This window comes from Bacillus sp. FAU20 (assembly GCF_056033865.1).
Genome location: NZ_JBVYHY010000021.1, coordinates 1 through 115,343 on the forward strand (window position 1 = coordinate 1; position 115,343 = coordinate 115,343).

119 protein-coding genes, 5 pseudogenes and 1 other annotated feature are annotated in these 115,343 nt (G+C 36.0%); of the genes and pseudogenes, 49 read left to right on the forward strand and 75 right to left on the reverse strand.

Annotation, left to right across the window (positions count from 1 at the left end):
* The first annotated feature begins 143 nt into the window (after positions 1-143).
* Together cotY and exsF are read left to right on the forward strand one after the other, a co-directional pair.
* Entirely contained in the window at positions 144-614 is a 471-nt protein-coding gene (gene cotY, locus AC0OM3_RS13775; RefSeq protein WP_001277698.1) for a spore coat protein CotY, read from the forward strand.
* Between the two features lie 167 nt (positions 615-781).
* Positions 782-1,285, forward strand: a complete 504-nt coding sequence (exsF, locus tag AC0OM3_RS13780; protein WP_000492936.1) for an exosporium protein ExsF — start codon at positions 782-784, stop codon at positions 1,283-1,285.
* Between the two features lie 77 nt (positions 1,286-1,362).
* Here the strand turns inward: exsF and AC0OM3_RS13785 are convergent, their stop codons facing one another.
* Positions 1,363-1,548, reverse strand: coding sequence for a hypothetical protein (locus tag AC0OM3_RS13785; RefSeq protein WP_033672524.1), 186 nt, complete (start codon positions 1,546-1,548; stop codon positions 1,363-1,365).
* Between the two features lie 101 nt (positions 1,549-1,649).
* On the reverse strand, positions 1,650-2,009 hold the full coding sequence (locus tag AC0OM3_RS13790) for a DUF1360 domain-containing protein (protein ID WP_000899662.1): 360 nt from the start codon (positions 2,007-2,009) through the stop codon (positions 1,650-1,652).
* A gap of 125 nt (positions 2,010-2,134) precedes the next feature.
* Here AC0OM3_RS13790 and exsY point away from each other — a divergent pair, with 125 nt between their 5' ends.
* The gene (gene exsY / locus AC0OM3_RS13795) at positions 2,135-2,593 is read left to right on the forward strand and encodes an exosporium assembly protein ExsY (protein WP_001277741.1); all 459 of its coding nucleotides are present in this window, start codon (positions 2,135-2,137) and stop codon (positions 2,591-2,593) included.
* Positions 2,594-2,651: 58 nt separating this feature from the next.
* Here the strand turns inward: exsY and AC0OM3_RS13800 are convergent, their stop codons facing one another.
* The 10 genes and pseudogenes from AC0OM3_RS13800 to AC0OM3_RS13845 form a co-directional block, all read right to left on the reverse strand.
* Complete coding sequence (locus AC0OM3_RS13800; protein ID WP_474212589.1) at positions 2,652-3,212, reverse strand: spore coat CotO family protein; 561 nt, start codon at positions 3,210-3,212, stop codon at positions 2,652-2,654.
* Between the two features lie 141 nt (positions 3,213-3,353).
* Positions 3,354-4,124 carry an enoyl-ACP reductase FabI gene (gene fabI, locus AC0OM3_RS13805; protein ID WP_000421886.1) on the reverse strand — a complete coding sequence of 257 codons (771 nt, stop codon included), beginning with the start codon at positions 4,122-4,124 and terminating at the stop codon, positions 3,354-3,356.
* 108 nt (positions 4,125-4,232) lie between these two features.
* Positions 4,233-5,087: a dTDP-4-dehydrorhamnose reductase gene (gene rfbD / locus AC0OM3_RS13810; protein WP_000664658.1), complete on the reverse strand. Its 855-nt coding sequence runs from the start codon at positions 5,085-5,087 to the stop codon at positions 4,233-4,235.
* Positions 5,088-5,102: 15 nt separating this feature from the next.
* Positions 5,103-6,071 (reverse strand): dTDP-glucose 4,6-dehydratase, encoded by a 969-nt coding sequence (gene rfbB / locus AC0OM3_RS13815; RefSeq protein ID WP_001024167.1) that lies wholly within the window; start codon positions 6,069-6,071, stop codon positions 5,103-5,105.
* Between the two features lie 15 nt (positions 6,072-6,086).
* The gene (rfbC, locus tag AC0OM3_RS13820; protein ID WP_000864167.1) at positions 6,087-6,632 is read right to left on the reverse strand and encodes a dTDP-4-dehydrorhamnose 3,5-epimerase; all 546 of its coding nucleotides are present in this window, start codon (positions 6,630-6,632) and stop codon (positions 6,087-6,089) included.
* Positions 6,633-6,640: 8 nt separating this feature from the next.
* Positions 6,641-7,378 carry a sugar phosphate nucleotidyltransferase gene (locus tag AC0OM3_RS13825; protein WP_000676158.1) on the reverse strand — a complete coding sequence of 246 codons (738 nt, stop codon included), beginning with the start codon at positions 7,376-7,378 and terminating at the stop codon, positions 6,641-6,643.
* A 14-nt stretch (positions 7,379-7,392) separates the two neighbouring features.
* Complete coding sequence (locus AC0OM3_RS13830) at positions 7,393-8,073, reverse strand: glycosyltransferase family protein (protein ID WP_000651519.1); 681 nt, start codon at positions 8,071-8,073, stop codon at positions 7,393-7,395.
* 13 nt (positions 8,074-8,086) lie between these two features.
* The gene (locus AC0OM3_RS13835) at positions 8,087-8,773 is read right to left on the reverse strand and encodes a glycosyltransferase family protein (protein WP_001271182.1); all 687 of its coding nucleotides are present in this window, start codon (positions 8,771-8,773) and stop codon (positions 8,087-8,089) included.
* Positions 8,770-9,459, reverse strand: coding sequence for a class I SAM-dependent methyltransferase (locus AC0OM3_RS13840; RefSeq protein ID WP_001078429.1), 690 nt, complete (start codon positions 9,457-9,459; stop codon positions 8,770-8,772). The genes AC0OM3_RS13835 and AC0OM3_RS13840 overlap by 4 nt, the downstream gene beginning before the upstream one ends.
* A gap of 212 nt (positions 9,460-9,671) precedes the next feature.
* A pseudogene (locus AC0OM3_RS13845) lies at positions 9,672-10,770 on the reverse strand (glycosyltransferase).
* A 165-nt stretch (positions 10,771-10,935) separates the two neighbouring features.
* On the opposite strand from AC0OM3_RS13845, the gene AC0OM3_RS13850 reads away from it, so the two are divergent.
* From AC0OM3_RS13850 to AC0OM3_RS13880, 7 genes are all read left to right on the forward strand, one after another.
* Positions 10,936-11,841, forward strand: a complete 906-nt coding sequence (locus AC0OM3_RS13850; RefSeq protein WP_440048772.1) for a BclA C-terminal domain-containing protein — start codon at positions 10,936-10,938, stop codon at positions 11,839-11,841.
* Between the two features lie 122 nt (positions 11,842-11,963).
* Positions 11,964-12,809 carry a TylF/MycF family methyltransferase gene (locus AC0OM3_RS13855; protein WP_000444379.1) on the forward strand — a complete coding sequence of 282 codons (846 nt, stop codon included), beginning with the start codon at positions 11,964-11,966 and terminating at the stop codon, positions 12,807-12,809.
* Between the two features lie 181 nt (positions 12,810-12,990).
* Positions 12,991-13,743: a class I SAM-dependent methyltransferase gene (locus AC0OM3_RS13860; RefSeq protein WP_001288764.1), complete on the forward strand. Its 753-nt coding sequence runs from the start codon at positions 12,991-12,993 to the stop codon at positions 13,741-13,743.
* A gap of 13 nt (positions 13,744-13,756) precedes the next feature.
* The gene (locus AC0OM3_RS13865; RefSeq protein ID WP_002163893.1) at positions 13,757-14,683 is read left to right on the forward strand and encodes a glycosyltransferase family 2 protein; all 927 of its coding nucleotides are present in this window, start codon (positions 13,757-13,759) and stop codon (positions 14,681-14,683) included.
* Positions 14,684-14,921: 238 nt separating this feature from the next.
* Entirely contained in the window at positions 14,922-16,082 is a 1,161-nt protein-coding gene (locus tag AC0OM3_RS13870) for an FtsW/RodA/SpoVE family cell cycle protein (RefSeq protein WP_000654688.1), read from the forward strand.
* Positions 16,083-16,158: 76 nt separating this feature from the next.
* Positions 16,159-16,899 (forward strand): bis(5'-nucleosyl)-tetraphosphatase PrpE, encoded by a 741-nt coding sequence (gene prpE, locus AC0OM3_RS13875; RefSeq protein WP_000872696.1) that lies wholly within the window; start codon positions 16,159-16,161, stop codon positions 16,897-16,899.
* Between the two features lie 136 nt (positions 16,900-17,035).
* The gene (locus AC0OM3_RS13880) at positions 17,036-18,424 is read left to right on the forward strand and encodes a peptidase G2 autoproteolytic cleavage domain-containing protein (protein WP_000730522.1); all 1,389 of its coding nucleotides are present in this window, start codon (positions 17,036-17,038) and stop codon (positions 18,422-18,424) included.
* Positions 18,425-18,472: 48 nt separating this feature from the next.
* Here the strand turns inward: AC0OM3_RS13880 and AC0OM3_RS13885 are convergent, their stop codons facing one another.
* Genes AC0OM3_RS13885 through AC0OM3_RS13900 form a run of 4 tightly spaced genes read right to left on the reverse strand, consistent with a single transcriptional unit; the run spans position 18,473 to position 21,237 of the window.
* Positions 18,473-19,366 carry an RluA family pseudouridine synthase gene (locus AC0OM3_RS13885; RefSeq protein ID WP_001079125.1) on the reverse strand — a complete coding sequence of 298 codons (894 nt, stop codon included), beginning with the start codon at positions 19,364-19,366 and terminating at the stop codon, positions 18,473-18,475.
* A 14-nt stretch (positions 19,367-19,380) separates the two neighbouring features.
* A complete protein-coding gene (locus AC0OM3_RS13890; protein ID WP_000673195.1) occupies positions 19,381-20,178 on the reverse strand; it encodes an NAD kinase in 798 nt (265 codons plus the stop codon).
* Positions 20,179-20,196: 18 nt separating this feature from the next.
* Entirely contained in the window at positions 20,197-20,835 is a 639-nt protein-coding gene (gene yjbM / locus AC0OM3_RS13895; RefSeq protein ID WP_001081482.1) for a GTP diphosphokinase, read from the reverse strand.
* A 30-nt stretch (positions 20,836-20,865) separates the two neighbouring features.
* Positions 20,866-21,237: a UPF0738 family protein gene (locus tag AC0OM3_RS13900; protein WP_131250275.1), complete on the reverse strand. Its 372-nt coding sequence runs from the start codon at positions 21,235-21,237 to the stop codon at positions 20,866-20,868.
* A 144-nt stretch (positions 21,238-21,381) separates the two neighbouring features.
* Between AC0OM3_RS13900 and AC0OM3_RS13905 the strand changes: the two genes are divergently transcribed.
* From AC0OM3_RS13905 to AC0OM3_RS13920, 4 genes are all read left to right on the forward strand, one after another.
* A complete protein-coding gene (locus AC0OM3_RS13905) occupies positions 21,382-21,960 on the forward strand; it encodes a CYTH domain-containing protein (RefSeq protein WP_000191124.1) in 579 nt (192 codons plus the stop codon).
* 168 nt (positions 21,961-22,128) lie between these two features.
* Positions 22,129-22,527, forward strand: a complete 399-nt coding sequence (locus AC0OM3_RS13910) for a globin domain-containing protein (RefSeq protein ID WP_000043384.1) — start codon at positions 22,129-22,131, stop codon at positions 22,525-22,527.
* Positions 22,527-23,420, forward strand: a complete 894-nt coding sequence (locus AC0OM3_RS13915) for a ClpXP adapter SpxH family protein (RefSeq protein ID WP_000360646.1) — start codon at positions 22,527-22,529, stop codon at positions 23,418-23,420. The genes AC0OM3_RS13910 and AC0OM3_RS13915 overlap by 1 nt, the downstream gene beginning before the upstream one ends.
* Positions 23,421-23,649: 229 nt before the next feature.
* Positions 23,650-23,823: a hypothetical protein gene (locus AC0OM3_RS13920; RefSeq protein WP_000750355.1), complete on the forward strand. Its 174-nt coding sequence runs from the start codon at positions 23,650-23,652 to the stop codon at positions 23,821-23,823.
* A 131-nt stretch (positions 23,824-23,954) separates the two neighbouring features.
* Here AC0OM3_RS13920 and pepF read toward each other — a convergent pair whose 3' ends face one another.
* The 4 genes from pepF to mecA all read right to left on the reverse strand — a co-directional run bounded on the left by pepF (position 23,955) and on the right by mecA (position 29,457).
* Positions 23,955-25,781: an oligoendopeptidase F gene (gene pepF / locus AC0OM3_RS13925; protein ID WP_131250273.1), complete on the reverse strand. Its 1,827-nt coding sequence runs from the start codon at positions 25,779-25,781 to the stop codon at positions 23,955-23,957.
* 51 nt (positions 25,782-25,832) lie between these two features.
* Positions 25,833-27,077: a competence protein CoiA gene (locus tag AC0OM3_RS13930; protein ID WP_061883896.1), complete on the reverse strand. Its 1,245-nt coding sequence runs from the start codon at positions 27,075-27,077 to the stop codon at positions 25,833-25,835.
* Positions 27,078-27,156: 79 nt separating this feature from the next.
* A complete protein-coding gene (locus AC0OM3_RS13935; protein ID WP_000799199.1) occupies positions 27,157-28,701 on the reverse strand; it encodes a cardiolipin synthase in 1,545 nt (514 codons plus the stop codon).
* Positions 28,702-28,773: 72 nt separating this feature from the next.
* On the reverse strand, positions 28,774-29,457 hold the full coding sequence (gene mecA, locus AC0OM3_RS13940; RefSeq protein WP_000350719.1) for an adaptor protein MecA: 684 nt from the start codon (positions 29,455-29,457) through the stop codon (positions 28,774-28,776).
* Between the two features lie 345 nt (positions 29,458-29,802).
* On the opposite strand from mecA, the gene AC0OM3_RS13945 reads away from it, so the two are divergent.
* On the forward strand, positions 29,803-30,477 hold the full coding sequence (locus AC0OM3_RS13945; protein ID WP_474212145.1) for a TerC family protein: 675 nt from the start codon (positions 29,803-29,805) through the stop codon (positions 30,475-30,477).
* A gap of 49 nt (positions 30,478-30,526) precedes the next feature.
* Here the strand turns inward: AC0OM3_RS13945 and spx are convergent, their stop codons facing one another.
* Entirely contained in the window at positions 30,527-30,922 is a 396-nt protein-coding gene (gene spx / locus AC0OM3_RS13950; protein ID WP_000258267.1) for a transcriptional regulator Spx, read from the reverse strand.
* Between the two features lie 593 nt (positions 30,923-31,515).
* Here spx and AC0OM3_RS13955 point away from each other — a divergent pair.
* On the forward strand, positions 31,516-31,719 hold the full coding sequence (locus AC0OM3_RS13955; protein WP_074594715.1) for a hypothetical protein: 204 nt from the start codon (positions 31,516-31,518) through the stop codon (positions 31,717-31,719).
* A 27-nt stretch (positions 31,720-31,746) separates the two neighbouring features.
* On the opposite strand, the gene AC0OM3_RS13960 is transcribed toward AC0OM3_RS13955, so the two are convergent.
* A complete protein-coding gene (locus tag AC0OM3_RS13960; protein WP_000727245.1) occupies positions 31,747-33,393 on the reverse strand; it encodes a peptide ABC transporter substrate-binding protein in 1,647 nt (548 codons plus the stop codon).
* 353 nt (positions 33,394-33,746) lie between these two features.
* On the opposite strand from AC0OM3_RS13960, the gene AC0OM3_RS13965 reads away from it, so the two are divergent.
* Positions 33,747-35,192, forward strand: a complete 1,446-nt coding sequence (locus tag AC0OM3_RS13965; protein WP_474212148.1) for an MATE family efflux transporter — start codon at positions 33,747-33,749, stop codon at positions 35,190-35,192.
* A 143-nt stretch (positions 35,193-35,335) separates the two neighbouring features.
* Here the strand turns inward: AC0OM3_RS13965 and AC0OM3_RS13970 are convergent, their stop codons facing one another.
* From AC0OM3_RS13970 to AC0OM3_RS13990, 5 genes are all read right to left on the reverse strand, one after another.
* Positions 35,336-36,271, reverse strand: a complete 936-nt coding sequence (locus tag AC0OM3_RS13970) for an ABC transporter ATP-binding protein (RefSeq protein ID WP_000166347.1) — start codon at positions 36,269-36,271, stop codon at positions 35,336-35,338.
* On the reverse strand, positions 36,264-37,307 hold the full coding sequence (locus tag AC0OM3_RS13975; protein ID WP_000854347.1) for an ABC transporter ATP-binding protein: 1,044 nt from the start codon (positions 37,305-37,307) through the stop codon (positions 36,264-36,266). The genes AC0OM3_RS13970 and AC0OM3_RS13975 overlap by 8 nt, the downstream gene beginning before the upstream one ends.
* Before the next feature lie 18 nt (positions 37,308-37,325).
* Positions 37,326-38,342 (reverse strand): oligopeptide ABC transporter permease, encoded by a 1,017-nt coding sequence (opp3C, locus tag AC0OM3_RS13980; RefSeq protein WP_000974106.1) that lies wholly within the window; start codon positions 38,340-38,342, stop codon positions 37,326-37,328.
* The gene (gene opp3b, locus AC0OM3_RS13985; protein WP_000534167.1) at positions 38,339-39,268 is read right to left on the reverse strand and encodes an oligopeptide ABC transporter permease; all 930 of its coding nucleotides are present in this window, start codon (positions 39,266-39,268) and stop codon (positions 38,339-38,341) included. The genes opp3C and opp3b overlap by 4 nt, the downstream gene beginning before the upstream one ends.
* 129 nt (positions 39,269-39,397) lie before the next feature.
* Positions 39,398-41,053 carry a peptide ABC transporter substrate-binding protein gene (locus AC0OM3_RS13990; RefSeq protein WP_000727222.1) on the reverse strand — a complete coding sequence of 552 codons (1,656 nt, stop codon included), beginning with the start codon at positions 41,051-41,053 and terminating at the stop codon, positions 39,398-39,400.
* A 319-nt stretch (positions 41,054-41,372) separates the two neighbouring features.
* Here AC0OM3_RS13990 and AC0OM3_RS13995 point away from each other — a divergent pair, with 319 nt between their 5' ends.
* Positions 41,373-41,753 (forward strand): DUF3899 domain-containing protein, encoded by a 381-nt coding sequence (locus AC0OM3_RS13995; protein ID WP_001044997.1) that lies wholly within the window; start codon positions 41,373-41,375, stop codon positions 41,751-41,753.
* Positions 41,754-41,858: 105 nt separating this feature from the next.
* Positions 41,859-42,075: a binding site (T-box leader), on the forward strand.
* Between the two features lie 76 nt (positions 42,076-42,151).
* Positions 42,152-43,141: a tryptophan--tRNA ligase gene (trpS, locus tag AC0OM3_RS14000; RefSeq protein ID WP_000110982.1), complete on the forward strand. Its 990-nt coding sequence runs from the start codon at positions 42,152-42,154 to the stop codon at positions 43,139-43,141.
* Between the two features lie 280 nt (positions 43,142-43,421).
* On the opposite strand, the gene AC0OM3_RS14005 is transcribed toward trpS, so the two are convergent.
* From AC0OM3_RS14005 to AC0OM3_RS14035, 7 genes are all read right to left on the reverse strand, one after another.
* Positions 43,422-44,168 carry a YjbA family protein gene (locus AC0OM3_RS14005; RefSeq protein ID WP_000966124.1) on the reverse strand — a complete coding sequence of 249 codons (747 nt, stop codon included), beginning with the start codon at positions 44,166-44,168 and terminating at the stop codon, positions 43,422-43,424.
* A 142-nt stretch (positions 44,169-44,310) separates the two neighbouring features.
* Positions 44,311-45,099 (reverse strand): DUF2268 domain-containing putative Zn-dependent protease, encoded by a 789-nt coding sequence (locus AC0OM3_RS14010; RefSeq protein WP_000513273.1) that lies wholly within the window; start codon positions 45,097-45,099, stop codon positions 44,311-44,313.
* Between the two features lie 107 nt (positions 45,100-45,206).
* Positions 45,207-46,445, reverse strand: coding sequence for a beta-ketoacyl-ACP synthase II (gene fabF, locus AC0OM3_RS14015; RefSeq protein ID WP_000412656.1), 1,239 nt, complete (start codon positions 46,443-46,445; stop codon positions 45,207-45,209).
* Positions 46,446-46,475: 30 nt separating this feature from the next.
* Positions 46,476-47,408 (reverse strand): beta-ketoacyl-ACP synthase III, encoded by a 933-nt coding sequence (fabH, locus tag AC0OM3_RS14020; protein WP_001100544.1) that lies wholly within the window; start codon positions 47,406-47,408, stop codon positions 46,476-46,478.
* Positions 47,409-47,788: 380 nt separating this feature from the next.
* Positions 47,789-47,965: a ComZ family protein gene (locus AC0OM3_RS14025; RefSeq protein ID WP_001986215.1), complete on the reverse strand. Its 177-nt coding sequence runs from the start codon at positions 47,963-47,965 to the stop codon at positions 47,789-47,791.
* 54 nt (positions 47,966-48,019) lie between these two features.
* Entirely contained in the window at positions 48,020-48,892 is an 873-nt protein-coding gene (locus AC0OM3_RS14030; RefSeq protein WP_002163889.1) for an NAD-dependent epimerase/dehydratase family protein, read from the reverse strand.
* Between the two features lie 29 nt (positions 48,893-48,921).
* A complete protein-coding gene (locus AC0OM3_RS14035; RefSeq protein WP_000028713.1) occupies positions 48,922-49,656 on the reverse strand; it encodes a lipase family protein in 735 nt (244 codons plus the stop codon).
* Between the two features lie 156 nt (positions 49,657-49,812).
* On the opposite strand from AC0OM3_RS14035, the gene AC0OM3_RS14040 reads away from it, so the two are divergent.
* Complete coding sequence (locus AC0OM3_RS14040) at positions 49,813-49,995, forward strand: YjzD family protein (RefSeq protein WP_001211116.1); 183 nt, start codon at positions 49,813-49,815, stop codon at positions 49,993-49,995.
* A gap of 38 nt (positions 49,996-50,033) precedes the next feature.
* Here AC0OM3_RS14040 and clpB read toward each other — a convergent pair whose 3' ends face one another.
* Together clpB and AC0OM3_RS14050 are read right to left on the reverse strand one after the other, a co-directional pair.
* Positions 50,034-52,634, reverse strand: coding sequence for an ATP-dependent chaperone ClpB (gene clpB, locus AC0OM3_RS14045; protein ID WP_474212154.1), 2,601 nt, complete (start codon positions 52,632-52,634; stop codon positions 50,034-50,036).
* A 208-nt stretch (positions 52,635-52,842) separates the two neighbouring features.
* Positions 52,843-53,022, reverse strand: coding sequence for a YjzC family protein (locus AC0OM3_RS14050; RefSeq protein WP_000531421.1), 180 nt, complete (start codon positions 53,020-53,022; stop codon positions 52,843-52,845).
* Positions 53,023-53,511: 489 nt separating this feature from the next.
* Here AC0OM3_RS14050 and AC0OM3_RS14055 point away from each other — a divergent pair, with 489 nt between their 5' ends.
* From AC0OM3_RS14055 to AC0OM3_RS14065, 3 genes are all read left to right on the forward strand, one after another.
* A complete protein-coding gene (locus tag AC0OM3_RS14055) occupies positions 53,512-54,321 on the forward strand; it encodes a Cof-type HAD-IIB family hydrolase (protein ID WP_001041231.1) in 810 nt (269 codons plus the stop codon).
* Between the two features lie 105 nt (positions 54,322-54,426).
* Positions 54,427-54,567, forward strand: a complete 141-nt coding sequence (locus tag AC0OM3_RS14060; protein ID WP_000516816.1) for a hypothetical protein — start codon at positions 54,427-54,429, stop codon at positions 54,565-54,567.
* Positions 54,568-54,765, forward strand: coding sequence for a DUF3813 domain-containing protein (locus tag AC0OM3_RS14065; protein ID WP_000527407.1), 198 nt, complete (start codon positions 54,568-54,570; stop codon positions 54,763-54,765).
* Between the two features lie 25 nt (positions 54,766-54,790).
* On the opposite strand, the gene AC0OM3_RS14070 is transcribed toward AC0OM3_RS14065, so the two are convergent.
* Complete coding sequence (locus AC0OM3_RS14070) at positions 54,791-55,648, reverse strand: YitT family protein (protein ID WP_000364436.1); 858 nt, start codon at positions 55,646-55,648, stop codon at positions 54,791-54,793.
* 101 nt (positions 55,649-55,749) lie between these two features.
* Here AC0OM3_RS14070 and AC0OM3_RS14075 point away from each other — a divergent pair, with 101 nt between their 5' ends.
* Both AC0OM3_RS14075 and prsA read left to right on the forward strand, forming a co-directional pair.
* Entirely contained in the window at positions 55,750-55,881 is a 132-nt protein-coding gene (locus AC0OM3_RS14075; protein ID WP_001120851.1) for a DUF3941 domain-containing protein, read from the forward strand.
* A gap of 129 nt (positions 55,882-56,010) precedes the next feature.
* Entirely contained in the window at positions 56,011-56,868 is an 858-nt protein-coding gene (prsA, locus tag AC0OM3_RS14080) for a peptidylprolyl isomerase PrsA (RefSeq protein WP_061883892.1), read from the forward strand.
* A gap of 53 nt (positions 56,869-56,921) precedes the next feature.
* Here the strand turns inward: prsA and AC0OM3_RS14085 are convergent, their stop codons facing one another.
* On the reverse strand, positions 56,922-57,776 hold the full coding sequence (locus AC0OM3_RS14085) for a CvfB family protein (protein WP_000281260.1): 855 nt from the start codon (positions 57,774-57,776) through the stop codon (positions 56,922-56,924).
* Positions 57,777-58,006: 230 nt separating this feature from the next.
* Between AC0OM3_RS14085 and AC0OM3_RS14090 the strand changes: the two genes are divergently transcribed.
* The gene (locus AC0OM3_RS14090) at positions 58,007-58,498 is read left to right on the forward strand and encodes a YajQ family cyclic di-GMP-binding protein (protein ID WP_001040149.1); all 492 of its coding nucleotides are present in this window, start codon (positions 58,007-58,009) and stop codon (positions 58,496-58,498) included.
* Between the two features lie 756 nt (positions 58,499-59,254).
* Here the strand turns inward: AC0OM3_RS14090 and AC0OM3_RS14095 are convergent.
* Positions 59,255-60,151 carry a helix-turn-helix domain-containing protein gene (locus AC0OM3_RS14095; RefSeq protein WP_000397889.1) on the reverse strand — a complete coding sequence of 299 codons (897 nt, stop codon included), beginning with the start codon at positions 60,149-60,151 and terminating at the stop codon, positions 59,255-59,257.
* Between the two features lie 305 nt (positions 60,152-60,456).
* Positions 60,457-61,812, reverse strand: coding sequence for an alpha-amylase family glycosyl hydrolase (locus AC0OM3_RS14100; protein ID WP_474212162.1), 1,356 nt, complete (start codon positions 61,810-61,812; stop codon positions 60,457-60,459).
* A 158-nt stretch (positions 61,813-61,970) separates the two neighbouring features.
* Between AC0OM3_RS14100 and AC0OM3_RS14105 the strand changes: the two genes are divergently transcribed.
* Positions 61,971-63,203, forward strand: coding sequence for an ammonium transporter (locus tag AC0OM3_RS14105; RefSeq protein WP_474212164.1), 1,233 nt, complete (start codon positions 61,971-61,973; stop codon positions 63,201-63,203).
* Between the two features lie 267 nt (positions 63,204-63,470).
* On the opposite strand, the gene katB is transcribed toward AC0OM3_RS14105, so the two are convergent.
* The 3 genes from katB to asnB all read right to left on the reverse strand — a co-directional run bounded on the left by katB (position 63,471) and on the right by asnB (position 67,990).
* Positions 63,471-64,937 carry a catalase KatB gene (gene katB, locus AC0OM3_RS14110; protein ID WP_474212166.1) on the reverse strand — a complete coding sequence of 489 codons (1,467 nt, stop codon included), beginning with the start codon at positions 64,935-64,937 and terminating at the stop codon, positions 63,471-63,473.
* 59 nt (positions 64,938-64,996) lie between these two features.
* Positions 64,997-65,956 (reverse strand): ferrochelatase, encoded by a 960-nt coding sequence (hemH, locus tag AC0OM3_RS14115; RefSeq protein ID WP_000162631.1) that lies wholly within the window; start codon positions 65,954-65,956, stop codon positions 64,997-64,999.
* A gap of 186 nt (positions 65,957-66,142) precedes the next feature.
* Positions 66,143-67,990 (reverse strand): asparagine synthase (glutamine-hydrolyzing), encoded by a 1,848-nt coding sequence (gene asnB / locus AC0OM3_RS14120; protein WP_089149404.1) that lies wholly within the window; start codon positions 67,988-67,990, stop codon positions 66,143-66,145.
* A gap of 238 nt (positions 67,991-68,228) precedes the next feature.
* Here asnB and AC0OM3_RS14125 point away from each other — a divergent pair, with 238 nt between their 5' ends.
* Entirely contained in the window at positions 68,229-68,783 is a 555-nt protein-coding gene (locus AC0OM3_RS14125) for a DUF2777 domain-containing protein (RefSeq protein WP_000616044.1), read from the forward strand.
* A gap of 129 nt (positions 68,784-68,912) precedes the next feature.
* On the opposite strand, the gene AC0OM3_RS14130 is transcribed toward AC0OM3_RS14125, so the two are convergent.
* Positions 68,913-69,278: a YisL family protein gene (locus AC0OM3_RS14130; protein WP_000233490.1), complete on the reverse strand. Its 366-nt coding sequence runs from the start codon at positions 69,276-69,278 to the stop codon at positions 68,913-68,915.
* Between the two features lie 150 nt (positions 69,279-69,428).
* On the opposite strand from AC0OM3_RS14130, the gene rocD reads away from it, so the two are divergent.
* Together rocD and AC0OM3_RS14140 are read left to right on the forward strand one after the other, a co-directional pair.
* On the forward strand, positions 69,429-70,619 hold the full coding sequence (gene rocD, locus AC0OM3_RS14135; protein WP_000616657.1) for an ornithine aminotransferase: 1,191 nt from the start codon (positions 69,429-69,431) through the stop codon (positions 70,617-70,619).
* Positions 70,620-70,729: 110 nt separating this feature from the next.
* The gene (locus AC0OM3_RS14140; RefSeq protein ID WP_000926865.1) at positions 70,730-71,014 is read left to right on the forward strand and encodes a hypothetical protein; all 285 of its coding nucleotides are present in this window, start codon (positions 70,730-70,732) and stop codon (positions 71,012-71,014) included.
* A 35-nt stretch (positions 71,015-71,049) separates the two neighbouring features.
* Here AC0OM3_RS14140 and AC0OM3_RS14145 read toward each other — a convergent pair whose 3' ends face one another.
* Entirely contained in the window at positions 71,050-71,949 is a 900-nt protein-coding gene (locus AC0OM3_RS14145; protein ID WP_001213073.1) for a fumarylacetoacetate hydrolase family protein, read from the reverse strand.
* Between the two features lie 247 nt (positions 71,950-72,196).
* On the opposite strand from AC0OM3_RS14145, the gene AC0OM3_RS14150 reads away from it, so the two are divergent.
* The 7 genes from AC0OM3_RS14150 to gerPF all read left to right on the forward strand — a co-directional run bounded on the left by AC0OM3_RS14150 (position 72,197) and on the right by gerPF (position 74,458).
* Entirely contained in the window at positions 72,197-72,376 is a 180-nt protein-coding gene (locus tag AC0OM3_RS14150) for an aspartyl-phosphate phosphatase Spo0E family protein (RefSeq protein WP_000462841.1), read from the forward strand.
* A gap of 96 nt (positions 72,377-72,472) precedes the next feature.
* On the forward strand, positions 72,473-72,694 hold the full coding sequence (gerPA, locus tag AC0OM3_RS14155; RefSeq protein ID WP_001111188.1) for a spore germination protein GerPA: 222 nt from the start codon (positions 72,473-72,475) through the stop codon (positions 72,692-72,694).
* A 14-nt stretch (positions 72,695-72,708) separates the two neighbouring features.
* The gene (gerPB, locus tag AC0OM3_RS14160) at positions 72,709-72,915 is read left to right on the forward strand and encodes a spore germination protein GerPB (protein WP_001012516.1); all 207 of its coding nucleotides are present in this window, start codon (positions 72,709-72,711) and stop codon (positions 72,913-72,915) included.
* 67 nt (positions 72,916-72,982) lie between these two features.
* A complete protein-coding gene (gene gerPC / locus AC0OM3_RS14165) occupies positions 72,983-73,597 on the forward strand; it encodes a spore germination protein GerPC (RefSeq protein WP_001070760.1) in 615 nt (204 codons plus the stop codon).
* Positions 73,598-73,603: 6 nt separating this feature from the next.
* The gene (gerPD, locus tag AC0OM3_RS14170) at positions 73,604-73,798 is read left to right on the forward strand and encodes a spore germination protein GerPD (protein ID WP_001052806.1); all 195 of its coding nucleotides are present in this window, start codon (positions 73,604-73,606) and stop codon (positions 73,796-73,798) included.
* A 15-nt stretch (positions 73,799-73,813) separates the two neighbouring features.
* On the forward strand, positions 73,814-74,200 hold the full coding sequence (locus AC0OM3_RS14175) for a spore germination protein GerPE (RefSeq protein WP_000902323.1): 387 nt from the start codon (positions 73,814-73,816) through the stop codon (positions 74,198-74,200).
* Positions 74,201-74,242: 42 nt separating this feature from the next.
* Positions 74,243-74,458 (forward strand): spore germination protein GerPF, encoded by a 216-nt coding sequence (gerPF, locus tag AC0OM3_RS14180; RefSeq protein WP_001141566.1) that lies wholly within the window; start codon positions 74,243-74,245, stop codon positions 74,456-74,458.
* A gap of 137 nt (positions 74,459-74,595) precedes the next feature.
* Here gerPF and AC0OM3_RS14185 read toward each other — a convergent pair whose 3' ends face one another.
* The 6 genes from AC0OM3_RS14185 to AC0OM3_RS14210 all read right to left on the reverse strand — a co-directional run bounded on the left by AC0OM3_RS14185 (position 74,596) and on the right by AC0OM3_RS14210 (position 84,483).
* Complete coding sequence (locus tag AC0OM3_RS14185) at positions 74,596-74,883, reverse strand: RNA polymerase alpha subunit C-terminal domain-containing protein (RefSeq protein ID WP_074594665.1); 288 nt, start codon at positions 74,881-74,883, stop codon at positions 74,596-74,598.
* 12 nt (positions 74,884-74,895) lie between these two features.
* Complete coding sequence (gene addA, locus AC0OM3_RS14190; RefSeq protein WP_151522429.1) at positions 74,896-78,621, reverse strand: helicase-exonuclease AddAB subunit AddA; 3,726 nt, start codon at positions 78,619-78,621, stop codon at positions 74,896-74,898.
* On the reverse strand, positions 78,618-82,133 hold the full coding sequence (gene addB / locus AC0OM3_RS14195) for a helicase-exonuclease AddAB subunit AddB (RefSeq protein WP_474212171.1): 3,516 nt from the start codon (positions 82,131-82,133) through the stop codon (positions 78,618-78,620). Before addB ends, addA begins: the two co-directional genes overlap by 4 nt.
* A 116-nt stretch (positions 82,134-82,249) precedes the next feature.
* On the reverse strand, positions 82,250-82,813 hold the full coding sequence (lepB, locus tag AC0OM3_RS14200; protein ID WP_000751899.1) for a signal peptidase I: 564 nt from the start codon (positions 82,811-82,813) through the stop codon (positions 82,250-82,252).
* Positions 82,814-82,869: 56 nt separating this feature from the next.
* Positions 82,870-83,463 (reverse strand): TVP38/TMEM64 family protein, encoded by a 594-nt coding sequence (locus AC0OM3_RS14205; protein ID WP_000347517.1) that lies wholly within the window; start codon positions 83,461-83,463, stop codon positions 82,870-82,872.
* A gap of 438 nt (positions 83,464-83,901) precedes the next feature.
* Positions 83,902-84,483 (reverse strand): competence protein ComK, encoded by a 582-nt coding sequence (locus AC0OM3_RS14210; protein WP_000444444.1) that lies wholly within the window; start codon positions 84,481-84,483, stop codon positions 83,902-83,904.
* Between the two features lie 284 nt (positions 84,484-84,767).
* Here AC0OM3_RS14210 and AC0OM3_RS14215 point away from each other — a divergent pair, with 284 nt between their 5' ends.
* Positions 84,768-84,953 (forward strand): hypothetical protein, encoded by a 186-nt coding sequence (locus AC0OM3_RS14215; RefSeq protein WP_000391367.1) that lies wholly within the window; start codon positions 84,768-84,770, stop codon positions 84,951-84,953.
* Between the two features lie 350 nt (positions 84,954-85,303).
* The gene (locus AC0OM3_RS14220) at positions 85,304-85,507 is read left to right on the forward strand and encodes a hypothetical protein (RefSeq protein WP_000356609.1); all 204 of its coding nucleotides are present in this window, start codon (positions 85,304-85,306) and stop codon (positions 85,505-85,507) included.
* 200 nt (positions 85,508-85,707) lie between these two features.
* Here AC0OM3_RS14220 and cspA read toward each other — a convergent pair whose 3' ends face one another.
* Entirely contained in the window at positions 85,708-85,911 is a 204-nt protein-coding gene (cspA, locus tag AC0OM3_RS14225; RefSeq protein ID WP_000301523.1) for an RNA chaperone/antiterminator CspA, read from the reverse strand.
* Positions 85,912-86,194: 283 nt separating this feature from the next.
* Here cspA and AC0OM3_RS14230 point away from each other — a divergent pair, with 283 nt between their 5' ends.
* Both AC0OM3_RS14230 and AC0OM3_RS14235 read left to right on the forward strand, forming a co-directional pair.
* Positions 86,195-86,689: a DUF6584 family protein gene (locus AC0OM3_RS14230; RefSeq protein WP_000182384.1), complete on the forward strand. Its 495-nt coding sequence runs from the start codon at positions 86,195-86,197 to the stop codon at positions 86,687-86,689.
* A gap of 20 nt (positions 86,690-86,709) precedes the next feature.
* The gene (locus tag AC0OM3_RS14235; RefSeq protein ID WP_474212175.1) at positions 86,710-87,501 is read left to right on the forward strand and encodes a phosphotransferase; all 792 of its coding nucleotides are present in this window, start codon (positions 86,710-86,712) and stop codon (positions 87,499-87,501) included.
* A gap of 109 nt (positions 87,502-87,610) precedes the next feature.
* Here AC0OM3_RS14235 and aceA read toward each other — a convergent pair whose 3' ends face one another.
* From aceA to AC0OM3_RS14285, 10 genes and pseudogenes are all read right to left on the reverse strand, one after another.
* Complete coding sequence (aceA, locus tag AC0OM3_RS14240; RefSeq protein ID WP_000787346.1) at positions 87,611-88,888, reverse strand: isocitrate lyase; 1,278 nt, start codon at positions 88,886-88,888, stop codon at positions 87,611-87,613.
* Between the two features lie 23 nt (positions 88,889-88,911).
* The gene (aceB, locus tag AC0OM3_RS14245) at positions 88,912-90,501 is read right to left on the reverse strand and encodes a malate synthase A (RefSeq protein WP_000107337.1); all 1,590 of its coding nucleotides are present in this window, start codon (positions 90,499-90,501) and stop codon (positions 88,912-88,914) included.
* 219 nt (positions 90,502-90,720) lie between these two features.
* Positions 90,721-91,488: an S-layer homology domain-containing protein gene (locus tag AC0OM3_RS14250; protein ID WP_474212591.1), complete on the reverse strand. Its 768-nt coding sequence runs from the start codon at positions 91,486-91,488 to the stop codon at positions 90,721-90,723.
* Positions 91,489-91,625: 137 nt separating this feature from the next.
* On the reverse strand, positions 91,626-92,282 hold the full coding sequence (locus tag AC0OM3_RS14255) for an S-layer homology domain-containing protein (protein ID WP_046945922.1): 657 nt from the start codon (positions 92,280-92,282) through the stop codon (positions 91,626-91,628).
* A gap of 420 nt (positions 92,283-92,702) precedes the next feature.
* On the reverse strand, positions 92,703-93,656 hold the full coding sequence (locus AC0OM3_RS14260; protein WP_407842732.1) for a methyl-accepting chemotaxis protein: 954 nt from the start codon (positions 93,654-93,656) through the stop codon (positions 92,703-92,705).
* A pseudogene (locus tag AC0OM3_RS14265) lies at positions 93,651-94,430 on the reverse strand (MCP four helix bundle domain-containing protein); the annotation flags it as partial. The gene AC0OM3_RS14260 and the pseudogene AC0OM3_RS14265, both read right to left, overlap by 6 nt.
* A 136-nt stretch (positions 94,431-94,566) precedes the next feature.
* Positions 94,567-95,835 carry a M48 family metallopeptidase gene (locus AC0OM3_RS14270; protein ID WP_001233314.1) on the reverse strand — a complete coding sequence of 423 codons (1,269 nt, stop codon included), beginning with the start codon at positions 95,833-95,835 and terminating at the stop codon, positions 94,567-94,569.
* A 238-nt stretch (positions 95,836-96,073) separates the two neighbouring features.
* Entirely contained in the window at positions 96,074-96,373 is a 300-nt protein-coding gene (locus tag AC0OM3_RS14275; RefSeq protein WP_001006050.1) for a DUF2101 family protein, read from the reverse strand.
* 31 nt (positions 96,374-96,404) lie between these two features.
* Entirely contained in the window at positions 96,405-96,761 is a 357-nt protein-coding gene (locus AC0OM3_RS14280) for a hypothetical protein (RefSeq protein ID WP_000754328.1), read from the reverse strand.
* Position 96,762: 1 nt separating this feature from the next.
* Entirely contained in the window at positions 96,763-97,611 is an 849-nt protein-coding gene (locus tag AC0OM3_RS14285) for a CPBP family intramembrane glutamic endopeptidase (RefSeq protein WP_001067990.1), read from the reverse strand.
* A 140-nt stretch (positions 97,612-97,751) separates the two neighbouring features.
* On the opposite strand from AC0OM3_RS14285, the gene AC0OM3_RS14290 reads away from it, so the two are divergent.
* A complete protein-coding gene (locus tag AC0OM3_RS14290; protein WP_000283860.1) occupies positions 97,752-98,456 on the forward strand; it encodes a response regulator transcription factor in 705 nt (234 codons plus the stop codon).
* Between the two features lie 9 nt (positions 98,457-98,465).
* A complete protein-coding gene (locus AC0OM3_RS14295; protein WP_001010452.1) occupies positions 98,466-100,208 on the forward strand; it encodes a sensor histidine kinase in 1,743 nt (580 codons plus the stop codon).
* Positions 100,209-100,515: 307 nt separating this feature from the next.
* Here the strand turns inward: AC0OM3_RS14295 and AC0OM3_RS14300 are convergent, their stop codons facing one another.
* Positions 100,516-100,881 carry a VOC family protein gene (locus AC0OM3_RS14300; protein ID WP_208906585.1) on the reverse strand — a complete coding sequence of 122 codons (366 nt, stop codon included), beginning with the start codon at positions 100,879-100,881 and terminating at the stop codon, positions 100,516-100,518.
* Between the two features lie 60 nt (positions 100,882-100,941).
* A complete protein-coding gene (locus AC0OM3_RS14305) occupies positions 100,942-101,844 on the reverse strand; it encodes an AraC family transcriptional regulator (protein WP_000446843.1) in 903 nt (300 codons plus the stop codon).
* 137 nt (positions 101,845-101,981) lie between these two features.
* Between AC0OM3_RS14305 and AC0OM3_RS14310 the strand changes: the two genes are divergently transcribed.
* Positions 101,982-102,467: an RNA polymerase sigma factor gene (locus AC0OM3_RS14310; RefSeq protein ID WP_474212181.1), complete on the forward strand. Its 486-nt coding sequence runs from the start codon at positions 101,982-101,984 to the stop codon at positions 102,465-102,467.
* Between the two features lie 5 nt (positions 102,468-102,472).
* On the forward strand, positions 102,473-103,597 hold the full coding sequence (locus tag AC0OM3_RS14315) for an anti-sigma factor (protein WP_208906582.1): 1,125 nt from the start codon (positions 102,473-102,475) through the stop codon (positions 103,595-103,597).
* A gap of 43 nt (positions 103,598-103,640) precedes the next feature.
* Here AC0OM3_RS14315 and AC0OM3_RS14320 read toward each other — a convergent pair whose 3' ends face one another.
* Complete coding sequence (locus AC0OM3_RS14320; RefSeq protein WP_474212183.1) at positions 103,641-104,618, reverse strand: HD domain-containing protein; 978 nt, start codon at positions 104,616-104,618, stop codon at positions 103,641-103,643.
* Between the two features lie 134 nt (positions 104,619-104,752).
* Positions 104,753-105,859 (reverse strand): metallophosphoesterase, encoded by a 1,107-nt coding sequence (locus AC0OM3_RS14325; protein WP_000793735.1) that lies wholly within the window; start codon positions 105,857-105,859, stop codon positions 104,753-104,755.
* 34 nt (positions 105,860-105,893) lie between these two features.
* On the opposite strand from AC0OM3_RS14325, the pseudogene AC0OM3_RS14330 reads away from it, so the two are divergent.
* Both AC0OM3_RS14330 and cytK2 read left to right on the forward strand, forming a co-directional pair.
* Positions 105,894-106,007, forward strand: a pseudogene (locus AC0OM3_RS14330) (TetR family transcriptional regulator); the annotation flags it as partial.
* 143 nt (positions 106,008-106,150) lie between these two features.
* Positions 106,151-107,161, forward strand: a complete 1,011-nt coding sequence (gene cytK2, locus AC0OM3_RS14335; RefSeq protein WP_000830610.1) for a beta-channel forming cytolysin CytK2 — start codon at positions 106,151-106,153, stop codon at positions 107,159-107,161.
* A 149-nt stretch (positions 107,162-107,310) separates the two neighbouring features.
* Here cytK2 and AC0OM3_RS14340 read toward each other — a convergent pair.
* The 5 genes and pseudogenes from AC0OM3_RS14340 to AC0OM3_RS14360 form a co-directional block, all read right to left on the reverse strand.
* Positions 107,311-108,059, reverse strand: a pseudogene (locus tag AC0OM3_RS14340) (S-layer homology domain-containing protein); the annotation flags it as partial.
* Positions 108,060-108,095: 36 nt separating this feature from the next.
* Positions 108,096-109,628 carry a fatty acid--CoA ligase family protein gene (locus tag AC0OM3_RS14345; protein ID WP_474212186.1) on the reverse strand — a complete coding sequence of 511 codons (1,533 nt, stop codon included), beginning with the start codon at positions 109,626-109,628 and terminating at the stop codon, positions 108,096-108,098.
* Between the two features lie 161 nt (positions 109,629-109,789).
* Entirely contained in the window at positions 109,790-110,218 is a 429-nt protein-coding gene (locus AC0OM3_RS14350) for a hypothetical protein (RefSeq protein ID WP_474212188.1), read from the reverse strand.
* A gap of 260 nt (positions 110,219-110,478) precedes the next feature.
* Entirely contained in the window at positions 110,479-111,468 is a 990-nt protein-coding gene (locus AC0OM3_RS14355) for a lipoate--protein ligase (RefSeq protein WP_000897281.1), read from the reverse strand.
* Positions 111,469-111,477: 9 nt separating this feature from the next.
* Entirely contained in the window at positions 111,478-112,212 is a 735-nt protein-coding gene (locus AC0OM3_RS14360) for an MBL fold metallo-hydrolase (RefSeq protein WP_000784679.1), read from the reverse strand.
* A gap of 180 nt (positions 112,213-112,392) precedes the next feature.
* Between AC0OM3_RS14360 and yhfH the strand changes: the two genes are divergently transcribed.
* Complete coding sequence (yhfH, locus tag AC0OM3_RS14365; RefSeq protein ID WP_000567010.1) at positions 112,393-112,521, forward strand: protein YhfH; 129 nt, start codon at positions 112,393-112,395, stop codon at positions 112,519-112,521.
* Between the two features lie 39 nt (positions 112,522-112,560).
* Here the strand turns inward: yhfH and AC0OM3_RS14370 are convergent, their stop codons facing one another.
* The gene (locus AC0OM3_RS14370) at positions 112,561-113,574 is read right to left on the reverse strand and encodes a LacI family DNA-binding transcriptional regulator (RefSeq protein WP_000103715.1); all 1,014 of its coding nucleotides are present in this window, start codon (positions 113,572-113,574) and stop codon (positions 112,561-112,563) included.
* 194 nt (positions 113,575-113,768) lie between these two features.
* Positions 113,769-114,278: a GNAT family N-acetyltransferase gene (locus tag AC0OM3_RS14375; protein WP_000620464.1), complete on the reverse strand. Its 510-nt coding sequence runs from the start codon at positions 114,276-114,278 to the stop codon at positions 113,769-113,771.
* Positions 114,279-114,411: 133 nt separating this feature from the next.
* Between AC0OM3_RS14375 and AC0OM3_RS14380 the strand changes: the two genes are divergently transcribed.
* Positions 114,412-114,765, forward strand: a complete 354-nt coding sequence (locus tag AC0OM3_RS14380) for a PH domain-containing protein (RefSeq protein WP_001068226.1) — start codon at positions 114,412-114,414, stop codon at positions 114,763-114,765.
* 26 nt (positions 114,766-114,791) lie between these two features.
* On the opposite strand, the pseudogene AC0OM3_RS14385 reads toward AC0OM3_RS14380, so the two are convergent.
* Positions 114,792-115,097: pseudogene (locus AC0OM3_RS14385) on the reverse strand (DUF2087 domain-containing protein).
* 3 nt (positions 115,098-115,100) lie between these two features.
* The gene (locus AC0OM3_RS14390) at positions 115,101-115,313 is read right to left on the reverse strand and encodes a hypothetical protein (protein ID WP_474212192.1); all 213 of its coding nucleotides are present in this window, start codon (positions 115,311-115,313) and stop codon (positions 115,101-115,103) included.
* Positions 115,314-115,343 lie beyond the last annotated feature (30 nt).

Here is a 115,343-nt window from a genome sequence, read left to right on the forward strand (position 1 = left end):
AGGATGTCTTTTTTTATATCACGTTATGTACATCCCTCCTATATAAATTCCCTGTTTTTATCGTGAGAATTAACGTAATATCAGCCATATCCCACTCATATTGTAATAGTGTATGTCAGAACTCACGAGAAGGAGTGAACATAATGAGCTGCAATTGTAACGAAGACCATCATGAACATGATTGTGATTTCAACTGTGTATCTAATGTCGTTCGCTTTATACATGAACTGCAAGAATGTGCAACGACAACATGTGGATCTGGTTGCGAAGTTCCATTTTTAGGAGCACATAACACTGCATCAGTAGCGAATACACGTCCTTTTATTTTATACACAAAAGCCGGAGCACCTTTTGAAGCATTTGCACCATCTTCAAGCCTTACTAGTTGCCGATCTCCAATTTTCCGCGTAGAAAGTATAGATGATGATGACTGTGCTGTATTACGTGTATTAACTGTAGTATTAGGTGATAACTCACCCGTACCACCTACTGATGACCCAATTTGTACGTTTTTAGCTGTACCAAATGCAAGATTAGTATCAACCTCTACTTGCATTACTGTTGATTTAAGTTGCTTCTGTGCTATTCAATGCTTACGCGATGTTACAATTTAAAACTAAATAATGAGTTAAGTATGGATTGGGTGGCAGATAATTCTGCCACCCAATCCATGCTTAAAGAGTATTATTATGTAAATTTCTTAAAATTGGGAACTTGTCTAGAACATAGAACCTGTCCTTTTCATTAACTGAAAGTAGAAACAGATAAAGGAGTGAAAAACATGTTCTCTTCTGATTGCGAATTTACTAAAATTGATTGTGAGGCAAAGCCAGCTAGTACACTACCTGCCTTCGGTTTTGCTTTCAACGCGTCTGCACCTCAGTTCGCTTCACTATTTACACCACTACTATTACCTAGCGTAAGTCCAAACCCAAATATTACTGTTCCAGTAATAAATGATACAGTAAGTGTTGGAGATGGCATTCGAATTCTACGAGCTGGTATTTATCAAATCAGTTATACATTAACGATTAGTCTTGATAACGCACCTGTAGCACCAGAAGCTGGTCGTTTCTTCTTATCATTAAATACGCCAGCTAACATTATTCCTGGATCAGGTACAGCGGTTCGTTCTAACGTTATTGGTACTGGTGAAGTAGACGTATCCAGCGGTGTTATTCTTATTAACTTAAATCCTGGTGACTTAATTCAAATTGTACCAGTTGAGTTAATTGGAACTGTAGACGTCCGTGCAGCAGCATTAACAGTTGCACAAATTAGCTAGTAAAAAGCGGTATTTCTAATACAGAAATACCGCTTTTTATATGTATAATAAAAAACACTCACAGTAACATGAGTGTTTCATTCTTCATATTGTTTTATTGTGTTCTTCTTTTTCCCACAATTACATCCCTTTTTCTTCACAAATCCTTGTTGTTGCAATTGTTCTTGATATGCCTGTTGTTGTGCATGGTGCTGTTGCTGTATTTGATACCACTGCTGCAGGTCATATGAATTTTGCCTTGGATTATTGCTCACAGCAAACATCTCCTCTACTGTCAATTCTGTCTATTTACTATATGAACAACTCTTTATTTCCGTTCCCTCATTCTTTTAAACTCCGCTTTTTCTCTTATTATGAAAATATATTATTCTCCCATAAAATATCCTGTAATCGTTTCAATGATTGCTGCTGCTCCTGCAATAGCCAATAATGCAAGTAACGGCTCCGCAACAATAGGAATCCAATTATATAAAACTAATAAAAAAGCACTAACCCATACACCTGTACACCAATAACAGCTTAATAATTCGCCAATCCACTTTCTTAATCCTTTACCTTTCACTTTTGTAAACGTTGATACACTTCCATCTGGCTCCGTAATCTCTAATTCATCAATAAATGGTCTTCGCAAAAAGGCTGTAATTTTATCATAAACAATTAAACGAGTGAGCCTAAAGGCTGCTAACGCGAAAATAAAAAATAAAAGCCAGCTTGTAAACAGCATAATTCCACCTTCCCTTATCCTCTTTCGCCTATTTAAAAAAAAAGGTCTTGAGATTGTGACCAAATCTCCTCGACTCCAATATCTTATTAATGTAAATACAAACAAGAAGATAAGGAGTGACATTAATGAGTTGTAACGAAAATAAACACCATGGCTCTTCTCATTGTGTAGTTGACGTTGTAAAATTCATCAATGAATTACAAGATTGTTCTACAACAACGTGTGGATCTGGTTGTGAAATTCCATTTTTAGGTGCACACAATACTGCATCAGTAGCAAATACACGTCCTTTTATTTTATACACAAAAACTGGAGAACCTTTTGAAGCATTTGCACCATCTGCAAGCCTTGTTGGCTGCCGATCTCCAATTTTCCGTGTGGAAAGTGTAGATGATGATAGCTGTGCTGTACTACGTGTATTAAGTGTAGTATTAGGTGATAGCTCTCCTGTACCACCTACTGATGACCCAATTTGTACGTTTTTAGCTGTACCAAATGCAAGACTAGTATCGACATCTACTTGCATTACTGTTGATTTAAGCTGTTTCTGTGCGATTCAGTGCTTACGCGACGTTACTATCTAATGTGAAGTGAACTAAAAAACTATTGGGGTGGTAGAAGCTTTCTACCACCTTTACATATTTAAAAGCCGGCCATACTAATCGATTGGATATCATCTATAGACAACCTAATATCTCTCATACTATTTTGCGGCATAATAGATACGATGCCATTACGATACGATATGATTGATCCAACATAAGAAACTGTAGCTGTTTTTATTCTACACCTTACTTTCGGAATGTAATGAGGGCGGTTTAATAAAAAATGAATTTTTTCATCATTATTCATATCCTTAAATGATTTATTATACGGGACGGTTCTTACCTGCTCTTGTTCTTCTTGTTCTTCTTGTTCTTCTTTTTCTTCTTTTTCCTCTTCTTCCATTTTTCCTTCCACTTGCTGTTCTTCTTGCTTCTCTTCTTGTTGTTCTTGTTCTATTACCTCTTCCACAGCACTACTTACAATATTTTCTTGTCTATTACTTTTTTCTTTTTGATCTTCATTTTCAAAGTTTGTCAGGATAATCCTTTTTATTTTCGGTGCAGCAAGTTCTAAACTTACTTGCGTAATATATAACAACGGTTTTCCAACTGTTGAACTTTTATTTTTATTCTTCACACTCGTCCCTCCCACTTCCATACGTAGCTGAATAAATCGTGTACTATTATAGTTATATTCATCACGTGGCAAGAACTTTCGTTAAAAATCGTTCTTTCTAAGAACAAATAAAAAGGACAATCTCAGCATTTAGAGATTGTCCTTTAAAAATTAATATTATATTTATCCTAGGATATGATACCCTGAATCAACGTGAATGTTTTCTCCTGTTACACCGCGTGCTAAATCACTGAATAGGAATACTGCTGTATCGCCAACTTCTTCTTGCGTTGTTGTACGACGAAGTGGTGCGCGCTCCTCAATTTCTCTTAAGATTGAGTTGAAATCGCCTACACCTTTTGCAGATAACGTACGAATTGGTCCTGCAGAAATAGCGTTGACGCGAATACCATGTTGACCTAAATCGTTCGCTAAATATTTCACGCTCGCTTCTAATGAAGCTTTCGCAACACCCATAACGTTATAATTTTTCACAACGCGCTCGCCGCCAAGATATGTTAACGTTAAAATATTTCCGCCTTCTGTCATTACTTTCTTCGCTTCTCTTGCTACAGCTGTTAAAGAGAATGCACTAATATTTTGTGCAAGTAAAAATCCATCGCGAGAAGTATCTACAAATTCACCTTTTAAGTCATCGCGATTTGCAAAAGCAATACAATGTGCTACACCGTGAATAGTACCTACTTCTTGTTTAATTGTTTCAAAACAAGCTGTAAGTTCCTCATCATTCGTTACATCACAAGGTAATACAAGTGATTCTTGCCCTTCTAATGTGTCCGCTAATTCACGAACGTTTCTTTCTAAACGTTCTCCTGCATATGTGAAGATTAATTTTGCACCTGCATTATGCAAAGAGCGAGCAATTCCCCATGCAATACTTCTTTGGTTCGCAACGCCCATAACAACAAATGTTTTCCCTTGTAATAGTTCCATGATATATCCTCCCAGAAATACTTATACTTGTTATTAGTACCTGATACTATAATTATAGTAACATAAAACCGCTTAAAGGCAAACAAAAAAGTCATTAACAGAAATTTGTTAATGACTTTTGGTTTCTATAAAAAAGCGCTCTAATCCTTCTTCCCAAGACGGCATTTGTAAAAAACCATTTAATCGTAGCATGTTATGTTGAAAGATAGAATATTTGGGCCTTGCAGCCGCAGCTCCGAATTCTTCCGTTGAAACAGGTAATACATTCACTTTCATATTGGCGTACGAAAATATTTTTTGTGCAAATTCAAACCAAGAGCATGAACCTCTGTTTGATACGTGGTATGTACCGTATAAAGAAGTATGAATGAGCTTATTAATAACCATATTTAAATCCGCCACATACGTAGGAGAGCCAACTTGATCCGCTACAACAGATATTTCATCTCTTTCTTTTCCTAATCGTATCATCGTTTTTACGAAATTATTTCCATATTTACCATATAGCCACGATGTGCGAACGATAAAATATTTATTATGTAACTCTTTGACGAACTGCTCCCCCGCATACTTAGAGGCTCCATATATATTTACCGGAGCAGGACTATGAAATTCATCGTACCCCTCTGGTCTGGCGCCTTGAAATACATAATCAGTACTAATATAAACTAGCTTCGCCCCTACTAATTGTGAAGCGACCGCTACATTTCGAGCTCCAATTGCATTTATTCTATATGCAAGATCCTGTTCTTTCTCTGCATGATCTACTTTCGTATAGGCAGCACAATGAATAATTATATGTGGTTTTATTTCTTGTACCACTTGTTGTATTCGGGATATATTTGTGACATCTAGTAACTTTTTATCAAATGCATATATATCATATTCTTCAGAGTTTAACTCTTCAAATAGTTGCTTTCCTAATTGGCCGTTTGCTCCTGTTATGATAACCCTCTCTTTCATTTAACATGCCCCTTACTAATCTTTTAGTGGTTTCCACCATTCCTTATTCTTTTCATACCATTTCACCGTCTCTTGTAATCCTTGTTGAAATGTATATTTCGGTTCCCAATCAAATTCATTCTTCATTTTCTCTGCATCAATCGCATAACGACGATCGTGCCCTAAACGATCTGTAACATATTCAATATCTTTTTTTGTTTTTCCTAAAAGAGTAATAATTTGTTCCACAACTTCTACATTTGTTTTTTCATTATTTCCACCTATATTATATACTTCTCCTACACGTCCCTTATGCAGAACAACGTCAATCGCACTGCAATGATCCGTTACATGTAACCAATCTCTTACATTTAAACCATCACCATATAACGGTAATTTTTTTCCTTCCAGTGCATTCGTAACCATTAATGGAATTAATTTTTCGGGATACTGGTACGGCCCATAATTGTTAGAACAACGCGTTACTATAACTGGTAATTGATATGTTTTATAGTAAGATAGAGCTATCATGTCCGCGCTCGCCTTACTTGAAGAATATGGACTATTTGGAGCTAACGGCGTTGTCTCTATGAACTTCCCTGTTTTTCCTAAAGAACCATACACTTCATCTGTTGACACTTGCACAAGTTTTATATGCGAATATTTTTTAACTAGTTCTAATAAAGTGACCGTCCCAATTACATTTGTATCATAAAAAGGAATCGGATTTTCAATACTACGGTCCACATGTGATTCAGCTGCAAAATTTACAATCACTTGTACGTCTCGCTCTTTTATGATGTGTTCTAATAGCTCTCCATTTTGAATTTCTCCTTTTACAAAAGAGTAATTAGGGTGATCCTGAAGAGATTTTACATTATTTAAATTCCCGCTATATGTTAATGCATCGTAATTAATAATTTTATATGTTTCATAACTTTGTAGCATGTAATGAACGAAATTACTTCCAATAAATCCAGCCCCACCTGTTACTAATATATTCATAAACAACTCTCCTACTTAAAAACTATCTTCATATTCCTCTAGTAATGGCAATATCCGGTCCTTATCGGACAATATGGGATCTGTTACCGGCCAAGGAATTGCTAAATCTTTATCTTCCCAAAGTAATCCAGAGTCATGCTCTGCACTATAATATTCATCTACTTTATACATAACGATAGTATGCGGGACAAGCGTGCAAAAACCATGGGCAAATCCTTTTGGCACTAGTAATTGCCGATGGTTATCTGCACTTAAAATATACCCTTTCCATTGTTTAAATGTTGGTGATTTTTTTCGCAAATCAACGATAACATCATAAATTGCTCCTTGCATAACTTGAATGAGTTTCGTTTGTGCTTTCGGTTTTTTTTGAAAGTGTAGCCCCCGTATCGTTCCTGCCTTAACCGAATAAGATACGTTATCCTGTACAAATGAATACGTAATCCCTAATGTTTCTAGCACCTGCTTATTATAGCTCTCTGAAAAAAAGCCACGCTCATCTCCAAATAACCTCGGTTCTAACAATTTTGCATCGGTAAAATTTGTTTCTATAACTTTCATATTCTCACCTATTCTCCGTTAAACTGTTTCCCAAAGTTAATATCCTGTGCTAACGTATTCGCCTTTTGAAGAGAAGCATGAGTTCCAGCATCAGTCCACCAACCGCTCATTTCATTATAAGTAAGTACCCCTCGTTTTAAATACCAATTATTTATATCTGTAATTTCAAGTTCTCCCCGTGCAGAAGGTTTTAATTCTTTTATATAAGAAAAGACTTTCGAATCATACAAATAAATTCCCGTAACAGCATAAGAACTTTTCGGCTCTTTCGGCTTTTCTTCAATTTCAACTATTTTTCGGTTTTGAATATGTGCTACGCCAAATCTTTCGGGATCTTCTACAGATTGCAATAGTACTTTCGCACCTTCTTTTTGATTTGCAAACTCTTCAACATACGGAAGAATATCATCTGAGAAAATATTATCCCCCAATATAACTACCATACGATCATTCCCGACGAAATCTTCACAAAGCCCTAACGCCTGTGCGATACCGCCCGCTTTATCTTGCACACGATACGTAAAGGACACGCCAAATTCATGACCACTCCCTAAGAAGCTAACAACATCCCCCATATGCTCTTTACCTGTAATAATCATAATATCTGTAATATCGCATTGTTTTAGTTTATATACCGCATGATAAATCATCGGATACCGCCCAACAGGAAGTAAATGTTTATTCGTTACTTTCGTTATTGGATATAATCTCGACCCAGTACCACCTGCTAAAATAATTCCTTTCACTCTGCATCTCTCCTTTATGATGGAGATAATATATCTTTGTAATGTTCTACAAACACTTTCCGGTACTTCTCATATGTATCCGCATCAAACTCATCCCCGTTGTAATGAATACACCATAAATTTGCTTGATTTGGGATACCGATTAAATAACCAGCCCTTTGAAATTCTAAAGATTGTGACACATCATAAAAGTGAAACCCTTGAAATAAATCTTCTCGCCACGGAATATCATACTGCGTTGCCATAAATAAACCATCAATTGCCTGAACTGACAAAAATGGTTGATTACCATAAAAAACCTGATCCAAATTTAATAATTGATAATTCCGTCTTCTATATTCAATCACTTTCCCTACTAAATTTTTCCCTTCCCACCATATCCCGTTATTCGGTAAAAACTGAGCCCCAGCGACCCCTATTAAACCAAGCTTTTCATTTTCTTCAAAAAGAGATATAAGTGTATAAAACATATCTCGATTAATAAGATATGTATCTTGATGTATATACACTTTGTATTTCGCTGGATATGAAAGGGCTCGGTTATATGCACTTGCCATACTTTGTGCATCTCGTATCGGAAAAATTTGTACAGCGTAACCAGGGGGAACAAAAATGTTTCTTATTTGGCTCTCACATTGTTTAAAAAGCTCCTCATTATTTACACAAACAACGACTAATATTGTATGATCTTTCATTTTTGTCCCCCCTTTATTCTTCCTTATTTACATCTGCCATATAGTGTTCTACAAATATTTTTCGATACTTTTCATAGTTCGTCATATTCACATCAAAATGATAATGGATGCACCAAGCATCGCGCTGTACAGGTACACCGACTGTATATCCTGCTTTTTTAAATTCAAATGATTGAGATACATCATAAAAATCAAATCCGTCAAATAAGTCTTCTCGCCACGGAACATCATATTGTGTCGCCATTAATAAACCGTCAATACATTCTACAGGAATAAATGTTTTTGATTCATGATACGGTTGTTCTAAACTTGCCATATAAAACAAATCATTCATATAACCAATGACCTTTCCTACAATTCCACGCCCTTCGTTCCATACACCAGTTGGAGGAACATATTGCGCTCCAACCATCCCAATCATACCAAGGTGTTCATGTTCCTCAAATAATTGAAGTAATCCATATAAAAAAGCTCTATTTATAATAAAAACATCTTGATGTAAATACACTTTATACTTCGCTGGATGCGAAATAGCTTGATTGTATCCACTCGTCATACTTTTCGCATTTCGAATCGGCATAAATTGAACAATATACCCTGGAGGTACTAACAATTGCAATATATGTCGCACGCAGTTTGCATACAATTTCCGATCATTTATACATGTAACAAATAATATTGTTTTGTCTGCAGCACTCATAATTGTGATTTTTCAGCTTCAATAATATACTGAAATACAACTGTCTCAGCCATGAAGCCACTTCCAAGACGATATTTTTTACAAATTCCATACAACTCCTCAATAAGCGGCTCATACATTTTATGATCAACATATACACGATCTACTTTACTAATAACATATCCTGCTTTTAAAAACATTCTTAGCATTTCATTAAATGTAAAGAAACGAATATGTGTTTTATCTAATAAACCATATTCTGTATACGTCCAATTTCCGGCAAGTAAGGGCGCTAATACTGAAATATGAGCAACGTTTGGTATACTTGCTAAAATCACACCATTTTGCTTTATATATGGCTTAACCTTTTCAATCACAGCCCACGGATCAAATAAATGCTCTAATACATCTCCAAATAGGATGCAATCAAATTGCCCCTCCTCATAAGGAAGATCTATTTTTTCTATATCCCCTAAAATAACATGATCTAGTATTTCTTTCGCTTTTTCTGCAGCCTCTGGAAATGCCTCAATTCCTGATACACGTGTACCGTTTTCTTTAATAGCTGCTCCCAATGCACCGCTCGAACAACCAATATCAAGAACTTCTTTCCATTCCTTTTTTATATGCTTTAATAAATTCGGATTCGCTGCATTATAATAATGCTCGGATTTTTCTTCATATAAAGAACTTTTTTCGCGATTCATTTCACACACTCCTTATGCAAATTGAATTAGAAATATAAATCTCATATGAATTCTATAAAGTGTAGTTTTTGTTCATCCCCCACTGATTATTAGCCCGCAAATAGCAGTATAAAAATTTTTATCTATATTGGTTACGTTACTGATACTCTAATATATAACCAATCTATTAGAGTTAGAATAACGATAAATCATTTCTAAAAAAACGAAACCTATTACGCTTTATATGGTTTATCAAAAACTCCCCGAAAATATTTACGGTTATATTCAATTGCAGCATTATTCGGAACATAAGAAGCTGCTAATTCATTGTAATAATATGCTTTATCCTGCTCTCCTAACCTGCTATAACAAATACACATTTGTAAATAGGGTAGCCATGTGTAGCTAGCTGGACTATGGAAAGGACTTTCCGTTGCCATTGGTACTTCCGTTGCAAGTTTAAACCAAAATATCGCTTCATTATATTTTTCTTGTTCCATATATATATATCCTATTCTTGTACAATTCTCTCCTCTAGGGACGTCATACCGAAACGACTTCACACAAGATTCAATTGCCTTCTCCCACATTCCGAGCTTCGCATAGCAATCTCCTAACTTACCACATGCATAAATTTTTTCTTCATACCATCCTTCGTCCTGATTAAGAAATGTTTCATAAAGAAGAACTGCATCATCATATTTTTGGTTATCCATAGATTCATTTGCGTAATAAAATAAATCCCTCGGACTCAATTCTTCCCCTGCAGCTACAGTGTTTTGAAAAATTCTCAAATTACGATCTGTTACTTTTTTTTTCTTTTTTATGCGTAATAGCAACATTACTACTAAAAACCTCACCAGAAATAGCTAAATACTCGTGAACCTTTCCAAACCATTGAAATTGTTTTTCACGTTTTACAAGTCGATTTCTTTTTGTACAATATAAAGGTTTCCCGTTAGAATCCATTGCAAGGTGATAAGGCATCGAAACGGCATCAATTTTAGGATCTAATTCTCTTTTTAAAAGTTTCAACGCTTCTTGAGCATCTTCTAATAATACGTCATCTGCATCTAGCCACAATATATACTCTTGCGTCGCTTTTGAAAAAGAAAAATTTCTTGCTGCTGCAAAATCATCAATCCACTGGAAATCATATATGTTAGAAGTGTATTTCTCTACGATTTCTTTCGTTCGATCGACGGAACCTGTATCAACTACTATAATTTCATCCACAATTTTTTCAACTGTGTCTAAACAACGGGCTATTGTCTCCTCTTCATCTCGAACAATCATACATAAACTAATTGTAATTCCTTGCTTGTTCAACATAATCACCCTCTTCCAAATCAATCATATGTTATACCTATACTAAACTTTCCATTTTTTTAAATTGTTCAAGTAGTTTAAGATTTCTTTTCAATAATTCAAATGTCCGTGTCATTTTCTTTCGGTTTTGCATCTACTATATAATGAACGCTTTATGGAGGTGAATTTATGTCAAATAATAATTATTCAAATGGATTAAATCCCGATGAATCTTTATCAGCTAGTGCATTTGACCCTAATCTTGTAGGACCTACATTACCACCGATACCACCGTTTACCCTTCCGACTGGGCCGACCGGGCCGACTGGACCGACCGGACCTACAGGGCCGACTGTACCTACGGGGCCAACTGGACCTACGGGACCAACTGGTGACACTGGGGCTACTGGACCTACGGGGCCGACTGGTGACACTGGGGCTACTGGACCTACGGGGCCGACTGGTGACACTGGGGCTACTGGACCTACGGGGCCGACTGGTGACACTGGGGCTACTGGACCTACGGGGCCGACTGGTGACACTGGAGCTACTGGACCTACGGGGCCGACTGGTGACACTGGGGCTACTGGACTTACGGGGCCGACTGGTGACACTGGAGCTACTGGACCTACGGGGGCTACTGGACCTACGGGGGCTACTGGACCGACTGGACCAACTGGACCATCCGGACTAGGACTTCCAGCAGGACTATACGCATTTAACTCCGGTGGGATTTCTTTAGATCTAGGAATTAATGATCCAGTACCATTTAATACTGTTGGATCTCAGTTTGGTACAGCAATTTCTCAATTAGATGCTGATACTTTCGTAATTAGTGAAACTGGATTCTATAAAATTACTGTTATCGCTAATACTGCAACAGCAAGTCTATTAGGAGGTCTTACAATCCAAGTGAATGGAGTACCTGTACCAGGTACTGGATCAAGTTTAATCTCACTCGGAGCACCTATCGTTATTCAAGCAATTACGCAAATTACGACAACTCCATCATTAGTTGAAGTAATTGTTACAGGGCTTGGGCTATCATTAGCTCTTGGCACGAGTGCATCTATTATTATTGAAAAAGTTGCTTAATTTTTTACTTAGCAGTAAAACTGATATCAGTTTTACTGCTTTTTCAATTTCAAATTCAATCATGAAACATTCAGTACCTACATAATCATATTGTTGTATGACATTTTGCAGGAGGCACAAATATGGAAAGTAAATCTGCTGTTCAGCTTTATCTCGAATTGCTAAAGAAGACAATTTTATTTGAAATATGGTTAGAATATGAGGCATACTTACCCGCATCTCTACATATTTCGAAAGAACTAGAATTCGAACCAGTTACAGTCCCTCTCCCTTTATTCATTAAGCAATATGCCGAAAACCATAACTTAAAAATTGTAAAACCAAATGTCTCAAAAAGTGAACGTCATGATGGAATGGATTGGCCAAGAGCAGCACATAGCATGATTGGTCGAGAACGTATGAACCAATTACAAGAGGCGATGGAAACCGTTGTTCGTGAAAATATAGAAGGTGATTTTATTGAAACAGGTGTATGGCGCGGAGGATCATGCATTTTTATGAATGGGTTTTTACAAGCAAACAACATTACGGATCGTAATGTGTGGGTCGCAGATTCATTTGAAGGTTTGCCAGCACCGAATCTAGAACAATATCCAAAAGATTACGGTGATTATTTACACACATTCGATTACTTACGCGTCTCTTTAGAACAAGTACAAGAGAATTTCAAAAAATATGATTTACTAAATGATCAAGTGAAATTTTTAAAAGGTTGGTTTAAAGATACTTTACCAACAGCACCAATTGAAAAAATAGCAATTGCACGGCTTGATGGTGATATGTACGAATCCACCATGGATGGTCTCATGAACTTATATGATAAAGTTTCTAAAGGTGGCTATATAATTATCGATGACTACGGGCTACCACCATGCGCTGAGGCTGTGACAGACTTTAGAAAGCAACGAAATTTAAAAGCCCCTATTACTAAAATTGATGTATTTGGCGTTTATTGGAGAAAAGAATAAAAAGATTTAATCTATAGGAGATCCCATTTTCACTCATCCTTCTCTCACTTCTAACCCAACAAAATATTTTTTTCGGAATCTCCTTACATATAACAATTGTTTTCCTGTCTTCTCTCACTACAAATTGAAAATTTCATTAATAGAGTTACTGCATATTCTCACACAAGAAAGGGGTATACTCATGAGCGAATTTAACAAAGAAATGACTTTACTCCCCCCTCCTGAACTCGTCCAATATGTAGGTGGCGACTTCAAAAAGGTTGGAAAAGAGTTCCTAAAGCATTTTATTCAAATTGGCGCTTTAAAATCAAATGAAAAAGTATTGGATGTAGGCTGCGGCGTCGGCCGAATGGCTGTACCATTAATGAATTACTTAAATGATGATGGAGCGTATTATGGATTTGATTTGTTTAAAGATGGAATTACTTGGTGTCAAAATAACATTTCAACTATGCGTAATAATTTTCACTTTGAACATGTTGACATATACAATCAATTCTATAATCCGGAAGGAAAAGAAGATGCCTCTCAATATCGTTTTCCCTATGAAGACGGAACATTCGATTTTATCTTTTTAACTTCTGTATTTACGCATCTTCTCCCAAAAGAATTAGAACATTACGTATCTGAAATTGTACGTGTATTAAAAAAAGACGGGAGATGTTTCATTACATTCTTTCTTATAAACCCTGAATCGTCTTATTATTTAAATGCAGGACAAAGTACATTAGGTTTTTATCATCGAATTGAAAATTGCTACGTTGTAAATAAAGATATTCCGAATTTCGCAGTTGCTTATCCGGAGACAGATATTTGCAATTTATTGAATAAGTACGACCTAGAAATAATCAATAAGCCCCATTACGGCTTATGGTGCGGCAGACATGAATATACAAGTTACCAAGATATTGTTCTTACAAAAAAAAGCTTCTGAAAGGAAGTTATGTATGATGAATGAAAAAAATCCACCTCTCGTTTCCATCCTTATTCCCACTTATAATCGGCCTCATTATTTCAAAATTGCTCTAGAAAGTGCATTGGCACAAACTTATTCAAATATTGAAATCATCATCGGAGATGATAGTACAAATGATGAAACAGCAACTTTAATACGCGAACAATACTTACCAAATTATAAAAATATAACATATATTCGAAATACCCCTACTCTAGGACAATTTCACAATGACCTTATGCTCATAGAAAAATCAAATGGTGAGTATATAAACTTTTTAATGGACGATGACGTGTTTTATAAGCATAAAATACAAAAAATGATGGCCTATTTTGAGCAAGATTCCAATAAAAATCTTGCTCTTGTTACTTCTTATCGAGTACGTATTGATGATTATGGAAATCTAATAGGTGATTCCCACCCAACACAAAGGTTATATAGTGAAGACACCCCATTAAACGGGATATTTTTAGGTAATTGGATGTTAAAGGGCGGGCACAACATTATCGGTGAGCCTACGACTACTTTGTTTCGAAAAAAATTACTCACTGAACCTTTTGGCACCCTTAAAGAGCGACAATATTCTTGTAGTGTTGATATGGCCTCATGGATTTCTTTACTTTCTAAAGGAAATGCAATATACATTTCTGAGCCTTTAAGTCAATTTCGCTACCATGCTGGACAACAAATACACAATAAGCTCCTTCAAGGTTGTGAAGATTTCACACACCTTGTTATAACAGCAAAAGAATATGGCTTTTTACAAAATACTATGGACTATAGAGCAGCTCTACTTAGTGCTTACCAATGGTGTAAAAGTTCCTTAAAATACTATCTTCATCAACTAGATATTTTTCCTGACGCACATGTACGTCTTTCCCATTGTTTGGATATAATTATTAAAGAGTTAAACAATTAAACTACTTTGCAAAATTAAAAGTGTATGGACTATATGTGAATCATTCGTATAGTTCATACATTCTTTCTCATACTATAAAGTGAAACTTTAATCAGCCCTCACCAATCGGGCTTTTACGGGCAGTTGATCCCCCACCTAACTTCTTCGCTTTCCCTGAATTTTGAGGTGGGGGTCTTACTGCCCATTAATGCGGGATAAAATCCATTACTATAAAGAGCAGTAGAAAGGAATACCTACATTGAAAGATCCAAATTCTCAATATCAAATAGACTACTTATTACTATTTATTTTATTTGCCATTGGGATTGTTAGTTGTTGTGCTATTGCAAGTGCACAAGCCTCTTTACCTCCATTTTTACAAAACGTCAATTTTGTACTAAAGCAAATCCAATGGTATTTCATTGGATTTATAGCCATTGGTGTTATTATGATTATCGACTTCGATCGTTATCAAAAAATTGCTTGGTATTTATACAGCTTTGCAATGGTACTACTTATTGGACTAGAACTTCAAGTACCAGGTGCCGTTACAATTAAAGGCGCTACCGCTTGGTACAGGCTCCCAGGTATCGGAAATTTTCAGCCTTCTGAAATTATGAAATTGTTTTTAATTATCGTCATTGGACGAATTATAGCAAATCATAATGAGAAATATTTTTCCCAAACGATACATGACGATTTTTTATTACTTGGAAAAATATTTGCGACAAGCTTGCCACCACTACTACTTATTGCAAAAGAACCAGATTTAGGAAACACAATGGTCATTTCAGCGATGCTTGCAGCAATGATACTAGTTTCTGGCATACGATGGCGTTTTATTTTCGGATTAGTTTCAGCTACTTTCGTGGCTGGATCTACATTAATATATATTTTTTTTACTCACACAGATTTTTTTAAAGCACACATTTTAAAAGAATATCAATTAAATCGCTTCTACGGATGGTTAGCACCTTACAAATATGATGCACAAGGCTATCAATTAAGACAAGCATTCTTAGCGACTGGATCCGGAGAAATGCAAGGAAAAGGATGGGAAAATGGACAAGTATATTTTCCAGAACCCCATACAGATTTTATTTTCACTAATGTCGCTGAACAATTTGGATTTCTAGGCGCAAGTGTCATTATTTCACTTTTTTTCTTACTCATTTTCCGAATGATTCATATCGCTTTAGAAAGTAATGACCCTTTCGGTAGTTACATTTGCGCTGGTACAATCGGAATGTTTACTTTCCAAGTATTTCAAAATATCGGGATGACAATTGGATTACTTCCCATTACAGGGATAACATTACCTCTTATGAGCTACGGAGGCAGTTCACTACTTACATACATGATTGCGATTGGATTCATTTTAAATGTTCGCTCAAGAACGAAAATCTTTATATTTAAATGAACAACATAAAACCGCTATATTTTTATCTCTATCCTTTTTTAGATATACTAATGAAAAATACGATGGAGGTTTAAATATGAAATATGACATTATAGGAGATATTCATGGATGCTTCCAAGAGTTTCAAAATTTAACGGAGAAGCTAGGATATAACTGGAGTAGCGGTCTACCAGTTCACCCTGACCAACGTAAACTTGCATTCGTTGGCGATATTACAGACCGTGGTCCTCATTCATTACGTATGATTGAAATTGTATGGGAACTTGTCATACATAAAAAAGAAGCTTATTACGCTCCTGGAAATCACTGTAATAAACTATATCGATTTTTCCTTGGGCGTAATGTAACAGTCGCTCACGGACTTGAAACAACTGTTGCTGAATATGAGGCACTTCCTTCTCATAAGCAAAACATTATAAAAGAAAAGTTTATCACTCTTTATGAACAATCACCGCTCTACCACATACTAGATGAAAAAAGAGTAATCGTATGTCACGCTGGAATTCGGCAAGATTACATAGGAAGACAAGATAAAAAAGTACAAACCTTTGTATTATATGGCGATATTACAGGAGAAAAGCATGCCGATGGCTCACCTGTCCGTCGCGATTGGGCACAAGAATACAAGGGACAAGCTTGGATTGTATATGGACATACACCAGTGGCAGAACCTCGATTCATCAATCAGACAGTCAATATTGATACTGGCGCTGTATTTGGTGGCAAATTAACCGGATTACGTTATCCTGAAATGGAGACTATCTCTGTCCCTTCTTCTTTACCTTTTGTAGCCGAGAAATTCCGTCCAATTTCATAACTACCTTACTTAGCGAAAGATTATCGTATTATTTAAGCAGATTTCATATAAAACTAGGTAAAGTAATTAAAAAAAGATGCAATAAAGTGCATCTTTTTTTAATTACCCTACATATAATGTCGCAGGAGGTGACAGAATGAAGAAAAAATCTTCTAAACAAAAAAGAAAATTTTCCCCTTTATATCTGCCCATGTACGGAATTAACAACTGGTGTAGTATTCGGGCTGCAGCGATAGAAGAACTGGAAGAACAAGAGTCATCAAAAAAAAGCAAAGTAAAACCAACATATGTCTCTTTAGAAAATGCTGTGATGAGCCGCATAATCGATCGCAGAAAAATAAAGATGCAACAAAAAAATAAACAGCTTTCAAATCAAGATGAACAGATACTACATTCTAACCAAACAGAAGAAAAGACGGAAGAAAATATTTCTGTAGCAGTGAATAAAGAAGTGGAACCAGAAATTCCAGCTGCTATTATAAACAAAGTAAAAAAAATAAAAGAAGCATTAGCTTCATCGAATGATATACAAATTGAAAAACCGCTCATAATTGAGACACCTACACCTGAAAATACAAAAGTTAAAAGAGGCGGCCGATATGCATATGCGGAAGGGCTTCACTCTCATGCAGAGGGCATGGCAGCACATGCGGAAGGCTTATTAACACATGCAAAAGGTTCTTTCTCTCATGCAGAAGGATCAAACTCAAAAGCAACTGGACATAGTTCGCATAGTGAGGGAAGTGAAACGACAGCAGGCGGCTCTTATTCTCATGCAGAGGGTAAACAGACGATCGCTTTAGGCGAAGCAGCACACGCAGAAGGAACCGCAACTATCGCTAACGGATCCTCTTCTCATGCGGAAGGTCATCATACATCAACAGCTCATTTTGCAGGTAGCCATATTATGGGGCGCTTCGGCACTGCAGAAGAAGCTTATTCTTGGTTTATTGCAAATGGTGTAAACGACACCGACCATAATATCGGTGCTAAATGGCTTGCCCATAATGGAGAAATGTACATTGAGGGCGCGTCTTACAATGCAAGCGGAACAGATTTTGCACAAATGTTTGAAACAGAAGATCCTACCCCTATTGATGTCGGTTATTTCGTTACATTTAGTAGCGAAGAAAAAATTCGGTTAGCTACTTCACACGATTCATTCATTTTAGGAATATCTAGTGCAACCCCTGCTCTTATAGGAAATAGCGGGGCTTTAAGTTGGCAAAAACGTTATAAAACAGATAACTTTGGAAAACGTCAATATGTATGGACGGAAACAGAAGAAATACAACCTCTTTTAAATACAGAATGGGATCCAACTTGCAAATATGTAGCAAGAAAAGATCGCGCCGAATGGCTTCCTGTCGGATTAATTGGACAAATGTTAGTACGTGATGACGGCACTTGCGAAGCACATGGATATTGTCGTCCAAATGACAATGGCATTGCTACAAAAGCCGAAAGTGGATTTTTCGTCATAAAGCGTACGGGTGAAAACCAAATTTTAATATTATTCCGCTAAGAAAAAAGGGAACAAAATTCTTTATAATATAAGAATTTTGTTCCCTTTTTAAGTATGCCGCAACACTTCTTGCATATCGCTTGGAAGCTTTATAGTAAAAGACATCTCTTTCTCTAAAATAGGATGATAAAACGTCAAAGATTTACTATGAAGTGCTTGCCGCTTCATTTCATCCCTTCTCCCTCCATATAAGCTATCACCAAGTAATGGATGTCCTATATGAGCCATATGCACACGAATTTGATGCGTTCTTCCTGTTTCAAGCTCAAGCGCTACATGTGTCTTATGATATGTACTATCAATTACTTTAAAATGAGTAACTGCCCTTTGTCCATCCTCACAAACCGTTCGCTCAATAATGCTATCAGATTTTCGACCAATTGGTGCATCAATCATTCCTTCTCGTTCTACAATCTTTCCGTGAACAATTGCTTCATACGTTCGTTTCACAGCTTTTTGTTGATGCTGCTTCGATAAAAGATGATGCACAAAACGATTTTTTGCAATAAGCATAAGCCCCGAAGTATCACGATCTAACCGTGTTACAATGTGCACTGTACTTGCAAGGTGCTGCTTATCATAATGAGATAAAAGCGCATTAGCAACACTCCCTGTCGGATGTTCTCTAGACGGAATTGTTGACATGTTCGCCTCTTTATTAATGATAAGAACCGCATCATCTTCATATACAATGTATAAAGGGATATCTTCTGCCATCATCCCTTCACTTCTTTCCTCCACTGGAAAAAAGATACGTAATTCTTCACTAGCGCGCAGCTGATGACGAACACTCGCATGTTGCCCATTTACTTCAATCGCCCCGCCGTGAAACTTTATATCCGTTAAAGCGGCTTTAGAAATACCTTTCGTTTTCAAAAATTCCCTAACTAAAGTTCCCTCTTCAGCCAGCCCTATATCCCATTTCAATGTAAATCTGTTCAAATATATAACCCTTTCTATTTATCTGCAACAAACGAGTCACGAACTCGTTTCCAGAACGGGAACGGGCGGAAACGAACAAATCGTACTTTCTCGTTTGCGACGCGATACTGGATTGATTTCACATCTTGATGAACCATCGTTAAATGATCCACTGTAATTTGTAAGTTCATTCCCGCAGCTGGCTTTAACACACATGTATGATGCTTCGGCAATACAAGTGGCGATCCTACAGTACGAAATACACGATTGTTAATGGACGCCATTTCTGCAATTTGAATCGCTTCAATAGATGGGTGAATAATTGCTCCGCCAAGCGCTTTATTATACGCGGTACTGCCTGAAGGAGTAGAGATACAAAGGCCGTCTCCGCGGAATGTTTCAAAATATTCTCCGCGTATTTCTACTTCTGTTACTAATGTACCTTCTGCACTTTTTACAGTCGCCTCATTCATCGCTAAATACTGTGACTCTTTACTTCCATTCACATAGCGAATAATTACTTCTAAAAGCGGATATTCCACCACTTGGAATGGTGTTTTCGCAATCGCAATTACTAATTTCTCTACTTCTGTCGGTAACCAATCTGCATAGAAACCTAAATGTCCTGTATGTACACCAACAAATGCTGTTTCATCCAATCGATTATAATAACGATGAAACGCATATAAAAGCGTTCCATCTCCCCCAACAGAAATTACAATATCGGGTTCCTGTTCATCCATTATAAATCCAAAATCTAGCAAGTACTCTTTCATCGTGCTTGCCAGTGTATCTGATGATTGATCTCCCTTTGACATAATTGTAAATTTCATCGCCCAACACCCTTTAGTTTATGATTCGGAATCTTTCGTTTCTTGCTTTCTTGAAAAAGCCTTTTGCGCTTCTTGAATTTCAAGACGAATAGAAGACATTTCTTCATCTAATAAAAACGCCGCTTCAGCTGCACGTTGCAAGCGTATTTTAATATCTTCAGGAAAACGTCCACTATATTTATAATTTAAAGAATGCTCAATTGTTGCCCAAAAGTTCATTGCTAGCGTGCGTATTTGGATTTCTACCAATACTTTTTGTTCACCCTGAATCGTTTGAACAGGATAACTAATGACAACATGATAAGAACGATAACCGCTATCTTTCTTTTGCGTGACATAATCACGTTCTTCCACGATTTCAAAGTCATTTCGTTTTCGAAGATATTCTACAACAGGCTTAATCTCATCAACAAATTGACACATCATTCTAAGCCCAGCAATATCCTGCATATCTTCTCTCAATCGGTCTAACGGTACATTTCTCTTCTCCGCTTTATCAATAATACTTGCAACCGACTTTACCCTTCCTGTTACAAACTCAATTGGAGAATGCTCTGTTAACATTGCAAATTGAGTACGCATTCCTTTTAGTTTCACTTTCAGCTCTGCCACCGCTTGGTGGTAAGGTGCTAAAAATTCTTCCCAATTTCGATTCATTTCAACCACCACCAAAATCAATCCATTTGCTTATAGAAATACTTTTTCTACAGCAGTTACTAGTTCTTCTCCGTAATTTGCATTACCTTCAATATTTTTAACTAAATATTCTACTTCTTCTTTTAATCCTTCTAATTCCATTTCAATGTCATTCACGCGAACGAACATAACCACATCGTTATTCATCGCTTCATGCATTGCTTCCCAGCATGTGTGCGGAATACTTACATAAATGAAAGATGATTCGTTTTCTAAGATATATAAAAATGATAAATTGTCTGAGTCTACAAGTACGTGATTACGCGCACTTAACTCCTTTACCTCTATTTCACTATTTTCCGCACAAAAAATAAGAGCATTCTCTCTCTTTTCTACGCTCTTAACTTGGATTTTATTTTGCATGCTCTAACTCCTCCATCTCAACTTCCTGTCTTACTTAACAGTATTATTGTATCATAACATGGACGCAAACAAATAAAACATTGAACCAAATTTATGAAAAAGCGATAATGTGTAAAGAATTATTTTTCAAAAGGAGATTATACAATGACACAAGAAATTGAAATTGAATTCAAAAATATCGTTACAAAAGAAGAATTCGATACATTATGTAAATCGTTTTCTATTGAAGCATTCACAAAACAAGTGAATCACTACTTTGAAACACCTGACTTCTCGTTAAAAGAAGCTGGCTCTGCACTTCGTATTCGTCATAAAGGAGAAACTTATACGTTAACGTTGAAACAACCTGCAGAAATCGGTTTATTAGAAACGCATCAAGTCGTAACAGAATACGAAGCAAAAATGATGATGGAAACAAACACAATCATTCAAGGAGCAGTAGTAGATCAATTACATAAATTACAAATTCCTGTTTCTGCTTTAACATATATGGGTAGTTTAACAACAGAAAGAGCAGAAACATTATTTAAAGGCGGAACGCTTGTCTTTGATCATAGTTTCTATTACAATCACGATGATTATGAAATTGAATTTGAAGTGCAAGATGAAGAAACAGGAAAAGCTGCATTTATTCATTTATTAACGCAACATAACATACCTGTTCGTCATACAAATAACAAAGTAAAACGCTTTTTTCTTGCCAAACAAAACAAAGCACGCTAAAGTGAAAATTCCACTAGTGAATATGTTTCACTAGTGGATACATCTCACTAAAAAAGTTTACACCCGTAGAATAAGCAAAGAATCTTTGAGAAAGCTGTTTATTTGCCCTCTCGAACATTCCATTGCTACAATAGATATACATTTCATGGAAAAAGGAGTTTATAAAGGATGAGCAAGCAACCGATGACACCATTTGAAGCAATTGGCGGTGAACAATGCATTGCAATATTAGTAGATACATTTTATTCCTACGTCAGTAAACACCCTGACTTATCTCCCATCTTCCCGGAAGATTTAACAGAAACCGCTAGGAAGCAGAAGCAATTTTTAACACAATATTTAGGTGGTCCTAATTTGTACACTGAAGAACATGGTCATCCTATGTTAAGAGCACGCCATCTCCCGTTTGAGATTACTCCAAAACGAGCAGAAGCTTGGCTATCATGTATGGAACAAGCAATGGATGATACTGAAGTGCATGGTCATATAAGAGAGTTTGTTTTTGAACGTTTAGCATTAACCGCTCAACACATGGTTAATACTCCAAACGAAACAGGTGAAGTGTAATGGATAAGCAGGAAGCAAAGCATATAAATATGCCATCTCCTTCCGCATGCGAGCATAAGTCTGTAGAAGCATATTTATTTATTGATCCACTTTGTAAAGATTGCTGGGAAATTGAGCCTTTTATTATTAAACTATGGCTTGAATACGGAAAATACTTCTCTATTCGTCATATCGTAACAGGAAAAGTGGATGGAACGAACGCTTCCTCACACAAATGGAATAAACCTGCTAATATTCGATTTGTGTGGGAAAAGACAACAAGTTTACAAGGTTTTTCATGTGATGGAAAGGTACATATGCAAGAAGCATCGTCAACACCATATTTAGTTTCGATGGCAATTAAGGCAGCGGAGTTGCAAGGCCGAAAAGCAGGTTCGAAGTTTTTGCGAAAACTCCAAGAATACATCTTCCTTGAAAATGTATCAAACCCTGACTGCGAACTATTACTTGCATGTGCGAAAGATAGCAATATTGATGTAGAAGAATTTAAAAAAGACCTACATTCTGCTAGTGCAAAAAAAGCTTTCCAATGTGACTTGAAATTCACGAATGAGATGCATATTACAGAAATACCCTCCCTCGTCTTTTTTCATGCGAACTCAGATGAAGAAGGTATTAAAATTGCTGGAAATTATTCCTACGATGTATACGTACAATTATTGAAAGAACTTGTAAAATGTGAAATTGAGCCAGAACCATTACCACCTTTAGAAGTGTTACTAGAAGCCACACAATTTATATCTTCAAAAGAAGTAGCATTTATTTATAACTGTCCGCAACAAGAAATTGAGCGCGAACTAAAAAAATTACAACTGAAACGAAAAGTGCAAATGATTGAAGTAAAATGCCAACGTTATTGGAAATGGATAGCAAAAGAAAAAGACCTGGTGTAAACACCAGGTCTTCTTCTTTACGGCTTATAAAAATATTAAAGGGGATGGGAGAAATTTTCACGTTCAAACAAAGGGGTATATGTTTGTATGTGAATTCGTTCACGCTTATTATATTACAAGATTCGACGTCAAATGACAACCCCTTTTGTCGATTTTCACACTTTTGTCACATTCTAAACGTTTTCATTTTTGAATAAGCTATAAAAAAGGTCATTTAGGGGGTTTATTTATGAAAAAATCTTATATTGCTCTTCTCTTTCTAGCTGTCATCGTTTCTTTTTTCTTGTACATCCTCTCTCTACTACAAGCTTTTCCTAAAATTATTGCCTTACCTCTTTTATTCGGAATCATCGTTATCACACTCTCTTATTTCAATTATAAAAAACGATTCAAAGGGTTTTAATTTCAAAAGTCAGCCGTAAAGCTATCCTTTCAGTTAGAAAAAACAAAGAAATCCACCCTTCTCTTCGACAAATATCGACATTGAATCTATTCAACAAAAAAGACGAGGATACAATCCCTCGTCTTTTTTCATTACTTTTCTTCAAATAATAATGCTTCTAATTCATTTAATTTCTCTTCAAATACTTGTAGCGCCTCTTTTACTGGTTCAGGAGATGCCATATCTACTCCTGCTTTTTTCAACACTTCAATTGGATAATCAGAGCTTCCTGCTTTTAAGAACTCGTTAATATAGCGTTCTACTGCTGGTTGTCCTTCTTCTAAAATCTGTTTAGATAGAGCGGTCGCTGCACTAAATCCTGTTGCGTATTGATATACGTAATAGTTGTAGTAGAAGTGTGGAATTCGAGACCATTCTAAACCAATCTCTTCGTCGATTACTAAAGCGTCACCGAAATATTTCTTATTTAAATCATAGTAGATTTCCGTTAGCATATCTGGCGTAACAGCATGTCCTTCTTGTACTTTCTTATGAATAGTATGTTCAAACTCTGCAAACATCGTTTGACGGAATACAGTACCACGGAATCCTTCTAAATAATGATTTAATAAATATAGACGCTCTTTCTTATCTTCTGTCGTTTTTAATAAATAATCATTTAGAAGCGCTTCATTACAAGTAGATGCCACTTCTGCTACGAAGATGGAATAATCACCATATACGTGCGGTTGTGTCTTTCTTGTATAGTAACTATGCACCGAATGACCAAACTCATGAGCAAGTGTAAATAAATTATTTACATTATCATGCCAGTTCATTAAAATATACGGATTTGTTCCATATGCACCAGATGAATATGCCCCGCTTCGTTTTCCTTTATTCTCATACACATCTACCCAGCGATTTTCATATGCTTCTTTCAAAATACCAACATATTCATCACCAAGTACGTTTAAAGATTTTAATAAAAGGTCTTGCGCTTCTTCGTATTTCACATTCATTTTCACTTCTGGTACAAGTGGTGTATATAAATCATACATATGAAGCTCATTAAGTCCTAATGCACGCTTACGAATATCGATGTAACGGTGTAATAAATGTAAGTTATCATTTACCGTTTCAACGAGTTGATCGTATACTGCTTCCGGAATATTATTATTGCTCAGTGCAGCTTGGCGAGCAGAATCGTATTTACGAACACGCGCATTGAAATTATTACGTTTTACTGCTCCACTTAACGTACTTGCGAATGTGTTTTTAAATTTTCCGTACGTTTCATATACAGCTTTAAATGCATCTTCGCGAACACGACGATCATCACTTTCTAAAAACTGAATGTAACGACCATGTGTAATTTCTATTTCTTCTCCGTCTTCACCTTTAATAGATGGGAATTTTAAATCCGCGTTATTCAACATACCGAATGTATTGCTTGATGAACTCATTACTTCAGATGCTTCCGCTAATAAAGCTTCTTCAGCTTCTGATAATACGTGCGGGCGTTGACGTGTAATTTCTTCTAATGCATGTTCATATACACTTAAATCTCTATTTTCCTTCAAGAATGTTTGCAGTGTATCTTCTGAAATAGATAAAATTTCAGGCACAATATACGCTGTGCCACTAGATACTTGTGAATATAAATTTGTTGCGCGATCATTTAATGCTTGATACACAGAGTTTGTTGTATCTTGATCGTAACGCATATGAGCATATGTATAGAGCTTACCTAATCGCATTGAAATTTCATCTTCATATTGCAATGTCTCAAGTAAATTGTCCGCAGAATCACCAAGTTTCCCTTTAAATTCAGTTAACTTCGGTAATAGCTCCTTAATAGCTTGGAATTCTTTTTCCCATTCTGCATCTGTTTGGAAAATATCTTCTAATCGCCACGTACTTGCTTCTTCAATCTCATTGCGATCTGGTAATGTTTTCGCTTTGTTTTGTTCAGACATTCTTTAAGCCCTCCTTTAAATATCTCTACTTAAGTACAATTCGTTTTTTTCTTATGTAATTCCTTCACAATCAGTCTTTATTATATCCCCTTTTCCTTCTCTCATGTTGTACTTTGCCTCAAATAAAGATAAGGCATACGCTAAACAAGTTTCATCATATTTCATAACTTCCTCCTCTGTTTTTAACATAACGATCCCCCTTATTTTCCGGTACTTATAAGCCTCCACTTTACGTAATACACCTGTATAACATAAAAATGTCATATATTCAGTAACTGCTACTTTCCATATATGCTTTGAAAAGTACGGGAGCATACGCCTTTTCGTATACTTTTTTACATAACTACACACATATTGAATAGAAATACAATCCCCTACCGCAAGCTCACCTATACACTTCATATATAGAAATGCTTGCCATATAAATGGATTTGTTTGAAAAGCAAATGAGGATGGGAGCGGCACACCAATTTCAGAAGGAAAATTTGCTGGGGTACATTTACATTGATATAAAAAGCGTAATAGTGACTTATAATTATAATTCCAAATAGGCAAAGCATTTTTTCGAAAATAGTCCTTTCGTTGCTTCCATTCTCGGTCTAATATTTCTTTTTGGAAAGGAACAGAGGAAAAGAGTAGTTCAAAAGTAGTCGTTTCAGTTGGTAAATATATAGTATGTGAGAAAGAGACGCTTGTAGAAAATGAAGTAAGAAACGCGCATTTCATAAATGATTTTTGTTTGGAACAGAAGAAAATAAGAAATGGTTGAGGATAAGATTGTAAGGAGAAAGCCATAAGTGAGGAGAATTTCATCCAATATGCAGATTGCTTTTTCAATTGATTTCCACCAATGATCCAAATGACCTGTATACCCGCTCGCCAATACGAATATGTTCGTTTGTACAGCTGCTCTATAGAAAGGTTTGCGCATTGGTATTCAATCGCAATTTTTCTCCCTGCTCTCTCTATAAAAATATCTGGCCGTTGCTGAATCTCTGGCATATAACGCTCTATATCTACATGAAAGTTTTGACGTTTGAACCATTTATATAACAATTCTTTACCGTGCCTATGATACATAGATTCCGCTTCATAAAAGGCAAGACATGAATCCACTTTTTTATGAGCAAAATGCCAACTTTTTTGTTTCCCTAATTTCATTTGTACTTCCTTTCCACAAGCTACACAAAAGAATCGTTCCTGTTGACGCATACGGCGCAAAAGCTCTTCATTACAATTGTAGAGTAAATGAATTTTTTCTCCGTTTTCTCTTTTAGCGATAAATATCGTAATCACACCCTTTCAGCTCCTTATATTCTACAATTTGTTACAAATTCCTTTAAAAAAGAGATGTCCCAATTTCGGACATCTCTTTTTATAATAAAGGCGATAATAACCGGTACGTTGATTCAACAATTCGTCTATGAAGACGCCTTTTATGAAAACGATCGACGTGAATTTCACTGGATTCTTCTAAATCGTCTTTAAAATCTTGAACAAGCTTTCGAATGCTATCTGTATCATATAAAAAGGCATTTACTTCAAAATTTAAATGAAAACTTCTCATATCCATATTAGCTGTCCCAATTGAAGCTAAATCAGAATCGACAATGACAACTTTACTATGGAGAAAACCTTTTTCATACTCATATATCTTTACCCCTGCATCTAAAAGCTCTGGGAAATACGATCTCGATGCGTAAAAGACAGTACGCTTATCAGGCTTACTCGGCATTAACAAACGAACATCGATACCAGCAAGTGCAGCAACCTTTAATGCGGATAAAATATCATCATCCGGAATGAAATACGGCGTTGCAATCCAAATGGATTTCCGCGCAGAAGCAATCATTGCGAAATATAAATGCTTAATTGTTTCCCACTTATTATCCGGTCCACCTGCAACGAGCTGCACGCCTCCCCAATGTTCCCCCTCAACTGCTTTCGCTTGTAAATATTCAGGGGCTAGCACAGCCTCACCAGTCATATAAAACCAATCTTGAAGGAAAATAAGCTGCAAACTTTGTACAGCTTCACCACGCAAATATAAATGTGTGTCTCGCCAAAAGCCGAAGTACTTATCCTTGCCTAAATATTCATCACCAATATTTAATCCACCTACAAATCCTTCATTTCCATCAATAATAACGATTTTTCGGTGGTTTCGATAATTAATCTTATCGTTTAAAATCGGAAAGCGCACAGGGAAGAACGGAATCATTTCGACACCTGCATCGTTTAATTCTTCAATATACGATTTTGATAATTTAAAACTTCCAACCGCATCATATAAAAAACGAACGACTACGCCCTCTTTTGATTTTTGTATTAAAATATCTTTAATTTCTGTTCCAAGCTTATCATCACGCACAATGTAATATTCCATATGAATGTGATGTTTCGCTCGTTTTAATCCATCTAAAATGGCCTGAAACGTTTCATCTCCATTTGTTAATGTTCTCGTTTCAGTTTGAAATGAAATATTTAAAGCGCCTAAGCGATCCGCTAAACGAAATAATAGCTCTTGATGCTTATGATTGCGCAAAATCCGTTCTTCGTAATCTTCATGCCCTTTATATTGTAAAAACGCCTGTTCATCAAGTAAAGCCTTCTTTTGGAACATTCTTTTTCTCCGAAAATTTTGTCCAAATAATAAATAAGCAAAGAAGCCAAATACCGGAAAAATACCTAACACAATTAACCATGTAAGTGTTTTTGACGGATGACGGTTCTCTAAGAAAATAACGCAGCCAATTAAAAACGCAGATACTGTAAATAAAATACTAATAATACCTAAAATCGAAACATCTTTTATCCCAATCACATCCGAATAAAATGCTACATCAATAAACATACGTAGTGAAACAAATAATGCGAACAATAGAAAAACAAAGAAAATCAACTTTAACGTATTTTTCATCTCTTACCTCCTAACTAAGAAAGCTTTCCTATTCTTCATATAAAAAGCCGATTTCATACTACAGAAATCGGCCTACGTTTTAGCAGGAAAATTATTGCGAATCGTTTCAAGCGCATGCTCTTTCACAATTTGTTTTCCATACTCACTTACACGATGAATTGTTAAAGTTGATTCTTCTCCATATTCTAAAATAATACTTAAAATACGATCAATTTCTTCTTCATCATGTAGCACTTCATCGAATTCCACATATACATAATAGCGGTTCTCAAATGAATACAGCTCATCTTTTATATCTTCAAAGATAAGACGATGACTTAATGAAATGACATCTTCAAAATCATTAAATTTAATTAAAAAGCCAAACGTACCATCTTCATTAAAGGTTGTTCCTGTTTGTTCTTCTACCTCTTCGACTAACTCTTGCTGGAATAATGATTCGATGCCTTCATCTAGAGGAATATCTATAATTTTGTCTACCCCTATCGGTAGTTCCAGCTTTTGCCCGTCCTTTGAAAGCTCTGCTTTCGTGACAAGTACTTCAATCCCTTTATCGACTGCTTGCACTTGAATCCATAACGGTCCATCAATAAAGAAATCGTCATGATCACGAGCTTCGTCCATCATCTCCCAAAAGAGCTCTTCACTTCGTTCGCGATCATACCAAATTTCTTCACGATTAAATCCTCTATCCTCTATATCAATGTACGTAATAAAAAATTTCATCGTATGATCATTAATTCTTTCAATATCCAAAATACAACTCTCCCTTCCTGCTTAGAATTGTTATGAAGGGATTCCCCACTCATATGACAAATCAATAGATTCTTGTACTCTCATTTTATGATAAGATTCTCCAGAATGGAAATAAAATCGATTTATTTTACAAAAATAGTTATATGCCTATCTTTACTCGATCAACTACATAAATATATTATTATAGCGATTTCTTACTTACAAAAAATTTGGACATACATTTCCACATTCCCCCGTACACTGTAATAAAGTGAAACTTCTATTGGAAGAGATTACTTAACAACAACTTTCTTCATCACATACATATAGTTCGCTTATTAAAACATCATAAATGGAGGCAGACGAATGGACTTAGAGTTTTTAACATCAGTACTAATGATTGTCGGTATCGATGTTGTATTAGGTGGTGACAATGCAATCGTCATCGCACTAGCTAGCCGAAACTTACCTGAATCGAAACGAAATAAAGCCATTTTGATCGGTACTCTTTTAGCAATCGTACTAAGAATTGTCCTTACTATACTAGCTGTCTATTTACTCGACATTCCATTTCTGCAACTTATCGGGGGCGTTTTACTTACATTAATCGCAGTAAATTTATTAACTGATAATAGCAACGATCTTTCTTCTATTCAAGGAAAAACAACTTTATTTCAAGCGGTGCGTACAATTGTATTCGCGGACCTTGTTATGGGGTTTGATAATGTTATTGCCATTGCAGGTGCAGCTCACGGGAGATTTTTACTCGTCATAATCGGCTTACTCATTTCTATCCCGATTATTATTTGGGGTAGCAAACTTATTTTAATACTTATGGAACGATTTCCATTCCTCATTTATTGTGGTGCAGCGATTCTTTCCTATACTGCAGGAAAAATGGTTACACATGAAGACAGACTTGCAACCTTTTTTCATAACAACCCAAGTTTCACTGCAAGCATTCCTTATTTGTTCATTTTCACTATTTTATGCATCGGCTTTATCGTACAACAAGTTCAATTACGCAATGTGAAACATTAAAAAAAACCTTCTACTATATAATAGGTAGAAGGTTTTCATATTATTATAATTAATTTACAAGACGTTGTGCTTCACGTAATTGGAACGTTCTTACTGTACGTGGTAAGAAACGGCGAATTTCGTCTTCGTTGTAACCAACTTGAAGGCGTTTCTCGTCAATCATAATTGGACGACGTAAAATCCCTGGATAGTCACGAATCATCTTATATAAATCTTGAAGTGGTAAAGACTCTAAGTTTACATTCAATTCTTGGAAAACTTTCGAACGAGTAGAAATAATCTCATCCGTTCCGCTTTCTGTCATACGTAAAATCTCTTTAATTTCCTCAATCGTTAATGGATCTGAGAAAATATTACGTTCTGTATAAGGAATATGATTTTCCTCTAGCCATAATTTCGCCTTTCTACAAGACGTACAGCTTGGAGAACTATATAATGTTACCATACAAAGCTCACTCTCCTTAAAGAGTACAAATTCTGTACTAAATACAGTTTTAATTTCTAACTTCAGCAATTTTTCGCGATAACTTGTCTTATTAAAAAGTACAAAAATCGCATTTCATGTAAGCAACAACTTATAATAAACAACAATTACTTTTAATAAGTAACTTCTATAATCATTATACAATAGATTTTGCAAGAAATATACAGTAAATTTCCTGCTAGTTGAGAAAACTCTTCCGTGTATTCCACTGCTATGTAACATGATTACGCTCACTTCAGCTGTACTTGAACAATAACTTTCAACCCTTTTACTACTCACTTCCCATAGATTTTTCATATAATATATAGTTATTTATCTATAATCTTTCCTATGAAAAAGAGAACGTTTTCTTACTTTTTCGTGATAAATCAATTAAGAAATGTAAGACTATACAAATGAGAACGAAAAGGAACGTTTGTTCTCATTTTAACAAACATTCCCCCTCCTGTCTACAAGATTTCTAAAGTAAACCGAAAATTTTTCTGACATTTCTTTCTTTTTTATTTTTTATCTCATACAATAAACATACAGACAGGCAAAGGGGGAGTTTGCAAATGATTGCTTTTTTTATTGATTTTATTACGGTTGCTGCCCTCATCATCGGAATAACAGCATTGATTGGTGTCATTACAAATAGCATTGGTGAAAAACTCTTTGGTGGAAAAGAAAAAATGAAGTTTGTTAACAAAAGTTCGGATGTACAATCCGGCTGGAACGAAGTTGGCGGAAAAGGCATTTATAAGAAACGAACGTATTAAAAAAAGCAGGTGGTTAGCCTGCTTTTTTTATTTTCCTACGGACGCCCACTTAAAGCTTAAATCTCCGCCATATTTATGGTTGTACATATCTTTAATTGTTTCTCTTTGTAAGTATGCTCTACCACGTTGATATACTGGAACGATTGCAGCGTCATCAAGTAACATTTTTTCTGCTTCTAATAAGTTTTTCCAACGAGCATTTACATCGCTTCCATCTTTTTTCGCCTTCATAATGATTTCATCGTATTTTGGATTAGAGTACTTCATCTTATTTTGTGACCCATCTGTTACAAACATATCAAGATATGTAATTGGATCTGGGAAGTCCGCACTCCATCCAGAGAATGACATGACATAATCGCCCGCATCTTCTAATTTTAGTTTTTGTGCGAATGGTTGTTGTTTAATCTTTACTGTTAAACCTGGTAAATTCTTTTCTAATTCACCTTTTAAATATTCACCAGTTTTCTTTGATAACTCTACATCTTCATTTAATAATTCTAATTCGATTTCATTTTTACCAAGTTCTTTTTTACCAGCTTCCCAATATTTTTTCGCTTCTTTCGCGTTTGGTTTTACAATATCCCCGTTTACAGCACGGAAATCTTTTTTATCTGGTCCTTTAATAAAGTTATCAGGAATTAATCCTGTCGCTGGCTTAGAACCGTTATTTAATAATGTATCCACGAATGGCTTACGGTCAAAAGCAAGTGAAATTGCTTTACGAATATTTTTATTTGCTAAAGCTGGATCTTTTTGATTTAAACGAAGGAAGAACACAGATGTATCTTCTACTGTTTGGAAATCTGGTTTTCCTTTATATTTATCAATAAACTCCGCTAATAACGACGCTCGATCAATTGCATTTGTTTCATATAAGTTAATTGGCGTAGATGTATCTTTTACAATATTAAAGTTTACTTCCTCAATCTTCACTTCTTTATTGTCCCAATATGACGCGCTCTTTGTCATTTTAAAGCTACGTTCATGTTGCCAATCACTTAATGTAAATGGTCCGTTATAAAGCGTTGTATTCGCTTCCAAACCAAACTTCGTACCTTGCTCTTTCACAAACTTTTCATTCACAGGATAGAAGATTGGATATACCATTAAATCTACAAGGTATGGAATGGTATTATCTAATTCCACTTCTAATGTATAATCATCAATCGCCTTTACCCCTAATTGATCCGGACTCATCTCTTTTTTATTAATTTTCTCTGCATTTTTTATATCATACATAATGTACGCTGATTTCGCAGCTGTATCTGGGTTAATCGCTCTTTGCCATGCGTATACGAAATCTTTTGCCGTCACAGGCTCACCATTTGACCATTTTGCGTCTTCACGTAATTTAAATGTATATTTTTTACCATCTTCTGATTTTTTGAATTCCTTCGCTACACCAGGAACTAGCTTATCATCTTTTCCTAAACTGTATAAGCCTTCCATCGTATTAGTCATTACTCTTGAAGAAACTGCATCAGCTGATAATGCTGGATCCATCGTTGGTATTTCTTGCGTTTCAATTAAGTTAATAACTTGCTTTGCGCCGCTTTTCCCGCTATCCCCTTTTGCGTTCGCTTGCGGTTCATCTTTTTGATAGCTACATGCCCCTAACATCATGCTCATCGCTACTGTTGATGCTACAAAAACTGGTATCTTTTTTTTCATACTTCCACCCTCCAAAAAAAATGTTAACCCTTTCATTTTCAAACAGAAAGAAATATATATATGTTCTAATAATTCATATTATACACACAAATATATTTTTTGTATATTTATATTTCTATTTTATTAAAATTTTCCGTTTTAAAATATATCTTTGTAAACGTTTTATATTACCGATAATCCTTACTAAAGTACTGAAAATAATTATTTTTATATTTTTCTAAATTATCAGAGAAAAATAAATTTTATATTTTATAATACTTTATGCATAATTATCCCACCCTTTTTAACATAAAATAGCAGACCCTTCATATTAAAAATATGTAGGCTAAAATGAGTGCAAAGGTTAAGAAAGTATGTTACGATACATTTTGCTAAAAATAGATATCGGTAAAGAGGGGACGGACATGACAGCAATTCAGGCAAAAAATGGACCGACAGAGAAATTAAGTTTATTCTTATTAACATGGCCTATTTTTCTAGAAGTTTTTCTTTTTATGTTAATGGGGATCGCTGATACTTTCATGTTAAGTGCATTATCAGACGATGCTGTATCTGGGGTTGGTGCAGCGAATCAATATCTTCATATTGCGATTTTGGTATTAGAAGTCATCGGGAACGGCGCTGCTATCGTTGTATCTCAATACCTCGGTTCCAAACGCTTTATGGAAGCATCTAAAATATCAGCATTAGCCGTCACATTAAATTTAATAGTTGGGCTCGTTATAAGTGCTGGTTTTCTTTTATTTTCGAAACATATGATGCTCGCAATGAACTTACAAGGCGATGTACTAACGTATGCGCAAAACTACTTATCTATCGTCGGAGGAGCCATCTTCCTACAAGCTATTATTAACTCATTAGCCGCAATTATCCGTGTACACGGTTTTACAAAGCAAGCGATGTTTATTTCACTCGGAATGAATATGATTCATATCGCTGGAAACTACGTACTCATTTTCGGGAAATTTGGTTTCCCTGAGCTCGGTGTACAAGGGGCTGCAATTTCTTCTGCTATCAGTCGATCGATCGCACTTATTGTTTTCTTCTGGTTACTATACCGCGTTATGGAATATCGTGTAAAATTACAATATTACTTCACTTTATCCAAAGAATACATTGGGAAAATTTTAAAAATTGGCATTCCATCTGCATTTGAACAAGTGATGTATCAAGCTTGTCAAATCGTCTTCCTTTATTACGCAACGTACTTAGGAACGGAATCATTAGCTGCTAGACAATACGCTACTAACATTTCCATGTTCACTTATTTATTTGCAATTGCAATTGGTATGGGAACAGCCATTATTATCGGCCGCCTCGTTGGTGGTGGCGAAAAGGATGAAGCATACGAACGCTTGTGGAAAAGTGTAAAATGGGCAATTGGTGTAACTTTATGTATGGTCGCTCTCGTTATTACATTCCGTACACAATTAATGGGACTGTTTACAGATAATCCGCACATTATCGGGTTAGGCGCAAGTGTTCTTTTACTAAGTGTACTACTTGAAACGGGACGCACGATGAACATCGTCATCATTAATTCGCTTCGTGCAGCTGGTGATGCAAAATATCCTGTTTTAATCGGTGCATTTTCTATGGTGTTAATGAGTTTACCACTAGGTTACTTTTTCGCCTTTCATTTAGATATGGGGCTCGTTGGTATTTGGCTAGCGATCGCCATCGACGAATGGACACGTGCCATAATTATGTTCTTCCGCTGGAAAAGTAGAGCGTGGGAACGTTATGCACTTGTTAAACCCGAGGAGCAAGAAGAGAATATTTCTGTTCAAGTTCAGTAATTTTGCATATGGATATCACTAATGGTACATGAGATTTATCCTAGCGATTCTTTAAATATATCAACTGATCGACAAATGTATAAAATTCTTTTATATAGTAGAAAAAGAGCCATCCTTCCATAACAGAAGAATGGCTCTTTTTCTTATTGATAAATCTCTTTATATTTCTTATACTCCGCTTCAGAACATAGTACGAAATGTCCTGGGCGAATTTCACGCATTGTTGGCACTTCGCTACCGTAATCATGCTGCGATGGATCATATACGATACGTTTACGATTGCGCTCATAATCTGGATCTGGAAGTGGAATCGCTGATAATAGTGATTTCGTATATGGATGAATTGGATTCGCATATAATTCATCACTTGTTGTTAACTCAACGATTTGGCCACGATACATTACACCAATACGGTCACTAATGTATTTTACCATTGATAAATCATGGGCGATGAATAAGTATGTTAAACCTTTTTCTTTTTGTAGCTTTTTCAGTAAGTTTACAACTTGCGCCTGAATCGATACGTCCAGTGCTGAGATCGGCTCATCGGCAATGATAAATTCTGGGTCTACAGCAAGCGCTCGAGCAATACCGATACGCTGACGTTGTCCACCTGAGAATTCGTGTGGGAAACGGTTTGCGTGCTCTTTATTTAAACCAACTGTGTTTAATAGTTCATGAACACGGTCCATGCGCTCTTTTTTACTTTTCGCTAATCCGTGAATATCAATACCTTCTGCGATAATATCCCCTACTGTCATACGAGGATTTAATGATGCGTATGGATCTTGGAAAATCATTTGCATTTTACGGTTGAATTTCTTCAGTTCTGCGCGTGATTTCTTACCATGTACATTTTCACCATCGAACAATACTTCACCAGCAGTTGCATCATATAAACGAATAATTGTTCTTCCAGTTGTCGATTTACCACAACCCGATTCTCCTACAAGACCAAATGTTTCTCCGCGGTAAATATCAAATGAAATATCATTAACCGCTTTGACAACACCACCACTCACGTCGAAGTGCTGCTTTACATTTTTTACTTCAATTAATTTCTCACGTTGTTTAGTCATGTTGTTCACCTGCTTTCATTTGAAGAATGCGTCTTTCAACGACTGCCGGCGGTTTTACTTCTGGAGCTTGCTCGTGAAGTAACCAAGTTGCCGCATAGTGTGTATCACTTACTTTAAATAAAGGTGGGTCCATTTCAAAGTCAATTTTCAGTGCCTGTGGGTTACGTGGTGCAAAAGCATCTCCCTTCGGCGGCTTCAATAAATCTGGAGGCGTTCCAGGGATTGCATATAACTCTTCTTCTGAACCATCTAAACTTGGCATAGATGCGATTAAACCCCAAGTATATGGATGTTTCGGATTGTAGAAAATTTCATCTACAGTTCCAATTTCAACAACTTTACCAGCGTACATAACTGCCACTCGGTCCGCAACGTTTGCTACTACACCTAAGTCATGCGTAATAAAAATGATTGCTGCTTCTGTTTTTTGCTGAATGTCTTTCATAAGTTCTAAAATTTGCGCCTGAATCGTAACGTCTAGCGCTGTTGTCGGCTCATCGGCAATTAATAATTTCGGGTTACAAGCTAACGCCATCGCAATAACTACACGCTGTCTCATACCACCTGAGAATTGGTGAGGATATTGTTTTAAACGAGCTTCTGGATTTGGAATACCTACAAGGTCAATTAATTCTAAAGCAACTTTACGTGCATCTGCTTTACTCATCCCTTGGTGTTTAATTAGACCTTCCATAATTTGATTTCCAATTGTCATCGTTGGATTTAATGATGTCATTGGATCTTGGAAAATCATCGCAATATCTTTACCGCGTACTTGCTGCATTTCTTTTTCTGTTAATTTTGTTAAGTCACGACCTTCAAATACGATTTCACCATTTTTAATGCGTCCAGGAGGATTCGGAATTAATCCCATTAACGCTTTAGAAGTAACTGATTTCCCTGAACCAGATTCTCCTACAATCGCCAATGTTTCTCCTTTTTTCAAATCAAAAGTAACGCCGCGTACAGCTTGTACTTCACCTGCATGTGTATCAAAGGAGACTTGTAAATCTTTTACCTCTAACAATGTTTTCATCTTTGCCTCTCCCCTCTTTTACTTACGCATTTTTGGATCTAACGCGTCGCGTAATCCGTCTGCCATTAAGTTAAATGCTAAAATTAATATACTGATGACAACCGCAGGGATGAACATCATATGCGGATACGTTTGAATAGATTTATAACCATCATTTACAAGAGAACCTAGTGACGCAAATGGTGGCTGAATCCCTAAACCGATGAAACTTAAGAACGCTTCACCAAACACCGCTGATGGAATTGTAAACATTGTCATTACGATAATAGGTCCCATTACGTTTGGAATTAAATGTTTCACAATTAATTGTGTATTTGTTGCACCTAATGTACGAGATGCTAATACATATTCTTGGTTTTTTAACTTTAAGATTTGTCCACGAACAATTCGCGACATCCCTATCCAACCTGTAATCGCCATCGCGAGTGTAATTGACCAAATACCAGATCCCATAATGATTACCATTAAAATAACGATGATTAAGTATGGAATACCGTTAATAATCTCCATAATACGTTGCATAATATTATCTACTCTACCGCCGTAGAATGCTGAAATACCTCCGTATGCAACCCCAATTACTAAGTCAATTGCTGCCGCTAAAAGAGCGATATATAATGATACGCGTGTACCTTCCCATGTTCTTGTCCATAAGTCACGGCCAAGATCATCTGTACCAAACCAGAAGTACTCTTTAATATCACGTTTTTCATACTGGTCAACACCATATTGATCTGTACCGTCAAATGGTAACCAATGAACATTTTCAATAACTGGAATTTTTGGTGGTAATTTCGCACGACCTAAATCTTGCTCTTTATACGAATGTTTACTTACCATCGGTCCAAAAATCGCTAATAGCGCAATGATAACTAATAATACAAGTCCAAGCATCGCACCTTTATGTTGGAATAAACGTCTTCTTACATCTTGCCAAAACGTTAAGCTTGGACGGGCAATGACTTCATTATCAACATTATTTTGATTGGCTTGTTGAAATAAATCTGGAGATAATTTTTGTACATCTTTCATCATTTTTTCCCTCCCGCTAAACGAATACGAGGATCAATAATTCCGTATAAAATATCGACAATGAAAATAACTAAAATGAAAATCGCACTATAGAAAATCGTAGTTCCCATAATAACTGTATAGTCATTTAAAGTAATCGATTTAACGAATTGTTCCCCAAGTCCTGGTACAGCATAAATTTGCTCGATAACAAGTGTTCCTGTAATTAATGCCGCAACCATTGGTCCTAAAATTGTTACAACTGGAATTAACGCGTTACGAAGTGCATGTTTAACAATAATAACGCCTTGGCTAATTCCTTTCGCTTTCGCTGTTAAAATGTAATCGGCTTGCATAACTTCAATTAACTCTGCACGAGAGAAACGTGCGATTGTTGCGATAACTCCCATCGATAATGCAATTGTAGGCATTACAGTAAACTCTGGCCCTTTCCAGAATGCTACTGGGAACCAGCCAAGTTTTACCCCTACGAAATATTGCAGTAATGCGGCAAATACGAATGATGGTACCGACATTCCGAGTACCGAAATAACTGTTGCACTATAATCTACCCACGTATTATTACGAAGTGCGGCAACAATACCCAAAATTAAACCGATAAACGTTCCTAATATAATCGCTTGTAAACCTAATTGGGCTGATGGTCCAATACGATCCACAATCATGTCTGTTACTGGGCGGTTATCATATTGGAATGATACCCCTAAATCACCTTTTGCTAAGTTACCTAAGTAACGTGCGTATTGAACTGGTACCGGATCATTCAATCCGTATTTTTCAAGAATGATTTCTTTTTGTGCCGGTGATAGCTTCTCCTGGTTTTTAAGCGGAGAACCCGGAAGTAATTTCATCAAAAAGAAAGTCAGTGTAGTAATTAAAAATAATGTCAAAGCCATGTACACGAAACGTTTTAATACATAACGTCCCATAGTCAAGCACCTCCCCGTTTTTCTCAAAAGCAATAAGATAGTTTAAAATATTCTTACTTTTATTTTTTTAAAATAAGAGCATATGCCCATCATAAGCATATACCCTTGTAAACGATGGAAAAAAAAAGATTATTTTTGTTCAATAGATGCCCATTTGTAAGTTAATTTACCACCATAGTTAATTGGGATAATATCTTTTACGGCACCTTTTACTACATACGCTGAACCTTTTTGGAAGATTGGAGTGATAACTGCATCCTCTTTAATTAACATCTTCTCTACTTCTAGAAGGTTGTCCCAGCGAGCTTGTAAATCTTTTGTATCTGTTTTAGCTTTTAGGATTAACTCATCATATCTCTGATTAGAATACCCTGTTTTATTTTGAGAACCATTCGTAACAAACATATCTAAATATGAGATTGGATCTGGGAAATCTGGTCCCCAAATACCAAACGCAATATCATATTGCTGAGAATCTTCTAATTTATTTTTTTGTGCGAATGGTTGCTGTTTAATTTTAATTGATAAACCTGGTAAGTTCTTTTCCATCTCACCTTTTAAGAATTCCCCAACTTTTTTAGCATCTTCATTATCAAAGTTTAAGAATTCTAGTTCGATTTTATCAGTTCCAAGCTCTTTCTTCGCTGTTTCCCAAAGCTTTTTCGCTTCTTTTGGATTTGTTTCAACTAGCTTTCCATTTTCAGCTCGGAAATCCTTTTTATTCGGACCTTCAGCGAAATCTTTTCCAACAAAGCCGTAAGCTCCAATTGCACCGTTATTTAAAATAACTTTTGCAATGTTATCACGGTCAAAGGACATTGAAATTGCTTTTCTTAAGTTTTTATTACTTAAGTACTGATTACTTTGATTAAATCTTAAGTAAGCAACCCCTGCTTCTTTTCTTGTTTGGAACTCTGGGCTTTTTCTAAACTTATCAACAAATTCAGACGTTAAAGCCGCTCGATCAATCGCGTTTGTCTCATATAAATTTACATCAGTTGCTGTATTTTTTACAATATTAAAGTTGATTTCTTCGATTTTAACCGTTTTATTATCCCAATATGAAGGATTCTTCTTGAATTGGAAACTTTGTTCATGTTTCCAATCACTCATAACGAATGGACCGTTATATAATGTTGTATTTGCCTCTAAACCAAATTTATCACCTTGTACTTTTACAAAGTTTTCATTTAGTGGGTAAAATACTGGATAAACTGTTAAATCGATAAAGTAAGGAACGGGATTGTCTAATTCTACTTCTAATGTATAATCATCAATAGCTTTTACACCTAATTGGTCAGCAGGTAATTCTTTTTTATGAATTTTCTCTGCATTTTTAATATCGAACATAATGTACGAATACGTTGCTTTTGTATCTGGATTTACTGCTCTTTTCCATGAATACACAAAGTCTTTAGCTGTTACAGGTTCCCCATTCGACCATTTCGCATCTCTTCTTAATTTAAATATGTATTTCTTCCCATCATCTAGCTTTTCGACATCTTCTGCAACTCCAGGCATTCTCTTTTGATCTTTGCCAATACGATATAAACCTTCCATCGTATTATTTAATGCTGTAGAAGATGAAGAATCAGATGCTAATGATGCATCCATTGACGGAATTTCAGATAACTCTGTTAAATTAAGAATCTGTTTTCCGTTACTACTACTCGTAGCGTTCTCTTTCCCTTTTGCTTTTGCGTCATCTTTTTGGTAGCTACACGCGCTAAGCAACATACTTGCAGTTAAAGTTGATGCAAGTAATAACGGTATCTTTTTCTTCATGTTGTGTTGCCTCCCCTAATTGCACTTCCTGTACCCTCACTTGTTAAAAAGTAGAATTGAAAGAATAATCTCCAAGTTTCTACAATTTTCATTATACATATAATATAACAATTGTGAATATAGTTTTTTGTTTTTTTGTTAAAATTTTTAATAAAATATTTATATTTTTAATTTTCCGTAAAGGGATACATTAACATTGCTACCATCATCTTAAAATCAGACCTTTAATTGCGTATAATTTTCAAAAAATTAATCCTAGTACTTATTATAGCTTTTATAGTATAATAATTCTAGTAATATTTTGACGGAGGGGAATATTTTGAATAAAGTTTTTTTTCATACTTGTATACTAATTTTTATAGCGATGATTGCTTCTAGTATTGGTGCATTCCTCATTTCATCTCAATTTTTGTTGAACTTTGTCAACATTTTGTTTTATATTGCACTGTTTTTTATTCTTATCGGCGGTTTTTTATACATATTTCAAAATGGTTTTTTCAATGTAACCATTTACGCATTCCAAAGAGTATTTGGTACGAACAAAAAGATTGACTCTTTAATTGAAGAAGTCGAGGAACCTACAGATAAGAAAGAACGTATTTATAAAACATATTCATTCAAATGGACATATCCAATTTGTATTACAGGTATCTTCCTTGGGTTGTTCTCGACCCTCATTAGCTTTACTATTTTGATGTAGTTTGCAAACACTATCCCATATGATATAATAATCAGCAAAACATTTTGTTATAAAACTTTAGTTCTTTCATATTAAAAGAGCTCAAGTAACAATAAATAAATTTATATGTATGCGATGATAAAGAAGAGTACATATTGAGGCAATTTCAGAGAGCTTGTGGTTGGTGTGAACAAGTAATTGTACAGTATGGAATGGGCTTTTGAGCACCAAACCGAACCGAAAGTAGTAGGCTTTGGCGTTATATCCTAACGTTATTATGGATTAGAGAGATTTCACAGTAGTGAAATAATTAGGGTGGTACCGCGGTCCATTCGTCCCTATAGTTTTTGGGATGAATGGGCTTTTTTGTTTGCCTTCTCTTCCCCACATCACACATTCAATTTTAGGAGGAATTACTTATGTCAGTTATCTTTTCTGGTATTCAGCCAAGTGGAACGATTACACTTGGAAACTATTTAGGAGCAATGAAGCAGTTTACAGAGCTTCAAAATGAACACGACTGTTATTTCTGTATTGTAAACCAACATGCGATTACAGTGCCTCAAGATCCCGTCGGGCTTCGTAAAAACATCCGCAGTCTTGCTGCACTTTATGTGGCATGCGGCATCGATCCTGAAAAAGCTACTTTATTTGTACAGTCAGAAGTACCAGCACACGCTCAACTAGGATGGATTATGCAATCTGTTGCTTACGTTGGAGAATTAGAGCGTATGACGCAATATAAAGATAAAGCTTCTGGTAGAGATTCAGTTCCAGCTGGATTACTTACGTATCCACCATTAATGGCTGCTGATATTTTACTTTACAACACTGAAATCGTGCCGGTTGGTGATGACCAAAAGCAACATATCGAATTAACACGTGACTTAGCAGAGCGTTTCAACAAACGTTACCGCGAAATCTTCACAATGCCTGAAATTCGTATTCCAAAAGTAGGAGCTCGCGTTATGTCATTAACAGAACCTACGAAAAAAATGAGTAAATCTGATCCAAATCCAAAATCAATGATCAGTATGCTTGATGAGCCAAAAACAATTGAAAAGAAAATTAAGAGTGCTGTAACTGACTCTGAAGGTATCGTGAAATTTGATAAGGAAAACAAACCTGGTATCTCTAATTTATTAACAATCTACTCTTCATTCTCCGGAAAAACAGTTGAAGAAATTGAAGCAATGTACGAAGGAAAAGGATACGGCGACTTCAAAGGCGACCTAGCGCAAGTAGTCGTAGAAGCAATTCGTCCAATCCAAGACAAATATAACGAACTAATCAATTCACCAGAACTAGACGAAATTCTAGACAAAGGTGCAGAAAAAGCAAACCGCGTTGCATTCAAACAACTACGCAAAGTAGAAAACGCAATGGGACTAAGCAGAAAACGTAGGTAACATATAAAGCGGAGGCAGCTCGTTCAGCTCTGACTGGCTAAGGTTCTTTCGCATAGAAGACGCTTTTTGTCTTCTTATGCGGAAGGTTCTTAGACACGAAGCGCTTGCTGCCAGAGCTGGATTTCATATAAAGCGGAAGCGGCTCGCTTAGAATGTGAGGGGGATGGAGCTCCTGACGTAGAGGCGCTTTTTGCCTCGCAGGAAGGCGCGAAGCCACCGAACATTCTTGCCGCTGGAGCTGGATTACAACAAATTAAAAAAACCGCCAATCGGCGGTTTTTTAATTTACCTTTTGCTCATTTTCCATTTCCCATAACTTTTCAAAAAATGGCTGTCCTTTTACAAGACGCTCACATAATTGTTCATGTTTCTCAGACCAGCCAGCTTTCGCTTCATCATACAGTCTAGCCCAAATATCCTCGAACTCCATATGTTGAACCGTTCCATATGCTGATGGATCCCACTCTGTGTACCAATAGCGAATCTCTGCTGTATTTTTCGTTGTATGTAATTGATCTAACGCCATAAATAATAATTGTTTTAGCTGTCTTTCTTTACGAGTCAAGCCATTCATAATGAAAGGCGATGGTGATAAAATGTGATGTTCTTTTTCTGTTTCTTCTACTTGGAACTCATACTTTTCTGCTTTTACGTTTTCTACCATCTCATATACCATCTGCTCTTGGCGTGGTATAAGTCTGCTTTTACGAATTGGAACATTGTAACCAATTGTGTCAATCGCAATAATTCCTTTTCCATCTGTAACAACAAAGCAATACTCTTGCTGCAAACGTTCATGATTTTTACGAATATAAGCCTTATGATGTACGTCTTCCAGCATTTTTTGCGGAAGCTCTAACAATTCGTTCTCGATGTAATGATATAATGTGGCATCTACTTTTAATAATGGCACTTGATCTAATAGCTCTATCGTATCATCTTTCCGCCATTCGTAAAAATGACAAACGTTATACCCATTTTCTTCACCTTCAAACCAATTTACCCATACATCATGTAGATATAACATTCACTACCCCTCACTTCACTACTGTTTGTACCAATCATTATGTTCATTTTTGCTTAACTTTATTCCACTTGAGGAAATATATTCTAATTATTATTTTTTCTTCTATTAATAATAAAAAAACAGGAAATAGAACTCCTGTTTTTTATATATGAAATGCACTTGCTTTATTCAATATTTCTTTTGCATCTATAGATAATAAAGAAAGTGTATCTTCTCCTTCCAAAGTTACACAATCTTTGACAATATGAAATCCAAGCGCATAGCCAAGCATCTTCGGATAAGAGTGAAAGCCATTTAATACGATGTCATGTTCCCTTGTTCCTCGTTTTATACTTATTCTTTCATGTACAACATTTTTCCAATAATAAATAGCTTCTTCTTTTGAAAGATACGCCGTCCACGGTGCATTGTTTTTTTCTGTATACCTTTCTGTTACTGCCTGCTCAGCTAGCCCTTCCATAATCATCGTATCAAGTAATGTATATTCTGTTTCTTTCATCTCAATTTGATGTAACCTGCATATGTGATGATATTCATGCGCCAATAACACTTTTAATTCTTCTACCGAATTCCGCCCACATACGAATAAGAAAATAACATGACGCATAGATAATCCAGCCCTACCGTTATACTCTTCTTGTACAGTTCGATTATAGGAATCTGATAATAAAATAAAGACAGGGACATCTGGACCTTTTAACCAATTTTTCAGTTTATCATACTCCAGGCTCAATTCTTTCCAAATTTCCTTTTCCTCTAATTCTTTAATTTCCTTTTCTCCGCGCATGATTGGGCGATACATCCCTTTTGAAATTAAAAAGCGATACAATCTTTCTTTTGGCAACGGAATATACTTCGTAAATTTCTCACAAAGTTTTTCTGGCCGCCCATAATATAAATGTAGCCATTCAGCTGTTTCAACAATCCCCATCTTTATCCCTCCTTTTTTCTTATGTATATGCTACAGGAGAAAAAGACGTAAAAATAAATAAGGAGTTTTTTCGCAATATATTACGAAAAAACTCCTTATTTCATCTATTATTTATACGATTTAAATACTAACACTGCGTTATGACCACCGAATCCTAATGAGTTACTTAATACTGCATTTACTTCTTGGTGTCTCGCTTGATTCGGTACGTAATCTAAGTCACATTCTGGATCTGGTGTCTCATAGTTAATTGTTGGAGGAATTACTCCGTCTGTAATTGATTTAATAGAGAAAATCGCTTCAACAGCACCAGCTGCTCCTAATAAGTGACCTGTCATTGATTTCGTTGAGCTAATCGCTACTTTATACGCGTGCTCACCGAAAGTTTCTTTAATTGCCATCGTTTCATATTTTTCATTCGCATCCGTACTTGTACCATGCGCATTAATGTAATCAATATCTTCTGGCTGTAGGCCTGCATCAGCTAAAGCTTGACGCATTGCACGCACTCCGCCTTCACCACCAGGAGCAGGCATTGTAATATGGAACGCATCTCCAGTTGCACCATAACCAGCAATTTCCGCGTAAATGTGAGCACCGCGCGCTAATGCGTGCTCTAATTCTTCAAGAATTAGAATACCTGAACCTTCACCCATTACGAAACCGCTACGGTTTTTATCAAATGGACGGCAAGCCGTTGCTGGATCTTCATTAAATGTTAATGCTTTCGCTGAGCTAAATCCTGCGAATGCCATACTTGTTAACGGCGCTTCTGCTCCGCCTGTAATCATTGCATCAGCATCACCACGCTGAATTGCTTTAAATGCATCACCAATTGAGTTTGCACCAGATGCACAAGCCGTTACAGAACAAGTGTTAATTCCTTTTGCTCCTGTTGCGATTGATACTTGACCTGCTGCCATATCTGGAATCATCATCGGCACGAAGAATGGGCTCACGCGGCGTGGGCCTTTCTCAGTAAAAATCTTAAATTGTTCTTCGTATGTTTCCATACCGCCAATACCAGATCCAATCCATACACCAATTCGAGGTCCGTTTTCTTCTGTAATTTCAAGCTTTGCGTCTGCAACTGCCATTTTCGCTGCTGCCACTGCATATTGTGTAAAGCGATCCATACGGCGCGCTTCTTTTTTATCAATATATTTCTCGACTTCAAAGTCGTTAATTTCCGCTGCTACTTTTGCTGGAAATAGTTCTGGATCAATTCTTGTAAGTCGCCCGATTCCAGATACACCCTTTTTAATGTTTTCCCATGCTGTTTCAACATCTGTTCCGACCGGTGTAACAGCCCCTAGTCCTGTAATTACGACCCTCTTTTTTTCCATACAAAATACACTCCTTTTTTCTCTCAGTCCTTATTTACCCCAACGAAGAGCAACTGCTCCCCATGTTAATCCGCCACCAAAACCAACAAGTATAATTAAATCACCGTCTTGAATACGTCCGTTTTGCAATTCCTCTACCATTGCAATCGGAATTGAAGAAGCTGATGTATTACCGAACTTCTCAATTGTCATACTCATTTTTTCTTGTGGTAAATTTAACCTCTCTCTTGCAGATTCCATAATACGAATGTTTGCTTGATGCGGTACTAAGAAATCCACATCTTCTTTCGTAAGACCAGCTTTATCTAAAACGCGAAGACAAGAATCACCAAGTTGACGAACGGCAAATTTAAACACTTCTCTGCCATTCATCATAACATACTCGTCTTGATAAAGATGCTTGCCGCCACTTCCGTCTGCTCCTAATTCAAAAGATAGAACACCTTTACCTTCTGAAACAGCTCCCATTACGATAGCACCGGCTCCGTCTCCAAATAATACTGCTGTATTTCGATCGTTCCAGTCTACAATTTTAGATAGTTTATCACTACCAACTACTAATACATTTTTATAAGTTCCCGTTTGAATAAATTGCTGCGCTGTAATCATTCCGTACATAAAACCAGCACATGCTGCACCTACATCCATTGCAGCTGCCTGTTTCGCTCCAATCGCTTCTTGAATTACACAAGCAACTGCTGGAAAAGCACGATCTGGTGTTACTGTTGCTACTAAAATAAGGTCGATATCCTCTCCGTTAATTCCTGCATCTTCAAGTGCTTTTTTAGAAGCCTCTACGGCCATATATGAAGTATCTATTGTATCATCGGCAATGCGTCTTTCTGCAATTCCCGTTCTCGTACGAATCCATTCATCGGATGTTTCCATTATTTTCTCTAAATCGTGATTTGTGACTACTTTTTCTGGCACATATCTTCCGATCCCTAAAATGCCCACGTTCACATCGCAGCCCTCCGTTTTATATCAATTATTATGACTTGGTACTAATTTTAAAACATAAATGTATTTTTGTCTAGAATATATTTCGCATAAAACAGAAAGCTAACGCATTATTCACGTTATTTTTCATTAAAAGAAACAGAAACATACCTCTCAAATATAAAAAGACTCAAACCGCTTCTATTCACGGTTCGGGCCTCTCTTCCATCTTAAAAAGATGCTTTTTATTCTTTATCTGCTTTCCTTCTAAACTAAAGAGTTCTCCTCACTACTTTTCCTTTATACTCTTCATATCTCTGATTTTCCCCCAGGCGAGAATAAAAAAGGCCCTGACCGCTTCTACCCACGGTTCGGGCCTCTCCTCCATCTTAAAAAGATGCTTTTTATTCTTTATCTGCTTTCCCAAGCTCATAAGCTTCATTCATAACTTTCATTAACAACTCTAACACCGGCTGTGCTTTCTCCATATCAAGTGCAATTCCATTATCATCTAAAATTGCCTTTGCTTCCGGTAAATGCTTCATTGCGATTTGTAAAAACTGCATGCTTTTTTCGTTCATATTATGCTCTTCCTCTCCATTAAAACTTTCACATACAATAGTGTAACACGCGTGCTACTCTTCGTATAACTCTTTATATTTTTTCATGTGTGCCAGTTGCTTATTTAAACCATATTCTAACGGAGTATTTCTTTTTATCGAAATTACTTCGATAGCCTCATCTCTTACTTCGTTATTATTTTGATTTACTTTATCATCCGCGCGTAAAAGATTCATACCTTTTTCCCATAATGACTGTTTACCACTAAGTAAATTGTATATACCAAGATGCGCCCCGCTCGTTCCATGTTCCCATAAGTATTCACATACATCTTCAATGTAAAGTAAATCACTTCCTTTTTCCTCACTCGTACAACGGCACTCTTTCTCGTCTAATTCTGATAAAATGAGCTGATGATACATCATAAAAGATGGTTGCCATGGTCCATATAATGTAGGAACTCGAAATACACTATATTGTAAATTCCCTTTCTTCAATCCTTCTTCTACTTTCAAAAATAGGCGCTTATTTTCTGATTCATCTGTACTACCTACTTCAATAGAAGAAATTAAATTTAACTTCACTTTTTGTTCTTCACACATTCTTATGATTCGCTTTAAATATTGTAATATGACTCTTTCATTCCGAAATCCACTTTGCTGATTTGGCTCATATAAGCAAAAGTAAACAGTATCGAAGCTCTCTTCCTCTACTGATCTCCATCCATCTTCATCTCTTATCGAATAATACGTAAATAATGCATTTCGCCCAATTAATAATAACTTCTCTTCATTAATTTTGGTCATACTATCGAATTCATCAAAATCAAGACCATATACTTCCACTTCTTCTTCAATCATTTTATTTACAAGGTGATAACCTACAAACGTAAGTGCACCTATTATCAGCACGCGTTCCATACCACCAACCCTTTCCCTCTGAAACAAATAGCTCCTCATTTATGTATATGGGAGCTTCACAATTCTTCTTCATATTTTTTAAAGAAATCGGTCGTTTGCCTAACCATTTTATATTTCACATCTTGCAGATGGAACAAGACAGAAGTATCACATTGATTGAATTGCCTCATTTTCTCATATTTACGCAATTGCTGTTTTCTTCCTCTTTTTTCTTGGGTTGATACGAAAACTTTGACCGGTACACAAGATGGAAGAAGCGTAAATGATTTCTTATTTATTTTTGATTCTAATTCTTCTTCTTTGGCATCATACGCCAAACTTAATTCCTTCACGAGTCTCTTGTAAAAAAACTTATGCTCTTTTTCAAACTCCACATATTCTGGTAAATCTAAACACGGATTTAACATAATGACAGAGCGTATACACTCAGGGTATTTGTTCATCATTTCGAGTGCTACAAGTGCTCCCATACCATCTGCCATAATGTGCATTTTCGCATTCAATGTCTCTTTTCTCAACACAACGTCATATAAACGTTTTGCTAGACGAACAGATTGGTCGTTTCCCCAATGTCTTCCGTATAAATTAGAAGAAAAGACCGTGTAGCCTTGCTCAATAAGGCCATGTAAAAAATAAGATCTACCCGCATGCTGTGTCCATAAACTTGTACCATTCTCAATAAAGTAGTTATAATCACCGAGGAGCATAACAGAAAATCCATTTGGCTTCTCCGGTAAATAAATGACACATGGTTCTTTTTCTAAGTAAAAAAAACGTTCCGTAATACTCATTTTTCCCCCGCCTTATTTTCTAAACATATAAAACCACTCTTTTATAATGTATGAACGGAATGCAAATTTGCGTTGAAAAATCTACAAATATTTTTCTATATTCTTTTTTCAATTGTGTTACAATAAGGACAGATTGAACGAATAGAGGTGTAAAATATGCGTTTCATTTGGGCATTAATTTGGTCGTTCTTACTTGTACATATGATGAGCTATGTAATCGGCTCTATGACTGGCGGTACATACGACTTTAACCAAGCGTCTATTTTCTCAGTTGTTCTTGCTGTGTTAGTACTAGCAATTTCAGCTGCAATTCCAAACGAGCCAGTAGAACAACACTAAAAAAAGAGTCCGGATTTTATCCGAACTCTTTTTTATTTTTATTTCACATGAACGACTAGTTCGTTATTTTCTACATCAACAACTACGTGACTATTGTCAGTAATTGTTCCTGCAATTAATTCTCGTGCTAATTTCGTTTCCACTTGACGTTGTACGTATCGTTTTAATGGACGAGCTCCGTACATTGGGTCGAAACCAGCTTCTACAACAAATTCATTTGCTGCATCTGTTAATTCTACTGTAATGTGACGGTCAGCTAGACGACCTTGTAGTTCTTTTACAATTTTATCAACAATGCCTTTAATTTCATTCGTTGTAAGAGGTTTGAATAAAATAATTTCATCAACACGGTTTAAAAATTCAGGGCGGAAATGTCCTCTTAATTGCCCCATTACAAGGTCTCTTGATTCCTCTTTAATCGAACCATTTTCTTCTAATCCATCTAGTAAATGAGCAGATCCAATATTTGAAGTCATAATAATAACTGTATTTTTAAAGTCCACTGTACGACCTTGCGAATCTGTAATGCGTCCATCATCTAACATTTGTAATAAAATGTTGAATACTTCTGGATGTGCTTTTTCAATTTCATCTAATAAAACAACGGAATATGGTTTACGTCTTACCGCTTCTGTTAATTGACCACCTTCTTCATATCCTACATATCCAGGAGGCGCACCAATTAAGCGTGACACTGCGTGTTTCTCCATATACTCAGACATGTCAATGCGAATCATTTGCTCTTCACTATCGAATAAAGACTGTGCTAACGTTTTTGCAAGTTCTGTTTTACCAACACCTGTTGGTCCTAAGAAGATGAAAGAACCAATCGGGCGGTTCGGATCTTTAATACCAGCGCGAGCACGAAGAACCGCGTCTGACACTAAGCTTACTGCTTCCTCTTGTCCAATGACACGCTCTGATAAGATTTGCTCTAAGCGTAATAATTTCTCGCGTTCGCCTTCAACAAGTTTAGCAACAGGAATACCAGTCCAGCGTGAAACAATATCTGCAATTTCTTCTTCACTTACTTCCTCACGTAATAAACGATTTTCTTGTTTATTATGCGCACCCATTTCTTCCGCTTCTTTTAACTCTTTTTCAATTTCTGGAATTTTCCCGTGACGAAGTTCGGCTGCTTTATTTAAATCGTAATTACCTTCTGCTTCTTCTAATTCACGGCGCAGACGTTCTAAATGTTCACGTAAGTCACGAACTTTGTGAATGTCTTCTTTTTCTTTCTCCCATTTCGCTCTCATACCACTTGCAACTTCTTTTAAATCCGATAATTCATGTTGCAATGTTTTTAGACGCTCTTGGCTACCACGATCCGTTTCTTTTCCAAGAGCCGCTTCTTCAATTTCCAGCTGCATAATGCGGCGCGTTACTTCATCTAATTCTGTTGGCATAGAATCGATTTCTGTACGAATTGTTGCACACGCTTCGTCAACAAGGTCAATCGCTTTATCAGGTAAGAAGCGATCTGAAATATATCGATCTGATAAAACTGATGCTGCTACAATCGCACGGTCATGAATATTTACACAGTGATAAATTTCAAAGCGTTCTTTTAATCCACGTAAAATTGAGATTGTATCTTCAACAGTTGGTTCTTCTGCTAATACTTGTTGGAAACGTCTTTCTAACGCTGGATCTTTTTCAATATATTTGCGATATTCATCGAGCGTCGTCGCTCCAATACAATGCAGTTCACCACGCGCAAGCATCGGTTTTAACATATTTCCTGCATCCATCGCACCTTCTGTTTTACCAGCTCCAACTATTGTATGAAGTTCATCAATGAATAATAAAATGCGTCCTTCACTCTTTTTTATTTCATTTAATACAGCCTGCAGACGCTCTTCGAACTCACCACGGAATTTCGCACCAGCTACGAGCGCACTCATATCTAACGCAAAAATCGTTCTATCTTTCAATCCTTCAGGTACATCCTTTTTCACAATACGCTGTGCTAGCCCTTCAACGATTGCTGTTTTACCAACACCTGGCTCCCCAATTAAAACAGGATTGTTTTTCGTTTTACGTGAAAGAATACGGATTACACGTCGAATTTCACTATCCCGTCCGATTACAGGATCAATTTTCCCTGCTCTCACTTCCGCTACTAAATCACGACCATATTTTTCTAACGCTTCATAAGTTGCTTCTGGATTTTGACTAGTCACTCTTTGATTCCCCCGAACTGTCATTAAAGACTGTAATAAGTTATCTTTCGTAATATGCAATCTTGTAAATAATTGATTTATATCGCCTTTTTCTTCAGAAAAAGCAAGCAATACATGTTCTACTGAAATGTAATCATCCTGCAGTTTTTCTGCTTCTTTCCCTGCTCTTACAAGCAGTTGTTGCAGAGCGCTCGTTACATACAATTTTCCAACTTCTGCACCGCTCCCCGTTACAGAAGGTTTCTTTTTAATTAAACTTTCAGCACCTTGCTTTAATGCTTCTATATCAACATTCATTTTTTGAAATATACGTACTGCTAATCCATCTTGCTCTTCTAATAATGCAAGTAATAGATGAACAGTATCCACCTCTTGGTGATGATGAGATACCGCTAAAGATTGGGCACTCATAATCGCCTCTTGTGTTTTTGTTGTCATTTGATTTAAGTCCATCTTTACAGCCCTCCAAAAGTTTGACTTTCTTTGACCTTTGATTTGATTATACGCCAACTGACTTTTTTATACAATAATTTTGCCTATGTATTTTCAAACTTATTATTTGAAAAAGAAAAAGAGAGCATTCATTATACTGCTAAAAATACGGTAAATGAAATTACAATGTGTGACGACAAAAAAGCCGCAATAACGATTGCGGCTCCTGTTACGGTTTTCTTTTATATGTCCACTGGCGGTTATGATTCGTGTTATCCGGAAACTTTTCACCGGCAGTTAATTTCACCATTTGCGGATCTTTCACCATACTTCCCGTTTCACCAATTTCTACGTAAATGCCATCATTCGGCGCTTTTTGTCCAGAACGAAACCTGCGATTTTGTCCCATCTTCATTCTCCTTCCATGACGTCTTGCCTCATTAGTATATCCATTTTAAAAGAAAGCTTTTCTGTCATGTTTAGGAAACAGTACTACATCTCATTCTTGTACATATATATGAATGACACGAGCGTAAGCAGGGATTTCTTTCCTACTTGTAGAAAAAAAGAAACCAACCTACTCTAGGCTAGTTTCAAAGGAGAGTCAAACATATACGAGAAGATTACATATTCATTATATGCCTCATTATACGAGCAATGTAACCCTTTTCACAATTTGTACATAATGAAAGAAACATTGTTTGAACTTTCTAAAAAGATGTTGACTTTTCTTAATTTCCAACGATAAATAGTAGACACCACAGCACTTTGAGACGTAAGATGGATATATAGTGAAATTTCCATCTATGGTGATTTCACCAAGTCTAACCTCTTATTTCTGCATATTAAAAACGGAAATACAGATAGATACAAAAAAATTATTATAAGAGGTGAAATTATGAACAAACAACATTTAATCGCATTAGACTTAGACGGTACTTTATTAACAGACAACAAAATAATTTCCACTCGAACGAAACATACAATTGCAAAAGCAAAGGAACAGGGACATATTGTTGTTATTTCAACAGGACGTCCATTCCGTGCTAGTTATGATTACTATAAAGAACTTGCTCTTAACACACCTATCGTAAACTTTAACGGTGCTTACGTACATCATCCTCTTGATTCAAGCTGGGGAACACACCACTCTCCTCTTGAGCTAGCAACAGCGCAAGAAATTGTACGAGCTTGCTTTGATTTCGGCGTAAAAAATATATACGCGGAAGTAATGGACGATGTGTATGTTCGTGAAATTGATGAAGATAAAAAACATATTTTCGAATTCGGCTCTCCTAAGATTTTTACGGGAGACTTATTAAATATTTTAAACGATCATCCAACTTGCTTATTAATTGATGCACATGACGAGCATTCCACTGCAATTCGTCAACATTTAACGGATATGCATGCGGAAGTAATCGACCATAGAAAATGGGGCGCACCTTGGCCGATTATTGAAATTGTGAAAAGTGGATTAAATAAAGCAGTTGGATTACAAAAAATCTCTAGTCATTACAACATTCCACAAGAGCGAATTATCGCTTTCGGTGATGAAGATAATGATTTTGAAATGATTGAATTTGCTGGTCACGGCATTGCAATGGGAAATGCCATCCCTGAATTAAAATCACTCGCAAACCATACGACGTTAACGAACGAAGAAGATGGTATTGCTTTATATTTAGAAGAGGTTCTTGGGTTGTAATCTAAAAATTCCCTACTTATAGTTTCCTGCCAAATGTCCATACTATAAGTAGACGCATGAGACATCGCGTCGATTGTTTTCAGCTAAATAAAGGGGGTTTTTCGAATGGGTAAAAAGAACAAATCAAAACGTTTTATCCAACAAGGAGCCGATGCTGTTATGAAGCATGATGCAAGATTCCCGTACAGAGGTACATTAGCTGAGGCAGAAAAAGCAAGAAGTAACTCTTCTTTTGGAGGGGTTTAAATGGGGAACTTACTATTCCAACAAGCTAGAGATGCTGTTGAAAATGCCGTATCTTGTTCAAGCGGTACTGAGCAACAAGATCTCGTGTATAGAGCAAAAAATGCTTTGCAATCCGCTTACGCAAACTCTTCAACTGCTGAAAAAGTTCAGCTCCGTGAAATGCAAGAGCAATTGCAAAACATTACGAATTTACATTAAAAAAGAGGACCAACTTTGGTCCTCTTTAATCTTTCCGAAACAATCCGAACACCCCAACTGTTTGCAGTATATTTGTAAATGCACCTGGGTCCACTTGTTTAATAATCCTCTCTAATTCGTATAACTCGTAACGGGTAATAACCATCATTAACATTTCTTTATTTTCATTCGTATAAGCACCTGTTGCTGGTATCGTTGTAATCCCTCTTACTAATCGCGAGTGAATCGCCTTTCTTACGTCTTCCCCATTCTTCGTAACAATTAATGCTGTAATCTTTACATGACGAGTATGAATTGCATCAATAATTCTCGTTGACACATATAAAGTCACTAGCGTATACAACGCTTTTTCCCATCCATATACATAGCCAGCAGCGATAATGATAATTGCATTAAAAAAGAAAAAGTATGTACCGACAGGCTTATCTTTTATTTTTGATAAAATCATGGCAATAATATCTAATCCGCCTGTAGAAGCACCCCACTTTAAAGCAATCCCTACTCCAATTGCCGAAATAATTCCGCCAAAAATCGCATTTAATATGATATCATTCGAAACCGCTCTAACAGGGATAATTTCTAGAAACAGAGTCATAAATATAACACAAAGAAAACTAAAAAAGGTGAAGGCCTTTCCAACCTTTTTCCACGCTAAAATAACGACAGGAATATTAAATAAGCTAAACAATACTCCCGTAGATATGTGAATCGATAAAAAATCACCTAATATTTGTGATAATAATTGAGACAATCCAGCAAAGCCGCTCGCATACACTTTTGCTGGCGTTAAAAATAAATTCATCCCAATCGCGTTTAATAAACCTGCGATGATTACAACGATTAACTTCTTTATAAGTTCAGTATAATTCAACTTCAAATCCATTTGGAATCCACCTTTACCCTTCATAAATGCACCGCTATACATAGTCTTTACGAAAAAGGAAATGATAAACGTACAACGTTTAGAAATGGAGTTGATACATTATGCCACATACGAGTGATAACGACAAAAAAGCACGCGATAATAACGCAAAACGCACACAAAAAAATGAGCAAGAGCAAAAAAATATTCAGCAAGGTAAACGTGCATACTCTAAAAAGACCGATCACCTTTGATTCCATCGTACATCAACAATTATGTTGATGTACTTTTTTACATTTTAAAGGAAAAAAACATTAAAAATTCACTTCATGTTCACTTCTATATTCTACAATAGCGATAACATATTCGGATGAGGTGTTGGCATGAGAGGGAAACATATTTTCATTATTACTGCACTAATAAGTATATTGATGCTATCTGCTTGCGAACAAAAAAATGGCTCAGCTACAGTCGCTACAGCAACAGACTCGACCATTACAAAGGATAACTTCGAAAAACAATTGAAAGATCGTTACGGAAAAGACATGCTATACGAAATGATGGCACAAGACGTCATCACAAAAAAATATAAAGTACCTGATGAAGAGGTAAATAAAGAAGTAGAAAAAGTAAAAAAACAATATGGAGATCAATTCAAAAAAGTATTAGTAAATAATGGTTTAAAAGATGAAGAGGATTTTAAAAATCAAATTAAGTTCAAACTTGCTATGAATGAAGCGATTAAGAAAAGCATTACAGAGAAAGACGTAAAAGACCACTATAAGCCAGAAATTAAAGCGAGTCACATTTTAGTAAGTGACGAAAATGAAGCGAAAGAAATAAAGAGTAAACTAGATGCCGGTGCTTCATTTGAAGAATTAGCAAAACAAGAATCACAAGATCTACTATCAAAAGATAAAGGCGGAGACCTTGGATACTTCAATTCAGGTACAATGGCTCCTGAATTCGAAACGGCTGCCTACAAACTAAATGTTGGGCAAATTAGCAACCCCGTAAAATCATCAAACGGTTATCACGTTATTAAATTAACTGATAAAAAAGATTTAAAACCTTACGATGAGGTAAAAAACTCTATTCGCAAAAACTTAGAGGAAGAACGTACTGCTGATCCTGTATTCAGCAAAAAATTGTTACAAGAGGAATTAAAAAAGGCAAATATTAAAATAAATGATAGTGATTTGAAAGATACATTTACTCTTGTTTCTCCGCAAGGAAATTAAAAAAAGCACACCCTTATCTTTTTAGATAAGGGTGTGCTTTTTAATCTTTCATCTTATTTCTTAAAGTAAGTCCAACCTTCTTCTTGGTAAACCTTTTCTTCTTTCATCAACTTACCAAGTGCGCGCTTAAATGCAGCTTTACTCATGTTAAAGCGTTCTTTAATATCTTCTGGATGGCTCTTATCCCAAAACGGCATTGCTCCGCCTCGTTCTTCCATATATGCATAAATTACCGCAGCATCATCTTCCATTCCTTCTTCTTTACGAGGAAGAAGTGAAATGTTAATTGTACCGTCATCTTTTACGTCAATAATACGGCCCGTTACACGCTGACCGATGCGGACTTGTTCTTTTCTTTCTGTATGGTGTAGGAAAGCACGGAAATGCTCATCCGTTAGTATGAATGAACCAACTTGAAGTGAACGATATACACGTCCGTTTACGTTTTTATTACGCATAGATGGCGTTGCATCTACGATAATTTCTTGCATATCACTGTCTCTTGCCGGAAGAGCAATTAAACGATCACGATTCGTTAATTTTAACGTACAATATAATTCGTCGCCTACTTCTGGCCATACCGGCATATAAATCGGGAACTCATCAGCTGGAATTAGTATATCTTTTGACACACCAATATCAACAAACACACCTAAACTAGGAATAACTTCTACAACCTTTACCCAGTTCCAATCATAAGTTGTAATAATTGGTTCCTTCATTGTTGCTGAAATACGATTTTGGTGATCAAGGTATAAGAATACATCAATCGTATCGCCTTCTTCAATTTCTCCAGCCACTTCGTTTTTATGTAGGAAAATTTCTTCTTCTTCATTCCCAACCATATATCCGATTTCCGTTTCGCGTAAAACAGTTACCTGTTCAATCGATCCTATTTGCAAATACATATTTTTTAATTCCCTTCTATATATATAAAATTATCTTTTTTATCATTCCAAACAAAAGTTAATTATAACATGATTTTTCCTATATTTGTCCAACTGCCCAAAATTCACTATAATAAAATGAGGTTACATGAATATAAGTACGAAAACACTTAAGTCTAGACTCGTTTTCAGCTATACTTTAGTATGTACAGTACATAAAAAGATTAGAAATTTATTTGGAGGTGCTAACTATGGCAAAAGATAGTTCTTTTGACATCGTTTCGAAAGTAGAATTACCTGAAGTAACAAACGCAATTAATATCGCATTAAAAGAAATCCAAAACCGATATGACTTTAAAGGAAGTAAAAGTGATATTAAATTAGAAAAAGAAGTACTTGTTTTAACTTCTGATGACGAGTTTAAATTAGAGCAAGTAAAAGACGTTCTTATCTCTAAACTTGTAAAACGTAACGTTCCAATTAAGAACTTAGATTACGGAAAAGTTGAAGCTGCAACTGGCAACACTGTTCGCCAACGCGCAACACTTCAACAAGGTATCGATAAAGATAACGCGAAAAAAATTAACAACATCATTAAAGAAATGAAATTAAAAGTAAAAACACAAGTACAAGATGATCAAGTACGTGTTACAGCAAAAAGCCGTGATGACTTACAAGCAGTAATCGCAGCTGTTCGTAGCGCTGATTTACCAATCGACGTACAGTTCATTAACTACCGCTAAAAAGAAAACTCCTCTTAATTAGAGGAGTTTTCTTTTTTGTCTTGTAGAGACAATATTACGAGAACAAACTATAGAAAAAGGGTATGTGTGGTAAAAATCGCTAAGTAAATTGAAAATAAGGAAAAGACACCTTAAGACGTTTTCCCTTCGATTTGAATTACTTTTCTTAGTAACTACATCCTAGACCAAAGTCATCTTAAAAATCGCTGTAACTCATAATTCCTCTCCACGCCAAAACGTAACAATTTATGAGTATAAGAATATTTCCCGACCTTTAATGTAATGTAAAATTAGTAAGGATCTTAAAAAATGTTAATTAAAAAAGAGTTAGAAGTGGTTATTTGAAGAAATTAATATTATGGTTTTTATTGGCCACATTCTCCCTAAATACTGTAGGATGTTCTAATAATACGAATACACTAACGGATAAGTCTAACTGTATCAACAAAGCTTGGTACAAAAAAAATATGTCATGTAATCATTTAAAAAAACATTAAATAGTTAATGATAAAGGTCATAAAAAAAGACACCTCAAAGTGCCTTCCTCCGACTTGAACCAATAATATTCGGATGGATTTAAAAAGAAGCATACATCGTTAATAAAGATGCAGACTTCAAAATAAAAAGTACACTAAGTAAACTCTTATTCAAAAATTTATATTAAACACTAATATTTTAGAAGAAAGTTTATAAGTTTAGAACCTACAGGGATTTTCCCTGTAGGTTTTATTATATTTCAAGTGATTTCCAAATGAATTATGAGTGACTTTTTTCAGTTTGGTTTTCAAAATATTTTTCTTTAACCATTTTTATCAGATTTTCTTTTTCTGTTAGTTCAAATATAAATAATGCTTTTTTCATGTTATTTGCAACATCTTCTTCATTAGGTTGTTTAAGTTTCAATAAATTCCAAGCTTTTCCATAGTATAATTCACCTAGTAAATATAAAGTATTTAGATTAATAGCTAGTTTGATACCCATATCATTGTATTTTACTGCCTCTTCATGTTGATTTGCATGACCTAAAATTTTTGCTAAATTAAAAATAATTTTCAATTTAATTTCTTTATCTCTAGGAAAATCTAACTTATTAAAATTAGTTAAACACCTTCTTAATATATTAATACTTTTTTCATATTCTTTATTTTCCCCATGGAATATAGCAATTGTCTGCATAATATCTATTTCTCTTTCTGATAAAAAATCTGAATTAGTTACAGTTAATTTTAATGCATTATTTAAAAAATCTAAAGCAGTTTTTATTGATTTATCCACCATAAATATAGCAATCGCTTCATGCCATATTAAAAATTGTTTATCTTCTGTTGATTGGAAGTTATTTTCGTTTTTCTCTTTTTTCACTATTTCATAAAGTTCTTTGTATTGTTTTTGCTTTAAGCAATCTTTTATTACGCATTTTACATTTTCTACATATTTTAGTTTTTTGTTTTGAGTTAATGCAAATATATTATTTGGGTCAATACCAAGTCTTTCTGATAATTGATATAACAATATACTAGATGGATAAATCACACCTTTTTCTATTTTGCTAATTTGACTTTGCGAACATATTCCATGACATAATTCGGATTGTGATATATTTTTTTTAATTCTAAGCTCTTTAATGGTAATACCCAAATCGTAAAACTCCATTTTCCCACCTACTATTTAGCACTGTATTAGTATAAGAGTATTCTCTAACTTTTAATGTAATGTAAAATTAATATAGTTGCAATTATTGATTTTTCAAAGATTCTTCCCTATCGGTGCTAACACAAAAAACAGGTTAGGAAGAAAATCCTCTTCCTAACCTGGCCCTCCTCTCACTAGGGACGTTTTCATTCTCACATCGTTTCTCTTAAGAAATTTCATATCAACAGAATAAACACTATCGCGCCACCGAACAAACTTACATATACAATAAGAAGACATGAACATAGAGCCAGCAACTTTTCATCTTATCTACGCTTCCTTTTAACTGCAATTAAAAACGCAATAAATAATACATTCACCCCAACGATTAAGGAGATAAATAACCAATTCACACCTGTTTCTCCGTTAACTTTATACACGTTTGATTCTTCACGCTTTAAAACGAGATAAAATTCCCCATCTTCCTCTCTTATAATTTCATCCTCTAACAATCCTCTTAACTCTTGTTTTTCACCAATCATACTTGCAGGTAAGGAGACTTTTTGTGTTTCTTTCGTATTATTAATTGCTACTAAAGTTACTTCATTTTTATATTTTCGTTTTAGTATGCTCATACCGCTCTTATCATACAGTAGCTCAAACGTACCGCGTCGTAAAGACGGTCTCGCTTGTCTAAGTTCACCTAGTTTTGTTATGTGCTGCATAAATTTTTCGTCTGACTTAAAATCCATTAATCGTCTATTATCGGGTACACTTCCTCCATCTAATGCAATTTCAGTTCCGTAATAAAAATTCGGAATTCCAGGTGATGTTAACAAATATGTAAGCGCCAGTTTTAAACGTGATGGCGGATAATACATATTTTCTTTTGCAATACGCGCATATCTTTTTGTTTCTTGATCATCTAAAAACGTAACAAATTCCCCTTCTTTTTTACTCACATCGTATAACGATTTCACCGATACATCTGCTTTAGAAAACGATTCTACTATTTTTTCGTTGTATTCGCTATCCTCCTTTGTCATAATACGAAAATCTTTCTTTATCACTTGCATATCTTTTTGCGCGTTATCCCAAAAGGAACGCGGCTTTTTTTCACTATGTATAACATAACTTCCGTCTAAATCAACTTCTTTTATCCACCATTTCATTGCGTCAATTACCTGTTGTTCGTTTTCTCCAAGTGGAAATTGAAATACAACTTTCATTCCTTTTGCATGAACTTCTTTTACAAGTTCTTTCACATCATTGTCTGTCCCGAAATGTTCATTTACCTTTTTAAAATTTCGCACGTCTAATCCATCGTACTTTCCACTTTCAAAAAGTGGCGAAAGCATAACGGTAGTAAAACCCATTTCTTTTATGTAATCCAACCTTTTTATAATTCCTCTTATATCCCCTCCTTGATACCCTTCTAAATTACCAACTTCTAACTGTTTGTCATTTTTCGGTTCTCCATTATTGAAGCGATCAATCATAATGGAGTATATAACTTCATCTCGCCACTCTCTTTTTTCGTCTGCAAAAGTATGTATTGGTACAAACAAAACAACAGCTAAGCAAAAACAAATGAATAGTTTCCTAGTCCGTATTTTTCCCACACGCATCCCCCAAGCTTTTAATTGTAAGAATATTATACCAATTATCCGAATGAAACGCATATGTCGATTTTAATCCTCATAAAATAATTCATGTTAGGTTTTATGACATCATGCATATAATTTTCTGAATTTTTAGTTGATTTTTAGTTTAATTTCGAATATGATATGAAACATAACAAATAGATGTTATTTTTTCTAACATTACAGGAGGAGAGATCATGGATATGGGAGATACAGTTTTTATGTTTGTGACGACAGTAATGGTCATGTTGATGACACCAGGATTGGCACTTTTTTATGGAGGTATGGTTCGCAGCAAAAATGTACTCAGCACAACGATGCATAGTTATAGCGCAATGGCTATCGTTTCGATTCAATGGATTGTTATCGGCTATTCTTTATCATTCGGACCAGATTGGCACGGGCTTATCGGTACACTTGATTGGTTCGGTCTAAACGGAGTTACCTACGCACCAAATCCAGACTACTCATCTACTATTCCTCACAATTTATTCATGATGTTTCAACTCATGTTCGCCATTTTAACTCCAGCTTTAATTTCAGGTGCATTCGCTGAAAGAATGCGATTTTCTGCCTTTCTTATTTTTATCCTTCTATGGACAACGATCGTTTACAATCCTGTCGCTCATTGGGCATGGGGCGTCGGCGGGTGGCTAAGGGAACTTGGTGCACTAGACTTCGCTGGCGGAAACGTCGTTCACATCACTTCCGGAGTTGCTGGTCTTGTATTAGCTATTTTCCTTGGAAAACGAAAAAACATAAATGGTTCTTCTCCCCACCATTTGCCATTTACAATGTTAGGCGCAGGCTTATTATGGTTTGGCTGGTTCGGTTTTAACGTCGGCAGCGCATTATCCTTAAACGACGTAGCTTTAACTGCATTTATTAATACAAATATAGCCGCTGCTGCCTCCGCTCTAACTTGGATGCTTTCTGAATGGTTCTTCCAATCAAAACCGACCGCGATGGGAGCTGCTTGCGGAGTTGTTTCTGGTCTAGTCGCTATTACACCAGCTTGCGGGTTCGTTACACCTTTCTCCGCCCTTCTTATCGGAGCAATTGGTGGCATATTATGCTTCGGCGCCGTTTTCTTCTTAAAAACAAAATTTGGGTATGACGATACACTTGATGCCTTTGGATGCCACGGCATCGGAGGAACTTGGGGCGGTATTGCAACAGGACTATTTGCAACTACTACCGTAAACGGGGATGGTGCGAACGGATTGTTTTACGGAAACGCCGCGTTACTGTTTAAACAACTTATAGCGATTGGCGCAACATATGCATTCACAATCATCATGACGTATGCCATTATTAAAGCGATCAACTTCTTCCTCCCTGTTCGAGTAGATGAACACGAAGAACACATGGGTCTTGATATTTCAATGCATGGTGAGAAGGCTTATGAACATGCAGAGCGAGCAAACTAAAAAGGGATGCAATCTATTACTAATAGATTGCATCCCTTTTTTTGCGCACGAGGCAACATACCCCACCTAGTATAACTGTAAATATATCAACGTTTTTTTGGATATATCAACGATTTTTCAAATATATCGATTGTTTCTTTCAATATATCAACGGTTCGACACAACATATCAATTTACCAACAAATTCCGACATGAAGAAGATGAAAAATACCCCGGCATAAATTTACACACAAAAAAGACGACCGAAGCCCGGTCGTCTTTTCCTATTTATTTCGGAGCATTTCCTACATATTGCGTAATATCAACATTTAATGCCTGCGCTAAACGCATACCGTATTCTTGATCTGCACGGAAGAAGTTACAAACAGCTAATAATTTTGTGCGTTCATTTACGTCTTTTAGATCATTTGTTAAGTTTGCAATTAAGTTATCTTGCTCTTCTTTAGAGAATGAACGGTAACGCTCACCTGCTTGTTTGAAGTCATTTGGTTTCTCAATTTTTTCACGAGATACATAGCCTTCTACTTTCATAGTTGAATCGCGGTAAGCTTTGTCTTCAACTGGATTTTCAGCATGACGACTAGGTTCATAGTTGATTGTAGATGGGTTTTGATTCACTTGCATCGCACCATCACGTTGTTGATTATGAACAGCTACGTATGGGCAGTTTACAGGAATTTGCAAGTAATTTGCACCAAGACGATAACGTTGTGTATCTGGGTAAGAGAATAAACGACCTTGTAATAATTTATCTTCCGATGGCTCAATACCATTTACTGTTGCACTTGGAGAGAACGCTACTTGTTCTACTTCTGCAAAGAAGTTTTTCGGATTACGATTTAATGTCATTGTCCCTACTTCAATTAACGGGAAGCGATCTTCTGGCCATACTTTCGTTGGATCTAGTGGATCAAAGTCTAAAGAATCCATTTCATCTAATTGCATAACTTGTACGTGTAAATCCCATTTCGGGTGATTTCCTTTTTCGATCGCGTCGAACAAGTCACGAGTAGCATGATTGAAGTCTTTCCCTTGTACCTCTTGCACTTCTTTCGCATTTAAGTTACGTACACCTTGCTGTGGTTTCCAGTGGTATTTAATATAAACAATTTTACCTTCTTCATTAATCCATTTAAATGAATGGACGCCGAAACCTTCCATTTCACGATAACTTGCTGGTGTACCGTAATCAGAAAATACCCATGTCATCATATGTGTAGATTCCGGACTTAACGTCATGAAATCCCAGTAACGATCTGGCGTTTGAATATTCGTATCAGGTGCTGGTTTTAAAGAATGTACCATATCAGGGAATTTAATTGCATCACGAATGAAGAAAACTGGTAAATGATTACCTACGATATCGTAGTTTCCTTCTTCTGTATAAAATTTAACAGCGAACCCACGTGGGTCACGTGCTGTTTCAGGAGAACCTTGACCATGAATAACCGTTGAAAAACGAACAAATACAGGTGTTTCAGTTCCTTCATTTTGTAAAAATGCAGCTTTCGTATATGGCTTCATACTATTTTTCGTTACGAATACACCGTGAGCACCTGCACCACGTGCATGTACAACACGCTCCGGAATACGTTCACGATCAAAGTGTGCAAGTTTTTCTACTAAATGATAGTCTTCTAATAATACCGGTCCACGACGACCAGCTGTACGAGAATTTTGGTTGTCTCCAACTGGAGCACCTTGGTTTGTTGTTAAGCGATTATTTGGATTCATCTAGGGGGATCCTCCTCTTTCTTTCATAGTAATTATTATTTATTTAAAATTATTATAAATTAATTATTATTCAAAACTAAATCTTTGTCAACTATTTCCTTCACTTTTTTGGAAACAATTTCAGCCAAACAGTCGATAAATGCCGATTGCGCATTCGGCATATTTGGTCTAAAATATTTGGCATTTAATTCATCCGTTACAACTTTACATTCATAATCGTTGTCATATAAAACTTCTAAATGCTCCGCTACAAAACCAACTGGGCAATATATGAAATATTCGTACCCATGCTCTTCATATAAATCTTTCGTTAAATCTTGCACATCTGGACCAATCCACGGATCTGGAGTATTCCCAGCACTTTGCCAACCGATTGTATAGTTTTGAATATTTGCAGCTTCTGCAATTAAATCTGCCGTATGCTTTAGTTGTTCTACATATGGGTCTCCTGCTGCAATAATTTTTTCTGGCAAACTATGTGCTGAAAAAATTACGACTGCTTTCTCTTTATCATCAATTTCTTTAAACGTTTCTTTTATTTGGTCTGCCCAATACGAAATAAATTTCGGTTCATCATACCATTGTTCAATTGGTTCAATAACAGGACCACCGATTTCTTTTGAAAGACGAATAGCACGGTCATTATACGCTTTAATGCTAAATGTAGAATAATGCGGCGCTAATACGATACTAATCGCTTGCCCAATCTTATCACGCTTCATCTCTTCTACTGCATCTTCTATAAATGGAGCTATATGTTTTAAACCTAAGTAACAAGTAAATTCATACTCTATAAATATGTTATTCATTGAATCTGTTAATTTATGCGCCTGTTCTTTCGTAATTTTTGCAAGTGGCGAAATTCCACCAATCGCTTTATAGCGCCCAATTAAATCTTCAAGCGCTTCTTCTGATGGCTTACGCCCGTGACGGATATGTGTATAATATCCCTCTACATCGTCTAATGATTCCGGTGTTCCATACGCCATTACGAGTAAACCTATTTTTTTCTTTGTCATCTATATAACACCTCAATTTTATAAATGAGAATCCTTTTCAGAACGTTTGTTTCCAATTATAACAAGTAATAATAAGTACGTCAAAATAACAATTCTAATTAAATATTATTTACAAGGTAATCTTGAATTTTATATGACAATTTCTTTAATAAAAAGCGACTTACATAATTGTAAGCCGCTTTTCCGTTATTCCTTAATATTTACCCCATATTCTTTAAACCAAATGTGAATTTGTGCTAAATGAGCTAAAAGCTGCGGCCCAGTCATCAATTGACCAAACCATGGTGTTTGAAATGCACTGCCGCCAGACTGAATCAATTCGTTCAACTGCTCTTTATCAAACAGTTCGTGTAAAATTGAACCTTTATCCGTTAATAAACTTTGAAGCCATACTGTTACTGCTTTTGTATAGTGTGGATTGTGAGTTTTCGGATAAGGACTCTTCTTTCTATATAAGATGTCATGTGGAAGTACATCTTCTAACGCTTTACGTAATAGACCTTTTTCGCGGTTTTTATACATTTTCATTTCCCAAGGAATATTCCACGCATATTCGACAAGACGATGATCTGCAAATGGAACACGTACTTCTAAGCTCGCCCCCATACTCATACGGTCTTTTCTGTCTAATAATGTTGTCATAAACCATACCATATTTAAATAAAATAATTGACGTCTTTTTGCTTCTAACGGACTTTCTCCCTCTAAAATAGGAACTTCTTGAATCGACTCTTCATAGCGCCTTTGTACATATTGTTGTAAATTTAATTTATTTCTCCATTCTTTTTTTAGAAGTTGTTCACGTGCCTCTGTAGAACGCATCCACGGAAATGCACTCGATTGTAAATCATCTTCTCTATAAAACCACGGATATCCACCAAATATTTCATCTGCACATTCTCCAGATAAGCCAACGACAAAATCTTGTTTAATTTCTCGGCAAAACCATAATAATGACGAATCGATATCTGCCATACCAGGCAAATCACGAACGAGTACCGCTTCAGTTAAATACTCTGCTAATTTTTCATTCGAAATGACGCAGCGATGATGGGTTGTTTGAAATGTCTCAGTCATTAAATTAATAAACGGAGCATCTGAATTTGGCTGGAATGCATTCGCTTTAAAGTATTTGTCATTATCTTCGTAATCAATAGAATACGTGTGTAATGGCCCTTTTCCTGATCTCTCGTATTCTTTCGCTGCGATAGCTGTAATAGCGCTCGAATCTACACCACCTGATAAAAAAGTACATAGTGGTACATCAGAAACAAGCTGTCTTGTAATGGCATCTTGTAATAAGAAGCGCGTTTTCTCTACTGTTTCTTCAAAAGAGTCTTCATGTTTTTTACTTTCTACATTCCAATATCTCCATATACATAAACCGTTCTTTGAAAATGTCATCGCATGACCTGGACGCAATTCTTTTATACCAGCATAAATACCGTGCCCAGGCGTTCTTGACGGTCCGAGTCCGAATATTTCTGATAATCCTTCTAACGTTACTTCCGCCTTCACATCTGGATGCGACAATATCGCTTTTAACTCCGAACCAAATAATAAGCGTCCGCTATCATATTTATAAAAAAGTGGCTTTACACCTAATCGATCTCTCGCAATAAATACTTGTTCTTTCTGTTCGTCCCATACTGCAAACGCATATATACCGTTTAAATGACTGACACATTCTTCTTTCCATTCAATATAAGAAGCTAATAATACTTCTGTATCAGAATGACCTTTGAACGTATATCCTCTTCTTAATAATTCCTTTCGAATGTCTTCTGTGTTATAAAGTTCACCGTTATAGCAAATGGCGTAATTCGTTTCATCTTTTAAACAAGTCATCGGTTGTTTACCGCCCTCAGGGTCCACAACGATTAAACGTTTATGCCCAAATGCGACATTGCCTTTAATCCAAACTTTATTATCATCTGGGCCACGCTTCGCTAACGTCTCAGCCATTTTCGTAACGACGTCCCGCTCTCCTTCTAATGAGCGTTTATAATCCACCCATCCTGTAATCCCGCACATATAAATCATCCTTCCATCTTATTTCTTTTCTTGAACGTGCAGTAATCCCCACCCTAAGAGTGCGGATTAAAAAATGAAAAACTTGACGATAACCTACTATCCACATATGGAATAGCATTTTCACTCAGTAAAACGTGTTTTATTGTATGCCCACCTATGTCTAGATGTGCCTAGTTATAAAGAATGCACGAACTGTCTATAACAGAAATAACTACTTTTCATAAAGGAGAAATCGTGTATGATACAACGTAAACATATTTTATATAATCAACCCCGTGCTCATACAGTCGGTAATGTAGAATATATAAACAATGAGTGGGTATTCTTTGATGATGAAAATGATGAAGCGTTTTTATTAGAAGATATTGCCGAAGATGGGTTTGAAATTTTGTATAATAACAATTGGCTACCAGCCCGTTTCTATGAACAAGATGTATTACAAATCGCCAACGAGCAACACCATTTGCAAAACGGTGAAATGATACGTATTCGAAAAAAGTTACTTCTTAGCTATAATGAATGGCTGGAGGAATTACCTGACTCTGTCTTCACATTATTAACGGAATCATTGCAATCACTTCACTACTCTTTATATGATTGCATGTATTGTCATAATTATTTATCTTTCTTACCGAAAGAGGAGTCACGCGAAGGAGTAAATATTCTTTTGTTTGATAACGAAGAAATGATTTGTACACTGCAGCATCATTTCGTTCGTCACACTACATCAAATAAAAATATGTTCCGTTTTACAAAAGTAAACGGAGAAGAGTTGCATATTGATGCGACATAAAGTAAAACTTTAATTAGTGGGGCAACCCCCACTAATTATTAACCTTCACCAATCTGGTGTTTACGGGATAACGTAAAAAACCACCTTATCTCCCAAGTCTTTGAGATTATAAGGTGGTTTTATTTTTTATTAGAATACTTGCCAGCCAATCGGTAATTTCAGTCCAAGGTAAAATACTGCTACTAGTGCAACAATAAATAGCCCCCAAACTGCCCCTGTTGCTTTGTTCTTGCTCATTTTCACAAGAACCATTTCCATTCCACCGATAACTAAAATACCAGCTATCATTTTTAAACCATACCACATGTGCATGTTACTTGTTGCAGTCTTCATAATACCCATGTACAACATGAAACCTGTCACAATAATGATAATATACATTAGGCGAAGCCCCATATGTACACCTTTACCTTTTCTTCCTGCTGAATAAAGTGAATACGCAACGAAGAATAAAATTAAACCTAACGCCCATGCTGTAATATGCATATGTACCATCGTATCCCTTACCTCCTCTTTTCACACTTTTTCACTCTATATGATAACATGTTCATTTATTTTCAGGAAATGTTTCGCTTTTTTACATTTAAATGATATAATATTTAGAGTATTTACAAACTTCTTGTAATAACAAAAGGGGGAACAATCATGATTCAAACTAAGGATATTATCGAACTTACAGACACATACGGAGCAAATAACTATCACCCACTTCCAATCGTTATTTCTAAAGCAGAAGGTGTTTGGGTAGAAGATCCTGAAGGAAACCGCTATATGGACTTATTAAGTGCATATTCTGCAGTAAACCAAGGTCATCGTCACCCGAAAATTATTAACGCTTTAATTGACCAAGCTAATCGTGTTACGTTAACTTCTCGTGCTTTCCATAGCGATCAATTAGGTCCTTGGTACGAAAAAGTTGCGAAACTAACTAATAAAGAAATGGTACTTCCAATGAATACAGGTGCTGAAGCTGTTGAAACTGCAATTAAAACAGTTCGTCGCTGGGCTTATGATGTGAAGAAAGTAGAAGCAAACCGTGCTGAAATCATCGTTTGTGAAGATAACTTCCACGGACGTACAATGGGTTCTGTTTCTATGTCTTCAAATGAAGAATACAAGCGTGGATTCGGTCCAATGCTTCCTGGCATCGTTGTAATTCCTTACGGTGATTTAGAAGCGTTAAAAGCTGCAATTACACCAAACACAGCAGCATTCATTTTAGAGCCAATTCAAGGTGAAGCAGGAATTAACATCCCACCAGCTGGTTACTTAAAAGAAGCTTTTGAAGTATGTAAAAAAGAAAACGTTTTATTCGTAGCAGATGAAATCCAAACTGGCTTAGGCCGTACTGGTAAAGTATTCGCTTGTGACTGGGACGATGTAACTCCTGACATGTACATACTTGGCAAAGCGCTTGGCGGCGGCGTGTTCCCGATCTCTTGCGTTGCAGCAAACCGTGACATTTTAGGTGTATTTGAGCCAGGTTCTCACGGTTCTACATTCGGTGGTAATCCACTTGCATGTGCTGTGTCTATCGCAGCTCTTGAAGTGTTAGAAGAAGAAAAATTAACAGAGCGTTCTCTTCAATTAGGAGAAAAATTAGTTGGGCAATTAAAAGAAATTGATAACCCAATGATCACTGAAGTTCGCGGTAAAGGTTTATTCATCGGTATCGAATTAAACGAACCAGCTCGTCCTTACTGTGAACAACTAAAAGCAGCTGGTCTACTATGTAAAGAAACACATGAAAACGTAATTCGTATCGCACCACCTCTAGTAATCTCTGAAGAAGATTTAGAGTGGGCATTCCAAAAAATTAAAGCTGTATTATCGTAATGATAGAGAGGTTGTCCGACATATTGGGACAACCTCTTTCTTTTTATATTCATTTATATTAAGATAAAATTGTAATTTTCTGTATTTTAAAATCGTAAAGGAGGTGCGATATGCTATTAAGATATGGTAAACATATTAACTATTTAGCTACATCTTTTATTTTAGTTACATTCTTTGGCTTCCTACTTTCCACAACATGGCTTACTCACTACTCAACTTCTACTACATTCACACTACTGAAAGCATCATTTTGGACTGCTGTTATTCTTACTATCATTGGTTTTGGACGAGAAAAAAGCGCACTTACGGTTATACTATTTGGCATTTGTACACTTGCATTCATTGGTCTTTACACTTTTTCCGTTATCGATTACCTCTATAACCCAAGGCCATAAAAAAGAGCTATCTTTTAACAAGATAGCTCTTTTCTTCACTTCACTACATTTCGCAAAGTACCAATTCCTTCTACTGTAATAACCACTTCATCACCAGCATGTAAAAACTTTGGTGGCGTGAAACCTTTTCCGACACCAGCCGGGGTTCCTGTTGCGATAATATCGCCTGGTTCTAAAGTCATTCCTTTACTTATCGTTGAAATAATTTCTTCTATTGGAAAAATCATTTTATTTGTGTTGGAAGTTTGCCTTACTTCTCCATTTACTACCGTTTCAATGTGTAATGAATTCGGCGCATTAACCACCGATTTATGAATTAAATACGGTCCCATCGGACAAAATGTATCGAAGCTTTTCCCAAGGAAAAACTGTTTATGTTTTCTTTGAATGTCTCGAGCTGTTACATCATTGATAATCGTATAACCAAAAACATGCTCAAGCGCTTTTTCTTTTTTAATTTGTTTCCCTCGCTTACCAATAATGATAGCTAATTCTCCTTCGTAATCTAGTTCGTCCGTTGCATGAGGGTGACCATTAATTTGCTCATTTATGCCAATAACTGTTGTTGGTGCTTTCGTAAAGATCATTATATTTTCTGGAATAGACTCTACTCCGCCCATTTCTACCGCATGCTCACGATAGTTTTTTCCAACGCACAAAATATTCTTTCTTGGCCTTGGAATCGGTGCTAATATTTTCACCTCTGTTAACGGATAATACGCCGCTTCCCCGTTCTCTTTTGCCCAATTTACAATTTCACATACTTTCTCAAAGCATTCAGTCCCTCTTTCAATACACTCTAGCATTGTAATAGGGATTGTAACCTTTTCCCCTTTTTGTCTTTGCGCTTCTCTTAAGTGTAATACCTTTTCTTCTTCTTCATCCACAATACCTACAAATACCTTTTCTTCTTTTTTCGCCGTTACAAAACGCAATATTTCCACTCTCCATCCTACAACTCATACACTTTAATTGTATTCGCATCCGCAAGAAAAAAACCTTCTCATGCACGCTAATTTTTACAATATTCTTCTCATATCCGATTCGTTACTCCTTTATCATTTGGCATAAAATGTAGAAATTTTACTTTTTTTAGCGAATGCATTTCTTTTTTATGAAGTTTTTGTATAATATGTACTACATATATACTAAAAATTTCATTTAGAGATGGAGCCGATTTCAATGTTTGAGCAAGCGATTGAAAAAAAACGTGAAAAAATGATTTATTTTGCTGAACGCTATGGAATGACTTCTCAAAAAACAGTGGATTGTAGCCAAGAACTGGACAGGCTCTTAAATGTAATTTGTCATGTACATACGGATTTACACCCTAATCAAACGTTCAAAACACACACGCAATAATGCGTGTGTTTCTTTTATTTCAAAAAAATACACATTTTATTGGAAACGCCCATACAATAGTAGAAAAGAAAATTTTAAAAACGAAGGGTGTTTTGTATGCCAGCTATGGTCGGACATATTCGTATCGTCAATATTGGATCAAGTGGTATTTTTCATATTGGAGATGTATTTGCGATTAGGCCTATTAGTTACTCACGTGCTTTCGCCGGGGCCGGCTCTTTTAACGTTGGAGATAACGTTTCTGTCTACAATTATCAAAGTGCAACGACTGTCAACGATTCAGATGTCGTCGATCAAGCGATAATTGGTTCAACTTAAAGGGGGCGATTATATTGAACTTTTATGTAAACCAAAGTATCGTCATCAACAGTATTAAAATTGATAGCATTACAACCTCTTCTGTGTTCCAAATTGGTACTGCCGGAAGTATTAAAGCCCTATCTAAATTTTCAAATACGGGCGGATTTACGGAGCCGCTTCGCCCATTACAGGCGAAAGGACAAATTATTTCTATCAAACCATCAACTAGTTCTTCTTAAGACATCCTTGTCATAAATATATAGTAGGAATATTTTTACCCTCCCTATTGAAAAGGAGGTTTCACAAATGAATCAAGATATATATACTTACTTACACCAACTTCAACAAGCTCTTCAAACACAACAAGCAGCCATCTTGAATTTAGAAGATCAAGTGCGCCAACTCCAAGAAGAGCTTAACGAATTAAAAAATCGCCCCTCCTCTTCTGTAGGAAAAGTGGAATACAAATTCGATCAATTAAAAGTCGAAAATTTAAATGGTACTTTAAATATTGGTTTAAACCCATTTTCAGCAAAAGGACAACAAATTGAAGATTTTCAAGTGGATACAGAAACATTAAAGGTAAACCCTGAAACCGAAACAAACCCAGACTTTTATCAAGGTATCCTCCAAGAAATGCATCGATACTTAGATGAAGAAGCATATAATCGTATTCTCCATTTTGAACAAGAAGAGAGAACACCGCTTGATGAAATGTATCGACAAATGATGGTGGATGACATAAAAAAACAGATGGAGCATCGACTCCCTTATTATTTATCACAAGCGCAATCATATGAAGGTATTTCAACAGATCCAGATTATTTACGAGATATCATTATTCAGGCAATGAAACAAGATATTGACAAAGCCTTTCTCTCCTTTATTCAGCACATACCAGGAAATTTCCGAAAGGAGTAATTATGTATGAACCTTAACGTTGTAAACCGTGAGTTAAAAGTCGGACAGATTAAAATGAACGGTGTATCGTCGTCCGCACTCTTTTTAATTGGAGATGCAAATCTCCTCATTCTATCTTCTATTCTCGATACACCATTTGAAACAGTTACAGAGGGTCCATTTGTACCATTAGTAACAGATGTCGCTCCTACTCCAGGTTAAGGAGACTGAGAAATTATGTTGCATCATGTGTCCATTGTCCAAAATGTTTCTATTATTTCTTTAGGGATTACTGCCGTATTTCAAGTTGGAGATGCAAACCAAATGGAATTAAAAAGTAGAGCTATTGCCGTCCACCGTGAAATTCCTTGTTATATACGGGGAGAAGGTCGCTTTGATGCTTTTGAAATCTTTACAGATGAACACATTACAATTCCAAAACGAACGACAGATGTAAAATTAAATATTGTAAATGAATGTCCTTTTATTGAAGTGAATAACGTTGAATTGCGGACACTTTTAAATTCTGGTTGCTTTCAAATTGGGAATGTTGATTATGCTTTTAATAACTCTCGTATTATGCAAATCCGCCAATATATTACGGATGAACCTTCCGCACAATAATTCATATAGTAATTAAAAAGCTTAGTAAAGTAGGTGGATGGTATGCCTTCGGTTGTAGGAAATCTCGTCGTGCAAAACAGTAACGGCTCTTTCAACTTAGGAGATTTTTATAACGTATCTCCGAAAGAAAACACGAAAGCCTATAACGGATCTGGAGCTTCTAATGTTGGGTTTGTCGTGAATACGTTTAACGGTGTTAGTGCAACAAATACGTTTGATTCTGATGTGGCAGATCAAGATCAGATTGGAACAGCGTAAAAAAAGTAGGAGATATTCTCCTACTTTTTTCTTTTATCTAATTCAAAATTATTAAAATGAAATTTTAATAAGCAAGAGCTTTACTGTCCACAAATAGTGGTATAAACAAGTAAGTAGTGAAGAAGCACTATTTCATTTTATTTAAATGATAACCCGCTCTCCTCCAAAGCCTTCCTAAGCTTCGGCAAAGACGCTGGTCCCATACCATGCATTTTTAAAATTTCTTTTTCACTATATTTTGAGAGTTCTTCTATCGTTTGAATTCCGTGATGTTGCAGCGCATTTCGTGCTGGTGATGAAAGAAGTGAAAGAAATCCTGTTTTCGGCTTCTTTTCTTTCTCGCAAGTTGGGCAAGTTGGACAGTCGCTACTTTTGTAGTATTCATGTCCTTTTTCACACGTTCTTAACGTTTTTTCCGTTGCCATTTTCAAGTCCCTCTATTCTTCAATTTTTACAATATGATTGCCATCAAAGAAGTATAAGCATTTCTCTTTCACAGGATGTTGTAAGCTTTTCTCCAGTGCTTTTGCATATAACGAAAGCTGTACTTTATATCGATCTTCTAAAATTGGTTTTGCTTGTTCAAATCCGCCTGGGAATTTCCCTTCAATCGTATCTGTTTTGAAGTCGATTAACGTAATGCCGTCTTCCTCTTCAATCATGCAGTCGATAACCCCTTGGACAAGAATCGTTTCTTCACTCTTCCCTTGCCAATCTTGATATGCTTCTTCTGCTGCAAGCATCATCGTAAATGGTACTTCACGCTCAACACTTTTCGCCGCTAATACCCTTTTACCTAAGTCACTGTCGAAGAATGAAATTACTTTTTCAATGGCTATTTCTTCCGCCTGCTCGAATGTTAATAATTCCTTATTTACCATTCCAGCAATTTGCTCTTGAAGAACTTCAACCGTAATCGGCTTCTTCAAATCAACATGCTGCATAACGGCATGGACTGCTGTTCCGCGCTCTGCGTACGTTAACCCTTTTTTCTCCATAAAGCGCGGGCGTGTTTTAATTGGTGCACGTAGTTTTTTAATAAAGGCGTTATCGCTACCTTCTTCAGATTGATAATTTCTCTTTATTTCTGTAACAGATTGCTTCGCGCGATGAGATGTCGCATCCTCATATCCGTACTTCCACATTAATCTGTCGTACACTTCTTCTTTCCGTTCACTTTGCAGGGGAACAGCCTTTTTCTCACGAAGCGCTTCTAACAATTCTTGTTTCTCTTCTTGAACTGGCTCTGGTGCAAGTAGCGTATTACCGTCCACAACTTCTACTTTCCAGCTAGTGTCATACCCGTAAATTTCATCTGGAATACTTCCTTGTCCTAATTCAAGAAGTATTTCACTATCACGGTGTCTATATAATGAAGGTGCAATCCAGTCTAAATAACAAGACGCTCCGGCACGTATATGATCTGGTAATAACCATTCACTATGCTCCCTCGCATCAAGCCATTTTTCCATTTCCTTATTTGCATCCTTAACTGTTCCAATTAAAATTAACTTCTCTTTCGCACGCGTCAATGCTACGTATAGTACGCGCATTTCTTCCGCAATTAATTCCATTTTCATTTTACGCTTAATCGCAAGCTGTGATAATGTTGTATATTTAATTCGTTTGCGCGGATCGATAAATTGCGAACCGAAACCGAAATCTTTATGCAATAAGAAACGTTTCATTAAGTCTTGTGTATTAAAACGACGACCGAGTCCAGCTACAAATACAACTGGGAACTCTAGCCCTTTACTTTTATGAATCGTCATAATGCGAACAACGTCTTCTTGTTCACCGAGGGCCCTCGCCGTCCCCATATCATCACCGCGTTCTAAAATACGTTCAATAAAACGTAAGAAGCGGAATAATCCTCTAAATGATGTTGCTTCATATTGTCTTGCGCGGTCATATAGTACGCGTAAGTTTGCCTGCCTTTGCTTTCCAGCTGGTAAACCGCCAACGAAGTCGTAATAACCTGTCTCACCGTACACTTTCCAAATTAAATCAGAAAGTGATTGTTGACGTGCAAATTCACGCCATCCTTGTAGTAAGTTATAAAACCACTCTAATTTATCATGAAGTTCTTGCTCCTCTTCAAGCGGTGCCCCTTTTAAGAATGAGCTCATTACTTCATAAAACGAGCCTTTCTTTCCATGAGCACGAAGCATTGCAAGTTCTTCATCGTTTAATCCAACGATCGGGGAACGAAGTACAGCTGCAAGCGGGATATCTTGCATCGGATTATCAATAACGCGGAATACGTTCATCATAATATTTACTTCCGTCGCTTCAAAGTAACCAGTCGCGAGGTCAGCATATACTGGAATTCCTTGTAATTTTAACTCTTCCATAATTTGCGGGGCCCACGGCATGGAGCGAAGTAAAATAACGAAGTCGCGGTATTGTACAGGGCGCATACTATCCGTTTTACGATCATATACTTCATAACCTGAATCGACCATCGCTTTAATGCGCTGCGCCATAAGGCGAGCTTCAAGCTGTGCCTTTTCTACTTCCGAACCTTCTTCACCGTCTATTACTTCTTCTTCTGTTTGCTGAATGCATAGTAGTTCAGCCGCTACATCTTCACCTTCTGGATAGGTAGCACCTAGCTTTAGTTCAGCGTCAACATCGTAGTCAATTTCCCCAACTTCTTCGCCCATAATTTGTTTGAAAATAAAATTCGTACCTGCTAGTACTTCATGACGACTACGGAAGTTTTTCGCTAAGTCAATCTTCATTCCGCCACCCAATCCTTCTTGTGTGAAGCGTTTATATTTTCCTAGGAATAGTCCTGGTTCGGCTAGTCGGAAACGATAAATCGACTGCTTTACGTCACCAACCATGAACAAGTTCCCTGCACTCTCAGAATCTTTCGTTACGAATTTAATAATGGATTCCTGTACAAAATTCGTATCTTGATATTCATCGACTAATACTTCAGCAAATTTATTACGATATTGGAGCGCCACTGCTGACGGATTCATTTCACCATTTTCACTTGGTTCACTTAAAATTTGTAAACAGAAATGCTCTAAATCTGTGAAATCGACCATTCCTTTATCTCGCTTCATCGCTTGGAAACGCTCTGTAAATACTTTTACAAGTTGAACGAGCTTTTCTAATACTGGGTGCATATCTTGAAAATCTCGTAAGAAACTTTCAGGTTTGCGGCTAAATAGCTCTTCTTGTAATTTCTTCACTTCATCTTTCGCTTTATTACGAAGAGAGTCTACTTGTTTTACAATATCCTCGTTATAATCACTTTTCTTAATGCGCTTTAACGTTTGCCACGATACGTTTTGCATCGCTTCATACAAACTTGTCCACGATTCACGAGCAGCTGATGATAGCGTTCCAAGTAAAGCTGCATCTGCTTGCAACGTTTCAACGCGAGGCGCTGGACCGTCAGGAAGCATTGCGAGCTCCGTCGCTTTACGAATATGCTGTTCCGCTGTTTCAAGCTGGAATTTCACATCTTCTAATAAGTAAGAAGCGTACACTAAATCTTCAATTGTCTTTCCTTCTACGTCATATGCTTCTACTAATTTATCGAGCCATTTTTCCGGATTTGGATGCGCTCTTGACTCTGTATGAAGCGCTAAAATCATACGTTGTAAGTCATCATCACTACGGTCACTCGTATAACGATCAACAAGTTCAAAGAAGATTGTATTATCTTCGATTCCGTACTCTTCTTCTAATATGTCATCTAGCACTTCTTCTTTTAACAATTCATTTTCTGTTTGATTCGCAATACGGAAACGAGGATCCACATCAAGCATGTAATAGTATCCTCTAATTACTTGTAAACAAAAGGAATGAATCGTCGAAATAGAAGCTTTATTTAATAAGCTCAGCTGCTTTCTAATGTGCTGAGAGCCTGGCTCATCAATTAATACTTTTTCTAACGCTTCCCCAATTCTGTTTTTCATCTCTTGCGCCGCTGCATTCGTAAATGTTACAACGAGCAGGCGGTCGACATCGACTGGATTCTCTTCATTAATAATCTTTTTAATAATACGTTCAACTAATACTGCTGTTTTACCTGATCCAGCTGCAGCCGCAACTAAAATATCACGTCCGTTCGCTACAACAGCTTTCCACTGGTCATCTGTCCATTGACTACCTTCTGGTTTTTTAGGCCAATTTTCTATCATTCTCCGCCAACCTCCTCCCTTATTTTCTCCATCGCTTCGCTATCTTTCATATCTTTTAACGATCGGAACTGATTATCTTCAAGTGACTCATCAAATTGACAAACAGATTTGAAGTTACAGAACGTACATGCTGCTTTATTTCCCATTTTATAAGGAGCAATATCGATAACACCTTCTGTAATATCTTTTCCGATATTTTCAAACGTATGGTGTACATATTTTTGCAGTACGTTAAACTCTTGCTCACTTGCAATACTTGAACGCGCACTAAAGCTACCGTCTTTTTTCAGGCCAGCAGAAATAATATCTGAACTTCCTGTTGAAAGTTTGTTATCCATTAAACGAACAACGTCAGCATCTCCTAATACGAGTCCTTTCATTTTAAATTTCTTTAAAATTTCTTTTTCAATTTCAGCTTCAGATGCGTCACCTTTCATCTCAACGATTGGGTTATGAATATGAAAATACAATACACCAGCTGGTGATGCTGTGTGACCTTTTTTCATCCAGGTCTGTGCATTCGAAGTAACAACATCTAAATACGTTAACATTTGAAGCGCTAATCCGTAATACACTTCCGTTAAATCTAACGCTTTTGAACTTGATTTATAATCAATAATACGTAAGAACGTCCCGTTTTCATCTTCTGCCTTATCAACACGGTCAATACGGCCGACTACTTCCATCTTCACACCATTTGGTAGTGAGAATTCCATCGGCGGAAGTGATCCTGTACCGCCCATACCGAACGGCACTTCTAAATCAACTGGTACGAATCCGCTCGACTTCGCATGTTCACGAAGAATGATTGACGTACGGAAAATGATTTGTTGTAGTTTTTGTTTTAAATAGAAATGACGGTTTGAACTTAATAAAATTTGTCGTTGTAATAACGGTGCGATTTCTTCTATTACTAAAACAGAAAGATGCTCACACTCTTTTATGGATAAATCCGCCCAAGTACGGTTTTCACGCAATAACTTGTCCGCAATTTTCTTTAATGCCGCATGGAATAATTCGCCGATATCTGGCGCATCAAGCTTGAAAATATCACGCTCTCTAAGCGATAAACCGTGCTGCGCAAAATGAGCGTATGCACAACGGTTAAATAGTTCCATACGAGAGACGCTTCCTTTAATTATATCTCCATATAAATCTCTACTTACTGCTGTACTTAGTTTCTTCGCACGATTTCGATAGAATAAACTTGATAAGACGCGGCTACTTTTTTGTTTCCATTCATCTGAAGTTACGTAGAAGTTGTATACGTCCCACCAAAAGTCTAAATTCCCTTCAAATCCGTATCGCTTCCACGTTTGTAGTTGCTGCATAACGTAAGATAACGTTACTTCTGGCGTTGCTACGTATGAAATTTGTTCTGAACGTGATAAATCATTTACGTCATTCGTAATAAATGAATCTTTCACATTAGGGAACATTCTTTTTATTTTCTTAATAAAGCTAGACGCAAGTAACGTCTTTCCTTCTTCATCTGCAAGCGGGCATGAAATGTATAACTTCTCAGATGCTCTCGTTACCATTTGATACATAACGAACTGTTCTTCTAACAAAGTTTGTCTCGTCGTTGGCGCTAATTCAATTCCTGCCGCACCAAGAACTTCTCTTTCCTCATCAGAAAGCATACCTTCATCCATAGGTGCTACTGGAATAACCCCCTCATTTACACCTATAATAAACGTTGCTTTCACGTCAGATAACCTGGAGTGATCAATATTAGCAATTAATACTTGGTCTAATGAAGGCGGAATATTAGCAAATTGAAGTGCCTCAAGACCTGTCGACATAACGTCCGTAAACATAGAAAGAGACATTTTCTCATCACCAAGCATCTCTACAAACGTATCAAGAAGGCTCATTACCTCTTCCCATACTTGTTCATGATCTGTCGCAAATAAGAAATCTCCACTTTCTTCTGCACGTATACGTAATTCTTCTAGTTTCTTTGGAACATCCAGCTCTTCTAAAAATAAGTAAACTGCTTCACACATTTGCATAACTGTTCCTGCACGCTTTAACCTTTTTTGCATGCGAATAACAGGTGTTCTTACAACGTCACGTAGCCTATTTATTTTCTCTTCCATTTCACGTTCACTGTCTGTGATCATCCCGTTCGTATCATCAAGAGAACGATAACGGCGATACATCCATGGATCCTCTGAAGTCCATCTCTTTCCTTGTACACCGTACGCTAAACAGTAATTTTCAAATTCATCCATTTCTTCACGCATCGTTTCTTTTCTTACGTCTAATGGATATAAAAGCTCTGTTTTCACGCAGCGGAACACCGCATCATAACGCCAATTCCCACTAATAATCTCGAGTGCAGAACGAATACATTCTACTAATGGATGGTGTGACATCGAGCGCTTTTCATCGATGAAGTGCGGGATATTGTAATCTGTAAATAACGTTCGCATCACATCGTAATAACTTTCCCCATTACGAAGAAGTACTGCAATATCTCGGTAACGATATTTTTCATCCGCAACAAGTTTACGAATTTCACGAGCAACACCTTCTACCTCCGCTCGTAAATTCGCAGCTGTACTAATCGTTACACTCGCTTCATCGTTAAATTTTTCATTCGGACGCGCTTCATAATGAGCTTCTAAATGCGCTAATGCTGGAGAATGAAAACGCGGCTGTTCCATAAGTGGAATTGTTTTTTCAATTTCTATTTTTTCTTCACGCGCTACTTGTTTTATTTTTTCATACGTTACCGTCGTTTCATAAAATAAATCGAGTTCATTTACTGGCTGCGCTAACGTTTTTTCATCTATCGTTAACGTGATCGTAACTCTCGCTCCGCAAATCATAAGCTGTCTTACAATCTCTAACTCTTGCGGGGAGAATGAATGAAATCCATCTATATAAATTTCCGCACCATTTACATATTCAGACTGCGGAAGCTTTTCCACTAGCAATTGCAAGTAGTCTTCTGAATCTAAATATTTTCCGATTAAAGCACGTTCAAAATCATCATATAGTAGTTGTAAATCATACACTTTATTCGCTAATAGCTTTTGCTCGGCACTGCTACTATGCGCATCTAATTGTTGCCACATTTCATATACGTTAGATGGCGTTACATTGTAACGTTTAAACTCTGCAATCATACTGCCCAGATGTTCAAAGAAACCGTTTTGCTCCGCTGCTTTTTGGAACACCGATAACCCATCTTTACGAGACTCTACAATTTTACGAAGTAACATATGTACACCCGCTTCATCAATATGAAGACGACTCGCTCCGCCAACTTCTTGTAGTACCTTCCACGCTAATCGTGAAAAACTAAAAACTTGTGCCCGAATAGAACCTCTTACATCCTCACTTCCAATTAACGCCTGCTGCGTCTGGAATGTCATCTGTTCTGGCACAAGATATAATATTGTTTCCCCTCTCGGGCGCTGTTTTAACTCTTCTTGCACTTCGTGTAAACAAAGTGTACTTTTTCCACTTCCCGCTCTACCAATCACAAATCGAAGTGACATGTAACCCCACCTTTCACTTACATAACGAACGTTAGTTTGCTACTATAATTGTATTATAGGACACGAAAAAAGACAAACGGAGTAGTTTGCCTTTTTTTATACTTCTATCTATTATATCAACCTTTTGAAAAATTCGTTTGCACCTCTTGAATTGGCCAATATCGTAAATCAACTTTACCGACAACTGTATCAGCTTTTACAAATCCAAAGTGTCTACTATCCCAGCTCCCGAGGCGGTTATCACCTACTACAAAAATACATCCAGGTGGCACCGTTTTTTCCTTAGTTAACTCTTCTAGCGTAAAGTCACCTGTTAGTTGTCGTCCATTTATCTCCTTCTTATATTTCTCTAAATAAGGTTCATCCACGAATTGTCCGTTTATATATAATTTATCATGCTTATATTCAATATGATCTCCAGGTAAACCGATAATCCGCTTTACATAGTCCTCTTTTTTATTCGCATGAAACACCACAACGTCAAATCTGTTCAAGTCCCCAACTTGATAACTTACCTTATTTACAACTAGCATATTGCCATCTTGCAATGTGGGCATCATTGACTTCCCCTCTACAACGTACGTCGAAAAGAAAAACGTTCGAAAAAATACAGCTAATAATACACCAATTAAAATTGTTCGTATCCACTCTATGCCTTCTTTTTTCAAAGTTTTCTTCATCTGCTTCTCCCCTTATCCTTTAATACTGAAGCTTTCCTTTACAAAGAAGACTATTCTTAATGCAGTTCTAACTTTACTTCGATTTTCTTACCGACATACCATAAAATAAAAATACCAATCGCTACAATGACTGATTTCACTGGATTATGAATAAATGACATTAAATCATGACCGATATACGTTAAAATAAAAATCATCACAAGTTTTCCGAATGCTAACGCTAGCCCAAACTGTTTTACACTAATTCGGGATAAACCAGCGACAACATTTATTAATGCTGACGGTGTAAACGGAAAACAAAATATAACAAAAATCGGTGCAAATCCTTTTCTTTCAATCCATCCCATTGCTTTTCGTACTCTCTCATGCTTATTTACAAACGAAAAGAAACGACTGCGACCAAAATGGCGGATGATGAAAAAGACAAGTAATGCACCCATTACTGATCCAAGCCATGAATAAAGAAAACCGAGCCAAAAGCCAAATGCAACAGCATTTGCCAGTACAAATACAATAAGCGGTAATGCTGGAATCAACGCCTCTATCATCGGTAAACCAATACCAAGAAGTGGTCCGAACGCTTTATAACTCTCAACAATATGATCCATATTTTCTGGTGAAAAATACTCTTTGATTGTCTGAAAATCCATTCTACACTTTACCCCTTTACTCTAAATACTATCCCTACTGTATCATTGCTTATATGAAAGAGGAAATGGTAGATACGACATATGGAGATGTATTTATTAAAGTTTCCATATCTTTCATAAGAATTCCTTCATTATTTAGCTATGATAATCTATCAATATTCGACAGGACGTGTCGTTCGTTTTGTTATTTAGATTGTTTTTCGATTTTTTATCGGCAAATGAAATTACACTGGTGATTTTCTAGATATATCAATTACAACTCGGTTTCTCTAATATATCGCCTTATCTACAAAGACTGATAAAGTGAAACTTTAATCAGTGGGGATTTTGTTGATCCCCCGCTTAACTTCTTTGCTTTCGCTGAATTTTGAGGTGGGGGTCTTACTGCCCACAAATAGCGGGATAAACAAAAAAAGAATGGGGATTCCCCCCATCCTTTCACACTTCGCCTTCCTTCACAAAATACACACTCTCATAAGCGGGTCTTAATGTTGATTCCTCTTTTTTATCAACCTCTTTAAAACAAGGGCTCCCTTGTTTTTTCCTACGATCTTCATATTCAGTACGTAATTTCGCTGTACGATTTTGTTGATTTTCAAAACTAGTTTTTGATATTTCTAATTTCACAGCAAAACCATTTATAAATCTAATAATAAGATTTCCATCTTTTAATTCTTTGTTACTTTCAATATAAAAATGAGACAACCAAGCGCACTCTTTTCTAGAGTAAGAATAGGTAGGGAAAAAATAAAGTTGATCTGCTGGACTAATCGCAATCGGTGCTTTATGTGTAATATGAGTTAACTCTTTCGTTCCTTCTTTTCTGCCTAAGAAACTAGAGCCATGCTTGCGGCAACTTCTTTCTATAATATCTAGAGGTTTTTGAAATACGAAAAAAGAATCATTCATTTCAACGACTCGCGTAACAATTTTCTTTTCACTTAGAATAACAGGAAGTAAGGCCATCGTATTTTTCGTTACAACATAATTTTCGACATAGCGTTCCACTTTACTTTCCATACTCCATTATCTCCTTTTTTCCATTTATATTAGCAGCTGCATATATAATTTTAGCATCTATGAAAAGGAAATAGCTTACAAGTTCCGCTTTTTTACAGTTTTTTATCATTTATCAAACATTTGTTAAATAATAAAATCACAATATAGTAATTTTTTAATTTTAAAGTTATAAAAACAACATTTATACTACCTATAAATATTTATTATCCCTTCCTATTTTCACATCATTAAAACAATTAACTTTACTATAATTAAAATGTAAATCCAATATATAGAGGGCCACTATGGAAGAAAAAGAAATCCAACCATCGATTCAAATGAAAAATAGTAGCATCATTATCGTGAAAAACTCAGCTAGTATTATATTCGGTTTATTTTTCATTCTGCTATTCTTTGCCAAACCGTTTCGTAAATCAAAATGTACAGAATGTAAAAAACGTGAGAAGAAAAAATCAGGGCAAGAACAATAAAAGGCCTTCCTTTATGGAATGCCTTTTTACATTTGTAGTATCATTTTATTTATTCTTCTTAACCCTTAAAAAAAACAACTATATTTTCTTCCAAGGTTCTCTACATCTTTTTTGATTTGTAATATGCTCCTTATATAAAACATGAGAAAGAGTATTTGTACTTGTTACCCGCTTTTAATTTTTGTTAAAAAATTAAAATTTGTACATCTTTATCCATCACTAACAATTCGTTAATTAGTTAACTTTGTAATATAAGTTTTGTATATAATTTCATTCAAAAACACAATATATAAGTAGCTAGTTATAATTACATTACTTTTTATCGAATTCCCAAAAGGAGCTGTATACTTATGGATAAAGAAGATCTATTAAGCCAGCAGGTTAATAGCATCCCCTCAGATGCTCTGAATACCCCTAGTAAGGAACAAGAACAACTGTTAGAAACATCATCTCAAAACGTACAAAATTCCAACAACAATGCTAACAAAAAAGATGTTACTCAAGGTCTATCTAGAAAAGATTTCCCCATTTCAACAGAGAAAACAAATTTATAGTTATTTACTATCATACGCAGCAAATGCTCTTGCTGAACTAACTCTTCTACAGAAACTAATACGCATTCCCGATAATTTTTTACCAGTTTTAACATAAAAAAAAGAGAGTTACATATAAAAACAGGCTCTGGAAAAATTTTCTCCACAACCTAAAAAAAGGATGGCATTAGCCATCCTTTTTTCCATCATCAACTATAAAATTATAGTTTGATTACGTTTTTAGCTTGAGGTCCACGGTTACCGTCTTCGATTTCGAAGCTAACTTTTTGACCTTCTTCTAGAGATTTGAAACCGTCAGTTTCGATTGCAGAGAAATGTACGAATACGTCGTTTCCACCTGGAACTTCGATGAAACCGAAGCCTTTTTCGTTGTTAAACCATTTTACTTGTCCTGTTACTGCCATAATTATTTCCTCCTAAGAAAATACAAATTTAAAATTTTTTAGTCTTCCTGTCTAAAAAAAGAATCCACACATTATCAAATACGAAACATAAACTAGTTCTCACATACTTTTTCTCGTTCGTTTTCAGCACTTGATAACATATGGATTGCTTAATTTAACTATTCAACTGACATTATCATAGCACATTAAAATAAAATGTACAATCTTTTTCGAAAATAGAATTCCTAATTTTTAGTATTTCTTATAAAATATAATTATCTCTATTCTAAATAAGGAGGAGTTTATGACCAATAAAATTCCTAAAAAAACATTAAAAAGAATTGAAGAGGATATTGAAAATAATAATCTTGGAAAAGCAAGAGATAGATTGCATGGCCTCATCTTTACATACCCAAATGAATTACATCTTCGAAAACAACTCGGAGATATTTATTATAAATTACAATATCCAGAAATGGCTGGACGTTACTGGTATCTAGAAGAGCATAAAACAGATATTATGCATGAATCATGTTTATTATTTGAAAAATCAATGGGAAATAGTCCTCATCATATTGCACGTGCTTTAAAGTTTAAAGGCGATTCTATCCATATAAAGGGTTTGGATAAAGATAAGCCCTTATCTTCAGTGCAGAAAGAAGTAGTAGAGAATTTAGTTTATGAGTATAAAGAAACATGGCAAGATAAGCTAGTTCCTTTTGGCTGTCTAGCATTGCTTGCTTCCCTTCTCTTTTCTGCCATTGTTGGTCTATTCACTATTTGGAATTGGATTTTTTAATCACAGGGGGGAATTTTCACATGTCAAACTACGCTAAAGAAGAAAGACTAACAGGGGGAAACGTCTCAAACGTATATCGTTCTGAAAATACTGTTCGGCGAGAGTTAAAGCTAGGCAGTGAAAAGATTCATAAGCTATTGCAACACTTAGAAAACAAAGGATTTCATTATGCTCCAAAGTTTTTAGGTGTAGATGAAAAAGATAGAGAGATTTTATCCTTTATTGAAGGAGAAGCTGGCAATTATCCTTTAAAAGAATATATGCGATCTAATGATGTATTAAAAGAAATCGCAAAGATGCTCCGCCTTTACCATGATGCCGTAAGTGATTTTCCGTTATTAGATGATTGGAAACCGATGGATCACACTCCAAATAACATTGAGGTTTTATGTCACAATGATTTTGCCATATATAACATTATTTTTAATAATGAGAAGCCAGTAGGGATTATTGATTTCGATGTTGCTGCTCCTGGTCCAAGACTATGGGATATCGCTTATACACTCTATACTTGTGTGCCTTTAAGTAGAGTGTATTATACAGAATCTGGTGAAGCCGTTCATTATGACTCATCGCAACATGCAGATCGTATTAAAGAGAGAGTGAATTTGTTCGTTCAGTCCTATGATAAAAATATGGATAAAGATTACTTAGGAATGGTGTTGCTTCGATTAGAAGGGTTATGTACATATATGAAACGAAAAGCGCAAGAAGGCGACTTGAATTTCCAAAGAATGATTGATGAAGGACATCTAGAGCATTATGAGAAAGATATGAAGTTTATTCGTGATCATAGGGCTGAGTGGAGTTGATTTAGTAATAAAGAAAAGTTAGTATCGTTTTTTGCCGACAACTCAATCTCTCTTTTCGAATCGTTTAGAAAATAACAAGGGGCACCTTTCAAAAAGGTGCCCCTTCCTTTTATTTCGTAAACTGTGCTTCTTCCGTAGATCCTTTTAACGCTGTCGTTGATGAAGTTCCGCCTGTAATCACTTGTGCCACTTCATCAAAGTAACCTGTTCCTACTTCGCGTTGATGACGTGTTGCAGAGTAGCCATGTTTTTCAGCTGCGAATTCTGCTTGTTGTAGTTCAGAGTATGCTGCCATGCCGCGCTCTTTATAGCCACGTGCTAGTTCAAACATACCGTAATTTAATGAATGGAATCCAGCAAGTGTTACGAATTGGAACTTGTAACCGTAAGATGCGATTTCCTTTTGGAAGCTTGCAATTGTTTTTTCATCTAGTTTTTGTTTCCAGTTGAATGAAGGTGAGCAGTTATATGCAAGTAGCTTCCCTGGATGCTCCTTATGAATTGCGTCTGCAAATCGTTTTGCATCTTCTAAATTTGGTTCTGACGTTTCACACCAAACGAGGTCTGCGTACGGTGCATACGCTAAACCGCGCGCAATTGCTTGATCAAGACCTGCATTCGTACGGTAAAACCCTTCTGGTGTTCTTTCTCCTGTAATAAATGCTTTATCAACAGGATCAATATCGCTCGTAATTAAATCAGCTGCATCCGCATCTGTTCTTGCAACGATAATTGTCGGCACTCCCATTACATCTGCTGCAAGGCGTGCAGAAATTAAATTGCGTACTGCTGTTTGCGTTGGTAGTAGTACTTTTCCGCCTAAATGGCCACATTTTTTCTCTGAAGATAATTGATCTTCAAAATGCACACCTGATGCACCTGCTTCAATCATACCTTTCATCAGTTCGAATACATTTAATTGCCCACCAAATCCAGCTTCTGCATCTGCTACAATCGGTACGAAATAGTCTGTATCATCGCTTCCTTCCATATGCTGAATTTGATCCGCACGTTGAAGCGTTTGATTAATTCGTTTTACTACAGCAGGTACGCTGTTCGCTGGATATAAACTTTGGTCTGGATACATATGCCCAGAAAGGTTTGCATCAGCTGCTACTTGCCAACCACTTAAGTAAATCGCTTTTAACCCAGCTTTTACTTGTTGCATCGCTTGGTTTCCTGTTAATGCGCCAAGTGCGTTAATATAGTCTTCTGTATGAAGCGATGTCCAAAGCTTCTCAGCACCACGACGCGCTAACGTATGTTCAATATCAATTGACCCGCGCAGGCGAATTACATCTTCTGCCGAATATGGACGTGTGATCCCTTTCCAACGCTCATCTAATTCCCAGCTTTCTTGTAACTTCTCGATTCTTTCGTTTTTCATTTGTTCCATCCCCTTTTCATTTTTTATAAAATTTCATAACCCGGTAATGTTAAAAATGGTACGAATTCATCATTTCGAACGAGATTTGTAAACAACGTTGTCGCCTCTTGGAATCTCCCTTTCTTAAAGGCTTCCTTACCAATCTCTCTTTCTATTTTTGCTAATTCTTCTTCTTTTAATTCTTCCATTAATTCAAGCGTAATATTACGACCATCATTTAGTTTTCCACCTTCATGACGAATCCATTGCCATACTTGTGCTCTTGAAATTTCAGCTGTTGCCGCATCTTCCATTAAGTTATAAATGGGTGCTGCTCCCCGTCCGCTTAACCAAGATGCAATATATTGAATACCTACGCTAATATTCATGCGAAGGCCCTCTTCTGTAATCGTTCCCACCGGTACCTCTAGTAAATCGTTTTCTGTTACACATATTTCTTCACGTTTTCTAAAAATTTGATTTGGTGTTTTCATAATGTGATTAAACACTTCCATTGCAACCGGTACAAGTCCAGGGTGGGCAACCCAAGTCCCGTCATGACCGTCTAAAGCTTCGCGTTCCTTATCAGCACGCACTTTTTCAAAAGCTGCTTCATTTGCTTCTGGATTATTTTTAATCGGAATTTGTGCCGCCATTCCTCCAATTGCTGGTGCATTACGGCGGTGACATGTTTGAATTACTTTCAAAGAATACGAACGCATAAATGGCGCCGTCATCGTGACTTGTGCTCTATCTGGTAGTAAGAATTTATTATGATTACGGAAACTCTTTAAAAAGCTAAAAATATAATCCCATCTTCCGCAGTTTAAGCCAGCAGAATGATCTTTTAGCTCATACAAAATTTCATCCATTTCAAACGAAGCATGAATCGTTTCCAGTAACACAGTTGCTTTAATCGTTCCATTTGGAATGCCGATATATTTTTGAGCAAATACGAATACATCATTCCATAATCTCGCTTCTAAATAACTTTCCATTTTCGGTAAGTAAAAGTATGGGCCGCTCCCTTTCGCTAAAAGAGCTTTCGCATTATGGAAAAAGTACAAGCCGAAATCTACTAAACTACCCGACATATTTTTCCCATCAACTTGCATATGCTTTTCCTCTAAATGCCATCCTCTTGGACGTACAATGAGTACAGCTGTTTTCTCATTTAATCTATATTCTTTCCCTTTATCATTTTCATGTGAAATCGTTCCCTTTACTGCATCTCGTAAATTGATTTGACCTTCAACTGCGTTTTCCCAAGTTGGTGCATTCGAATCTTCAAAATCCGCCATAAAAAGATGCGCTCCTGAATTTAAAGCGTTAATGACCATCTTTCTATCTACCGGTCCAGTAATCTCTACGCGACGATCCTCTAAGTCTTTTGGCAGCTTGGCAATTGTCCAATCCGCTTCACGTATGTGTTTTGTTTCTTCTAGAAACTTCGGAAACTCCCCTGCATCAATTCTCTTTTGTTTTTCTACACGTTTTTGTAAAAGTTCTATGCGGCGCTCATTAAAATTCTCATGTAGTTCCTTCAAAAAACTAAGCACCTCAGGTGTCAATATTTCGTTGTACGCTGGTAACATTTCTCCAACGAGTGTAACCCGTGAAGTTTGCGTCGACATATTAGCATCCCCTTCTTAAACTGTTTTATAACAGATTTGATTTCATGTTTTATATTATATAACAAATCTTCAGAAAAGGAAGTTTTTTTTGAAAATTCATTTCACTTTTTTTCAAAACGTCATTCTTTCGCGCTTTATTTTATAAAAAAAAGGCCGCTGTTATACAACAACGACCTTTTTGTATTATTTTTAAATTTCACTTTGACTAGTTAAACTTTATTACTGCCCTTGTTCCATATCATGCAATATTGCTCTATGTAAAAACTGTGCGTATTGTTCTCTCGTTACCTTCATAGACGGACCGAATTTACCTTCTCCGATTCCCATTGTAATACCATTTGTTTGTACTGCACTAATTGCATTCGTTGCCCATGAATTTGCTGAAACATCATTAAAGTTATGAGATCCTTTTGCCTGTAAGTCAAAAGCATTCGTAAGAACTTGTGCCATTTCCGCACGCGATAACGTTGCCTTCGGTCTAAAGTTTCCATTCTCGTCTCCCTGGAAAATTCCGATTTCCGTTAAAGCCAATATCTCCTCGATAAAGCTTGTTGAATTTTCATCGATATCTCCATATGGGTTTTCATATTCATCTTGTTCTTCCATATCAAACACACGGTAAATTAAAGCTGCAACTTGCTCACGTGTTACATTATCCCCAAAACCGAATATTCCATCACCATATCCCAAAATGATTTCTTGCTCCGCTAATTCATGAATTGCCTCATATGCCCAATGTCCTTTTGGTACATCTTGAAATACAATTGTATTTGTTTTTTGCAACGGTGCACTTTCCGCTTTTACACTATCACTCTCTGCTGAGAATAACACCCCACCCATAATTGTTAATGCTGTAGCTGTTTTTAATAATTTTTTGCTCATCCAATTATCTCCCCAATATGCATATGTTTTTTTAAAAATATACAGAATAAATGGTATAGAGACAATATATTTTTCGAAACATTTCGTGACGGTTTTGTGAATCATATTACACATCATGTCTTTTTCATCGGGTTGATTATAAAGCTTGTGTATAACCATAAAAATACATAAATACGAATAATAATTCTTTTTAAACAAACAAAAAAGCACAACTATTTCTATTTGTGCTTTCATAGTTCACTCTACTTCCAATCCTCTTTCAAATGATAATTAATAATCGCATTATTAATAAACTGAGCATATTGTTCTCTAGGTACAGGGCGATTTAATTCATACATGCCATTCCCAGTTCCTCTCACAACATTATTAGATTGTAACGCACTAATTGCATCTTCTGCCCAGTGACCTTTTGGAATATCTTTAAATGTATGTTTTTGTTTCGTTTCAAAATTAAATGCTCGTTTTAAAATGACAGCCATTTCCGCTCTAGAGATTGGTGCTTTCGGCCTAAAATCCCCTTGGCCATCCCCTGTAAAAACCCCACGTTTTGTTAACGCTAAAATTTCCTTTTTAAAAGTGGTTGTACTATCAGAAACATCTTTATATGGATTCGCTACTGGCCCTTCTTCTTTTATCTCAAGTGTTCTGTAAATAGTCCCAGCTACTTGTTCACGTGTTATAAGATCGCCAACACCATACTTCCCGTTTCCATACCCTAATATAATTTTATGATACGCTAAATCCATAATAGCATCATATGCCCAAAATCCGTATGGAACATCTTCAAACACAATCATTTGTGGATACTCTTCCGCTTTTACAGGCATCACATTCGTCCCTGCAAATATACCTCCTGCCATTGTCGCAATCATCATTACACCCAATATTTTTTTCTTCATTATCCTCTCTCCCTATTTCATTCAAATAAAATGAACTTCATTGTTTCAGGAGTACTATTTTTTGGTGAATGTAAGATAAAATGCAAATCTTCTAGAAGAAATATTTCCACTACCTTTCTGCTTTATGCCTCCTTCTTTCTTTTTCAAAAAGGAAGTTGTTACATCTAAGGTGTTATATACTAAAACATTCTACAATTTCTTTATAAACTCCTTTTCACTTTATAACTTCCCTTTATTGGCACCTAAAGGAGATACCTAATGGAGGCTACTATATTCATGGTTTATATTTCAAGGGTAGCATTTTTCGCTGAATTTTGAGGTGGGGGGTCTTACTGCCCAGCAAATAACGGGATAAAAAAATCATCCTTTTTTCTTAAAAGAGGATGATTTTTTTATCTTTATTAACACTCAAATATGCTACTACTTTTGAAGAGTAAATTGGGCAACTATTTGTTTTAGTTTTCCTGCTGCGTTATGCATATGTTCAATTGAAACCGAAATCTCTTGAACAGATTTTTCTTGCTGTTGAATAGACTCTTTTACCCTATCAGTTCGGTCAGATGATCTTTGGGAAATTTGAGCCATGTCTTCTGCAGAAGCCGAGATTTCCTCACTACTCGCTGCAATTTCATCTGTTGACATAGATACCGTTTGAATTTGCTCAGATACTTGCTGTACTTTTTCTGTAATTGTTCCAAATACTTTTTCTGTATGCATTACTACTTGTGTGCCTGCCTGTACCTCATTATCTACTTTCCCCATCATATGTACCGTATGGTTCGTTGTTCCCATAACTTGAGTAATAAGATTCTCAATTTGTTTTGCAGAATCACTAGATTGTTCTGCTAATTTCCTCACTTCATCTGCCACAATTGCAAATCCTCTACCACTTTCACCAGCACGTGCAGCCTCAATTGCAGCGTTTAATGCTAATAAGTTAATCTGGGAGGTAATACCTTGCATCACATCAATGATTTTAACAATTTCTTCTGATTGTTCTTTCATAGTCTCTACTTGTTTCACACCGCTATGTACCGAATTTTGGATTGTATCCATCTGTTGAATCATTTGTTTCATTAATTTGTTACCATTCTCTGCATCTAATGCTGATTGAGCAGATAATTCATTTACAGAGGATGATGTATTGACTATACTCTGCATTCCTTGTGTCAACTCTTCCATCGCACCCGCAGTTTGTTCCATTGCTTGCATTTGACTTTCTGCACCATTTGCAACTTCTTCAATATCCATAGTGATTTTCTTCGCTGCACTACTAGATACTTCTGATGCAGATACTACTCCGTCTGCATGTTGGAATAAAAGCTGAATATTATTCTCTACTTCTTGCATATTTGTTCTTAGCCCTGCAATCATCTCGTTAAAATTACTTACTAATACACCTAATTCATCCTTAGCAGTATAATCACCATGTACGGTTAAATCTCCTTCTTTCGCTCTTTCCATCATACGACTAACCGTTTGTAAAGGAGCAACTATAAGCTTGCTAATAATATAACTTACTATACATATAACGATTGTAGTAACTACTACAAGAATGATAAAGGTAATAACGGATCGATCAATCATTTTTTGAGAATCTTTAAACACTTGATCAGCTAAGTTTGAAACATACGATTCTAGATCCACTGCATAACCAGCTAACTCTATTCCCTTCGGTTTTAATTCCTTCTGAAATTCATGTACCATTTGTGGCTCGTTTGTTGCCTTCGCCTTTTCAAATATTTTTTTATATGTATCTTTATAACTTGGTAAAGATTTCTTCATCTTCTGAAACAGTTCATCCTCTTGCTTACTTAAATTAAAACCATCATCATATTCTTTTAATAAAGAATCATATTTTTTAAGATCCTTTTCAATATTATCAATTATTCCCTCTTTATTTGCTACTTCATTTTGTGATGCCGTAATTAATTCTAATAAATTATATTCTAGTGAATTTTGTGTGCGAAGCATTCCTTCTAATAAAATTGCAGAATATTGATAATCATCTACTACAACCTCTGTATCATGCTTAATCTTATTAATAGAACTAATTGCTACACTGCTTATAATTACCATACCTAAAACTGCTAATGAAATAAGCGACAATAATTTATATTTCACTTTTAAATTTTGTAAAAAATACATTTTTTCACCTTTATTCCTTTATATATAGATTTTTAGAATTTTATAGCTTATTATTTACAAAATCACAATAAAAAGCAATGATAAATATTCCCAATATGAAACTTATATCTCTATAAAAAAAGAAGTAGCTATCATGCTACTCCTTTTTGCTTTGTTTCTCATATTGTTCAAACGTATGAATTCTTTCAAAAATTGGTGGGTGCGTGTATAAGAAAAATTTCACTAACGCAGGCGGATTTACTTGGCTTAAACTTGTTTTTGATAAATATTGAAAAGTTTTCACACCAGATTTCCCGTCCTTCGTCATATTTAAAGCATATTGATCTGCGGCTCTTTCTTCTATACGTGAAACGTAGTTTGTTGCTGGTTGTGCTGCAAAAGAGAGTATAGAAGAAATTAAGAAAAATAAAGGTAAAATGGAGAAACATGCCACTTTTGAAATTTGCAATGTATCTCCCCATTTGCGAATACACATATTTATAATACGACTAATTAAAAACATACCTATAAACGATAGCAACACATAACTTGCAACGCCAAAATATATATGTTTCATAACATAATGCCCCATTTCATGGGCCATTATAAATAAAATCTCTTTATCTTTTAACTGCTTAAGTGTTGTATCCCACATTACAATACGGGCGTTAGGGCCAATTCCTGTTACGTAAGCATTTAATGCATTCGTTTTTTCTGACATATTTACTTCATATACGTGTTTAGCAGGAATGTCCGCTTTGTCTGCTATCGCTAAAATTTTCGTTTCTAATTCTTTATTTTTCAGCGTCGAGAAGTCGTTATACAGTGGATCAATAACGACAGGCTGTATGAATGTTAAAAAGATTGTAAATGGAACAGAGAGCGCCCATCCTGCTAGCCACCATCTCTTCGGAAATTTACGGATAAGCCATAATAGAACGGTAACTACGATTAACATAGTCGCATAACTTTCCCAAAAACCGATAACATGATCTTTTATCCAGCTTTGTGTACTTTGCGTTGAAATGCCGTAATCAACGGACACTTTCCGGCCAATCCATTGCATCGGTAAGGCAAGCACTGTTGTCAATAATGATAAATAAAAGAAATAAATCGCAACTTGCAAAACACTTATTTTAGTCGTTTCCTTCGACCATTTCTCAAACTTTCTTGAAATACCGAGCACAAGTACAAATAATAAAATAATCCATTCAAGAGGCGTCGCTAAAAAGTATAGTAAATTTTTCACGCGCGAATAATCTTGGCTTAGCGTAAGCTCTCTAGCACTCATAAACGTTTCTGGATCTGCACTCGTTCCTTTATACATGTCCGGAATAAGTTCATGATTCCATCCAAATAAATACCAATATATAAGTAACGCAAATCCAACGTACAAAAAAAGCGACCAACCGATAACCTTCCTCACGCTATTCCCTCCTCTATGCTGCCTGTCTATTATTATTGTAAGTTCGTACACGCTAAATTAGAACAAGCTTATTATGTGAATTGCTCTGGATCTTTTTATTTACATAAAAAAACTCTTCTACATAAGAAGAGTTTTACCTATCTTTAAACACTTTCTTCGGTTCACAATCCGTAATAAGGATCACACTTACAAACCAACACGTACCCTACTTGCTTTTTAGATAAAATAAAAAGCCTCTTTAAGGAAGTACATCTATTAATAAACTAAAATCTTGTAAAGAGAAAGAACTATATTTCATAATACCCTGTACAGCTAAAAGTAAAACAAGACCGATCACACACATATAGTTAACGCTTTCTTCATTCTTTTTTTCAGTAACCACTCCACCACTTATACATAAAATCCCTAGCAAATGGAGCGCTAAATACATGAAAAAGTAAGCTTCCTCCCAGCGCAAAATAACATTCACTGTCGTTATTAACACTAGACTAAGCAAAATCAAATAAAAAAACTTATTTGATGATATCGTTTCATTCATATGATTTTATACATCCCTTTCAAATTTCGAATTAATGATGTTTCAAAGCTATAAAGTAAATGATTGTTTTTATACCATAAAACAAAAGGAAAGCCACCATTACTTTCTCGAATACTTTATGAATCCACATATACTTCTCTTCATTCTTTCTGAAGATGCGCTTCATCATTTCTTCTACAATTAGACCAAATATTAGTAAAACCCCGAACACAATAAGAAGAGAAATAATATTTTCTTTTAAATGAGTACTAGAAAATAAGTAATACTCTGGAAACACAATCGTATCTACTACAGGTTGAAGCCAATGACAAAAGCTTTTATCACACATATCTGTGATAGACGTAGCATCTATAATATCTTTTAATATTTTTTCAACCGTCTTCTTCATCTTATTTACTCCCGACTACATCTGAAAAGCTCTTTTCCTGCTCTGCATATATAACTGGCACTTCTTTACTCCAATACTTGCGATTAACAAATAAAAAGATAAGTACTAAGTTTAATCCTGTTATAAAAATAATAAGTCCAGGAAAGAATGTCGTATAATTTGAGAAATCGGCAAAACTCATAATTTTTTCTCTACTTATTAGAAAAGACGCACCTATTACAAATGCATTGTTTAACATATGTATTGCAATTGGCATGAGTAAACTTTTCGTACGAATATATACAATCGACAATACGATGCTGAATATGGCTGCACCGAGGAAATCAACATGTAACAACGCAAACAATATTGCTACAACGATGGTCGCTATGCTCGTTCCCCATTTTGTGGCAAAACGTTGAAGTAAAAATCCGCGAAAAACAAATTCCCCAATAACTGGTGCGATGAATACGACCCTAATGACTTGAGATACATATCCCCCAGTACTATCTACAATCGGTTCATGCAGGGCATTCATAATAAAGTCCGGTGTAATCCATGCAAAACTATACATATACAAAATAAGATACCCGTAACTAAACATGCATAACATAACCGTAATGTATAAAACTTGCACCAAGTTAAATGTTTCATTTTTATTAATAAACAATGAAAATGAAATGTGATGCTTTCTATACTCATAAAAAATCCATACCATCGGAAGGATATAGAATATAAGGGTATTTATAAAAGAAGAATTTTGTATATGAAATATACTTGTTAGCAAATCGCCACTACTTCTCGCTATTAAAATTAATAGTGCAAATACAATTAAAAAATATCTAGCTCGCATCACTTGAAACGGATTCACACTCATCTCCTCCCCTATGTTACTTTTATCATATCATTTGATTCTTAATTTTTTGCGAAAGAAAACCTTAAAATTCCCTTAAAAATTCCATAAGTTACAAAAGGATGATATGATATTCGAGAAAATTAGGAGGGATGTTTATGTACCAAGCAAATATTTTACTCGTTGATGATGAAACTGCAATTTTACAATTACTAACTACCATTCTTGAAAAAGAAGGTTTTTCTCATATTACAACTGCAACATCAGCTGAAATAGCTTTATCTCTAACTAAGGAAAACAATTACGATTTAATTATTTTAGATGTAATGCTTCCTGGACAATCTGGTTTTGATATTTGTCCAATCATTCGCCAACAAACAGATTGTCCCATTTTCTTCCTATCAGCAAAAGCATCTGATTTAGATAAAATATCTGGATTTTCATACGGTGCGGATGATTATATTACGAAGCCCTTTAATCCATTAGAAGTAGTAGCACGCATGAAAGCACAGCTTCGGAGACATATGAAACAAACCGTTCCACACGAGCAAAAATCACACTCGATTTCATTTGGAAGATTTGAAATTGATCAGCACTCTGCAGAACTAACAGTAGATGGGCATATTGTCGAATGTTCCGCTCAACTCTTTCAACTACTACTCTTCTTTTGCGAGAATCCAAACTACGTATTTTCGAAAGAGGAAATATATGAAAAAGTTTGGGGAGCACCTGCCTATAATGGCGATGACAACACTGTTATGGTCCACATTCGAAAACTACGTGAAAAAATTGAACACGATCCAAGTAAACCAGAATATATAAAAACCGTTCGCGGGCTTGGTTATAAGTTCGTTACAAAGTAGGGTGACGATATGAATTTTAATAAACGACTTATTATTCAATTTATCATGCAACACGTTTTTGTTTTAGTTACATTACTTATCGCTGTAGTTGCTGCTTTTACTTATTTAATTTTTCTTCTTACTAGTACTTTATACGAACCTAATATTCCAGATTCTGATAGTTTTACAATTTCAAGATACATCTCTTCAGAAGATGGGCATATTTCATTACAATCTGAAGTGCAAGATTTAATAAAAGAGAAAAATGATTGGCTCCAAGTTGTAGATGAAAACGGAAAAATCCTCTACCACTTTAATACACCAAATGATGTTCCGAATGCTTATACGAAGACATCTTTAGTCGCATACATACAACATCATATCGAAAGTAATTATAAATTTACATATTGGGAAATTGAATTAGAAGAAAAGAAAGTACTTGTTATTTATGGTGGTATGTTAAAAAGCAATGCGTTACTGACAGCAATTCAAAAGGATCATTCCTCTTTAACGATGGATTCGTTCACATTAACAGATCAAGAAAAACAGTTACTGTCTAAAGAAAAAGCAGCACTTCAAATATTTAATCAAAATGGCGAAGAGGTTTTTTCCTATCCAACTGGAAAGAAAAAAACATTTTCAGCAATACAAATTGCCCTTAATGAAACAGAACCGTGGAATCATAAAGAAAACACGTCTAGCTTTTACGATGCAAATAGTGGCAACCTTCTCGTTGTAACTGCAAAAAATGAGCACTACTATCCAGATGATGAAATGGAAGATGTATTTACTAAGAAGTTTCTCATCGGATGCGGATTAATCCTTCTTATCGTATTTGTTTATTTAGTCATTCTTTCTATTTGGTACGGTAATAAATTCGGGAAACCGTTATTACATGCGATGCGCTGGCTTAAAAATATCGCTGGTGGAAAGTATGAAGAACCTATTAGTAAAAAAGGAAAACCTGTCAGGTTCCGGCGATCTGGTAAAGAAAAATGGTCATTCCGTTTGTTTAGAGATGTGACAAGTTCACTAGAACACCTTTCTATTACACTCAAAAAAAATGATGCGATGAGGCAAGTACTCCAGCAAACACGAGAAGAATGGATTACTGGTCTAACGCATGATTTAAAAACACCACTTAGCTCTATATATGGCTACGCATTATTACTTGAATCGAATCAATATAACTGGACTGATCGTGATATTCAGCAATTTGGTAGTGTTATGAAAGAGAAATCTCAATATATGACGACATTAATTGATGATTTAAGCTTAACGTATCAATTAAAAAATAATAGCCTTCCTGCACAGCACGTAAACGTTGAAATCAATCAGTTCGTTCAAAAAGTATTATTGCAATTTATTAACAATCCAACACTCCAAAATCAAAATATTGAATTCGTACCGAGCTCAAATAAAATTCAATATTTCATTGAAGAAAAATGGTTTCAGCGTATTATCGAAAACTTACTCGTAAATGCTGTAAAACATAATAACGAAACGACTAATGTCATCGTAAAACTATCACAAAACGCTAATTCCTTTACACTCTCCATTTCAGATGATGGAAAAGGAATGGATGAAAAAACGAAAGAACTTCTATTTGAACGATATTACCGCGGAACAAACACAGAAGAAAGCAACATCGGAACTGGACTTGGCCTAGCCATTACAAAACAGCTCGTTCATGCTCATAACGGGACAATTTCCGTTGATAGTGCACTCGGAAAAGGAACGACGATTATTCTTGTATTTCCGTTTCGTTCGTAGGAAAGACGCTATGTGGCGTCTTTTTTCTTTTCTGGGAGAGTTTTGCGGTAATTGAAATTATGCAGATCGTTTTTTTGAGGTGTTTTAGCGGTATATGAAATTATATCGGCGATTTTTTGAATATATCGGCGCAACTCGAATTATATCAGCGATTTCCGAAATATATCGGCGCAATTCAAAATATATCAGCGATTTTCTAGATATATCGACTTACCGGCAAAAACCGACAATACTAACCTACCTCCCTACTATACAAAGTAAAAATAACCCTTCATAATTCACTATGAAAGGTCACGCCATATTTCAACTATTTCCCTACTAACACAAACACATTCTCATCAGGTGCTTCCATTACTGCAACATGTCCTGATTCTGTTGGAAATGCTTCGCGAATCCACTTTACATCTTTATTATCTTTTAAACTCTCATACGTTTGTTGTACATCTTCTACTAATACTTCAACTTCCGTAAAATTAATATCCGGATGATTGCTTATTACTAACTCCGAACTTTTCTCATCTGGAAATTTCAATCCTATTAACGTCCAAATACTCCCTTCTTCTAGTTCTCTTTCTATCATCCAGTTTTGCTTCATTCCCATTTCTTTATAGAAAGAAACTGATCTTTCTATATCTTTCGTATGTATAGATACACATTCTAGTTTTTTGAACATTTTCCCATTTCCCCTTTTATGAAAAAGCGAACCATCTCCCAATGATTCGCTTTTACCCTATTATTTTTTCTTCACCGGTATCCAAAGCTCTACTTGTGCAAACTCACTCTTATCTTCGTGGCAACGCTCATCGTACAGTTCAAACTCTGTAACTCCGCAATGTTCATATCCTGAATGTGGGAACCATTCTGAGAATACTGCATTCCAAGTTTGGTGAATAGACGATACCATTTCTTCATGAGGAACTTTCGGCGTTGTAAATACTGCATATGTTGCTGCAGGGAAAGTACGCTTTGCAATTTCATTTGGTACATTTTCAAAGTCTGTAACTTCCATTCCAATAATATAAGTGAAGTCCCCTGTTTCTAAATTAAAATCAGTACATAATCCAAGCTCTACCCATTGGCTCGTATCTTTACGATTCGGAATCGTTGTTCCAAGATCTTTTTGTAAATATTCTTGCCAAAATGCTGGGATGTCTTGATGGTTTTTCCCTTCTTTACTTGTCGTCTTCAGTTCATAACCTGCCATTAAAAATTCTGGTTTATTTACAATACGATATTCCATTTGTATGCCTCCTAAATACGGATTTAATTTTCTTTGCTTTACATTCACGCTGTAATACATCGGTGTTTCAATTTCTTGTTTTCGATATTCACTTGGTGTCATTTGAAATAATTTCTTAAAGGCTCTCGTGAACGTTTCGTGAGATTGAAAGCCATGCTCAAATGCGATATCAATAACTTTTTCATCCGTATGAGAAAGTTGATAAGCTGCCCGGGCTAACCTCCGCTTTCGAACATACTCCATTACTGTATCACCTACTAATGCCTGAAATACACGATGAAAATGCGACTCAGAAAAACCTGCAATACGTGCTAAATTACGCAGCGTCTGTTTTTCCATTACATCTTCCTCAATATAATCAATTGACCTTTGAATTTGTGTTTCATAGCTTTCCATCTCTGTTCACCCGCCTTATATGTATTATGATAAAAGAGAACACAATCCAATTCTTGACGTTTTTTACTATAATTCCATAAAAAATTGTAACTTTTTTATATGTATTTCGTTGTTATGTATGAAGGGAGGGAAATGTAGTGAAACGCAAACAATCATTAGAAGAAATTTACTCAGAGCATATGCAAGATTTATTTCGCTATCTTCTCTCCCTAACCGGAGATTCCCACTATGCGGAAGATCTCATGCAAGAAACATTTTACCGAATGCTCGTCCATATTGATTATTATAAAGGCGAAGAAATTAGGCCGTGGTTATTTACAATTGCCTACAATGCCTTTATCGATTGGTATCGAAAAGAAAAGAAATATAAAACAACAGAAGTTGCAGAATCCCATTTACCAAACGTTCCAAGTACAGAACATGCATATTTCGTAAAATTTGAGATTGCTAGTTGGTTAGAAAGTTTATACGCTCTTCCGCTCGAAAGACGAAATGCCCTGCTACTACGAGATTACTATGGATTCTCCTATAAGGAAATAGCAGAAATGACTGGTCTCTCATTAGCGAAAGTGAAAATTGAATTACACAGGGGACGAAAAGAAATAAAAAGCATAAAGGAGTGATACAGATGGGTTGTACAGAATTTAAAAAACTATGGGAGAAATATGAACAAGGAACACTCACCCGTAATGAACAAGAGCAGCTAGAAAATCATATTGAGTCATGTGAAGCTTGTGAAGCTTACTTAGATGAGCTGTTAACAAAAACAGAACCAATTAAGAAAAAGTTACCTCCAAAAGATCTTAAAATTCCTTTTTGGAGAATTAAGTGGAAACATCGTTTACAAACGTTTGGTTTTATATTATCAATTTGCATCGTTATCTATATAATCGGCGGGGTATTATCAGCCTTTTATTTTCAAGCTAATAATGATAAAAGGCTAAAAGAAATTAGAGAGGTTCCTTCTCTTGCACTTGAAGCAACTATCCCAAATAGCCGCGTTATGGGAGGCGGAACAAGTGTAGAAGCTTTTTTCCGTACGAATAGCCAATTTGATTTAGTAAGAACCGTCGGTAAAAAAGAAATGCCCCTCGGTACAATAGAAACAAAAAGCTTCTTATCATCTGTAGATATCACGAAGCAAACTTGGATGAATCCGTTCTATCAACCAAAACTCTTCTTTGTTCATCCAAAAACAGAGCAGGGTGATTATTTAAAGGATTCATCAAAAAAAGTATGGGATACACTTGCAAAAGTACATGATGGAACCGTTGCAGAAGTAGCAATTTCTTTTGATAAAGCTTACACTTTAAAAGAATTAGAACCGCTTTTATATAGCATATTCGAGGCACAAGAACTCCCTCCAACTCCTGTATGGTACGCTTTAGATACAGGACAAGAAAGAAAAAATGTAGATGACTATATCCTACATGGCGGAGAAGCTATAGGGTTTCCAGAACATGTAAGATTCCTCGATAATGAAACTGACGGGCAGAAAACGCAAGAAGACAAAGTAACCGAAATGATGCGCGTCCTTTCTATCCATAAAAAAACGGTAAGCAAAATAGCAGCGCTTTCTGAGAACGAACTAAACTTAGATAAACGTTATCAATATGTAAAGGATAACGGTGTAAAAGTATACGGAGTTGTTATTACTGGCCCATCGAAAGAGTTATTAAAATTACAAAACTCCCCGCACGTACGTTATGCGACTCTTGGAGATATTGAGATTTGGAATTGGTTTGATTATTAATAAAAAAGAAGTAGCGCTCTAAAAACGATGCGCTACTTCTTTTTTAATCCGAAATCACTTTCACATACATCCCTCTCACCGCTTTTTCATAAGCAATATCACTCATCTGTCTTATGTTTTCTGACACAACAGACGACTGAACGATTTTCCCTTCACGAAGTAACGGTGGATCAATAAGACGCACTTTATTTTTCTGATACAAATCATAATCGTTTCTATCTTCTTTTACTTTTACATTCGGATGAACTTTTCTTAATAAAGCATGTACTTCTGAATCATTACATTGCTGCAATTTCGAAATAAGCTCATCATCTTCAAGAAGAAAATCATCTGCATGAATAACCTTTTTATGAAGAGATAACTTTAACGTTTTCGCTAACATATCATTTCCGTAAATATTCATTGGTTTCATAAAGAAATCAATTACTTCTTTGTAATACGTTTCTGTAAACCATTCTGCCATTTCGACACTTTGAACAACCATTTTCCCATCTACAGCGATGACATCTTCTAAAAAAATGTGAACTTCTTCTAAAGAAACATACCCATATGTATACATATCTCGTAATGTATAATCCACTCTGTCTGCGCATAATTCTGGCGCTGACCTTTCCAGTAACGTCCACTTCGAATCATCTAACAAAATATCTTCATAGTTATAACCATACTTCGCAAGGATCGCTGGAATTTCTGAGTTTTTCACAACAGAACTAAATATCTCTTCATGGTAACTTTCATCTTCATTATGAAAAACGTAATCAATCACGTGGGAAAAAGCAGTATGCGATACGTCATGCAGTAAACTAGCGATCTGTTCTTCTACTGAACCACCTAGTTTTTTCACTAACAACATAACACCAACTGAATGATCAAAGCGCGTTACATTCCATTTCTCGTTCATTAAGTAACTTGCGCCTGCTTGATGAATTCCCTTTAGTCTTTGCATAGACTTACTTGAAATTAATTCTTCTACTACTTGATCCACTTCAAATTCTCCGTATAGTACATCTGATATGATCACTTACAATCCCCCTTTATTTTAATCGAGTCTTATAATCTTATCTCTTTTATGAAATTAGCACCAACATAAATATTTATTGTTATTTGTTTTTATTTAAAAAAATAGAGAGCCATCAGCTCTCTATTTCATAACCCCTATTCAAATGTAACTTCTACCTGCACAATCTCCGACCTACTTCCAAGTCTAAGCGGTGGTCCCCAAAATCCAAATCCAGAAGAAACAATTGCGTGGAACGCGCCTTTTTGTGCGTATCCCCAGTCTAGCTCGTACATTCTTCTCGTTACAATATGATTGGGCGCCATTTGTCCGCGGTGTGTATGACCGGATAATAATAAATCTACACCTGCCGCTGCTGCTTGTTTCAACTCAAATGGCTGGTGATCCATTGCGATAACAGGCATCGATTTATCTACCGTACTCATTAATTGTTCAAAGCTTTGACGATCTCGCTCTGTTTTATCTCTTCTTCCAACGAGATAAAAGTCATCTTCAATTGTAATTACTTCATCTAAAAGAATACGAATATCAATCTTATCCATCTCTTGTAAAAACTCTGGAACCGCTCTACCGTAGTATTCATGGTTTCCTAATACGCCATATACGCCTAATGGTGCTTTCATTTGTTTCATGATTGGTCCCATATTCTTTTGAATGAACACACCTGGATGATCATCGATAATATCACCTGGTAGCAAAATAATATCGGGCTCCATTTCATTTACATGACGAACAAGTCTTTTTAAATGCGAAACGCCAGACAGTTTACCGAAATGCATATCAGAAGCCATCGCAATGCGTAAACTTTTACGCCCCTCTACCTTTTTCGGTATGTGCACCTCGTACTTTCTTACCACCGGGCTATACGCATTAAATACTCCATACGCAAAGATAAAGATAAATGCAGCTATCACAGCCGCCCCTGTCCAAATAATTGCCGCTTCTTTCTCTACTGAAAACTGTAAAAGAAAGACCATAATATTAGCTAATGGCAACAGCATAAGCGCATATTGTATAACCGCAAACCAAATCGAACCTATCGTTCGCAGAAATGGCAAAAACTTAAACACTTGCACGAGAATGTACGCATATGAAATAAATGCAACTATGAAAGCATAATACCCCCAAGATTCCCAGCCAAATACCGCATGAAGCCAAACCCATCCGTTCCAGCCGATGTAAAACATAAGTAGTGTGTATATAATTAATATGGTAAATATATTGAGATAACGAAGATTCTTCACAGCCAGCCTCCTTATTGATTTCTTCTATTATAACTTGTTATGCACTTATAACGTAAATATTAAGCACTTCAATCTTCACAATAAAAACATTGATAAACATATCGTCTTAAAATTTTTAAGAACGGCTGTAATGGGCATTTTGGAGTCTTAAGTGTTGGATGAAATTCTATTATCTTTATCCTTCAAAAATCATCTATGCAATTATGCATAACCATCCATTCCGTTTTATTTTCATGTTACGATATAAATGTAATACGACATATATCGACAAAGATAAAAGGAAGTGATTGTATGAAACGTTCTAAAACATCCTTAAAATGTTTAGCATTATCCGCTGTTTTTGCTAGTGGCGCTTTAACTCTTTCAACACCTGCTACTTACGCTCAAACAACGTCACAAGTTGTAACAGATATCGGGCAAAATGCAAAAACACATACGAGTTATAATACATTTAATAATGATCAAGCTGATAATATGACAATGTCTTTAAAGGTAACTTTTATCGATGACCCAAGCGCTGATAAACAGATTGCCGTTATTAATACAACTGGTAGTTTTCTAAAAGCAAATCCTACTATAAGTGATGCACCTATTGATAACTACCCAATCCCTGGCGCTAGTGCAACATTACGTTATCCTTCACAATATGATGTTGCATTTAACCTTCAAGATAACAGCGCTCGTTTCTTTAACGTAGCACCTACAAATGCTGTAGAAGAAACGACTGTAACATCTAGCGTATCTTATCAACTTGGTGGCTCTGTTAAAGCTTCTGTAACGCCTAATGGCCCTAGCGGTGAAGCTGGTGCAACTGGTCAAGTCACTTGGTCTGACTCTGTAAGCTATAAACAAACTAGTTATAAAACAAATTTAATTGACCAAACAAACAAAAACGTAAAGTGGAACGTATTCTTTAATGGATATAACAATCAAAACTGGGGTATTTACACACGTGACTCCTATCATTCTTTATATGGAAACCAACTGTTCATGTACTCTCGCACATACCTATATGAATCTGATGCAAAAGGTAATTTAATACCGATGGATCAACTTCCAGCATTAACAAATAGCGGTTTCTCTCCTGGTATGATTGCTGTTGTTATCTCTGAAAAAAATACAGATCAATCTAACTTACAAGTCGCTTATACAAAACACGCCGACGACTACCAACTTCGTCCAGGCTACACATTCGGAACTGCAAACTGGGTTGGAAACAACGTAAAAGACGTTGATCAAAAAACATTTAACAAATCATTCACACTAGATTGGAAGAATAAAAAATTGGTAGAGAAAAAATAGATAAAGAAAACCGAACCGCCATTTAGATGGTGGTTCAGTTTTTTATTGAAATAAAAAATCTTTCAGTTCTTTTAGTAACATAAACAGACCTTTTTTTCATTTCATGGATAGACTCATGTGCCTTTCTACTTAAAGCTAATGTCGACACTTTACTTCAACTTATCCGCCTTCGCAATAAATTTTGCTGCTTCCGCACGGCTTACCGCTTTATCTGGAGCCCAGCCATTATCTGTTCCAATTGAAATCTTTTCTTGGATTAAAATATGGGCATACTTCGCACCCCAATGATTGTTTAAGTCAGCAAATTCTTTCGGTAGTTTTATATTTTCATTTCTTTCTAATTTATATGCATTTACTAGCATAGAAGCCATTGATGCACGGTTAATTAACCCACTCGGATTAAAGTTACCCTTTTCATCATCTTTTACAATACCTGCTTTTTCAACAGCAGCAATGTATAGAGTTGCCCAGTGATTTTGTGCATCAGGGAATGATGACTTTGCATCTTTCTTAATTTCTAAACCTAAAACAGTTGCTAATATTTTTGCAGCTGAACTACGATCGATACTTTCAGCCGGAGCAAATGTACCGTCTGGCTTACCGTGTACTGCCTCTTTATCTACTAAATATTGAACTGATTCTTGTGCCCAAGTTGGTACGTCAGAGAATTTAGACTTCTGATCAATTGCACTCGCATAGATTTCAAACTGTACTTGATATGTATGATCATATTTAATTCCTGGAATTAATATATGCATTTGCATATTATATTTTTTCGAGAACTCATCAATTTCAAATTGAACAACTTTCGTACCGCTATTTGCTTTATCTTCGGAAATTACTTTTACATCATGGAATGTTCCTAATTTTTTTGATTCTCTACTCTAAGATAATAGAAAGGCAACCATCTTCATAAAGATGGTTGCCCCTATATTTAAACCTGCATCGCTTTTTCTCTCAAAGCTCTTCTCAGCAACTTACCTGTCGTATTCTTCGGCAGTTCTGTTAAAAACTCAATGCTTTTCGGCACTTTATATTTCGCTAAATGTAACGTGCAGTAATGCATTAGCTCTTCTTCTGTTACGTTTGCTTGCTTCAAAACGACGTACGCTCGCACAGCTTCTCCTAAGTTTTCATCAGGAACACCGATTACGACAACTTCCGCTACTGATTCGTGCGTATATAATACTTCTTCTACTTCACGAGGGTATACGTTATAACCGCCAACTAAGACGATATCTTTTTTACGATCCACGATATAGAAGTAACCTTCTTCATCCATTTTCGCCAAGTCACCTGTATATAGCCAGCCGTCTTTCAATGTCGCAGCTGTATCTTCTGGTGCATTATAGTATCCTTTCATAACGTTAGGTCCGCGAACGATTAATTCGCCGACTGCGCCGACAGGTACTTCTTCCCCAAGTTCATTTACAATTTTATTTTCTACATGCCAAATATTTGTGCCAATTGATCCTGGTTTACGAGGACGATCTAGCGGATTGAAACAAGTAACTGGTGATGCTTCTGATAAACCGTATCCTTCTGAAACAATAACGTTAAAACGTTTTTCAAAGTTTTGTAGAAGAGCAACAGGCATCGATGCACCACCGGAAATACAAAGACGAAGCGTCTTCACATCTTCTGCGCTTGCTTCTTCAAATAAATATAAATAATTGTACATTGTCGGTACGCCAGCAAAGATCGTTGGTTCGTACGTGCGACAAATACGGAATACTTCTTTCGGACTAAATTTCGGTAACATTAAAATCGTTGCCCCGTTCACAATCGGTGCATTTACCGCAACTGTTAAACAGAATACATGGAACATAGGCAGTGCCGCAACAACGCGGTCATCAGCCGTATATTGTAAATACGACGCCACATCGTTCGCATTACTATATAAATTTTTATGTGTTAACATAGCGCCTTTCGGTTTTCCAGTTGTGCCCGAAGTGTATAGAATAACCGCTACATCTTCTTCATCTAGTTCAGGACCTTCGTAAGTTGTATCTCCAGTCCCCACAAAACTAGTAAACGTTTTCATTTTTTCGGTTTCTGTATGGTTAAAATCTGATGAGGTTTCACATATGATGATGTTTTCTAATGAAGGAAGTCTTGTTGTAAGAGATTGTATAACAGGTAGAAGGACGTCGAGTACGATGATTGTTTTTACATCTCCATTTTGTAAAATATAATGCATTTCGTCTGCTGTATAAATTGGATTAACTGGAATAACAGTTGCTCCGGCTTTCATTGTTCCGTATAAACCGACCAAAAAATGTGGTGAGTTCCCAACAACTAATGCGACATTGTCCCCTTTTCCAATGCCCATTTCTGCTAAATTGCTAGAAAACCTTGTGACCATTTTGTTTAATTGGTCATAAGAGACCGACTGATCCATAAATATATAAGCCGGTTTATCCCCCTTCTTTTTTGCCGTTTCAGCCAAAGATTGAACGAGATTCACAAAAACCCCACCTTTATAAAATTTAGAATATTTAAAAATTCTAAATTAATTATATTAAAAGAAAATTAAAGTGGCAAGTGATATTCTATTAACTGCATATAGACAGATCACCTTTTCTTAGTTTACTTTGGAAAAATAAGGGGATTTTATTTACAAGTAATTTATAACACTAGACCAAAAATCATTTTAGGATAATATGCACTCATCTTTTTTCTAAGATTTTCAAGTTCCTCTTTATTTAAGCTCGTATACTCCCCATACAAATTCAAAACGTCCACTCCATTTTCATGAAAATACACGGTAACATATAATGCCGGTAACCCTGTATTGTCTTCATCTATTGATAAGACGACATCTGGTGTTTTATTAACAGTGCTGAATGTTTCATTTCTTTTCCACTTCTTATTTTGAAACATGTCTTGTATATCATGTATCTTTCGTTTGTTATCTGTATGCGTAAAATATATAACATTATCCTCCGCTGGTTTTCCGATAGACAAAATTATACGACTTGAGGGCGATCCACTGCTACACGCTGTCATTCCGACGACGAAGCTGAGTAATAATACAACGTACATTACCCTTTTCATTTCGATTCGCCTCCTTTTGTATATATATATTCCTTTACGAGGGGCGAATGTCCTGTGATTTTATGTTTTGTGGTAAATGAAATTATATGAGCGATTTTTCAGTTATATCAGCGCAGCTCGATTTATATCGGCGATTTTTCAAATATATCAGCGCAACTCGGTTTATATCAGCGATTTTCCAGTTATATCGACTTACCGACAAAATCTGACAATCTACACAAAAAGAAAGAGGCTACCCATTATGGCAGCCTCCCTCATTTTTAGAAGAATAAATGTAAGAAATCTTCTGTTGTAATGTTACCGAAGTAGCGTGCGATATCTACGCCTTCTAAAGCTACAGTGAATGCATCTTTATCGAATTGAACGCCTGTTAGACGCTCTTCGATATCATGCACATCTAGTGAACCGAAGAAGTCACCGTAAATTTTGCATTCTGTTACTGTTCCTTTTTTCACCTCAAGACGAACGTCAACTTGTCCAACTGGGAAGCGGTGTGAATGTTGTAAGTTGAACTTCGGTGATTTTCCGTAGTTCCAATCCCAATTTTGGTAGCGTTCTTCAGAAAGTTTGTGGATCTCTTTCCAATCCTCTTCTGTTAATTCATACGTTGGGATTTCTGTTTCTCCTTCGAAAATTGTTTCTAGAAGAAGTTGTCTAAACTCTTCTGTCGTCATTTCTTCGTTTAGGAACTCTGTAATGTTCGCAACGCGGCTACGGATTGATTTAATACCTTTTGATTGAATCTTATCCATTTTTACTTTTAATGCTGATACGACGTGATCGATTTCAGAGTCAAATAGTAACGTACCGTGACTGAACATACGACCTTTCGTTGAGAACTGCGCGTTACCTGAAATTTTTCTACCTTCAGCTAAAATGTCGTTACGACCACTTAGTTCTGCATTTACACCTAATTTACTAAGCGCTTTCGTTACAGGCTCTGTGAATTTTTTGAAGTTGCTGAAACTGTCTCCATCATCTTTCGTAATAAAACTGAAGTTTAAGTTTCCTAAATCATGATATACTGCGCCTCCACCTGATAGACGACGAACGACATGAATACCTTTTTCTTTTACGTAATCTGCATTAATTTCTTCTACTGTGTTTTGGTTTTTACCAATGATTATCGAAGGCTCATTAATGTAAAACAGTAAATATGTTTCGTTAATATCTAAATTCTTCACACAATATTCTTCAATTGCTAAGTTTATTCTAGGGTCTGTAATTCCTTTATTATCAATAAATAACATCGTATCACCTCATGAGTTCCATACGTAGCCACTATGCGCTAGCGTAATATGGCCACTGAAAATTTGTTTTGCTTCTGTTACTAAATCAGCTGGGTTGCCTGTATGCGGTAAGTGCGTTAATAAAAGTTCTTTTACATTTGCATCTTTCGCAATACTTGCTACTTCTGTACTATTCATATGCCCTGCTTTTGCAGCCTCTTGATGTGCATACATATTACACTCACAAATGAAAAGATCAGCATCTTTCGTGAATGGAATGAATTCAGGAATATAACTTGAATCAGCGCTGTATACTACAGCATCATCTCCAGCTGTAATACGCATCGCAAAGCATGTAACAGGATGAACAGTTTTTAAGAATGAAATCGAGAACGGTCCAACTTGAAGTGTTTCTTCTGGATTGTACGCGATTCCTTTCGTATGTGGTTCATGCGTTAAAGAATGGAATCCATTCTCGTCAAAGGTATGGCCGTATATTGGTAATTCCGGTAGTTGCCCCTTCGCCCCGCTCATAATTAATCTCGCATATTGCAATACCCCGATATCCGCAACATGATCATGATGATAGTGTGACAGTACAACTGCATCTATATGAGATGGTGTTATATATTTTTGAAGCTGTGCTAGTACACCACTACCACAGTCTACAAGTAAACGAAAACCATCGTGTTCAAACAAATACCCCGACGTTGCTTCTCCCGCTTCTGGAAAGCCGCCCCAAAAGCCGACAACAGTCATTTTCATATGTATCCATCCTTTCTAAAACCGAGTAGAAATGCATGTTTTACTTACATCCTACATTGTTAACTATAATCCATTTCCTAAACTTTTTCATTAATTTTCAATTTTGTTATAAAACAGTTGTTGACTTTTATTTTTTGTACTAATACAATGATAGTAAGAAATGGAAATGGAGGGATTGACATGATCGATCAACCAATGGAGTTTTTCAGAAATTTACCGACGAAAACTTGCGCACACTGCGGGAAAGAAATTGATGAGCAGCACGAAGCATACCATAATAAATGTGACGATTGCGTTCACGAAGAATAGTAGTTTGTGAACATAAAAAAACCTAGCAGACATAGTCTACTAGGCTAATAACATCTTATCCTTCATCGTTGAACCTTTCACCAAGAGCTCCAGTTCAAACTCATACAATTCTTTTTTTCGATAATTTTTCGTATGGATTTTATCCATCATTAGGTCGACAACTTTTCGGGCCATTTCATCAATTGGCTGTTCAATTGTCGTAATACCTGGTTCTGTAATCTGCGATAATATTTGATTATCAAAACCGATAACAGCAAGATCATCTGGAATGCTCCAGTTATGGCGTTTCGCCTCTGAGATAATTCCAGCTGCTACCTCATCGCCTCCTGCCAAAATCGCGGTAGGATTTTTTTTGTCCTTTAATACTTCATGGAATATTCGTTTTCCATCTTCCCAAGAGAAAGCGTTTTCAAGAAAGTCAATCGCTTCTACTTGGCGGCTCTTCTCAGTTATTGCACGTAAAAAGCCCATTTTTCGCTGCTGGCTAACGACTTTGGTTTCGTTACCACGGCAAAAAATAAGATTACGATATCCTTGATCTAACACATGCTTCGCAGCTATGTATGCTCCTTGCGCATGATCAAACTTCACTGTTGGAATATTTGCTTCCTCAATATATTCATTACACAACACGATTGGACCGTGCTGTAAGTATGGCTCTACATCTTCCCACGGATTTTCTAGTGAACATAGAATAATCCCATCTACTTGTTTCGTAGATAATAATTGTAAATACTCCATCTCTTTTTCCGGTAAATATCTTGTTTGACAAATAATCAGTTTATATTTATGTTCAGAAGCAGCAATCTCGATTGCTTCAATAAATCTACTGAAGAAAGGATTTGTAATCCTTGGAACTAGCACCGCAATTGTTTCCGTTTTTTGTTTACGAAGCCTTCTCGCCGCAGAATTAGGAACGAAGCCTAAATGCTTCATTGCTAATTGAACCCTTTTTTTCTTCTCATCTGAAACATATGGATGATTATTAATCACCCTAGAAACCGTTGTCCTTGATAACCCCGCTAATTTCGCCACGTCCTCTATAGTCGACACGAAATTCTCCCCCTTTGCATGAAAACGTTTTCTTAAATTGATTATATAGTATATTATTGGAAACTGCAATATCGGTTGTTATGATTTTACTATATTAATATTATACATAGGAAAAAGTCTGTTAATGCAGGAGCAATATACTGCTTTTAGAAATTTACGTTAGGTACATTCCTTTTCTTAATACCATATATCCTTTATTCAATATAAAACCCCATCAATACGTCATCTCCATATGATCCATCTTCATACTTTATTTGCTTTCTTTGTCTGCCTTCCTCTACAAATCCCATACGTTTATACACCTTAATCGCCCTATCATTAATAGAAACTACGCCTAAGCAAATTTTCTCTAAACCTTTCTGCTCTTTAGCCCAACGAATAAGAAATTCAATTAACTTCGTACCAATACCTTGATTACAGTACGCCTCTTTAATTCCCATTCCCATTGTACCTGCATGTCGTAAGCGGTCTAATTCATATCGATTGAAAAGTAAAAAGCCAACCACTTTTTTATCTACTTCATAAACTATGTAAAGATTGCCTTTCTCATTAATTTTCCGTATCTTTTCTCTTTCTGCATTCGTATCATTTTGTAATTTCTTTGGAGATACTATAAAAAATTTTGTAGTAGTTTCCGATAATATGATTTCTTTTCTAATATCCATAATTGCTTCTGCATCAGTCTCTTTTACTAACCGTATCATTGAATCACCTCGTACTTTTTCTTTTTAAAAATAATATTAAAACTATAAAACGTCCAATATGCAATATTGCATATTGAGAATCTTTTTACTCTTGATACAATATTCATACATCAAAATAAAAGGAATGTATGCAATGAATCCAATCTTAACAGCTGCAAAACAACTATTACATAAAGAAGAAAAGGTTTTATCTACTTTAAAATGTTCACTTACTGGCTATATGATTACGCATAAAGTCCCGTATCCTGGCATGTTACTTGCTACTAATCAAAGACTTCTCTTTTTTAGCCAATATAAAAACACATTCATTGCCGAATTTGATTATGAAAAAATTCTATCTATAGAAACGAAGAGAAGAATCTTTGACAAAAAAATAATATTTTACTATGAAGATGAATATATAACGCTTGGATACATTACAAGTTCGAATGTTGAAGCGTTCATAGACTTACTACAAAGAAACAGCAAGACTAGCACAGGCTTATAATCAGCGGGGATCCCCTCGCTGATTCATTATTTTAACTCCTCCCACTTCGTCCAAACTTCTCTCCCGTTTATACGGTACATATTATCCTCTCTATCCATAAACCCCTGTACAATAAATTCACGTCTAATTGTACAAAAATCATCATGATATTGTTTTATAAATGTATTAATTTCTTTTTCTGTATATTGATTTTCAGCATTTAACTTGCTAATTAAATGCTCTAACAATACTAGTTTTTTCTTCTTTTAACCTGGAATCGATTTTAAGCGATCCTCTTTATCGAAAAAGTTACGAATGGTCGTATTACGGAATTTCATTTCACTTCCAGTCATTTTTTATCCTCCAGCACTTTTTTTCTTTATCTTTTCACTTAAAATATCAATAAAGTAATATCCACCCATTAACACATAGTAGAACGTAAGTATTCCAAATGCATCTTTCATACTTGTATATACTTCTTTATCAAACAATATAGGTGAAAGGGCATAAACAAGAAAGATTATTAGCGGATTTAGGATAAAATAATAAGTAAGATTGCCTTTCATCATATCAACTCCTCTACCCTATGTTTCTCTGTA

What these genes read in the sequence shown, in the direction of transcription:
- exsY (WP_001277741.1), top strand. Translation starts at nt 2,135, where the DNA reads ATGAGTTGTAACGAAAATAAACACCATGGCTCTTCTCATTGTGTAGTT.
- AC0OM3_RS14380 (WP_001068226.1), top strand. Translation starts at nt 114,412, where the DNA reads ATGAATCCAATCTTAACAGCTGCAAAACAACTATTACATAAAGAAGAA.
- lepB (WP_000751899.1), bottom strand. Translation starts at nt 82,813, where the DNA reads ATGAAGAAAACTTTGAAAAAAGAAGGCATAGAGTGGATACGAACAATT.
- AC0OM3_RS14390 (WP_474212192.1), bottom strand. Translation starts at nt 115,313, where the DNA reads ATGATGAAAGGCAATCTTACTTATTATTTTATCCTAAATCCGCTAATA.
- opp3b (WP_000534167.1), bottom strand. Translation starts at nt 39,268, where the DNA reads ATGGGACGTTATGTATTAAAACGTTTCGTGTACATGGCTTTGACATTA.
- AC0OM3_RS13835 (WP_001271182.1), bottom strand. Translation starts at nt 8,773, where the DNA reads ATGAGTGCTGCAGACAAAACAATATTATTTGTTACATGTATAAATGAT.
- AC0OM3_RS14090 (WP_001040149.1), top strand. Translation starts at nt 58,007, where the DNA reads ATGGCAAAAGATAGTTCTTTTGACATCGTTTCGAAAGTAGAATTACCT.
- AC0OM3_RS13850 (WP_440048772.1), top strand. Translation starts at nt 10,936, where the DNA reads ATGTCAAATAATAATTATTCAAATGGATTAAATCCCGATGAATCTTTA.
- AC0OM3_RS14035 (WP_000028713.1), bottom strand. Translation starts at nt 49,656, where the DNA reads ATGAGTATTACGGAACGTTTTTTTTACTTAGAAAAAGAACCATGTGTC.
- AC0OM3_RS13890 (WP_000673195.1), bottom strand. Translation starts at nt 20,178, where the DNA reads ATGAAATTTACAATTATGTCAAAGGGAGATCAATCATCAGATACACTG.
- AC0OM3_RS14215 (WP_000391367.1), top strand. Translation starts at nt 84,768, where the DNA reads ATGGAAGAAAAAGAAATCCAACCATCGATTCAAATGAAAAATAGTAGC.
- AC0OM3_RS14275 (WP_001006050.1), bottom strand. Translation starts at nt 96,373, where the DNA reads ATGAATGAAACGATATCATCAAATAAGTTTTTTTATTTGATTTTGCTT.
- AC0OM3_RS13900 (WP_131250275.1), bottom strand. Translation starts at nt 21,237, where the DNA reads ATGCAAAATAAAATCCAAGTTAAGAGCGTAGAAAAGAGAGAGAATGCT.
- gerPD (WP_001052806.1), top strand. Translation starts at nt 73,604, where the DNA reads ATGAACCTTAACGTTGTAAACCGTGAGTTAAAAGTCGGACAGATTAAA.
- pepF (WP_131250273.1), bottom strand. Translation starts at nt 25,781, where the DNA reads ATGTCTGAACAAAACAAAGCGAAAACATTACCAGATCGCAATGAGATT.
- AC0OM3_RS14255 (WP_046945922.1), bottom strand. Translation starts at nt 92,282, where the DNA reads ATGAAGAAAAAAATATTGGGTGTAATGATGATTGCGACAATGGCAGGA.
- AC0OM3_RS13920 (WP_000750355.1), top strand. Translation starts at nt 23,650, where the DNA reads ATGAAAAAATCTTATATTGCTCTTCTCTTTCTAGCTGTCATCGTTTCT.
- yhfH (WP_000567010.1), top strand. Translation starts at nt 112,393, where the DNA reads ATGATCGATCAACCAATGGAGTTTTTCAGAAATTTACCGACGAAAACT.
- AC0OM3_RS14150 (WP_000462841.1), top strand. Translation starts at nt 72,197, where the DNA reads ATGTTTGAGCAAGCGATTGAAAAAAAACGTGAAAAAATGATTTATTTT.
- AC0OM3_RS13960 (WP_000727245.1), bottom strand. Translation starts at nt 33,393, where the DNA reads ATGAAAAAAAAGATACCAGTTTTTGTAGCATCAACAGTAGCGATGAGC.
- AC0OM3_RS14350 (WP_474212188.1), bottom strand. Translation starts at nt 110,218, where the DNA reads ATGAAAAGGGTAATGTACGTTGTATTATTACTCAGCTTCGTCGTCGGA.
- AC0OM3_RS14105 (WP_474212164.1), top strand. Translation starts at nt 61,971, where the DNA reads ATGGATATGGGAGATACAGTTTTTATGTTTGTGACGACAGTAATGGTC.
- aceA (WP_000787346.1), bottom strand. Translation starts at nt 88,888, where the DNA reads ATGAAAAACGAAAGAATCGAGAAGTTACAAGAAAGCTGGGAATTAGAT.
- cotY (WP_001277698.1), top strand. Translation starts at nt 144, where the DNA reads ATGAGCTGCAATTGTAACGAAGACCATCATGAACATGATTGTGATTTC.
- AC0OM3_RS14355 (WP_000897281.1), bottom strand. Translation starts at nt 111,468, where the DNA reads ATGTTATTTATTGATAATAAAGGAATTACAGACCCTAGAATAAACTTA.
- exsF (WP_000492936.1), top strand. Translation starts at nt 782, where the DNA reads ATGTTCTCTTCTGATTGCGAATTTACTAAAATTGATTGTGAGGCAAAG.
- AC0OM3_RS14305 (WP_000446843.1), bottom strand. Translation starts at nt 101,844, where the DNA reads ATGGAAAGCTATGAAACACAAATTCAAAGGTCAATTGATTATATTGAG.
- prpE (WP_000872696.1), top strand. Translation starts at nt 16,159, where the DNA reads ATGAAATATGACATTATAGGAGATATTCATGGATGCTTCCAAGAGTTT.
- fabF (WP_000412656.1), bottom strand. Translation starts at nt 46,445, where the DNA reads ATGGAAAAAAAGAGGGTCGTAATTACAGGACTAGGGGCTGTTACACCG.
- yjbM (WP_001081482.1), bottom strand. Translation starts at nt 20,835, where the DNA reads ATGAATCGAAATTGGGAAGAATTTTTAGCACCTTACCACCAAGCGGTG.
- AC0OM3_RS13910 (WP_000043384.1), top strand. Translation starts at nt 22,129, where the DNA reads ATGAGCAAGCAACCGATGACACCATTTGAAGCAATTGGCGGTGAACAA.
- AC0OM3_RS13945 (WP_474212145.1), top strand. Translation starts at nt 29,803, where the DNA reads ATGGACTTAGAGTTTTTAACATCAGTACTAATGATTGTCGGTATCGAT.
- AC0OM3_RS14210 (WP_000444444.1), bottom strand. Translation starts at nt 84,483, where the DNA reads ATGGAAAGTAAAGTGGAACGCTATGTCGAAAATTATGTTGTAACGAAA.
- AC0OM3_RS14010 (WP_000513273.1), bottom strand. Translation starts at nt 45,099, where the DNA reads ATGGGGATTGTTGAAACAGCTGAATGGCTACATTTATATTATGGGCGG.
- rfbD (WP_000664658.1), bottom strand. Translation starts at nt 5,087, where the DNA reads ATGAAAGAGAGGGTTATCATAACAGGAGCAAACGGCCAATTAGGAAAG.
- AC0OM3_RS14230 (WP_000182384.1), top strand. Translation starts at nt 86,195, where the DNA reads ATGACCAATAAAATTCCTAAAAAAACATTAAAAAGAATTGAAGAGGAT.
- asnB (WP_089149404.1), bottom strand. Translation starts at nt 67,990, where the DNA reads ATGTGCGGGATTACAGGATGGGTGGATTATAAACGCTCATTAGAAGGA.
- opp3C (WP_000974106.1), bottom strand. Translation starts at nt 38,342, where the DNA reads ATGATGAAAGATGTACAAAAATTATCTCCAGATTTATTTCAACAAGCC.
- AC0OM3_RS13790 (WP_000899662.1), bottom strand. Translation starts at nt 2,009, where the DNA reads ATGCTGTTTACAAGCTGGCTTTTATTTTTTATTTTCGCGTTAGCAGCC.
- AC0OM3_RS14125 (WP_000616044.1), top strand. Translation starts at nt 68,229, where the DNA reads ATGATACAACGTAAACATATTTTATATAATCAACCCCGTGCTCATACA.
- AC0OM3_RS13905 (WP_000191124.1), top strand. Translation starts at nt 21,382, where the DNA reads ATGACACAAGAAATTGAAATTGAATTCAAAAATATCGTTACAAAAGAA.
- AC0OM3_RS14025 (WP_001986215.1), bottom strand. Translation starts at nt 47,965, where the DNA reads ATGAACGAAAAAAGCATGCAGTTTTTACAAATCGCAATGAAGCATTTA.
- addB (WP_474212171.1), bottom strand. Translation starts at nt 82,133, where the DNA reads ATGTCACTTCGATTTGTGATTGGTAGAGCGGGAAGTGGAAAAAGTACA.
- trpS (WP_000110982.1), top strand. Translation starts at nt 42,152, where the DNA reads ATGTCAGTTATCTTTTCTGGTATTCAGCCAAGTGGAACGATTACACTT.
- AC0OM3_RS14100 (WP_474212162.1), bottom strand. Translation starts at nt 61,812, where the DNA reads ATGCGTTTCATTCGGATAATTGGTATAATATTCTTACAATTAAAAGCT.
- fabI (WP_000421886.1), bottom strand. Translation starts at nt 4,124, where the DNA reads ATGGAACTATTACAAGGGAAAACATTTGTTGTTATGGGCGTTGCGAAC.
- AC0OM3_RS14280 (WP_000754328.1), bottom strand. Translation starts at nt 96,761, where the DNA reads ATGAAGAAGACGGTTGAAAAAATATTAAAAGATATTATAGATGCTACG.
- AC0OM3_RS14295 (WP_001010452.1), top strand. Translation starts at nt 98,466, where the DNA reads ATGAATTTTAATAAACGACTTATTATTCAATTTATCATGCAACACGTT.
- AC0OM3_RS14375 (WP_000620464.1), bottom strand. Translation starts at nt 114,278, where the DNA reads ATGATACGGTTAGTAAAAGAGACTGATGCAGAAGCAATTATGGATATT.
- AC0OM3_RS14055 (WP_001041231.1), top strand. Translation starts at nt 53,512, where the DNA reads ATGAACAAACAACATTTAATCGCATTAGACTTAGACGGTACTTTATTA.
- aceB (WP_000107337.1), bottom strand. Translation starts at nt 90,501, where the DNA reads ATGTCGACGCAAACTTCACGGGTTACACTCGTTGGAGAAATGTTACCA.
- gerPC (WP_001070760.1), top strand. Translation starts at nt 72,983, where the DNA reads ATGAATCAAGATATATATACTTACTTACACCAACTTCAACAAGCTCTT.
- AC0OM3_RS14175 (WP_000902323.1), top strand. Translation starts at nt 73,814, where the DNA reads ATGTTGCATCATGTGTCCATTGTCCAAAATGTTTCTATTATTTCTTTA.
- AC0OM3_RS14065 (WP_000527407.1), top strand. Translation starts at nt 54,568, where the DNA reads ATGGGGAACTTACTATTCCAACAAGCTAGAGATGCTGTTGAAAATGCC.
- AC0OM3_RS14060 (WP_000516816.1), top strand. Translation starts at nt 54,427, where the DNA reads ATGGGTAAAAAGAACAAATCAAAACGTTTTATCCAACAAGGAGCCGAT.
- cspA (WP_000301523.1), bottom strand. Translation starts at nt 85,911, where the DNA reads ATGGCAGTAACAGGACAAGTAAAATGGTTTAACAACGAAAAAGGCTTC.
- AC0OM3_RS13880 (WP_000730522.1), top strand. Translation starts at nt 17,036, where the DNA reads ATGAAGAAAAAATCTTCTAAACAAAAAAGAAAATTTTCCCCTTTATAT.
- katB (WP_474212166.1), bottom strand. Translation starts at nt 64,937, where the DNA reads ATGAATCCAAATAATCGCTTAACAACAAACCAAGGTGCTCCAGTTGGA.
- AC0OM3_RS13830 (WP_000651519.1), bottom strand. Translation starts at nt 8,073, where the DNA reads ATGAAAGATCATACAATATTAGTCGTTGTTTGTGTAAATAATGAGGAG.
- gerPA (WP_001111188.1), top strand. Translation starts at nt 72,473, where the DNA reads ATGCCAGCTATGGTCGGACATATTCGTATCGTCAATATTGGATCAAGT.
- hemH (WP_000162631.1), bottom strand. Translation starts at nt 65,956, where the DNA reads ATGACAAAGAAAAAAATAGGTTTACTCGTAATGGCGTATGGAACACCG.
- gerPF (WP_001141566.1), top strand. Translation starts at nt 74,243, where the DNA reads ATGCCTTCGGTTGTAGGAAATCTCGTCGTGCAAAACAGTAACGGCTCT.
- AC0OM3_RS14360 (WP_000784679.1), bottom strand. Translation starts at nt 112,212, where the DNA reads ATGAAAATGACTGTTGTCGGCTTTTGGGGCGGCTTTCCAGAAGCGGGA.
- AC0OM3_RS14260 (WP_407842732.1), bottom strand. Translation starts at nt 93,656, where the DNA reads ATGATTGCAGGGCTAAGAACAAATATGCAAGAAGTAGAGAATAATATT.
- prsA (WP_061883892.1), top strand. Translation starts at nt 56,011, where the DNA reads ATGAGAGGGAAACATATTTTCATTATTACTGCACTAATAAGTATATTG.
- AC0OM3_RS14300 (WP_208906585.1), bottom strand. Translation starts at nt 100,881, where the DNA reads ATGTTCAAAAAACTAGAATGTGTATCTATACATACGAAAGATATAGAA.
- AC0OM3_RS13865 (WP_002163893.1), top strand. Translation starts at nt 13,757, where the DNA reads ATGATGAATGAAAAAAATCCACCTCTCGTTTCCATCCTTATTCCCACT.
- AC0OM3_RS13955 (WP_074594715.1), top strand. Translation starts at nt 31,516, where the DNA reads ATGATTGCTTTTTTTATTGATTTTATTACGGTTGCTGCCCTCATCATC.
- rocD (WP_000616657.1), top strand. Translation starts at nt 69,429, where the DNA reads ATGATTCAAACTAAGGATATTATCGAACTTACAGACACATACGGAGCA.
- AC0OM3_RS14235 (WP_474212175.1), top strand. Translation starts at nt 86,710, where the DNA reads ATGTCAAACTACGCTAAAGAAGAAAGACTAACAGGGGGAAACGTCTCA.
- AC0OM3_RS13800 (WP_474212589.1), bottom strand. Translation starts at nt 3,212, where the DNA reads ATGGAAGTGGGAGGGACGAGTGTGAAGAATAAAAATAAAAGTTCAACA.
- AC0OM3_RS14130 (WP_000233490.1), bottom strand. Translation starts at nt 69,278, where the DNA reads ATGGTACATATGCATATTACAGCATGGGCGTTAGGTTTAATTTTATTC.
- AC0OM3_RS14315 (WP_208906582.1), top strand. Translation starts at nt 102,473, where the DNA reads ATGGGTTGTACAGAATTTAAAAAACTATGGGAGAAATATGAACAAGGA.
- AC0OM3_RS13785 (WP_033672524.1), bottom strand. Translation starts at nt 1,548, where the DNA reads ATGTTTGCTGTGAGCAATAATCCAAGGCAAAATTCATATGACCTGCAG.
- AC0OM3_RS14290 (WP_000283860.1), top strand. Translation starts at nt 97,752, where the DNA reads ATGTACCAAGCAAATATTTTACTCGTTGATGATGAAACTGCAATTTTA.
- AC0OM3_RS14085 (WP_000281260.1), bottom strand. Translation starts at nt 57,776, where the DNA reads ATGTATTTGCAAATAGGATCGATTGAACAGGTAACTGTTTTACGCGAA.
- AC0OM3_RS14140 (WP_000926865.1), top strand. Translation starts at nt 70,730, where the DNA reads ATGCTATTAAGATATGGTAAACATATTAACTATTTAGCTACATCTTTT.
- AC0OM3_RS14205 (WP_000347517.1), bottom strand. Translation starts at nt 83,463, where the DNA reads ATGGATTTTCAGACAATCAAAGAGTATTTTTCACCAGAAAATATGGAT.
- rfbB (WP_001024167.1), bottom strand. Translation starts at nt 6,071, where the DNA reads ATGAATATATTAGTAACAGGTGGGGCTGGATTTATTGGAAGTAATTTC.
- AC0OM3_RS13990 (WP_000727222.1), bottom strand. Translation starts at nt 41,053, where the DNA reads ATGAAGAAAAAGATACCGTTATTACTTGCATCAACTTTAACTGCAAGT.
- cytK2 (WP_000830610.1), top strand. Translation starts at nt 106,151, where the DNA reads ATGAAACGTTCTAAAACATCCTTAAAATGTTTAGCATTATCCGCTGTT.
- AC0OM3_RS13840 (WP_001078429.1), bottom strand. Translation starts at nt 9,459, where the DNA reads ATGAATCGCGAAAAAAGTTCTTTATATGAAGAAAAATCCGAGCATTAT.
- AC0OM3_RS14095 (WP_000397889.1), bottom strand. Translation starts at nt 60,151, where the DNA reads ATGGAGTTTTACGATTTGGGTATTACCATTAAAGAGCTTAGAATTAAA.
- clpB (WP_474212154.1), bottom strand. Translation starts at nt 52,634, where the DNA reads ATGGACTTAAATCAAATGACAACAAAAACACAAGAGGCGATTATGAGT.
- AC0OM3_RS14250 (WP_474212591.1), bottom strand. Translation starts at nt 91,488, where the DNA reads ATGATTCACAAAACCGTCACGAAATGTTTCGAAAAATATATTGTCTCT.
- AC0OM3_RS13855 (WP_000444379.1), top strand. Translation starts at nt 11,964, where the DNA reads ATGGAAAGTAAATCTGCTGTTCAGCTTTATCTCGAATTGCTAAAGAAG.
- AC0OM3_RS14005 (WP_000966124.1), bottom strand. Translation starts at nt 44,168, where the DNA reads ATGTTATATCTACATGATGTATGGGTAAATTGGTTTGAAGGTGAAGAA.
- AC0OM3_RS14040 (WP_001211116.1), top strand. Translation starts at nt 49,813, where the DNA reads ATGCGTTTCATTTGGGCATTAATTTGGTCGTTCTTACTTGTACATATG.
- AC0OM3_RS13975 (WP_000854347.1), bottom strand. Translation starts at nt 37,307, where the DNA reads ATGAAAACATTGTTAGAGGTAAAAGATTTACAAGTCTCCTTTGATACA.
- AC0OM3_RS14075 (WP_001120851.1), top strand. Translation starts at nt 55,750, where the DNA reads ATGCCACATACGAGTGATAACGACAAAAAAGCACGCGATAATAACGCA.
- AC0OM3_RS13935 (WP_000799199.1), bottom strand. Translation starts at nt 28,701, where the DNA reads ATGAAAAATACGTTAAAGTTGATTTTCTTTGTTTTTCTATTGTTCGCA.
- AC0OM3_RS14185 (WP_074594665.1), bottom strand. Translation starts at nt 74,883, where the DNA reads ATGGCAACGGAAAAAACGTTAAGAACGTGTGAAAAAGGACATGAATAC.
- spx (WP_000258267.1), bottom strand. Translation starts at nt 30,922, where the DNA reads ATGGTAACATTATATAGTTCTCCAAGCTGTACGTCTTGTAGAAAGGCG.
- addA (WP_151522429.1), bottom strand. Translation starts at nt 78,621, where the DNA reads ATGATAGAAAATTGGCCTAAAAAACCAGAAGGTAGTCAATGGACAGAT.
- AC0OM3_RS13965 (WP_474212148.1), top strand. Translation starts at nt 33,747, where the DNA reads ATGTTACGATACATTTTGCTAAAAATAGATATCGGTAAAGAGGGGACG.
- AC0OM3_RS13915 (WP_000360646.1), top strand. Translation starts at nt 22,527, where the DNA reads ATGGATAAGCAGGAAGCAAAGCATATAAATATGCCATCTCCTTCCGCA.
- rfbC (WP_000864167.1), bottom strand. Translation starts at nt 6,632, where the DNA reads ATGAAAGTTATAGAAACAAATTTTACCGATGCAAAATTGTTAGAACCG.
- AC0OM3_RS13860 (WP_001288764.1), top strand. Translation starts at nt 12,991, where the DNA reads ATGAGCGAATTTAACAAAGAAATGACTTTACTCCCCCCTCCTGAACTC.
- AC0OM3_RS14220 (WP_000356609.1), top strand. Translation starts at nt 85,304, where the DNA reads ATGGATAAAGAAGATCTATTAAGCCAGCAGGTTAATAGCATCCCCTCA.
- AC0OM3_RS14070 (WP_000364436.1), bottom strand. Translation starts at nt 55,648, where the DNA reads ATGGATTTGAAGTTGAATTATACTGAACTTATAAAGAAGTTAATCGTT.
- AC0OM3_RS13970 (WP_000166347.1), bottom strand. Translation starts at nt 36,271, where the DNA reads ATGACTAAACAACGTGAGAAATTAATTGAAGTAAAAAATGTAAAGCAG.
- AC0OM3_RS14050 (WP_000531421.1), bottom strand. Translation starts at nt 53,022, where the DNA reads ATGGGACAAAATCGCAGGTTTCGTTCTGGACAAAAAGCGCCGAATGAT.